Origin of the sequence: Paraburkholderia sp. GAS32, assembly GCF_050434225.1 — a bacterium.
In the GTDB taxonomy this organism is placed as follows: Bacteria; Pseudomonadota; Gammaproteobacteria; order Burkholderiales; family Burkholderiaceae; genus Paraburkholderia; species Paraburkholderia madseniana.
In genome coordinates, this window is sequence record NZ_JBNPVS010000007.1 from 1 (window position 1) to 115,343 (window position 115,343).

Below are 115,343 nucleotides of genomic sequence, written 5' to 3' on the forward strand. Positions count from 1 at the left end.
TCTGCTGAGTAGGCTTTCATTCACCCTGATTTTACCGCCCCCGGACCATGTCTATAGGAATCAGATAACACGACAAGTAGTCTGACGCCGGGGGAAGCTGTCGTTCTATGAAATGCGGCGATCCGAACAGGAAAAATGTCTCCAAATTCTGCGTACGCATCTCCCAGGAGCCGCCGTTTCAAACCTTTAGGTTTCGAGACGGGACACAGTCGAGCGACTAACGTCGACGGGGCGCAGTTCTAGTTGACAAGCGCGAGAGGGCGCGGATGACATCTATAAAGAAACTCAACGATATCAAGCTGGTATTGATTCTCGCGATTGCCAATATCGCGATCTTTCTTTTCCTTTGGATGCAATCGGGCTACAGCAGTCCCGACAATGGGCGCCTGCTTGACTGGGGGGCCAATTTCGCCCCGCTAACGCTGACCGGAGAGTCCTGGCGCTTGCTCAGCAGCGCTTTCCTCCATGCGAACTGGCTGCACCTAGCGCTCAATATGTACATGCTGCTGATACTGGGCAGCCTGCTCGAACGCATGGTCGGTTCATTGCGGTTTGGCGTCATTTATCTGCTGTCCGCGATCGGCGGGAGCTTGCTGAGTGCATTGTGGCATGGCTACCACGAGGTTAGCGGTATGCAACAGGCGTTGGGCGAGTTGATTCCCGTGACGACGATTCGTCCCGTGGTCAGCGTCGGTGCGTCGGGTGCGTTGATGGGCCTCGCCGGCGCCGCAATTGCATTGGCAATTTGGCACCGGGACGGCTGGCCTCGCGATTCGTCCATTCGCATCAGCGGTCGCGCCGTTGCGCAGGTTATCGCGATCAATCTGGTGTCCGGTTTCTTCACCGCCGGGGTCGACCAGGCCGCGCACTGTGGTGGCCTCATTGTGGGTTTTCTGGCTGCGCTCGTGCTCTGTCAGGGCGATCCCACGAAGTCGATTTTTCAACGTGCCGGCTTGCCGCTAGTAGTCGGAGCACTCGGCAGTGCGGCGCTTTTCGCTGTAGCCCAACACGGTCAAAGCCCCGCCTTGCTGGATTGGAAATCCCAGATCTCGGCCCAACGCGCCAAAGAGCAGGCTCAGCAGAACGCCATCAAGGAGACACAGGCCGCTGAGCAGATGATCCGCGAAGACAAGCGAACCCGCCCCGCACCCGTCGCCGCCAGCATCGCCGCCGGCACGGTTATTAGCGTGAGCAGGAATCCCGACCATATGGCTATCGGCTCGTCGGGTAAATATGTCTACGTCACGGACAATGCCGCCAACACGCTGAGCGTGGTCGATGTCGCGAAGCGCGCGGTGATCCGCACTATTCAGGGAGATTCATTCAAGGCGAGCCAGTGCCTCGATAGCTACTGCCGTGGCGTGGGCGCTGCGGGTATCGCGGTGAGCGCCGACGAACGCTATGCCTATGTCGCCTCGATGCGCGAAAACAGCCTGGTGCGCATTGATCTGTCGACCGGCACGTTGATCGACGCGGTCAAGCTGGGCAGCTTTCCGCGTGAGGTGCTCCTCTCCCCGGCCGGAGACAGGCTCTTTGTCGCGAACGGTCAGGAAGACAGCGCTTCCGTTGTCAGCGTCACGCATTGGCCGCAGGTGATGGCCACACTGAAGTTGTCGGACCAGTCCGTTCCGCAAGGGGTGTTCAGGCGCCCGGTCATGATGTGGCTATCGGCAGATAATCGCCGCTTCTTTGTGAATACCGTGTCGAAGTCTTCCATGCTCGAGTTCGACACCCAGACTTTCCGTCTCGTCGGGGAGCATGCACTGAACGATTTCTCCGCGGCCATGCCCATAGCGTCCGCTGGCGGCGTGTGGCTCTCCGGCGGACAAGACGCGTTGGCGTGGGCTGATCCGCATACGCTCGCCGTGCGCAAGACCTATCCTGTCTGCACCTCGTCCGCCCAGATGATCGCCGGCACCAATGACGGCAAGCTCGTCGCCGTGGCGAACACCTATAGCAAAACGCCGGCGGTGAGCGTGATCAAGGTCGCCACGCGGCTCTCCATGGGAAGCTACCCCGTCGTAAACGGCGCTTCCCAAGCGATCTTTGGCCAGGACAACAAGACGCTCTATGTCATCGGCTCAGGGCAGGATAGCGGCACGCTCTCGATACTCAATCTCGACAAGTATGTCGCGGGGGATGATGGGGAGCGAGGCGACTTCCTGTGCCCAGCCTCGGCAGAAGGGGAAACGCAAGGGTCCTGAGGCTGGAGCATGGTCTTGAGCATCCCGCCCACTGAGGAAGTGCGAGCGACCGGGTGTCGATCGGCACCCGGACAGAAGCAACTCAAGTGGCGGCCGTGCTCAATAACACCCAGTTTTGATTCACGCGGTCATGTCGTTCAAACCGTACGTAAACTTTGGCGTCGGCGTCAGGTGAGATGCATTGGCCCGGAGCCGGCGTTGCTATTTTCTCCCGTTGTCCATTCGATAGGCACCGCCGTGTTCGCCTTCAGCGTCGAAATGATTCGCCGCGGTTAGGTGCCCGTGCGACGAATGCTTACGCAGGGCTGCTGCCGTGATGAGTAGTAGCAGCGTCTTGTTGCGGTGCTTTCGCGGACACTGGCCGATTGCCGGCCTTTTCTCGCGACTCTGCGACATGAATCGTGTTATCTGGTTGCGCCGTTTTCGAACCGGTGCATCGTAATCTATCTGGCAAACAGGAGAGCCGTCAAAAGATCGTTTAACAGAATTTACCGATATGCCATGCGCATATTCTGATTATGGAAATAAATACCGTTTTACACTGGTTGATATTGGCTAGCTGGCTGATTAGTCTGAAGTTTTGTAGAATCGCGCTGAGCGCGATGGCTCAATCAGCTAACAAGAAGAGGCGGTATGGGAGCGCAGGACATAATCGGGGCAATAACTGGCGGACTCGTCCAGAGTGACCGCCTCCTGAAACTGGATAGCCCGCTCGGCGATAATATTCTGCTGCCACAGCGGATTGTCGGTTATTCGCGGATTGGCCGCCATTTCGAATTTACGGCCGATGTCGTTTCCGCATCTGGAAACATCGAGCTCAAAACCTTAATTGCGCAGCCCGTCACGCTGTGGATCCAGCAGGCTGACAAGTCCTATCTGCCACATCATGGCTACGTGCACACGGCGCGACGTCTCGGATCGGAAAGCGGACTGACAAGCTACCAGATTGGATTTGCATCATGGATGCATTTTCTGCGCTTCCGCAAAGACGCGCGGATCTGGCAGGACAAGTCTGCGGATCAGATTCTGACCGATGTCTTCACCATGCATCCCCAGGCGCAAGGGGCATTTCGTTTTGCGCTGAGCAAGCCGCTATCTTCGCGTTCGTTCTGCATGCAATACGAGGGCGATTGGAATTTCGCTCACCGGCTAATGGAAAGCGAAGGCTTGTTCGGATACTTCGAGCAGGCTAGCAACGGCAAGTCGCATACGCTCGTCGTCACGGACAACCTCGACTCTTTTCAACAACTCTCGCCGCAAACCGTTCAGTTCTACCGGGCGGGCACCAACAGTGAAACCGACGCGCTCGTGCAGTGGTCCGGCACACGAACGCTGCAAAGCGCCACGCTCACGACACGCACTTTCGATTACAAGGTGCCGAGTTCGCCGGACAACCCGAAAGGTACCACCGTGCCGACCCTCGCGACTCAAGGGAATCTACCAAAACAAGCAGAGGTCTACGAATACACCGGCGCCTATACCTATGGCGAGCAGAACCGCGGCGATCAACTGTCGAAGATCCGAATGGAAGAGTGGGAATCTCGGGCAAAGCGTTTCTTCGGTGCAGGTGGCGTGCGAAGCGCGGATGCCGGCCATTGGTTCCAACTAGACAATCACGCTGAGCACGGAACGGATAGCACTCAAAACCGGCAGTTTGCCATCATTGAGACGGCCTGGTTCGTTGAGAACAACCTGCCGGCATCCAGTCAGGCCGCCGACTTCCCGCATAGCCTGATTAGCGAACTGGCGGCAGCAAGATCAAATCATAGCTCCCAAGACGGAATGAAGGTTGCCCACAGCGATGGCAGCGAGGGTTTCTTCCTCGTTGAAATCGAAGCACAGCGCAAAGTCGTGCCGTATCGCAGTCCGCTTGAACATCACAAACCGTCGATGCACCTACAGTCGGCGATCGTCGTTGGACCTGGCAGCGAAGAAGTCTATACAGACTCGCTGAACCGCATCAAAGTGCATTTTCATTGGGACCGGCTCAATGAGGGCGACGAAAAGGCATCATGCTGGGTGCGGGTCGCGATGGCCGATACAGGCGGCGGATACGGTGGCGTGCATGTCCCGAGAGTCGGCGAAGAGGTTCTGATCGATTGGGCAGGCGGCGACTGCGACAAGCCGCTCGTCACCGGCTGCGTCTATAACGGCGGGAAAACACCGGACTGGCATTCGAACGGCATCCTGTCAGGCTACAAGTCCAAGGAATATCAAGGCAGCGGCTACAACCAGATGGTGATGGATGATGCGACGGGACAGAACCGCATTCAGCTCTATAGCAGCAGCACAAATGCGCACCTGCATCTGGGATATCTCATCGACCAAAGCGGCAACACGAGAGGCAGCTATCTTGGCAGTGGGTTCGACCTGAAGTCGGATGCCTATGGCGCGCTTCGAGCCGATCGAGGGTTGTATGTTTCAACTCACCCTACCACGAATCAACCGCTCGACGCCCGCGCGGCCACCGATCAGCTGGTCAACTCGGAAAGCGTGATCGATGCGCTCTCCCAGGCTAGTGAGATCTCACAGGCGGAAAGCCTTAAGAGCGGTCACGAGGCGCTTAATGCTTTCACTGGTGCTACCCAAAATAGCACCACGGGAGCGTCGACAGGCGGCGGTAACACGGCAGGCGGCGGCACAGGAAGTGCAAACACATTTAAGCAGCCCATCATGTTGATGGCGGCGCCGGCGGGCATCGCTTTATCGACGCAGAAGTCAGCTCATATCACCGTCAACGAACACATCAATCTGGTCAGTGGGCAAAGCACACACGTTGCGACGGGCAAGTCGCTAGTTGCGAGCATCACACAGAAGCTGAGCCTGTTCGCGCAAAGCGCCGGCATGAAGCTGTTCGCGGCGAAGGGGAAAGTTGAAGTACAGGCGCATGCCGACAATGTCGAGTTGACCGCGCAGAAGTCTGTGCGCCTCATCTCAGCGACCGAATCCATTAAGGTGGCCGCACAGCAAGAGATCCTGTTCACATCCGCGGGGGCCTACATTCGCATGAAGGACGGCAACATCGAAATTCATGCGCCGGGGAAGATCGATATCAAGGGTGCGCAACACTCGTTCAGCGGTCCGGCGCGAATGGATGTGAATAACCCCGCGTTCAAGGATATGCCGACGCAGCGGTTGATGCTGAACACCGTTGCTTCGCCGTCTGCGACCAGTGTCGTGCCTGCGGGGATGCCTTATAAGTTGTTTGCGGACGGGGCACTGGTGAAACAGGGCGTAATCGATCGCACTGGGCAGGTACCGATCGATCACCACGTGACGACGCAAAAATACACACTTGAAATGGCCAATGGCGTCAAGCATGAGATTCCGGTGCCCGGGGAATATCGAGGCGATGCGGCAAACGGCGCGCTGGCGAATCTGGGTTTTCACTTCCACGAGGGAAGTCCGGATGGGGGCGCGAGCACGGTTGATCGGGCAGTTCACCGTCAAAAATATTTCGATCTGCTCAATCCCGGGACAGAGGAATAAGTAATGGCGCAACCAAGCAAAATCACCACCCCTCTACCGACGAATCAAACACGTGAGGCGACCTTATCGTCACCTTGGTTTGTACAGAAAAGCGAATATGCTCCGGACTACGGAACATTCAAGCCACTAGTCAACGGCGAAGATGCGTTCAGCGCAATATATGACGCGATCGTCGATGCGAAGCACTCAGTCGATATTATCTGCTGGGGATTTCAGCCATCGATGTATTTTAAGCGCGGCTTTGACAATCATTCCTTGCCAATTGGCCATTTGTTAGCGCAGAAGGCGGTAGCAGGTGTCAAGGTACGCCTCTTGTGCTGGATGGATGACACTCATATCGCCGAATGGGGCGAGAATAATATGCCTGGCAACAGCCCCTTCCTGACTTGGCTCAAAACCAAAGTCCCCGATTCGTGGGTTGCAAACTCGACGCTGGTTTCAAAGGACTATCAGAAGGATTGGCAACGCGAGTTAGATATCGATTGGTACAAGATCGCCAATGCGAGCAACGTCACGAAGTACACTATTTCGATAGGGCCTAAGCCAGCTACCATTCCGAATTTTGAGTTCGCAACTCGCGATTTCGACCCGATCGAGCGAGGTGAAATTGCGTGGCGCGCATGGTTGAAGAGCAACGATCCAGGGCGAGGTATCGGCACCAAGGCCGCAAATAGCGGCTCCTTCGCGTTCGAGCCTACTCATCATCAGAAGATGGTCCTGATCGACTATGAAGTCCCTGATCGGGCGTTTGGGTTCCTGATGGGACACAATATGCTGGACACCTACTGGGACAAGGACAAACACAGTTATGTGCGTTTCGATCCTCGCGTAGGTCGCAACGGCCTTCATCCGCGTCAGGACATTTCGAGTCGCGTGAGTGGGCCGATCCTCCAGTACATGAATAAAAATTTCTGCCAGGCATGGGACGACGCCACCGGCCAGCACTTAGAACAGTCGCGCGACGCAATTGCAAAACCATTGCCCTTGCGCCGCGACTTTGACGCGCCGGTGATGGCACAGATACTCCGGACCCAATCGCAGCAGGGCAAGCATGGGAAACGTGATATAGAGACGATGTACCTGCAGGCGATCAATAATCACACTAGTTTTGTGTACATTGAAAACCAATACTTCCGCTACAAGCCCCTCGCAGACAAGATAACGGAGGCCGCGAAAGCACAATTTAGCAACGGTCGCGACGCTGGATCTCATGGCTGTCTCTATCTATTTGCAGTCACGAACTCTACTGACGAGGGAATGGGTACGGGCACGTACAACACGTATCGGATGCTTCATGCACTTGGTCGTGACGACGCAATGGATGGCGTCACGCGCGTCGAGCGCAGCGAGTCGCTTGATGCGCAACAAAAAGAATTGGAGGCCCAGCTTGAGGCCGAGCAGGCATCGGAAAAGAAAATGGAATCGACCGGCGTCGACTTTACTTCTTCGGCTGTGATAGGCGCTATGAACTTCATCCAGGAAAGCCGGATGCGTCAGCAGGAAATCCAGCAAAAGCTAAACGAAATAAAGCAACAACAGCAGAGCAACGCGAACGCGAAGCAGAAAATCCTGCCGTCGGAGGTGACAGGCCTGAAGGTCCATGTTTGCACGCTCGTCGCGCCTGATTCACCACCTGGAAAATGGGACTACGTGTACGTGCACGCGAAATTGATGATTGTCGACGATGCCTTCCTGACCTTGGGGTCCGCGAACATCAACTTGCGAAGCATGGAGGTCGACAGCGAACTGAATATCTGTGTTCCGGAAAGCGATAAAGTCACCAAGCCGCTACGGCAACGACTGTGGGACTTGCACACCGGAGGTGCGATCGTAAGTGACAAACTGGACAGGATATTCACCACCTGGGGCGATATCATTATCAAGAATGCAGACCTTCAGGCGGGCAAGACGGAGTCTCCTGTCGCTTCCTTAGTTGGCTTTCAACGGGACAGCCCCATTCGCACTTATAAGGATTAAGCGATGCGCCTGGTCACGTTGTTCCTTTTCGTCTCGCTTTCTCTTCTGACCGCCTGTTCCCACAAGGAGGATGCAGTGTCTTCTGCACCCGACATGGCTTCCGTCCGCGCAAGTCTGGCATTTACCTGCGTACATGAAGCAGACAATCTTCCGCAGCTCGATCCGGACGCGGACAAACTCTTCAAGTACGGTCGCTACCTGCAGACAGCCGACGGTCCTAAGGATTTTGATGAAATCACCCGCCTATACCGTATCGCAGCTGCCAATGGCCACTACAAAGCGAACGGTAACTTGCAAAAACTGCTCTCCGAGGGTTTTGCGAAGTCACCCGATGCTCAAACTGAATCGGTTGACCTAGCCGAACAGTTGATTAAGCAAGGCGTGCCCGGTGGTTACTACGACATGGGGCACTATCTTGAAACGGGTTATGGCGTAAAGCAAAACACGGAAGACGCATTGCGCCATTTCCGCAAAGCGGCGGATCTGGGCAATCCGGAAGCGCAATACTACATCGCGGAATTGCTTGCTCCGGCCGATAAGGCGCCGGAAATCGCAAGGCAAATGCGTCAATGCGCCGCCGATCAGGGCCATGGTGCGGCAGCCACAAAGCTAGGCGTGAACCTTCAGAGCGCCTCACTCTATTCTGATGCCGTAAAGGCATTCCAGAAGGGGGCAGCAGCAGGGGATGCGAATTCAACCTCATTCTTGGCCAACGGTTTTACAGGTCCGTCGGCAAGCAATCGGTTGTATTTCCTTGCGTTGTCCAATGACCCAGAACGCACAAAACGCTATGGTCTTGTGGGCGATTTCATCACCCGCAATGAGGGCCGCAACCCGAAGGTTCCGGACATCGACAGTATTGTTCCACTACCACCAACGAAGCTACCGACTTGGGACGGCACATTCCAGTGGGAAAAAATACGAGCAGCGGCTACACCTCCGGAGAGGCCAACAGATGAGGTCATCGACAGGTTAAGCAAGGAAAAGAATCTCGATCCGGCTACGGGCCTGCCGTTGCCCGGGATGTCAGGTAAGACATCGCAGAACGAGCAGCCGGCAAATGTCTTGGCACGTGTACCGCTCGGTACTGTGGCGCGCACTGGTGAGCCGTGCCCCGAAGACGGCGTATGGTGCGCGAAACTCAGCGCTGGCCAGACTGGCGACGCGCAACGACGTTTCTTGAAGGGCGACGTGCTGCCCTCGCTCAACGTGCATGAACCTCGGCAATTAGCGTTCATTGACCGCTGGATGGGCACCCGCCAGCACACTACGCAGGTGACATGGGAACTCGTCGGATATATCGACAAGACCTGATCCGGAGAAGCGCGGCCGAGGCCATGCAATCCATCCGAGCCCTATCGCCCGATCAACCACGCTCGAATTGCAACGGCGGCAAATTGCGCGCGAAGGCGATGACGTCCCGTGCCCAGCGTGCCACTAGACCGGAAAGATCTAGTGCGATGGGCCGCGTCTACCGATGACTGGACCTGACGGTCGACGGGCGGCACTGAGTGACGACCTGCGCATCTGCCAGTGCACTCCACCGCCGAAACTGGTCGCGTCTCAGAGCTCGGCTTCTATCGAAGTCTGACTCTGTAGGCTCGTAGATCGTCTTGCCCCTTCACCACGAAAGGCATTGTGGTCTTTGAGTATCCGCTGTTCCAAGTATCTGGCAGCCTCATGTTCCGTGGCCTTACCGCGCTCGATACCTATGCAATCAGAACCACGGGTTGCCCCGCGAACGCTCAAGCGTCAGTGGCAGATGAATCATAACCAGGTACTGCCTTACCAGGAGTCCGGCGACCCACAGTGAGGCAGGAAACATGATGACGGCTCCCAGGAACAGAGCGCCGTGTGATCCGAAGTATGGAGAAAGAATGCGGCCCAACATCAGCGAAAATGGCGCGATAAGCATGACAAGCCACATATGTAACTTGCCCGAAGGACTTCTTGCCTTGATGAACGCCTCAAGCTTCGCCATATTCGCGAGTCTGTAGTGAAGTACGTCGCCCACGTCTTCAAACGACTGTCCGACGAACTTCGATGTTGCGAGTGCCCGGCGCACTTCCTTTCCGGCTAACGTCATCCAGTACGCAGTCAACGCGAAACCGCCCCCAACACCTATCACGTGAAAAATCACGGGCATGGGCGCGAGCAGGAAATAAAAAAAGTAGAAGGTAACTCCAAACGTGAAATAGACCGACCCGGTGGCGAAGATGCCGGCAAGACCCGCCGAGCGCAGGCGAGATGCTCCCTTATCAGCAAGACCGAACGCAACTGGAAATATGATGCAAGCAACAAGCATCATTATCGCCAGCTGGCAAGGCATGGACGAAGTTTTGAAAACGCGGTTGTAGAAAAAATATGCGATTGCTGCGCAGACGACGTTCAATACTATCGAAATAGGAACAGACCGGAAGATTAGCCTCCAAACCTCACTGGGCGATTTCTTTGCCATAACACGTTAAAACACAGCGTCCGCGCTGATCTTGACAGGCTTACCGGCGCTCTTTTCCAACGATAGGGGTAGTTGAATCATGATGACGAAGACCCGAACGGTCAGGCCAAGTAGCCAAAGTGATGCAGGAAACGTGATTGCTGCGATGAAAAATAACACGCCTTGCGAGCCGAAATAAGCGGACAGCAGACGATTGAGCACCAGAAAAAACGGTGCGACTCCCATGACGATCCACGTGTGCCAAGCAGGGAACGGATTCTTTTCCTCGTACAACTTATTGAGAATTTCAAAAAACTTGTCATCGCACTGAGTTGACGCACCAGAGAAGCTGAACGCCTTTTCGACGAACTTTGACTTCTTGATGAAGCTACTAAGCGCACGATACGAAAACACAATCCAGTAAAGCGTCAAGATTCCGCCTACTAACAAGCCGATCGTTCTGGCTGGCACGGGTATCGGTGCGAAAATGAAATAGAAGTAGTAGAACGTAATGCCAACTAGCGTATACGCAGATAGCAGATTGAACAATCTCACCCAGCCGTAGACAACGAATCGTCTTGTGTTTCGAAAAGCAAGCAAAGCAACGAGCGGCGAGAAGATGCAAAGCAACGCCAGCGCGATACTGATCTGTCCAGGCAAACTCGAAACTTCGAAGTCGTAGCGATATGCCGCGAACGCTAGAGTGATCGAGAACGCGTGCAGTAGCAAGGTGGCGCCGAGCCCGCGAAGAACCGTCGAACGCAGTTGATTTCCTGTGTTTGTATCCACTACAACATGCGTCACGGCATTCCTCCAAACATTGGCGAATACGGATTATAGTCAGTCGGCATATTTTTCTCGTACAGCGCCGCCGCCTCGCGTAGCTTGGAGGCGACCCAATCCGTGAAGTGCACTTTCTTGTCGATCAAGTTGACGACGTAACCAACACCAACGGCGACACCGATCGCAATTGCTACGGTAGCGACCACTGGGAATGTAGCGAGACCCGCGGCAATGCTGGCGGTCGCCAGACCGCCGACTATCAATGAAGTCAAAGCAGCGGTTAGGCCGGCGACGGCGAGATCAATTCCCACCTTAGCAAACAGATCGAACCAATCTTTTTTGTGATGCCCCGCATTGTCGACCTGTTTGTAATCGTTGTACCACTCAGCAAAGTCAAGTCCGATGGTGAGCACAATTGTAATCACACCGGCCTTTGTGGTTACCGCACCCTTAGCGCTCTTCCACGCCGACTGCGCCATCGATTCGGCCGAGCCTGCGCCGCCCGTTATGGCGAATATTTTTGAGTTCTTGACTGAGTACTTCGCCGCTGTGATTTCCTCGCGGGATTTGAGACTGCCTTTGAAGACCACGTACCACTTTGGCCCGGCCCGTTTGTGAACGATCCTCAATAGCCTGAAGTTGGATTTCCAAAGCTCGGACACCCACGGAAGATTGTCACCGAAGTATCCAGCCGTCCCGATGAATTGGCCGATGATCCAGTTGCGAGTTGCGACTTTTTGGGTATCAATGGCCGTTTCGTCAGCACCGCCTGTCTCGAGTGCCTTTACGAGGTCTGACGGAATGGTGGTGACATCCACTTCAAAGACATGTCCGATCTGTTCAGGTGCCGGATGCGTGGCAGGAGGTAACTTCACTGGCACAAGCTTTTTGCAACTAAACGGATCGTCGAAGAACGTCGTCGCGGTAGGGTATGGCGTCAACCCCATCTGCCAGCTCGGCTCCATGAAACGACTGGCTAAACCAGGTTGACCGGCAGTTGGCTTCCCGCCTGAAGAAAACAAGGCGAGCTGAGGAGACGCGCTGATCCCTGCCTGCGCGCCGTAAGTCAGGATAATCGGTTCGGGTTTTGTTTTCGGGTCTTCCCCGTGGTTATCCGTGTTGAGAAGCAACATTGAGTAGCGTTGTAGCTCAGTCGTGCCAACCCTCAACAGAAGAAAACCCTTGAAATCGCGGCCTATCCAGATGTGGAGACGCTCGCCGTCCTGGAACGTCGCGCTCTTTACGCGCTGCTTTTTGCGCGTATCGTAGATCCAATCGTCCGCTGCTTCGACGGTGTAGGTCTTTCCTTTGGAAAGGTGCACGTCGAATATCACATCGCGGTGCTTGCGAAGCAGGACGGTGACGTCGGTCTCGGCCCAGCATTCGACCGGTTCACCCGGCAAATCGATGCAGACGGTATGTTGGATCAGGGGACGGTTTCCCATTGTTATTCTCCGCTTCGCTTGACTTGGTCTGCCACGAACTTGCCGAAATCGATACCCTTCAACTCGCCTTTTCCTTCTCCGTCCAGGACGACGTTGTGCACCACCCCGTCCTCGGACGCGAGCTTGATCGGTTCTCCCTCTGGCACATTGCCTTCGGTGTCCATGTAACGGATCCGCATATCTGCTTTCTTCCCTTCCGAGTTGTAGGTTCGATCGAGACTCGTTGGGCCGCTGAAAGCGTGCTGGGCTCCCTTGATATCGATTTTTCCGGGGGCATGAATCTCGATGTTCCCACCGGAAATGCGCACGTATGCGCCCCCCGCCGTGAGAAGAATTTCCTGCTTGGCAGCGGCATCGATCCTCTCCGTCGCGGAGAGCAACTTCAACGTCTTCTGGGAGGTGATTTCAAGGTTATCGCCTTGCGCCTGGATTTCGACTTTTCCTTTCGCCGCGAAAAGCTTCATACCCGCGTTCTGTGCGAACAGGCTGATCTTTTCGGCAACGCTCACGAGCAGCGACTTGCCTGTCGCAATGTGTGTGCTCTGGCCGCTGACGAGGTTGACATGCTCGGTCGCGGCGACGTGTGCTGACCGTTGTGTCGACATCCCGATGCCCGATGGCGTCGCGAACAGCATGATCGGTTCCTTGAAGCCGTTGGCATTGCCAGTGCCCCCGCCTGCGGTATTGCCACCGCTACCTGTTGCGCCCGCTACGCTGCTCTGTGTCGCATCGGTAAAGGTTTTGAGCGAGTTGTGACCGTCTTTCAGACTTTCTGCCTGATGGGTTTCGCTCGCCTGCGAGAGCGCCTCGATCACGCCTTCGGAATTGACGAGTTGACTATTTGCTTCGCGTACGTCGAGAGGCTGGCTTGAGGTCCCAGTCGTTGGATGCGTCGACACATACAAGCCTTGCCCAGCTCTAAGTGCACCATACGCATCGGACTTCAGATCAAAGCCGCTGCCGAGGTAGGCACCGCGCGAGTTGCCTGTTTGCGCGATCAGATAGCCGAGATGCAGTTGGGAGTCTGCACTCGTGCTGTAGAGCTGCACCCGGTTCTGGCCAGTCGCATCGTCCATCACCATCTGGTTGTACCCGCTGCCCTGGTATTCCTTGGACTTGTAGCCTGAGAGAATCCCGTTCGAATGCCAGTCCGGTGTCTTCCCGCCGTTATAGACGCGCCCGGTAACGAGCGGCTTGTCGCAGTCGCCATCGAGGAAAGACACAATGACTTCTTCGCCGATGCGCGGTACGTGTACACCGCCGTGCCCACCACCAGCATGCGATTGCGCGACGCGCATCCAGCACGACGCGTTTTCATCGCCGGGGTTCAGCCGGTCCCAGTGCATCTGCACCTTGACGCGGTTCAGCGGATCCGCGAAGACTTCCTCGTTCGCAGGGCCAACCACGGTTGCCGTCTGCATGTGCATCTCGGGCTTCTGATGCTCGAGCGGGCTGCGGAACGGGATGGCCTTGCGCTGTGCTTCGACCATCGCCATGAAGAAACCTTCGCTGCCGTCTGCCGCTTTGACGACTAGCATTGGATTGTTTGCGTGCTGCGCGCGGGCCGCGGCGATCGTTTGCTTCAGGCTGTGCGGGAAGTCCGTCGTGCCACTAGACACCGGCAGGTTGTTCTCGATGACCCACTCGACAGCGATAACGGCAAACTGCCGGTCCTGCTGACTGTCGGTGCTGTGCTCCGGATGGTCTTGCAGTTCGAACCAGCGGCCCGCGTCGATGCGGCGGACTGCGCCTACGCCGTGGAAACGCTTCGCGCGCGACTCCCACTCTTCCATGCGTATCTTCGACAGCTGATCGCCGCGGTCCTGCTGTCCGTATGTATACGCGCCCGTGTACTCGTACACTTCCGCCTGCTGCGGCAGGTTGCCCTGCGTGGTCAGCGTGGGGACCGTCGTGCCTTTCGGATTCGCGCCCGTTGACGGCGACTTGTAGTCGAACGTACGGGTAGTAAGCGTCGTGCTCTGCAGCGTGCGCGTACCGCTCCACTGCACGAAGGCGTCGGTTTCGCTGTTGGTGCCCGAGCGGTAGAAATCCACCGCCTGCGGCGAAAGCGGTTGCAGGCTGCCGATATCGTCGGTCACGACCAGGGTATGAGATTTGCCGTCAGTGGCCTGCTCGAAATAGCCGAACAGCCCTTCCGTTTCCATCAGGCGGTGACAGAAATTCCAGTCGTCCTCGTACTGCACGCAGAACGAGCGCTGCGGCAAAGGATTGCGCAACGCAAAACGGAATGCACCCTGCGCCTGGGGATGCATATTGAATACATCAGTGAGAATTTCGTCGACAGTTTTATCCTGCCAGATACGTGCATCTTTTCTGAAATGCAGAAAATGCATCCAGGAGACGAAGCCGATCTGATAACTGGTAATCGCGCTATCAGAGCCTAGACGGCGGGCGGTGTGGACATAACCGTGGTGCGGGGCATAAGATTCGTCGGTTTGCTGCACCCAAAGCGTGACCGGCTGGGCGATCAGCGTTTTCAGCTCGATATTGGCGTTAGTTGAAACCGTGTCCAGAATGATCTCGTAATCCCGGCCGAGGCCGGAATGGCCCGACAGCCTCTGCGGCAAGAGGACGTTAGTACCCAGTTGCGTATCGAGTTTCAGCAGCCGGTCGCTTTGCAACAAACCACCTTTTATTGCCGCGATTATGTCCTGAGCACCCATGCCGCCTCTTATTTATGCAATTTGCGCCCCCGCGCTATCGCGCGATATTACAAAGAATTGGACGTTTAACGCAATCAGGTATTGAGAAACAAATGTCAAATCGGAATTAATTTCCTCTCACTTCCATGCTATCTGAATAGAGGTAAAAATAGCTCGCCCTCCGAATGCGGTTACAAGCCATGGGGCCGCCTATTTCAGGCAAGCAGCACAAACTGCCGCCAAGCGAACCGGAATGAATCCACACTGTTATGCTTCCGTGGACATCATCTGCTGGGAAGCCAGCAACCGGGGTGGCGGATGACAGCCACAAATACATAGATCATCGCTTAATGCGGCGTGTCTTCCGTCCGGCGCGGTCATGATCTGGCGCGGTCCGTCGCACTGGATTTTCCCCGTTGTATTGCAAGCCGGGCATGCGACTGGATCTCCTTCGTGGGCGACATTTTTATCGCTCAATTGAATAGAGGTGGGGGCTGCCTGAACGACGCCGTTAGCTGTCGTTTTGTCGCCGTTCAAAATTAGAAATCGTTTCATGGTGCCTTTAAAGCTTAAGGTTTCTCGCGCATTCAATCTTGTTTCGCGAACCGTTGTGTCACCCGCCTATTTTTTTTCCAAGCCCGTGTACGCAACGCTGGTCGTAACAACCATTGAGCGCAGATCGGCCCGCACCGTGAGTGTTCCCCAGTTGAAGACAAACGTATCCGCGCCGATCGTAGAAGACACACAAGGCTGCCGCGCTTCGAAAGCGATCGATTTCGATAGCGCCTTCTTTTCCTTCACAAGGTCGTCTTCAGTTGCCGACCAGTCGGTTTTCCTCGCGACGCCGTCTTGCCATACGAAGTCGACTATTGCGAGCTTTTGGCTGCGATAGCGAGCCGTCACGCCAAAAGTCCTTCCCCAGACTTTCACGTTCTAAATGCCATAGCTTTCCCACTCGTCGTGCTTCGCCAGTTCCGTTGCCCCGGTCAACCGCAAGTCGTCAAGTGACGGTTTGTGTTGAAAGAGGCTCATAGACGCATCAATCGTCAGTGTGCCCGTGGAAAAATCTAGCGTAGCCATCCAGTTCAGTTAGCTCCCAAACTTCATGATGCTGCCGCCAACGAGGCGATTTTTTCCCGGGCTGGATACGAAATACTGCATACCGCAACCTTTAACTGAGGTGCACCGCAACATCTTCGAACACGACTCCGATGCGGTCGGATTCGTCGCCGTTGAAGACGAGTCGACGGGTCACGACGTCCTCGGTTTTCAGCGCTCCTCTTTGTCCTGGCGAAGAAGAGTCCACTCCACGTAGTGCACCTTGCCAGCGTCTGACCAGTCCTTGATCACCAGATCTGGCATGACCGCACCCTTGACAACATGTACCTGATGTTCCGGATGGCCCGTCGCTTGCCAATGTCCAGTGGCCGGGCATACTTCGCCCGTTCTCACCGCCGGGATGACTCGATCCGGTTCGATGTAGGGCACGCCCCCCGGCGCCGTCAGAAAGTATTCGGACTCGTCGGGAATCAAACCGTCCGTGTAGCGATCATCCTTCCAAAGCAGGCACCAGCTCACATCGATGTCTTCGGCGTAGCCACGACTCTCGTTGAAAGGTCCCGTCATGCGAGGCGCACGCGTGCCTTGAACAAGGTAGTTAAAGCAGCCCGCATTCTCGCTGCTGGTGGCGCCTACCGGGATAAGGCCAAGCACTTTCCCGCGGGTGATCGTGACCGGTTCCCATATGCCATCGACGGGCACGGTGTCGCCCGTGAGGATCACGACGCCGGTCGGCTGCGGCACGGGTGACAATGGCTCGGGAAAGACGGGAAAGCCGAGCTGATAGAAGCGAAAAACATACGCTTCAGGATTGAGCAGCGCGCCGGCCGCCGTGAATTGCGCAGTCGCATCATCACCCGCGGGCACCTCACAGGCAGCGTGCTCGCCCACATACTCGCTTCCGCGCATAAGCAGATTCAGCGCTTCAACCTTGGGCGGGTAAGGCGCCTCCTGAATGCCGCGCTCCCAATAGTCGCCATCCGGGTAAAAGTACTTGGCGACGACGTGATAGTCCGTTAGCGCTTGGTCGAACGCTTCCCCTTGGCGCCAGACGAAACGGTAGCCCTGCCGCAGTTCGTCCAAGCCCTTGTTGTAGGCGCTGAGGATGCCATAAATGCGCGGCAGGTTATCCGCTGGCATCTGTTCACGCTGACTGCTAGGCCAAGTCTTAACTGCGTTTTCATACGCACGCGTGAAAATCTCCCAGTCGTCGCGCTTCTTGGCCCAGAGGCTGTAGCTTGTCAATCTCTTCAGGAGCCAGAAAACCTGACGGCGCGTCGTTTCATCGCGCATGCTGAACAACTTCATTGTGGTCCCGTCGTCCGTTACCGGTTGTCTGAATTGGCGGCACGCGCCACCGCGGTTGCACTGCTATTGGTCACCTTGGTCTGGATTTCTTCCGTCCCAAGGCGACGCGTCTGCGCCGCGCCGCGCACGTTTTCGTCGAACTTGCTGTAGCCATAGACGTCTTCGACGTTCGTCCAGTTCGTCGCCCGAAGCTCGACGGTCACGCCATTCTTCGAAATTTTCGGTGGCAGCTCGCCTCGCTTGAGCATCTCGCCCGCCGCGGTAATTTCGTCGGCAAGTTCCCCGAGATCGACGACGAGTTGCTGGCCGCCACCTTCGAGATATTGCGTGGGAACCTTCTCACCGTACTGCTCGGCAATCTGCCCAGACCAGGCTTTCAGATCCATATGGGCAGGCAGGTCCGCAGGCAGATGCACGATCGCGAGAAAACCGTTGCCGTTCCACTCGTCGAGCACGGCCGAGCGTGTCCGCCATTCCTCCGCACTTTTGGGCACCTCACCCACACCCCAGAAAGCGGGCTGCCGTCCTCCCGCCTTACTCCCGCCAGGGTATGGCGCATGCTTGGAGGGATTGCCGAAGGCTCGATACAGCTTCTTGCCAGCCAGTTCCTCGGACCCTATCGCAGAAATCTCCCCAGAGAACGTTGCGACCTTCGTGAAAACCGGTTTCTTCCCGTAGCTGGCAATCTCGCCGCGGTCTTTCAGGATATCAGGCCAGCCTGCTTTGATCTTGGGCTCGTACTTGCTGGTCAGCATTGCCTCGACCTCGCCACTATCAGCGCGGCATTCCGAGGAAGGGAACTTGCCACGCCGGATTTCCCGCGCGAGCCGTCGTTCTTCAAGATACGCCTCTGCTTCGCGGCGCACCTTCGGCATGCCGCCTGTAGCAATTTCGTGAATTTCGCCGCGATAGACCATGTTCTGCAGCGTTTTGAGCTTCGCCTCGAATTCCCGCAACGCCTTGGGGACCATGCGATCCGCCATGTCCTGCAGCGCGGCGAACCCCGCGCTCACCTGGTCGATTTTGCTGCGCCAGACTTCGGGCAACAGTTTTCCAACACGTGCTTCAAGAGACTTGCGAATGGCGAGCTGGACGGTCGCGCAAAAGTCCTTCAGCTTGGTGAGGACCTGAGATTCGTACTGTGCGATGTTCAGCGCTTTCAGCCACTTCGGCGCGTCACCGTGGCCCATCCGGTTCAGGAACTGGATGACTTCCGCAAGGAGCGCATGGTCTTTGGCGACAACACCTTCAACCCGCAATGCCAACCGGCCTACGCCCTTGATTACGCCACCAACCATCGGTATCAGGGCGAACACCAGAATGACGAGCAGCACCCACTCCATGATCTCCTCGCGCTTTCTCGGGTCCGTGCTCAGGTGAATGGAGACAGAGAGAAGGTCGCGGGCGGCCGTCACATCGCCCACGAGCGGAATCATTCCGATGGCAGCATCCGTGATGACCTGACTGATGGTCTGCTTTTCATTGAATGCTCCTTGCAGTGTTCCCCAGCACCACTGCCCTACGTCCAGAGACGTCTTTTTGAAATCTTCCAGGCTCCAACTCACGTTACGCTCCCCCGTGCTTGGCCAGAAGCGAATCGATATCGCTTTCAGAAAGCTGTTCGCCCTTGAAGTCAGGATTCTTCGTCAGGTCCTTGCGCGCGAATTGACGCGCGTCGGGGCCAAGCTGAACCTGAACGGGGCCGACCGGCACGTTTTCCAGATGCATTTTGCCTTGTGCGTCCAATACACCCTCGCGCGTACTGTTGTCTGATAACGTTGCGATGTACTTGGCTCCCTGTACCGGCTCATTGTCGTGATACAGATATTGCATGGCGGCGTCATATTTGGACGTTGGAAGCGGCGGCAGTGGGTAGTCAGTCTGGGCGGGGCCGTTAAACGCGTGCTGACTGCCCTTGACGTCGACGTTACCGGGTGCGTGAATTTCGATATTGCCGTCCTTGAGGCGGATATACGCACCGCCCGACGTCAAGAGAATTTCCTGGCCGGCTGCGGCTTCGATTTTTTCCGTTGCGGAAAGCATTTTCACGGTCTTCTGAGCCGTGAATTCGACGCCGTCGGAGTGAGCCTGAATCTCAACCTTGCCTTTTGCGGCAAAGAGCTTCATCCCAGCGTTCTGCACAAACAGACTGATCTTCTCCGACACACTCGCAACCAGCGATTTGCCGGTTGCGATGTGCGTGTTCTCACCGCTCACCAGATTGACGGTCTGATCCGCCGCTATGTGCGCGGACTTCTGCGTTGATACCGCGATGCCCGCCGGCGTCGCGAACAGCATGATTGGCTCCTTGAAAGCGTTCGCGCTGCCGGTGCCACCGCCTGCTGTATTGCCTCCGCTGCTTGCCGCGCCCGAGACACTGTTTTGCGTGGTGTCGGTGAAAGACTTCAGCGAGTCGTAACCTTCTTTCAGGCTTTCCGCCTGGTGCGTTTCGCTGGCTTGCGAAAGCGCTTCGATCACACTTTCCGAGTTGACCAGTTGGCTATTGGCCTCGCGGACATCAAGCGGCTGGCTCGATGAGCCCGTTGCCGGATGCGTCGATACATACAGGCCTTTTGCAGCCCGGACCGCGCCATACGCATCCGACTTCAGATCGAAGCCACTTCCCAGATACGCGCCGCGCGAATTACCCGTCTGCGCAATCAGATAGCCGAGATGCAGCTGCGCATTCGTGCTCGTACTGAATAGCTGCACGCGGTTCTGGCCGGTCGCATCGTCCATCACCATCTGGTTGTAACCACTGCCTTGATACTCCTTCGACTTATAGCCCGACAGAATCCCGTTCGAATGCCAGTCCGGCGTCTTCGCGCCGTTATAGGCACGTCCGGTGACGATCGGTTTGTCGCAGTCGCCATCAAGGAAAGATACGATCACCTCTTCGCCGATACGAGGCACATGCACCGCACCATAGCTGCCGCCGGTGTCTGAGTGGGACACGCGCATCCAGCACGACGCGTTCTCATCTCCTTGATTGAGGCGATCCCAATGCATATGGACTTTGATGCGATTCAACTCGTCCGTAAAAACCTCTGCATTCGCCGGGCCGACCACGATGGCCGTCTGCATGTGCATCTTCGGCTTGCCGTGCTCGAACGGGCTGCGGAATGGGACTGTTCTGCGCTGCGCTTCGACGGTGACCATGAAGAAGCCTTCACTTCCATCGTTGGCCCTGATCACCAGAGACATGTCCGTGCCATGCGCGGCGCGTGCGGCAGCGATGGTTCCGTTCAGGCTATGCGGGAAGTCCGTCGTGCCGCTAGACACCGGCAGGTTGTTCTCGATGACCCACTCAACAGCGATAACGGCAAATTGCCGGTCCTGCTGACTGCCGGTGCTGTGCTCAGGGTGGTTTTGCAGCTCGAACCAGCGGCCGGTATCGATGCGGCGTACTGCGCCTACGCCGTGGAAACGCTTCGCGCGCGACTCCCATTCCTCCATCCTCACCTTCGAGAGGTGGTCGCCGCGGTCCTGCTGTCCGTACGTATACGCGCCCGTGTACTCGTACACTTCCGCCTGCTGCGGCAGATTGCCCTGCGTGGTCAGCGTGGGGACCGTCGTGCCTTTCGGATTCGCACCCGTTGACGGCGACTTGTAGTCGAACGTACGGGTAGTAAGCGTCGTGCTTTGCAGCGTGCGCGTGCCGCTCCATTGCACGAAGGCATCCGTTTCGCTGTTGGTGCCAGAGCGGTAGAAATCCACCGTTTGCGGCGACAGGGGCTGCAGGCTGCCGATATCATCGGTCACGATCAGGGTATGAGATTTGCCATCGGCAGCCTGTTCGAAATAGCCGAACAGGCCTTCCGTTTCCATCAGCCGGTGGCAGAAATTCCAGTCATTCTCGTATTGCACGCAGAACGAGCGCTGCGGCAAAGGATTGCGCAATGCAAAACGGAATGCACCCTGCGCCTGGGGATGCATATTGAATACATCAGTGAGAATTTCGTCGACAGTTTTATCCTGCCAGATACGTGCATCTTTTCTGAAATGCAGAAAATGCATCCAGGAGACGAAGCCGATCTGATAACTGGTAATCGCGCTATCAGAGCCTAGACGGCGGGCGGTGTGGACATAACCGTGGTGCGGGGCATAAGACTCGTCGGTTTGCTGCACCCAAAGCGTGACCGGCTGGGCGATCAGCGTTTTCAGCTCGATATTGTCATTGGTTGAAACGGCGTCCAGAGTGAATTCATAGTCGCGACCGAGGCGTGATTGGCCCACTAGCCTTTGTGGCAACAGGACATTCGCACCCAATGGCGTATCGAGCTTCAGCAGGCGATCGCTTTGCAACAAGCCACCTTTTATTGCCGCGATTATGTCCTGAGCACCCATACCGCCTCTTATTTATGCAATTTGCGCCCCCGCGCTATCGCGCGATATTACAAAAGATCAGACGTTTACCGCAATCTATAAAAAGGAAACAAATGTTAGACCAGCAATTTTTTCTTGCCATGGCAATGCATTTTGAATAGCGGTAAAAATAACTGTGTTATCACGTTTGCTAAAGGTGGATTTCTTATCCCGCAGAAATTGGTCGCCGGTCGTTCGAGGCATAGTCCGCGTCCTCGACCGACTCTCTTGCGACCTGCATCACGACACGGTCCGCCAGTCGCACTTCGATACGGACATCTTTTCCAGACACCGCAGCTAAAAAATGCAATGGAATCTTTGGTTTCGATCGCGTTGTAAACCTTGACGCGCTCGCCTCCAATTCAGCACTCGCCCAAGACCCGACTGGCGGAGATGTAGGCAGAAGGAGCGGTTGGCGAGCGCCACGGATGGGCAGGGCAATGACGCGCAACTTGTCGGTGCCTCGGTCCAGCGCAGTGTGGCCGAGTTTGCCGTCGCTGCTCCACCGTCCGGGTCACGGGTCCACGCGAGCAAGTAATTAACGCACGCATGAAACCGCTCGGTCTTTTATCATCACCTTGCGCTGAGATAAGGACAGCGCGGCCGATTCGATCAGAGGCGCTTCTGATGTCCTATTTCATGCCGCAAGACCAATCCGTTTAGTTAGTCCCGCCTGTTGGGGGACCATCACTCGAAGAGACTTTGATATGCAAAGTGACCTTGCTAGCTTGCGCGACCTTGTTAGTCAGTTTGCGGATGAGCGCGACTGGGACAAATTTCATACGCCAAAGAATCTGGCGACGGCTCTGAGCGTCGAGGCCAGCGAGCTTCTGGAGCCGTTTCAGTGGCTAACCTCCGGAGACAAGAGCGAACTGGACGAAGGCAAGCAAACCGCCATTCGTCACGAAATGGCGGACGTATTGCTCTACCTCGTCCGCCTTGCAGACAAGCTTGATGTCGACCTCTATCAAGCCTGTTTGGAAAAAATGGATGTCAATCGGACGAAATATCCCGCCGAAAAAGTCTGGGGAGATTCGCGTAAGTACTCCGATTATCAGGACTAGGAATCAACCCCGAATTCTCGACGTTGCCGGAAATAGCACCGACGTTCAGCGCCGACGACATAGACGAGTTCGTCAAGTTTCTGGTGGATCGGGTTGGAGGTGGCGACGGTCTGGAAGTGCTGCGTCGCATGGAAGAAAATCGCTATCGCCCTAGCAAGAAGCTGATGGACCATGTAGCGTCCGTGATCAACAACAACCCGGAGTACACGCTGCTTGACGAGCAGCAGGTGGCATTCGACGCCGTGATGACCGCTGCGCGTCGCTGGGTGCATGGCCGTCAGAAGCGGATCATCATCAAGGGTGGCCTAGGCGCCCGCAAGTCTGTGTTGCCGGTGATCGCTTGGATGGATCCAGAAGCCAACGCTGGCGACGGCTCGCAAATGGCTTTAGCACTGTCACTAGTTAAATAAAGAACAAAGGAGTTGTGCTGCATGGCTTACCGGTCTCGTCTGGAGCAAAAGAAATCTCGTGCGCTATGGGTCGTTGCGACATCACTGCTGCTATCGGGCAGCGCCTTTGCGCAGAAAGTCGACGTGGACGCACCCGCAGACAAGGATCGATTGATTCGTGAGATCACGACGCCGTCGCCGAAGAAGGACACATGGCAACCGTTGAGCATGGTGCTGAACTGGGGACGCGGCAAGCCGTACGACGACACCATTCGCATCCTGCAGGATTATTTTAAATCGCTGCCGCCGCCCTCGAATGAAGAACTCTCGAAGTTCAAGGAGAAGGTGCGCGGTGAACTCGTTTTCGTTAAAGGCGGACAGTTCCTGATGGGCGATTTCGGTCCGGAGAAGTCACAGGAAAGGCTGCCCTATTCCGCTAACGACGGCGCCGTGCCGGCGCATGACGTCACGCTCGATAGCTATTCCATCTTCAAGCATCGCGTCACTTACGCCGACTACGATCTCTACACGCGCGCCAACGGCTTGCCGCCGGTGTCGATCAGCAAAGGCGAATATCTCGAGTACCGCTTTCCGGACTACCCCGTTGCGCGTGTCACGTGGCAACGCTCGCGCGATTTCTGCTCGTGGGTGGGCAAGCTCGTGGGACTGCCGGTCGACTTGCCGACCGAGGCGCAGTGGGAATACGCGGCGCGTTCGCGCGGCGAGTTGTGGGTGATTCCGAGTACTGCGGTGCCGGTGGTCGACGGTAAGTACAACGTCGAACAGCTTGACGACATCATCGACAAGATGGAAGAGAACGGCACCAGTCCGGAGCCATTGATCAGCCGGCCGGTGGGTACTTATGGTGACAATCGACTCGGCGTTTCGGACGTGTTCGGCCGCGGTAAGGAATGGACTTATGACTGGTTCGACAAGAACTACTATAGCCACGCGGCGGCGCACGATCCGCGAGGTCCGGAGCGAGGCAACCTGCGCAGCGTCCGGTATGCGACCGATAGCCGGACGCGACTCGTCATCGACCGCTCGGGTTTGGCGCCCGATACGGAGAGTGGCGATCTCGGGTTTCGATGCGTGCTCAACCAATCTTCGCCAGCAGGTCTGTGAGCTGCACACGCACGCTCCGACCATCCGCTCATGATGAACTCAACCGTCGCCCAGTCGCCTCATAGTAGGAGCACGCTCGTCATCTTGACGCTCAGTCTCGGCGCGCTGCTTTTTTCGTTGTGCTGGCTCGTGTCTTCGCTGATTTCCACGCATCGTATGATGGTCGCCGAAGGGACTGTGGTCAGTTACGACCAGGGCGGCCGGAGCTGGCGTTCGTATCAGCCGGTGATCGTCTTCACGACCGCTCGCGGCGAGCGCGAACAGATTACCGGCCAGACCTCGTCGACGCAGCCGGCCTACGACGTCGGCCAAACGTTGCGCGTGTTCTACGACCCCGCGGACCCCGCACACTCGGCGATCATCGACGACTTTGGGCAGCGCTGGTTTCCTATCGCTGTGGTGATGTTGCTCAGCATGGTGTTTTTGACGATTGGCGCGGTGATGTTCGTGCTCGAGCGCGGCACGGTTAAACAGGCCGTGCCTTTGCCGTACTCGCAGGCGAGGCGCAAACGCGGTCGGCAGAATCTGCTGATCTGCCTTATCCCGATCGTAATCGGCGCGGGGTTTCTGCTGGGTGCTGCCGCTTCCGCGATGCGCGAACGGCAGATCATTGGAAGCTATACGCGCACGACTGGCAGAGTCGTCGAAGTCCAGGAAGCAGAGCGGCCTTATCAGCCGCGCTCGCACATGTACTCGGCGATCGTCGCGTTCAAAACGGAGACGGGGAAAGAAGTGACCTTTGCGCAGGGGTCGTCGTCGCATAACGATCTCGAAAGCGGCGACGAGGTCAATGTTCTCTACGATGCGAATACACCAGACCGCGCGATGATCGACAGCTTCTGGGAGCACTGGGGACTGCCTGCGATCCTCTTTGTAATCGGCTTGCCGTTCTTCGCCGTGGGTGTGTTCTTCGTCAGCACCGTCGACTTCAGCGGTGGGCGCCACAGGAGACGGACCTAGCTGTGGACATGGTTCGCTGTGTCAGCTGGAAGAGGCGAAGGCGAATTATGATCAGTTTTTTGATCCGGAGACGGGCAATCCAAAGCGATTCTTCCTGATTTCTGGTGTCGAAAAAATGCGCAACCAGGCGAGAGAACAAAACCTCCGCTCAGCTATCGGTACTTCACGCGCAGTTTTCGCACCACCGCGCCGCTGGTCAACACAGAATTGAAGCCACTTTAATGAGTACGAGCACGGAACGTTGCCAAACATGGCCTTTCATTTGAACATTGATGTCACCTATCGCGTAGCTGACCCGCAATTGCCGACCATCGAGTCGGAATGCGTCGCAGAACCGGTCGAAGCAAGACATGGCGCTGGTCGACTGGATGGCGGAGTCCCATACCGGCTTCAAAGCTGCAGACCTGCAGCTAACGGAGAAGGACAGCTTAAGCTTCGCAGACTTCGAAGCCTTCTGCCGCAAGCGGCGAGAGGCATTGCTTCAACGCTTGCGCGACAACGTCGAAGTCACCACGTCGCTGCCGTTACCCCAAGAAGTGCTCGACGAGGAAGAGGAGCTGACTACGTCCGCCGAGTGAGTGTCGATGGAGCGGGGCACCGTTTCTATCATACTCCCCGGGATAGCTGGACAGCCTGTATGCGCCGAGCCGGTCGAGTTTCGCGAGCGAAGACTTCTCGCGCCCCTGACAAGATAACAGTGCAATGTCTCCCGCCTTAAGACCAAGTGTCCGGGCATCTGCCAATGCCTGCTTCGTTGCATCGGTCAAACCGCCTTGAAGAATTTCCTGACGGGGTAAGTTGCAGGCGACCGCGGTGGCTAGCAATTGGCGAATTTGCGAAGCCGGCCGGATTGTTGGTCGCGATGGATTGATATGGACCAAAACCGGTTACACACCGGTTACACGGACCGCAGAAACAGAAAAGGGTTACAGGAAAATCACCTGTAACCCTTTGATATTCTTGGTGGAGCGGAGGCGCCAGTCGCAATTACTCTTGCGGCCTACGCCTCCAATAGTGGCGGTCACTTCACGTCTAAGTAGGCCAGTCTCATTAACTCCGTCCCACAGTCGCAAAACTGTGGCGCCAGTCGCACTTACTCTGGCGCCCTACGCGACAGCTCGCTCCTCAAACGTCAATATTCCCCGCCCTCAACGCATTCGATTCAATGAAAGCCCGCCGCGGCTCCACATCATCCCCCATGAGCGTCGTAAAGATGCCATCAGCCGCGATAGCATCCTCAATCTGCACACGAAGCAAGCGACGCACGGTCGGATCCATCGTCGTCTCCCAAAGCTGCCCAGGATTCATCTCGCCGAGGCCTTTGTATCGCTGCTTGGAAATATTGCGTTCAGCATCAGCCAGCAACCACTTCATAGCGCTCTTGAAGTCGGTCACCGCCATACTCCGCTCACCACGCTTGATCACCGCGCCAGTCCCAATCAACCCCTTAAACGTATTAGCGGTATTGATCAGCTGCTGGTAATCAGCAGTGAGTTGAAAATCCTGATCCAGCACAGAAATCTTCTGATTGCCGTGATGAGTCCGCGCAACGCGCAGCGAGCGCAGCTCACGTACCGGGTCATACATTGTCGTAACCTTAACTTCAGGCTTCAACGCATCATCCCGCAACTTAGCTTCAAGAGCCGCCGCCGACACCGCAGCCGCTTCCTCGCTGGAAAGGTCAATAACAACCCCATCCATCACAGCCTCAAGCGCCCCAGCGTCATACAACCGGCTCAGTCGGTTCACAACAGCTTGAGCCAACAAATAAGCCCGAGCCAACTCACCCAACGCATCGCCGGTGATAGGCGTAGCCCCTTCCGAAGCCAACAACTCCGACCCCTGCAACGCCAGCTTCAGAATGTGAGCATTAACCTCAGCCTCATCCTTCAAATACCGCTCATCCTTACCCGCCTTGATCTTGAACAGCGGCGGCTGCGCGATATAGATATACCCACGCTCGATCATGTCCGGCATCTGACGATAGAAGAACGTCAGCAGCAGCGTGCGGATGTGCGCGCCGTCCACGTCAGCATCGGTCATGATGATGATGCGGTGATAACGCAGCTTGTCGAGGTTGTAGTCTTCCTTGCCGATCCCGCAACCCAGCGCCGTAATCAGCGTCACAATCTGCTCCGAAGAAAGCAGCTTGTCATAGCGCGCCTTCTCCACGTTGAGCACCTTGCCGCGCAGCGGCAAGATCGCCTGAAACTTCCGGTCACGCCCCTGCTTCGCCGAGCCGCCTGCCGAGTCGCCCTCGACGATATAAATTTCCGACTTCGCCGGGTCCTTCTCCTGGCAATCCGCCAGCTTGCCCGGCAGACCAACGCCATCCAGAACGCCCTTACGACGCGTCATTTCACGCGCCTTGCGAGCCGCATCCCGCGCACGCGCCGCGTCAACAATCTTGCCGCAAATGATCTTCGCGTCGTTCGGCGTTTCCAGCAGGAATTCTTCGAGCGCCTTCGCGACCACATCCTCCACCGGCGCGCGCACTTCCGACGACACCAGCTTGTCCTTGGTCTGCGCGCTGAACTTCGGCTCCGGCACCTTCACCGACAGCACGCACGAGAGCCCTTCGCGCATGTCGTCGCCGGCCGTCTCGACCTTCGCTTTCTTCGCGACTTCGTGATCGGTGATGTACTTGTTCAACACGCGCGTCATCGCCGCACGCAACCCGGTCAGGTGGGTGCCGCCGTCGCGCTGCGGAATGTTGTTCGTGAAGCACAGCACGTTTTCGTTGTAGCTGTCGTTCCACTGCATCGCCACTTCCACGCCCACGCCGTCTTTCTCGCCGCTGATGTGGAAAATGTTCGGGTGCAGCACGGCCTTGTTCTTGTTGATGTACTCAACAAAACCCTTCACGCCGCCCACAAACGCGAAATCTTCTTCCTTGCCCGTGCGCTGGTCGGTCAGCTTGATGCGCACGCCGTTATTCAGGAACGACAGTTCGCGAATCCGCTTGGCCAGAATGTCGTAGTGATATTCGACATTGCCGAAGATCGTCTCGTCAGCCAGGAAGTGCACTTCGGTGCCGCGGTTTTCGGTGTCGCCAATCAACTGAATCGGCGAGACAGCCACGCCGTCGATCTCTTCGATCACGCGGTTCTGCGGCACGCCACGGTGGAATTCCATGAAGTGCTTCTTGCCGTCGCGGCGAATGGTCAGGCGCAGCCACGCCGAGAGCGCGTTCACGCACGAGACGCCCACGCCGTGCAGGCCGCCGGACACCTTGTAGCTGTTCTGGTCGAACTTGCCGCCGGCGTGCAGTTCGGTCATCACGATTTCAGCGGCGCTGCGCTTCGGATCGTGCTTGTCGTCCATCTTCAGGCCGGTCGGCACACCGCGGCCGTTGTCGGTGATCGAGATCGAGTTGTCCGCGTGAATGATCACCTGGATATCGTTGCAATGCCCCGCCAACGCTTCGTCGATGGAGTTGTCCAGCACTTCGAATACGAGGTGATGCAAACCGGTCCCGTCTGACGTATCCCCGATGTACATCCCCGGCCGCTTGCGTACCGCCTCCAGACCTTCGAGGATCTGAATCGAGGAGGCGCCGTAGCTGTTATCGGGTTGCGAATTGTTCGTTTCAGTCATGGATTTTTTCCGGTTCTGCGTTACTGCAAGGTTGCTGCTCGGGACTTTTCAAAACACCATAAAAACGCCAAAGGGGCGCTGCGCCCCTTGGTGTGTTCTTTGGTTTTGGACGCGTTAGATGCGCATCGGCATCACGACGTATTTGAATTCGTCGTTCTCGGGAATCGTGATCAACGCGCTGGAGCTGGCGTCGCCAAGGCTCACTTGCAACATGTCGACCTTCAGGTTCGCGAGCACGTCGAGCAGATACGTGACGTTGAACCCGATATCGACGCTGTCGCCGTCGTACGCAATTTCCAGTTCTTCCTGCGCCTCTTCCTGATCGGCGTTGGTCGACATGATCTTCAACTGACCTGGCTCGATAATGCAGCGCACGCCCTTGAATTTGTCCGACGTCAGAATCGCGGCGCGTTGCAGCGAACGCTGCAGTTCTTCACGGCCAATTACAAACTGATTCTTGTGCGACTTCGGAATCACGCGCTGGAAGTCGGGGAATTTTCCTTCCACCAGCTTCGACACCAGTTCGACCTGGCCGAACGTAAACTTCACCTGCGTCGGCGCGATGTCGATCTTCAGCGTGTCGTCGATGTCTTCCAGCAGACGCTGCAGTTCGAGAATCGTCTTGCGCGGAATGATCACTTCCTGACGCGCGAACGAGCCTTCGATCTTCATCGACGAGAACGCGAGGCGGTGGCCGTCGGTTGCGACCGCCATCAGCTGGTCACCATCTACCACCAGCAGCATGCCGTTCAGGTAGTAGCGGATGTCCTGCTGGGCCATCGAAAAATGGACCATGCCGAGCAACTGGCGGAACGTTTTCTGGGGAACCACCAGGTTCGCGCCGTAGTCTTTAGCCTGAGCGACGGTCGGGAACTCGTCGGCCGCCAGGGTTTGCAGCGCAAAGCGGCTCTTGCCGGATTGCACGGTCAAACGCTTGTCGTTCAAGGTCAGCGTAACTTGCCCGTCGGGCATGGCGCGCAGAATGTCGAGGAGCTTTCTTGCTGCCACCGTGGTCGCGACCGAATCGCCGCCCACGCCAAAATCGGCACGCGTGGTGATCTGCAACTCGAGGTCGGTCGACAGGAACGACACTTCAGGGCCGTTCTTGGTAATCAGCAAATTGGCGAGGATCGGCAACGTATGGCGGCGTTCGACGATGCCGCTCACGGTTTGCAGCGGCCTGAGGAGGTTATCGCGTTCGGTCTTGACCAGTTGCATAGAGTTCCTTCGTTGATATAACGGCCTGCGCGCCTGACTTGCCAGCCTTACAGCGCGCAACCGCGGCTCCCCGCCGGCGCCACGCAGCGCCTGTCACGGCGTGAATTCCGCCCGCGGCCGCCGGGCGGTTAAACCTGTATTGTGCCTGAAAACGGAACCGCTCCACTAAAATGGGGGCGAGTTTGGAAATAAACAGGTCGAATTTCCCATCCGACCTGCTTAACCTTTCAGCGTTTGCTCCAGCACGTGCAGTTCGTGGTTCAGCTGCGCGTCCGTGCCACGCTCGGCGGCGATCTTGCGCACCGCGTGGAGCACCGTGGTGTGGTCGCGTCCGCCAAACAGCTCGCCGATTTCCGGCAAACTCTTCTGCGTCAGCTCCTTCGCCAGATACATCGCGATCTGCCGCGGCCGCGCAATGTTCGCCGGACGCTTCTTCGAATACATGTCCGCGACCTTGATGCTGTAGAAGTCAGCCGTGGTCTTCTGGATGTTTTCCACCGAAATCTGCCGGTTTTGCACCGTCAACAGGTCTTTCAGCGCTTCTTTCGTCACTTCGATCGTGATTTCGCGGCCGTGGAACTTCGAATACGCGAGGATCTTGCGCAGCGCGCCTTCCAGTTCACGGACGTTCGAGCGCAGATGCTTGGCGACGAAGAACGCGACGTCTTCATTCAGGCTCACGAACTCGGATTGCGCCTTGCGCATCAGAATGGCGACGCGCATTTCCAGCTCGGGCGGCTCGATCGCCACCGTCAGGCCGGAGTCGAAGCGCGAGATCAGGCGGTCGTCGATGCCGGAGATTTCCTTCGGATACGTGTCGCTGGTGATGATCACCTGCGCCTTGTTCGCGACCAGCGCCTCGAACGCGTAGAAGAATTCCTCTTGTGTGCGCGACTTGCCTGAGAAAAATTGAATATCGTCGATCAGCAGCAGGTCGAGCGAGTGGTAGTAGCGCTTGAAGTCGTCGAACGCCTTGCGCTGGTAGGCCTTCACCACGTCGGACACATACTGTTCCGCGTGGATGTAGCGAATCCGCGCGCCAGCCTTGTCCATTAGAAGCTGGTTGCCGATCGCGTGGATCAGGTGGGTCTTGCCCAGGCCCACGCCGCCGTACAGAAACAGCGGGTTGTACGAGATGCCGGGGTTGTCCGCGACCTGAATCGCCGCGGCCCGCGCCAACTGGTTGGCCTTACCGGTCACGAAGTTGTCGAAGGTCAGCACGGGGTTGAGCTTCGAACGCTCGTACATCGAGTCGTTGTCGCCGTTGCCGTTCGAGCTGGCGCTTTGGCCCGGGCGCCACGTGCGGCGGGCGGCGGCGGCTTCGTTCGCGTCGAGGCTGGGAAGATCGAGATCGGCGGCATCTTCAGCAACCGCGCGTGCGTTCGCGTTGTGGTCCGCCGCAGCGCGTGCATTCGCGTTGAGGGTCGCCATCGCGCTGTTCGCGCCATTGGCGCGCGCGGCTTGCGATGCTTGTACGGCGCCGACGGCTGCATCCACGGCGGCCCCACCGCCGTTGGAACCAGCCAAATGGCCGCCGCCCATTGCGCCAGGCGCGGAAGACGGACGCGACGGAGCCGGCGCGGACGTCGCCGCGGGGGCGCGCATGCCTGCTTTCGGGTCCAGCACAAATTGCACGTCGACCGGAGCGTGCCAGAAATCGCGGGCCATATCCGCGATGCGGCCGGAGAACTGGCTCTTGACCCAGTCGAGCTTGAAGCGGTTCGGCGCAGCGATGCTAAGCGTGTTCGCAGCGGCGTCGAAGGCGACCGGGGCCAACGGTTTGATCCACGTCACGTACTGCTGGGGCGTTAGCTCGCGCTCCAGCAATGCGGAACAGTGTTGCCAGAAATCGTTCATCGAGTTGCTGTCGTTATGATGTGCACGGCGGTTCGCCGCTGCCCCTGTCGCGCGTACGCAACAAGGCCCTGAGCAGCTAGGCCGAACCAGGCGCAATGGCTCCAGGCGCTTGTGCCACAAGGGTTTGCGGGGCAAGCGAGCCGGAGCGGCGTGCAGAATTTTTGGGAAGTAAGGCGAGATTCTACCGCCAAAACGTCGGCGAAAGGGAGTTATCCACAGGGACTGATCATCCGGCGAAGTCTTCCTGGGACCAGGCCGAACCAGGCTAAACTATTGACGGCCAAAAGAAAACCGGTTTAAATAACGGGTTCCGCGAAAACCAATTCTGTAAACCTCCGGCCATTGCCGCTTCAGCGATGATCGTGCGGTTAATTTTCGATCAGTCGATCAAGTGAGAGCAACATGAAACGTACTTACCAACCTTCCGTTACCCGTCGCAAGCGCACCCACGGCTTCCGCGTTCGCATGAAGACCGCAGGTGGCCGCAAGGTCATCAACGCACGTCGCGCGAAGGGCCGCAAGCGCCTCGCCATCTAAGGTTGGCGAGCGGATTGCGCGCTCTGTCTGTGCCTACAGGCGAAGCCCGCGGTGAAGCGGGAGCGGCTGGGGCGCCGCAACTGGGCTCGATTCCGTTGCGAGCGCAAGCCGCCTTCCCCAAAGCCGCAAGGCTACTGAAAACGGATGAATTTTCATCCGTTTTTCGTTTGCGCCCGTGGCGCCGCACCGCGCACTTCGTGGTGTACGGCCGGCCCACCGGTAACGACGCTCGCTTAGGTCTCGTGATCGGCAAGAAGTATGCGCCGCGCGCGGCCACGCGTAATCTGGTACGTCGACTCGCGCGTGAAGCCTTCCGGCTGCGTCGCGCGGAATTCGGCGGTTGGGATGTGCTGCTGCGTTTGCACACGCGCTTCGACAAGAAGGCTTTGCCGAGCGCCTCGTCGCCGCCGTTGAGGGCGCTGTGCCGCAGCGAAATAGAGACGCTGCTCGATAAAGCAGCGCGCGAAATTGTCCGTCGCGAGGCGCCGCCCGCGGAAGCGCCCAAGACGGAATGACGCTCAAGTGACCGCCCGCTTTGCAGTACAGGCCGCCAAAGTAGCTCGGGCAGCCAGGCTGCGCGGGCGTCGCCCGGTACTCCACGTTGCGCGGCGCCGTTAGGCCGCACCAGTCATGCAAACGGTACTCATCGCTTTATTGCGTTTCTACAAGGTTGCCGTCAGCCCCATGCTCGGCAACCGGTGCCGTTTTTACCCTTCCTGCTCTGATTACGCGCGCGAAGCAATCCAGTATCATGGCGCCGCGCGCGGGACTTATCTCGCCGCCAGGCGTATTTGCCGCTGCCACCCGTTTTCCGCGGGCGGCATCGATCTCGTCCCGCCTCCCACTTCTGAAAAGCGCTGACGCGCCGTTCCATCGACACTGAGACAACGCATGGATATCAAACGCACCGTCCTATGGGTCATCTTTTTCATGTCAGCGGTCATGCTGTTCGACAACTGGCAACGCGACCACGGACGCCCGTCGATGTTCTTCCCGAGCGCCAACCCGACCAAGACCGTCGGTAGCGCCGCACCGGGATCCACGACACCGGGAACCCAATCCGCCGATCTGCCGGCCACCAACGCTGCTGCGCCGGGCAATGCGCCGGCTGCCGCGGCTCAGGGCCAACTGGTCAGCTTCAGCACCGACGTCTATAACGGCGAGATCGACACCCGCGGCGGCACGCTGTCGAAGCTGTCGCTCGTCAAGCAAGGCGACGGCAAGCAGCCCGATCTGGTCATCACGCTGTTCGACCGTACCGCGAACCATACGTATCTGGCGCGCACCGGTCTGCTCGGCGGCGATTTCCCGAACCACACCGACATCTTCACGCCGGTGCCGAACCAGCCGCACGATCTGACGGGCGACGCCAAGTCGTTCCAGCTCAGCCTCGAGTCGCCGGTCAAGGGTGGCGTGAAGGTCATCAAGACCTACACGTTCACGCGCGGCAGCTATGTGATCGGCGTCGACACGAAGATCGAGAACGTCGGGACCGCGCCGGTCACGCCGTCGGTCTATATGGAATTGGTGCGCGACGACACGCCGGTGGAAACGCCGCGCTTCTCGCACACGTTCATCGGACCGGCTGTCTTCACCGAGCAGCACCACTTCCAGAAGATGACGTTCAGCGACATCGACAAGAACAAGGAAGACTTCGTCAATTCGGCCGACAACGGCTGGATCGCGATGGTGCAGCATTACTTCGCGTCGGCATGGATTCCGCAGCAAGGTGCGAAGCGCGACATCTATGTCGAGAAGATCGATCCGACGCTGTATCGCGTTGGCGTGAAGCAACCGGTGGCGACTATCGCCCCGGGCCAGTCGGTTGATGTGTCCGCACGCCTGTTTGCCGGTCCGGAAGAAGAGCGCATGCTCGAAGGCATCGCCCCGGGTCTGGAACTGGTGAAGGACTATGGCTGGGTCACGATCATCGCGAAGCCGCTGTTCTGGCTGCTCGAGAAGATCCACAGCTATGTCGGCAACTGGGGCTGGTCGATCGTGCTGCTCACGCTGCTGATCAAGGCCGTGTTCTTCCCGCTGTCGGCCGCGAGCTACAAGTCGATGGCACGCATGAAGGCGATCACGCCGCGTATGCAAGCCCTGCGCGAACGCTTCAAGGGCGATCCGCAGAAGATGAACTCGGCGCTGATGGAGTTGTACAAGACCGAGAAGGTCAATCCGTTCGGCGGCTGTCTGCCGGTCGTGATTCAGATTCCGGTGTTCATCTCGCTGTACTGGGTGTTGCTGTCGTCGGTTGAAATGCGCGGCGCGCCGTGGATTCTCTGGATTCACGATCTGTCGCAGCAGGATCCGTTCTTCATCCTGCCGGTGCTGATGGCCGTCTCGATGTTCCTGCAGACCAAGCTGAACCCGACGCCGCCGGACCCGGTTCAAGCCAAGATGATGATGTTCATGCCGATCGCGTTCTCGGTCATGTTCTTCTTCTTCCCGGCCGGTCTGGTGCTGTACTACGTGGTGAACAACGTGCTATCGATCGCCCAGCAGTACTACATCACGCGGATGATGGGTCAGACGAAGGCGAAAGCGGCCTGATTGATGTCTTGTCTGAAGCGGGTGGTAGCGCCCGCTGACTGACAGGCAGAAGTTGGCTGTAAAAAAGCCGCCCGGTTTTACACCGGGCGGCTTTTTTTATGACTCGGTCGATTGGCCTTTATCTTTCGATGTCGTTGTCGATGCGTCTTCAGGCGCGGCGTCAGTTTCCTGTTGCGTGCCGCCGTCAAACTCCGTCATCAGTTCTTCCACCAGATTGCGCTGCCTGGGCGACAAACCCACGAAGCGGTTAGCCATCTTCGTCACCAGCTCGACCGTTTCCGGCGTCATCGGATATTTCTCGCCGCGGGCAAGCGGCTTAGCCTTGCCGGAGGGCGTCGGCCCGTAGTGCAACCAGTGAACGTCCTTTTGCAGCCACGTCGCTAAAACCTGCAACTTGTCGCGCTTTGGAATCGTCGTACCCGCGAGCCATTTGTGCGCGGTTTGTGGTGAGACGGCAGGGCCACTGCTATAAAGCAGATTGAATTCCCTGGCTAAATCGGTCCCACCCTTAATTTCTTTGGGGAGTGAGTCTTTCAGCCGTTTGGCGAAAGCTGCTTTTTCTTTGGAGGTCGGCATGGGCCCGATTGTGCAATTCGGCGCATAATCAGTGGACAACCAAACGCGCTATTTTATTGCTTAAATGAGCTATTTTTAGCCTGAAATCACCAGCTAATAACGCGTTTCACGATTTTATAGAATTCCGTCTTTTCCTTGTACAGCGTGCGTTCTAGGCATTCTGGCGCGTCCATCTGTCGCAAATGTGTCTTAGGCTATCTTAGCTTGTGTGAGATAAATCCTCATTTGTCTTATGAAAATCGGGCTGCGTTAGGAATCGGGCCCGAGTCCAGAGCCGGTGGATGCCCGCGTTACAATGCCCGGCGCTTACTCGTGCGTATTCGATCCCTTCTGACAGCCTCGTTCCCATGCTCGCCACCGATTCCGATCCGATCGTCGCCATTGCCACCGCACCCGGCCGAGGCGGAATCGGGGTCGTGCGGATTTCGTTCGGCCGCGCCGGGGAAGCCGCCGCACAGCCGTTGATGCAAGCGCTCACCGGCCAGGCACTCGCGCCGCGTCACGCGAGCTATGTGCCGTTCCTCGATGACACCGGCAGCGCGCTCGATCGCGGCATCGCCCTGTACTTTCCCGCGCCGCACTCCTACACCGGCGAACACGTGCTCGAGTTGCAGGGTCACGGCGGTCCGGTCGTGCTGCAACTGGTGCTGCAGCGGTGCATCGACGCCGGCCGTGCGTTCGGTCTGCGTCTGGCGGAGCCGGGCGAATTCACGCGGCGCGCGTTTCTCAACGACAAGCTGGATCTGGCGCAAGCGGAAGCCGTCGCCGATCTGATCGAGGCCAGCACCGAAGCTGCCGCCCGCTCGGCGGGCCGCTCGCTCGACGGTGCGTTTTCGCGCGACATCCATGCTCTGGTCGAAGAAGTCATCACGCTGCGGATGCTGGTCGAAGCGACGCTCGATTTCCCGGAAGAAGAAATCGACTTTCTCGAAGCCGCCGACGCCCGCGGCAAGCTCGCGCGGATCCGCGAGCGCCTTGCACACGTGCTGAGTGAAGCGCGCCAGGGCGCGTTGCTGCGAGAGGGTTTGTCGGTGGTGCTGGCTGGGCAGCCGAACGTCGGCAAGTCGTCGTTGCTGAACGCGCTGGCCGGCGCGGAGTTGGCCATCGTCACGCCGATCGCCGGCACGACGCGCGACAAGGTCGCGCAGACCATCCAGATCGAAGGTATTCCGCTGCACGTGATCGACACGGCCGGCCTGCGCGATACCGAAGACGAGGTGGAGAAGATCGGCATTGCGCGCACGTGGAGCGAAATCGAACGCGCGGATGTCGTGCTGCATCTGCTCGATGCACGCACCGGCATGACCGCCGAAGACGAAACGATCGCTGCGCGTTTCCCGAGCGGCGTGCCGGTGGTGCGCGTGCTGAACAAGACGGATCTGACGGGGCTCGCGCCATCGGTGACGCCGCTCGACGCGGATCTCGAACTCAGCGAAGTGGGGCTGTCGGCGAAACGGGGCGATGGCGTAGCGTTGCTGCGTGAAGAATTGCTGCGAATCGCCGGCTGGCAGGCCGGCGCGGAGAGCGTCTACCTCGCGCGCGAGCGGCATCTGATTGCGCTGCGCGCAGCCCAGGAGCATCTGGCGACGGCAGCGGCACACGCCGATCAGAACTCTCAAGCGCTCGACCTGTTCGCCGAAGAACTGCGTCTCGCGCAGGATCAGCTGAACTCGATAACCGGTGAATTTAGCTCCGATGACCTGCTCGGAGTGATTTTCAGCCGGTTTTGTATTGGCAAATAGCAATTGCCGGGCAACGACCAACGTTCGTAAGCGCGTCGCCAGAGGTTGTCGCCCGCTTCGTCGCAGCGCAGCGTTATCGTGCGAGCAAATCGACCGGGCGCTACGCGCTGTGTACGCATCAAGTATCCGCAAGTCCGGCACTTTGTGCTGCACGACGACACTTGCACCACTCCACTACCTGTATAAAAACACAGTACAATCTTCCGCAAGTGTCGGCCTAGTTCGGCCAGCCATCGTCTACCAAGTTGGCTCTGGAGTCGTCTGTGTTGAACAACAAACCCATAGTAGCGCTGCATCACCGCACCTTCGAAAGCATCAAGCAGGTCAACGAAGACGATTCCGAGTTTTGGTTCGCGCGTAGTCTTGCGCCATTGCTCGATTACCAGTACTGGCGCAACTTCGTGCAAGTGATCGAGAAGGCGAAGATTGCCTGCGAACGGTCGGGCCACCCCGTCCAAGACCATTTCGGTGAGGTCACCAAAATGGTCACCCTTGGATCCGGAGCAACGCGCGGGATCACCGACTACACGCTATCCCGCTATGCCTGCTACCTGATCGTACAGAATGGTGATCCGTCGAAATCTGTTATCGCTAACGGGCAAACCTACTTTGCGGTGCAGACCCGGCGTCAGGAACTCGCGGACGATGCCAAGTTTGCACAGCTCGGCGAGGACGAAAAGCGCCTTGCGATTCGCAACGAGATGGCGACCCACAATAAGCACTTGGCGGCCGCCGCAAAGGGTGCAGGCGTCGAAACTCCGAAAGAGAAGCTGCGACGCGAGGAGATCAAGGGTAAGCAGCGCGCTAACCAGACGCACTTCGAGGTAGGCAGCAAGGTGCGCCAGACGATCCAGGAGCTTGGTGGGACCATGCCTGAAAGTCTGCCGACGCCGGAAACAAGCATCAAGCAGGTTGAGCAAGCGCAGAAGAAGCTGAAGAAATGAAACCGGCCTTGATGGCTGACGAATTCAGTTCGGGCGACCTATTCGGCGTGATTTTCAGCTGGTTTTGTATCGGCAAGTAGGAAGGGTTGGAAGATTTCGCATGAAAAGCCTATCTGGCCTAGCCAAGTAGGCCTTTCAACGCAATCTTCATGGCGCACATCAAACGCCTTCTGTTGACCCAAATCCCCACATTTCTTTGGTACACAGAAGACAACCGGTTTAAAATCCCCGCTGTCCGTGTATCAACGATCCGCCATGCCAAAACTAGCCGCCCCGCTCACCGAAACGCAGATCCGCGCGCTCGAACCGCGCGCCACCCGATATTGCGTTGCAGACGGCAACGGCCTCGTCATCGAAATCATGACAACGGGCACCAAGGTCTGGCGCTTCCGCTATTCGCTGAACGGCAAGCGTCAGCCGCTCGTCACGATCGGCGACTACCGGATGATTTCGCTACGGGTCGCACGCGCCAAGGCGCAGAAGTACGCGGAGATGGTCGCGAGCGGCGTCTCGCCAGTGGCGACGGCGCGTCGCGACCGCGGCGCGGAAAGCAAGGCAGAGGTGCTGCGCGAAGGCGCCGAGCTTTATCTCGCGACGGAGATGGCCGGCAAGTCGGCGGAATATCAGCGCACCACGCGGCGCGCGCTCGAAAAAGACGTCCTTCCTGCCATCGGGGCCAAGCCAATCAAAGCCGTGACGGACGACGACATCCGCGCGATCTGCGACCAGATCAAAAGCCGCGGCTCGCCCAAAATGGCGCTGCACACGCGCAACGCGGTCAAGCGGCTCTATGAGTACCTGATCGCCCGGCAACTCGCCACGGCCAACCCCGCAGAACTCATCCCGGCACGCTTCATCGCGACGCCGGACAGCCGCACTCGCGTGCTCGATCCTGACGAAATAGGCGCCATGCTCCGGGCGATCTACGCGTCGAACATTCGACGCCCGCTGAAATTGGCTTTACACCTGCTGGTGCTGACGATGGTGCGGAAATCGGACCTCATCGAGGCGGCCTGGTCCGAATTCAACCTCGACGCAGCACGATGGACGATCCCGGCTGAGCGCATGAATAAGGACCGTAAGCATGTGGTGCATCTCTCGCATCAGGCGGTCGCTCTGCTTCGCGAGCTTCAGGACACGAAAACCAGTCGGAATTTCGTATTCCCGAGTGTCAGGGGCGACGACCGGCCGATCGCGAAGAGCACGCTCAATCAAGCCGTCAAATCGCTCGGGCTCGACGTCGAGCATTTCGTCCTACATGACTTTCGACGCACCGCCGCGACCCACTTGCGCGAGATGGGACAGTCCGTGGACGCGATTGAAAATGCGCTGGCGCATACCGTCAAAGACGCCCCGGATGGGGGCCATCACGCTGAGCACGCCGCTGAACGACGTCGGACCTTGCAACTGTGGGCGGATTTTGTCGACGCCCAGATCGAGAACAGCCGGCACGGCGTGATCGGCTAAGTGCGGCAGATGCGGCAAACGCGGCAGCTAATAGGCCGCTTGCCGCTACTTACCTCACCATTGGCCGATAGTACACTTGATGGTACACAGAGAAAGAATGACCCTAGGAAAGTGCCTTCCCAGAAAAAGAAAAATACCTTCTTCACTAGGTTCTCAATCACCCCGCACCACGCCCCGCAATCCCATTCACGTCAATCCCGCCGCGCTGCCAGCCGACCCTTCACAGCGTCCTTTTTTCTCGCCGTTCATCGTCTAAACTAAAGCATCGATGCACGTCGGGACGGAGGCTCCCATGTCTGAATCGTTAATGGCTTATTTGCTGGGACCTCTGGTGATGCTGGTGGTCGGCGTGGCGATCTGGGCCGCGTCCCACTATCGCCAAAAGACGAAGCCGGAGCGCCTCGAGCGCTGGCTCGATACGCATTATGCGGAGTGGCTGCATCACAAGCACTGAGCAGAGATACCCAACAAGACAAGGCCGTCGCACCCTGCGACGGCCTTTTTCTCTGGTGCGCGCGAGCATCGAAGCTGCGCGCGCCTCCGCACGTCCCTTACCAGCCTTGTTGAGGCTGCTGCGGATACTCCTCATATTGTGCGGGCGGCGGCGCACCGCACGCGACGTACGCACGCTGGTACTGGTCATAGCAGTATCCCGGCGGCGGCCCCGCATATACGGGCGCCGGCTGATACACCGGTTGCGCATAGACCGGCTGCTGGTAAGCGACCACAGGCGCCGGATTCAGCACAGACGTCACCACCGCGCCCAGCACGGCGCCGCCGATCAGCGCACCGACCACGTCACCGCCGTTGCCATGCGCCGACGCTTGACCCGCCACGCTCAGGCTCCCCACCATCAACAACGCCACAGCAATCTTTTTCATGTTTCTCTCCCGCCGTTCAGGCATGGAGCAGATTGTGTAGGGCGCGCGCGGAAATAGATGCTGCAGTTGGTAACCGGGCATTACGCGTGTAACGCCTGGGTCGGCCCCCCCTCACCGACCGCCATCCATTCCCACGATCAATGTAAAATTCGCCGCATGACCCGTCGGACAAATCCGACGATCCGCAAAGCTTTCCGATCCTTCGACCCCGAGACCTACAAGTCGATATCGGGCGTCGAGCCCAAGCAAAAAAGTTAAGGGGCGTGCGCGTGAAACAATGGACCATCCGGCAACGGATTCTGTGCAGCTTCGGGATCGTGCTGATCGTGATGCTGGCAATGGCAATCGTCACTTTCGAGCAACTCGGCGGCATCGACCGCGACGCGAAGAGTCAGCAGGAAGACTCGATGCCCGGCCTCTACTACGCGACCGCGATGCGAGCGGCCTGGTTCGAGAACTACACCGTCACGCAGCGTCTCATTTACGTTGACGCGGACCCCGACTCCGTCAAGCGCGACACCGCCCGTTTGCAGGAGACCGAGCAAGTACTTCAGAAGCTCCTCGGCGACTACGGCGCGACCATTTTCCGCGACAACGATCGTGAGTTCTTCAATGACTTCCGCCAGCAACACACACAGTACCTGCCGATCCAGGCCTCCCTGTTGAACGTCCTGCCGAGTTCGAAAGAAAACGCCGCGCGCATCCTCAACACGCAACTCACGCCGATCTGGGAAACAGGCCGCCTCTCGGCGCGCAATCTGGTCGAAAACAACAAGGCCGACGCCGATAAAGCCGCCGAAAACATCCGCCGCTCGGTCGAGGCTACCCGTATCGTGCTGCTCGTGATGCTGCTGATTGCCGCCGTCGCCGCCGTGCTGGCCGGCTACTGGCTGCTGCGCGCGGTCACCACGCCGATGGCGAAGGTGCTGCAAGTCGTCGACGTCATGCGCACGGGCGACCTCACGCAACGTCTGCAACTGAACCGCGCGGATGAGATCGGCGCGCTCGAAGCGGGCTTTAACCGTATGACCGACGAGCTCACCGCGCTGGTCGGCCAGGCGCAGAAGTCGGCGGTTCAGGTCACCACGTCGGTGACGGAGATCGCTGCGACCTCGCGTGAACAGCAGGCCACCGCGAACGAAACCGCGGCGACCACCACCGAGATCGGCGCCACGTCGCGCGAAATCTTCGCAACCTCGCGCGATCTGCTGCGCACGATGAACGAGGTCTCGGAAGTAGCAGGCCAATCAGCCGCACTCGCCGGCACCGGCCACGCCGGTCTCGCGCGCATGGAAGACACCATGCGCCTCGTGATGGAAGCGGCCGGCTCGGTCAACGCGAAGCTCGCGATCCTCAACGAGAAGGCCAGCAACATCAACCAGGTCGTCGCCACCATCACCAAGGTCGCGGATCAGACCAACCTGCTCTCGCTGAACGCGGCAATCGAAGCAGAAAAGGCCGGCGAATACGGCCGCGGCTTCGCCGTCGTGGCGACTGAGATTCGCCGTCTCGCGGATCAAACCGCCGTGGCAACCTACGACATCGAACAGATGGTCAAAGAGATCCAGTCGGCGGTGGCGGCGGGCGTGATGGGCATGGACAAGTTCTCCGAAGAGGTACGCCGCGGCATGCTCGACGTGCAGAACGTGGGCGGCCATCTCACGCAGATCATCCAGCAGGTACAGCAACTCGCGCCGCGCTTCTCGATGGTCAACGAGGGCATGCAGACGCAAGCCACCGGCGCCGAGCAGATTACCCAGGCGCTGACGCAGCTTTCGGAGGCCGCGCAACAGACGGCGGAATCGCTGCGCCAGTCGACCCAGGCTATCGACGATCTGACGCACGTCGCCAATAGCCTGCGCACCGGCGTATCCCGCTTCAAGGTAGTGGCCTGACGCGCCGCGGCGGGTTCACCGAAGCACGCTGACGCCGATCCACCCATACGCCTCTCCTACAGCCCAAGCCCAAGCCGATGCTCTTCATCCTCTTCACGCTCGATAACGAACGCTACGTGATCGACGCGACGCAGGTGGAGCGTCTGATGCCGCTCACCCCGCAGTCGCCGCCGAAGACGATTCCCGGCGCGCCGTCGTGGGTCGCGGGCGTACTCGATCACGAAGGCGTACCGCTGCCGGTGATCGATCTGCCGGCGCTCGCGCTCGGCCGCCCCGCCGCCCAGTTGATGTCGACACGCGTAGTGCTGGTGCGCTATCCGCATGCGGGCACCGTGCGCCTGCTCGCGCTTCTGCTCGAAGGCGCAACGCGCACCATTCGTCTGGACGCCGAGGCGTTTCATGACGCCGGCATCGACATGCCGAACGCGCGCTATCTGGGCCCGGTCGCAAGCGAAGCAGGCGGTCTGGTGCAATGGATTCGCGTCGAGCATCTGCTGCCCGACGACGTCAAAGCCCTGCTGTTTCCCGAGGCGCACGCATGAACGCGCATCACGACAACGCGCCGCTCTATCGACGCTTCGTCGATCTGCTGCATCAAACCATCGGGCTCGATGCAGCATCGCTCGGTCATCAGTCGATCGAGCGAGCGGTCGATCAGCACGCCGCGGCCTGGTGCGCGGACGGTCACGCCGACGCCACGCTCGCCGACTACTGGGAAGCCACGTTCGCGTCGCCCTCGATGGTGCAGGCGCTGGTCGAAACGGTGGTGGTGCCGGAGACCTGGTTCTATCGCGACGCCGACGCGTTCAGGGCGCTCGCGCGTCTTGCGCACGAACGCCTTGACGAGCGCGGCACCGCGCTGCCGCTGCGAATTCTGAGTCTGCCCTGCTCCACCGGCGAAGAGCCGTACACGATTGCGATGACGCTGCTCGACGCCGGCATCGACGCCGCGCACATGCGCATCGACGCAATGGATATCAGCGAGCGCTCGCTGGCCCTCGCTCAGCGCGCCGTGTACAGCCGCAACTCGTTTCGCGGCAATGCGTTCCCATTTCGCGACGCCCACTTCACGCGCCACGAAGACAGCTGGCGTCTCGCGCCACGCATCGTCGACGCGGTCCGGTTCTCGCACGCAAACCTGATGCAACTCGATGCCGCGGCGCTCGGCGTCTACGACTTCGTGTTCTGCCGCAACGTGCTGATTTACTTCGACCGCGACGCACAGCAGACGGCCTTGCATGCGCTCAACGGCGTGCTGGCTGAAAACGGCACGCTGTTCGTCGGTCCTTCGGAAACCGGGTTGTTGATGCGTTATGGCATGCAGTCGGCGAAGATCCCCTTGGCGTTCGCGTTCCACCGCGCCACGCCCGCTGAAGCGCAACTCAACGGCTGGCACACCGCGTCGCTCGCCACCGCCGCGGCACTCGCGATGACGCATTCGCCAGTGCCCGCGCTCGCGCCGCTGCAGGTGTTTTCAGCCGAGCCTTTCGCGTGGCCCGATCCGGTTGCGCGCACGCCTTTAAGCGGTATTCCGCAACGCACGCCGAAACCGTCCAAAGCTGCGTCGCAGTCGCACGAGTTTGCGCCGCCGCCCATCACCTCGCCGACCAACGCCGCACGCGACACGCTGCAAGCCGCACGCGCGCTGGCCGACGCGGGCCGTCTGACGGAAGCCGCGAACGCGATCAAGGTCTATCTGGAACAGCACGCCCCGCACGCCGACGCGTTTTATCTGCTCGGCGTGCTGGCCGACGCCAGCGGCGATACGAACCTCGCACGCGGCCACTATCGCAAGGCGCTCTATCTCGAACCGCAGCACGCCGAGGCGCTCGCGCATCTGGCGACGCTGCTCGAACTCGAAGGCGATCGCAACGGCGCGCGTCTGTTGATGGACCGCGCGTCGCGCGCACAGGGAGCGCAACGTGGTTGAAGAGCGCACGGTGACCTTCGACGATTGCTGGAACCGCATCGGCGTGCGCGGCGATTCGTCGTGCGAGCGGCTGGTCGAATACGTGCGCTGTCTGAATTGCCCTGTGTTCGAAGCGGCCGCGGCCAAATTGCTGGAGCGTCCAATTCCTCTCGTAGATCTCTCGCTGAATGACGCCGACACGCCGGCGCGACAGCAAAGACATGATCAGCAAGGCGCAAGTGAATCGTTCCTCATCTTCCGTATCGGCGGCGAATGGCTCGCGCTGCCCACGCCGATCTTCAAACGCATCGTGCAGACGCGGCCGATTCACACGTTGCCGCATCGGCAGCATCGCGCGGTGCTGGGCGTGGTGAACGTGCAGGGCGACTTGCTGGTGTGCCTGTCGCTCGCGCATCTGCTAGGGTTCGAAGCCGACACCACTGCAGGCGACGATAAAGCGCGTCACGATCTTCCGCGTTTGCTGGTGATCTCGCGCGCCGAAGAGCACGCGGTGTTGCCCGTCGATCAGGTCGACGGCGTGCATCGGATCGCGATCTCCACCTTTTGCCCGCCGCCTGCGACGCTCTCGCAAGCCGCCGCTGCGCATACGCGCGCCGTGGCCCCGTGGCGCGGCATGACGGTCGGCCTGCTCGACGCCGATGCATTGTTCGATACCTTGAACCGGAGTCTCGGATGACGGACGACCCGCGCCGCCCGTCGCTGATCGATCTCTTCCGCGAAGAAGCGCGGACCCAGGCACGCGTGCTCAACGACGGCCTGCTCACCCTTGACCGCGCACCGCGCGATGCCGCCGCGCTCGAGGCCTGCATGCGCGCGGCGCATTCGCTGAAGGGTGCGGCGCGTATCGTCGGCGTGCAAGTTGGTGTCGAACTCGCGCACGAGATGGAAGATTGTTTCGTTGCGGCGCAGGAAGGACGCGCGTTGCTCGATGCTGCCTGGATTGATGAGTTGCTGCGCGGGGTCGATATCGTTGCGCGCATCGGTAACGATGAGGATGAGTCTGCGCGTGATGCGGTCAGTGCGTGCGTGGCTTCGTTGCAAGCGCGGATGGTGGATGTCGTGCCGCAGGGAGTGGCAATGCGGCGGGATGCCGTGCCGCCGGCTGCCTCTGCTCCTGCCGTGAGTCCTGCTCGCGTCGACGGTTCTGCATCTGCATCCAGCGTAGCTACCAAACCGCAAACCGCATCGCCCGACGCTGACGCTGCATTCAATCTGCTAGCCAACGCCCTGCGCGCAGAAGCGACACCTGCCTCAGCCGCACCGGCCAGCGCGACTGCAAATGCATCCGCGCCAGTCTCTGGAACCTCGTTTTCTCCGGCAAGCGCCTCAGCGCCGCCCTCTACAACCCCGCTCGCCTCTGCAAGCGCCTCAGCGTCCGCCGACGCAACCTCGGCCGGTTGTGCAAGCGCCTCCGGGTCGCCGTCCACAACCGCGTCCACCGCGACCGAAACAAGCGCAGCGGCAACAGACCCCGGCCGCATGCTGCGCGTACGCGCCGACAACCTCGACCGGCTGTTGTCCCTATCCGGCGAATCACTGGTCGAATCACGTTGGCTCAAACCCTTCGCGCAATCGATGCTGCGCGTCAAACGCGTCCAACGTGACGGCACCCGCGCGCTGGATCAGTTGCACGAAACGCTCGCCGACCTGAAGCTCGATCCACGCGCGCACGCCGCGCTCGAAGAACTGCGCCGCCTCACAGCAGAATCGCAGCACCTGCTCGCCGAGCGCCTGGCCGATCTGGAAAGCTTCGACCGTCGCTCGACACATCTGTCGCAACAGCTTTACGACGCCGCGCTGCAATGCCGCATGCGCCCCTTCGGCGACGGCACCAGCGGTCTCGCGCGCATGGTGCGCGACGTCGCGCGTTCTCTCGGTAAGAAGGTGCGCTGGCAACTGGTCGGCGAATCGGCTCAGGTCGACCGCGACATCCTCGATCTGCTCGAAGCGCCGCTCGGCCACATGCTGCGCAACGCGATCGACCACGGCATCGAAGCGCCTGCGGTCCGTCTCGCGCGCGGCAAGCCCGAAGAAGGCACGCTCACGCTCGACGCCCGTCACACCGCCGGCGCCCTGCTCATCACCGTCTCCGACGACGGCGCGGGCATCGATCTCGACGCACTGCGCGCGTCGATCGTTCGCAAAAAACTGGCGAGTGCGGAAACGGCCGCGCGTCTGTCCGAAACCGAACTGCTCGAATTCCTCCTCCTGCCCGGCTTCTCGTTGCGCGATCAGGTCACCGAGGTGTCGGGCCGTGGCGTCGGACTCGACGCGGTGCACGACGTCGTCAAGCGCGTGCGTGGCACGGTGCGCATCACGCACGAACCCGGCGTCGGCACGCGCGTGCAGTTGCAGCTGCCGCTCACGCTCTCGGTGATTCGCAGCCTGCTCGTCGAAGTCGCGGGCGAGCCGTACGCCGTGCCGCTCGCGCATGTGAACCGCACGCTGCACGTGAGCCGCACGGATATCGAATTGCTCGAGGGCCATCAGCACATCGCCTTCGACGGCCGCCGCATCGGCGTCGTCACCGCGCATCAGATTCTCGACACCGCGCCGCCCGCCAACGAAGGCGATACCGTCAGCCTGATCGTGATCGGCGACGGCGAAGAAACCTACGGCGTGGTGGTCGATCGCTTTCTCGGCGAGCGCATGCTGGTCGTGCAGCCGCTCGACCCGCGCCTCGGCAAGATCAGGAACATCACCGCCGGCGCGTTGATGGAAAACGGCGACCCGGTGCTGATCGCGGACGTCGACGACTGGCTGCGCTCGGTCGAAAGGCTCGTGGCGGGCGGCGATCTGAAACACACGCAGCACGGCGCTGCCCTCACCGCCCGGCGCGTCACGCGGCGCGTGCTGGTGGTCGACGATTCGCTCACCGTGCGCGAGCTCGAACGCAAGCTGCTGGCCACGCGCGGCTACGACGTCACGATCGCCGTCGACGGCATGGACGGCTGGAACGCGGTACGTGGCGAGCACTTCGACCTCGTGATTACCGACATCGACATGCCGCGCATGGACGGCATCGAACTCGTCACGCTCATCAAGCGCGATCCGCAACTGCAGTCGCTGCCAGTGATGATCGTCTCGTACAAGGATCGTGAAGAGGACCGCCGCGCCGGCCTGAACGCGGGCGCGGATTACTATCTGGCGAAAGGCAGTTTCCACGACGAAGCGCTACTCGATGCAGTGCGTGATCTGATCGGCGAAGCTTACGGTTAAACCTACGGGTAAAACGGATGAAAATCGGAATCGTCAATGATCTGCCGCTTGCCGTCGAGGCACTGCGCCGCGCACTTGCGGCACGTCACGACTACGAAGTGCTGTGGGTCGCGCAAGACGGCCAGCAGGCGGTCGATTTCTGCACCGCGCAACGGCCCGACATCGTGCTGATGGATCTCGTGATGCCGAACGTCGACGGCATCGAGGCCACGCGCCGCATCATGGCGAAGGCGCCGTGCGCGATCCTGATCGTGACCGTCGACGTCGGCGCGAACGCGTGGCGGGTCTACGAAGCGATGGGCGCGGGCGCGCTCGATGCGGTGGATACGCCCTCGCTGAGCGGCCCTGACGCGCACAAGAGCATCGCCACCCTGATCGCCAAGATCGACAGCATCGCCGCGCTGGTCACTGAGCGCAACGCGCCTGGCGCAGCAACTGCGGCGGCGCCCAGAAGCATGACGAACCGCGACACGCCGCTGGTTGCGATCGGCGCTTCGGCTGGCGGCCCGGCGGCACTCGCCACCCTGCTCGCCGGTTTGCCGAAGGATTTCCCGGCGGCAATCGTCGTCGTCCAGCATGTCGACGCGGCGTTCGCCGCCGGCATGGCCGACTGGCTGAACCAGCAGTCGGCGCTGCCGGTGCGAATCGCCAGCGAAGGCGACCGGCCGGAAGCAGGCGTCGTGTTGCTCGCCGCCACCGACGATCATTTGCACCTGAAGCTGCCTAACGTACTCGGTTACACGAACGTGCCGGCAGAAACACCCTACCGGCCGTCCGTCGACGTGTTTTTCCATAGCGTCGTGGCACGCTGGCCGGCACGGGCGATCGGCGTGCTGCTGACCGGCATGGGCCGCGACGGCGCGATCGGACTCAAGGCGATGCGCACAAAGGGGTATCACACGATCGCGCAGGACGAAGCGACCTGCGCCGTGTACGGCATGCCGAAGGCGGCCGCGGCGCTCGACGCCGCCGCCGCGATTCTGCCTTTGCCCCGTATTGCCGCTGCGCTCGCCGCCGCCGTCGGCACACGTTAAGGCCCGGTAAGCGCACACTAGCCGCACATTAGCCCGCTACGACTCATTGACATTCATTCTGGCTGACCAATATGGACACTCCGAAACCGCATCAGGCCACCACCGCGCAGGAACTCGCAGAACACGACGCGAACGCGCAGGCATACGCGGAGGACGCACCGAATAGCGCCATCGATGACGCGTTAGCGCGCATCCTCGGCAATCCGCCCGCGGCCGAGTGCCCGATCATGGTGTTGCTGGTCGACGATCAGGCGATCATCGCCGAGGCGGTCCGCCAGGCGCTGGCCGACGAAACGAGCGTCGACTTCCATTACTGCGCGTCGCCCGAAGAGGCGGTGCGCTGCGCTGAGGAAACCCGCGCGACGGTGATCCTGCAAGACCTCGTGATGCCCGGCACCGACGGCCTCACCCTCGTGCGGCAGTACCGGCAGAAACCGGCGACGCGCGATATTCCGATCATCGTGCTGTCGACCAAGGAAGAGCCGCTCGTGAAAAGCGCGGCCTTCGCCGCCGGCGCCAACGACTACCTCGTGAAGCTGCCGGATCGCATCGAGTTGATCGCGCGGATTCGCTACCACTCGCGCTCGTATCTGAACCTGTTGCAGCGCGACGAGGCGTATCAGGCCCTGCGCCAGTCGCAACAGCAGTTGCTCGCAACCAATCTTGAACTGCAGCGGCTCACGCATTCGGACGGCTTGACGGGTTTGTCGAATCGCCGTTACCTCGACCAGTACCTCGCCGCCGAATGGCGCCGCGGCACGCGCGACAAGACGGCCCTCGGCTTTCTGATGATCGATGTGGATAACTTCAAGGCCTACAACGACACCTATGGACACGTTGCCGGTGACGAGGTGCTTAAGCGTGTCGCGCACACCGTCGAGTCGTGTCTGGGACGCTCGCCCGATCTCGCGGCCCGGTTTGGCGGCGAAGAGTTCGCGGTGGTGTTGCCGGGAACATCCTCGGGCGGCCTGCGCTTGCTTGCCGAGAAAATCCGCCTCGCAATCGAAGGGCTCGCGATTCCCCACGCAGGATCAGCGGCGGGCGTCGTGACGATCAGCATCGGCGCGGCGAACATCGTGCCGTCCGCAACCGAACCGGTGACAACGTTGATCGAAGCCGCCGACGTCGGACTGTATCGGGCGAAACGCGATGGGAAGAATCAGGTGTCAGTGAGCGGCTGATCAGCACTGCCACGAAGCAGTGCCCACGGGCGCATCGCCGCGATACTTGTTGCGTGCTTCGGCGAGCACGCTCGCATCGATTGCGCCTTCGTCCACCAGTGCCTTCAACGCCGCGATCACGATCGACTTGCGGTCCACTTCGAAGAATTCGCGCAACGCCTGACGCGTGTCGCTGCGACCGAAGCCGTCCGTGCCGAGCGTGACATAGCGGCGCGGCACGTAGGCGCGGATCAGTTCGGGCACCGCGCGAACATAGTCGGTCGCGGCGATGATCGGGCCGTGCGATGCTTCGAGCGCTTTCGTAACGTAGGGCGCCTCTGTCGGCTCGCCAAGACGTGCGTTTCTCTCCGACGTCATGCCGTCACGCTGCAACTCGGTGAAGCTGGTCACGCTCCACACCGCGGCTTCAATTTGCCAGTCGTCCTTGAGCAGTTGCTGCGCCGCGATGACCTCACCGAGAATCGCGCCAGCACCGAGCAACTGCACCTGCGCTGGTGAAGTCGCCGCCTGCGCATCCCCGCCAAGCGGATAGATGCCCTTGAGAATGCCCTCACGCAGCATCGTCAAATCACCACCCGGCACCGAAGGCTGCGCGTAGTTCTCGTTCATCACCGTCACGTAATAGAACACGTCGCGCTGTTCTTCGACCATCTCGCGCATGCCTTCGTCGACGATCGCGGCAACCTCGTAAGCGAACGCCGGATCGTACGCGCGGCAGTTCGGAATCGTCGATGCCGCCAGATGGCTCGTGCCGTCTTGATGCTGCAAGCCTTCGCCACCAAGCGTCGTCTTACCCGACGTCGCGCCGATCAGGAAACCTCGTGCACGCTGATCCGCCGCCGCCCAGATCAGATCGCCGATCCGCTGAAAGCCGAACATCGAGTAGTAGATGTAGAACGGCAGCATCGGCAGGTTGTGCACGCTGTACGAGGTCGCCGCCGCAATCCACGACGACACTGCGCCCGCTTCCGAAATCCCCTCTTCGAGAATCTGCCCTTTGGTGTCCTCTCTGTAGTACAGCATCGAGCCGAGGTCCTCCGGCTCATACAACTGCCCGAGCGGCGAATAGATGCCGACCTGGCGGAACATGTTCGCCATACCGAAGGTGCGTGCTTCATCCGCGACGATCGGCACCACACGTGGACCGACTTCGTTGTCCTTGAGCAGCGCGGTCAGCATGCGGACCAACGCCATCGTCGTGGACATCTCGCGACCGTTCGAGTCCAGCGCGAATTGCCCCCAGGAGGACATCGGCGGGACGATCAGCCCCTTCGACGCCACTCTCCGCCTTCTGGGCAGATAGCCTCCCAGGGCAGCCCGGCGAGCATGCAGGTATTGCATCTCCGGGCTGTCGTCCGCTGGCTTGTAAAACTTCACCTGTTCGACGTCCTCATCCGTGAGCGGCAGGCGGAAGCGATCGCGAAACGCCTTGAGGTCGTCGAAGCCGAGTTTCTTCTGTTGATGCGTGGTCATGCGGCCCTGGCCCGTGGTGCCCATGCCGAAGCCCTTCATCGTCTTCGCGAGAATCACCGTCGGCTGGCCGCGATGCGCGAGCGCTTTCGCATACGCCGCGTGCAGCTTGCGCACGTCGTGGCCGCCGCGGCGCAGACGGTCGATGTCGTCGTCGCTCAGCTGCGCGGCGAGCGCGGCAAGCTCCGGGTTCTGGCCGAAGAAACGCTCGCGGTTGTACGCGCCGTCGTTGGCCGAGAAGGTCTGGAACTGGCCGTCGACGGTGTGTGCGAACGCGCGCAGCAACGCGCCGGTGCGGTCGCGTGAAAACAGCGCGTCCCAGTCCGAGCCCCATACCACCCTGATCACGTTCCAGCCGGCGCCGATGAAGTGCGCTTCGAGCTCGTCGATGATGCGGCCGTTACTGCGCACCGGGCCATCCAGGCGCTGCAGATTGCAGTTGATGACGAATACGAGGTTATCGAGCCCTTCGCGCGCGGCAATCGAGAGCGCGCCGGTCGATTCCGGCTCGTCCATCTCGCCGTCGCCGAAAAAGCCCCACACCTTGCGGCCTTCCGTTTGTACGAGGCCGCGATTGGCGAGATAGCGCATGAAGCGCGCCTGGTAAATCGCGTTGATCGGACCGATGCCCATCGAGCCGGTGGGGAACTGCCAGAAGTCCGGCATCAGCCACGGATGCGGATACGAACACAACCCCGGCCCGCCGATCTCGCGACGGTAGTGCTGCAGATGCTGTTCGGAGAGAAAGCCCTCGAGATAAGCCCGCGCATACACACCCGGCGACGAATGCGGCTGGAAGTACACGAGGTCGCCCGTGCCCTCCTCTCCGCCCGGCGCCGCGGCGCGAAAGAAATGGTTGAAGCCGACCTCGAACAGATCTGCCGCCGACGCATAGCTCGCAATATGGCCGCCGAGTTCGCCGTACGCCTGGTTCGCGCGCACCACCATCGCCAGCGCATTCCAGCGCAGTGCGCCGGCGAGGCGTTCTTCGAGTTCGAGATTGCCCGGATAGCGCGGCTGCTGATCGAACGGAATCGTGTTCTGGTACGGCGTGACGTTGGTCCGCGCCGATTCCACACCCAGCGACAGCGCATGCCCCGCGAGCTTGTCGAACAGAAACTGCGCGCGATCACGGCCGACATGAGCGGCCACGGCATCGAGCGCTTCCAGCCATTCGGCGGTTTCCTGCGGGTCAGCATCTTCCGCCTCCGCACGCTCCGCGCGCTGGAGATCCAAAGACCGCAACTGCTTGCTACCGCTGGACAAATCCGTCATGGCACCACTCCCGCATCGACGCGTTCGGCTCAAGATCGAGTGAGTCAATGGTAACCACGTGCTCACAAAATGAGCGTCTCATTTGCTTGTGATCCTGTACTGAGATAGGCTATTTATTCCGGATTTGGCCCACACCACAGAATATTTACTCTATGACCACGCCACCCAGACGACTCGACCGCATCGACATCGGCATCCTGAGCCAGTTGCAGCAGAACGCGCGCATCACCAATGCGGATCTGGCCCGCTCGGTGAATCTGTCACCCACGCCCTGCTTCAACCGCGTGCGCGCGCTCGAAAAGCTCGGCCTGTTCAAGCAGCAGGTCACGCTGCTGAATCCGGAGCCGCTCGGGCTGCGCATCAACGTGTTCATTCAGGTGAGTCTGGAAAAGCAGGTGGAAGACGCGCTGACTCGCTTCGAGCAGGCGATTTCGGAGCGCCCCGAGGTGATGGAGTGCTATCTGATGACGGGCGACGCGGACTATCTGCTGCGCGTGGTGATGCCGGATATGCAGACGCTGGAGCGGTTCATCGTCGACCATCTGACGAAGATTCCAGGCATCTCCAACATTCGTTCGAGCTTTGCGCTCAAGCAGGTGCGCTACAAGACGGCCTTGCCGCTGCCGTCGTCGGGACTGACACTGGTCGATCCCGACGACGTTTCAACCGACTGGCGCTAGGCGTTCACCAGGCGCGCATTCAGCCGCGCGTATAACGCGCAGCCGGCACGCTGTGCGACAGGTTCGGCCCGAGATGCTGGCGTGCGGTGTTGAAGCGCTCCCAATCGGCCGCATCCGGCAAGGACGGAATCGTCACGAGTTCATGCTGGTCGAGGCCCACGAGCGCGGCGTCCACCATGTCCTCGGCGGTCATCACGATCTGCGACGGCAGATGTTCAACCGCGAGACCGGCGCGGTCCCAGAACGCGGTACTGGTGGCGCCCGGCAGCACGGCCTGCAACTGCACGCCCTTGTCGCCCACTTCATGATGCAGCGACTGCGTCAGGTTCAGCACATAGGCCTTGGTGCCGCTGTAGGTGCCGTTCAGCAACTCCGGCGAGAGTGCGACGACGGACGAAATATTGATCAGGACGCCATTGCCCCGCTCCACGAAACCCGGCACGGCTGCAGCCGTCAGCCGCGTCAGCGCTGTCACGTTCAGCTCGATCATGCCGTCGAGGTCGTCGATATTCGAGTCGATCAGCGAAGCCGTCGCGCCGACGCCCGCGTTGTTGACCAGCATGGTGATGCCGCGGTCGGCGCGCAAACGCTCCTCGATACGCCGCTGGTCGCCCTTGATGGTCAGATCGGCAGCGATGGTCTCGATATGGCGGCCGGTTTCCGCGGTCAGACGCTCGGCTACGCCCGTCAGACGTTTGACGTCGCGCGCCACCAGAATCAGGTCGTAACCGCGCCGCGCGAGGCGGTCCGCATAAACCGCACCGATGCCCGACGATGCGCCCGTAATCAATGCCGTGCCCTTGTTTGCTTGCGTTGCCATGGTGAATCTCCTTGCGGGCTTAGCGCGTCACGCCTGAGCCCTGATCGATGAATGGGGAAAACTGAAACCTCCGCCGCTGCGCCTTTTTTGTGGGCATCGCGGTGTTGACGAGTGAAGTCTAAGCGCGTAGCCTCTTGTCTCAAATGTCGTATTTACCTCGTTTTAGGACATCGCAATGAAACGCATCGGCGTGGTGGTCTTCCCCGGCTTCCAGATCCTCGATATGGTGGCGATCTCCGTGTTCGAACTGGCGAACCTCGAGGCCGGGCAGCCGGAATACCAGGTGGAAGTCATCTCCGAACAGGGCGGGATGGTGCGCAGCTCGTCGGGCGTCGAGATTGTGACAAAGGCGTTTGGCGACCCGGCGTATGACACGGTGGTCGTCACGGGCGCGATGCAGATCGAGCCGTCGTCGGCGGGATTGCTGGGGTTTTTGAACGACGCCCTCGCCGCCTCGCGCCGCACCACCAGTATCTGCACCGGTGCCTTCGTGCTGGCCGAAGCGGGCATCCTCGACGGCCGGCATGCCACGACCCACTGGTACCACGCCCGCAACTTGCAGCAGCGCTTTCCCGATACACGTATCGACGAAGACCGCATCTTTGTCGCCGACGGCTCGGTGTGGACCTCGGCCGGCATGACAGCCTGCATCGATCTGTGTCTGGCGCTGATCGAAAGCGATCTCGGCATCGCGGTCTCGCGCGCCATCGCCAAGAAACTCGTGGTCTATCACCGGCGCACGGGCGGCCAGTCGCAGTTCTCGGCCATGCTCGACCTGGAGCCGAAGTCCGACCGCATTCAGGACGCGCTGTCGTACGCGAAGAACCATCTGCGCGAGCCGTTGACGGTCGAACAGCTCGCCGACGTTGCGCATCTGAGTCCGCGCCAGTTCAGCCGCGCCTTTCGCGACGAAACGCGCCAATCGCCGGCCAAGGCCATCGAGGCGTTGCGTGTGGAAGCCGCCCGCGCCATGCTCGAAGCGGGCCGTCACTCTATGGAAGCTGTCGCGGTCGAAACCGGCTTTATCGATACCGAACGGATGCGGCGCGCCTTTCTGCGCGCGTTCGGCCAGCCGCCGCAAGCGATCAAACGCGCAGCGCGCGCGATGTAACAGCGGGCTGTAACAGAGGTGGTGGACAATATCGCCGACAGCATCTCCACCTTGAACCGTACGGCAACTAGAGGACGCGTGATGAACTACGACGACAGCAATCCCTTCGCGAAGATTCTGCGCGGCGAACTACCCTGCATCAAAGTGGCGGAAAGCGATGCCGCGCTGGCCTTCATGGACCTGATGCCGCAGGCCGACGGCCACATGCTGGTCGTGCCGAAGGAAGCGGCGGTTGAGATTTTCGAGTTGTCGGATGCCTCGACAGTGGCCTGCATGCGCATGACGCAGAAACTCGCCATCGCCGTGCGCGCGGCCTTGCGCCCGGACGGCGTGTTCATCGGACAGTTCAATGGCGCCGCGGCGGGACAAACGGTGCCGCATGTGCATTTTCACGTGATTCCGCGTTGGGAAGGACAGCCGCTGCGCATGCATGCACGCGAAGTCGCCGATGCGGCCACGCTCGAAGCGCTCGCCACGCGCATTCGCAACCATTGGCGCGCCCCTGCTGACGGCGCGACGGCCGAGGACGACGCAACTGGTCACGCCCCGTAATATGTGTAATGGCCGGTGAAACCAGCCGATCGCGCAATGTGACTAGACTGGCGTCTGCCTTGTACCCACAAGGCATTGAGTGTGGATCTCTTTTCAGCCTGCCCGAAACGGCAGGCTTTTTTATTTGCGGGTCTTATTCGAGGGTCTCATTCGCGAACCGCCCTCGCCTCACAGCGACGCCTGCAGCGCGATGATCCATGCATTCCACTGAAAGGGTCAAACCCGATGCCGCGAGCGGCGCAGCGGATGCCGCCAGTCGATACGGCGCGGCTTTGTCGGTTCAAGATGCAGGTCGTGCAGATGCCGATGCTCCTGCCACAATTCGTCGGAGAAAAGAAACGCGACGATGAGCAGCGGGATGACCAGAAAGGCGCCTAATATCAATTGCTCGATCACGGTAGCCTCCATCGCAAGAGCATGATTTCATTGTAGAGCACCGCATGTGCCCACACGGTGCCGAGCCCCTCACAACTTTGCGATAAGCGGCCTGCGACAACGCGACGCCCCTCCCTTGCCGAACCCGCGCAGCGTCTCGCGCTTCGCAAGACCGCGCTACGCGGACGAGAGGCGTTGTAAGAACTCCCCGCGCTGCGCCCGGACTAACAGGAAACGCAAGCTTGAGTTCTCATGCTGAGGCTGCGGAATCAAACCAATAATTCTCAAGGGGAATCCAATGACTATCGAACGCAGCAGCGAACTGACCCTGCGCCCGCTCGAGCGCACCGACCTGCGCTTCGTCCACGAAGTGAACAACAACGCAAAGATCATGCGTTACTGGTTCGAAGAGCCTTATGAAACGTTCTCCGAACTGACCCAGCTCTACGACCAGCACGTGCACGACCTGCGCGAGCGCCGCTTCGTGGCGATCGACAACGACGGCCAGACAGTTGGCGTCGTCGAGCTGATCGAGCTGGACTATATCCACCGGCGCGGCGAGTTTCAGATCATCATCGCGCCGCATGCGCAGGGCCGCGGGTACGCCACCGTTGCCACGCAACTCGCGATCGACTACGCGTTTTCGGTGCTGAACCTGCGCAAGGTCTACCTGATCGTCGACAAGTCGAATACCGCTGCCATCCACGTCTATGAGAAGTGCGGTTTCCGGCATGAGGCCGAGTTGATCGAGGAGTTTTTCGGCAACGGCCGCTATCACAATGCGTTGCGCATGTGCATGTTCCAGTCCGAGTTCTTCAAGACCGATCGGCACGGCTGAGTGAGTTCAACCTGCGTCAACCAGCCACGCCATGCTGCGTCGCCTCGGACACCTGGCACCGTTTATCTTCTGTATACACACCGTTATTTCGTGATTTTTGATTAGTCGGGTGAATGACTTTGTGTGCAACGCACCAAATGCCTGTATTAATTGTAGTAAATCACTTAATTGGTGCCTCACGTTTACGCCAATACGCGCCGCAAAGCTTTACTGGTTAAAGCGGCGCACCCTGCCCGTCTTTTAGTTATCCGTTTCAATCCGTCCTGTTTAAGCGGCTGCCCAAGGCTTAAGCAGGTGCGACAGGTGGTGCGACAATTCGCCGCTGTTGCGACCGCACACAAGATGTGCTTGTCGTTCTTGCGCGTTCTCCTAAAGTGCAAGGTGCGGGTTCGACGTTAAAGTTAAATACATAGCTAACCTGAGTAATTCAACCCGCACCGGAGGAAAATATGAAAACGCGAATCGCCCTTGTTTTCGCCATTGCGGGATTGGCTGCCGCTTCCGTTCAGGCTCAAGACGCCATGGTCAAGCCGCAGCAAACAATCCAGTTCAAGGCCAACGCGTATGGCTGTCTGTCGAAGGATAAACTCGACGCCGCCGACCAACACGCGCAAGCCGGTGAACAGCAAAAGATGCAAGAATTCTTCTCGGGATATCAGTGCGTTTCGACGCCGGAAAACTCGAGTTTCCGCGTTGTGCGCGTGGTTGGCCATGACGTCGAATTCGTGAACGCTGGGAATAGCGATACACAAGGCCTCTGGGCAAACGATCGATTCATCAAACAATAAGCTAAACGCCAACACCCCGGGTAAACGCCCGGTTTGACGGGTTTTAATTTACGCTACAAACCCTCTGATATTAAAAATCTGAGGGGCTGCGAACTTGCGAGTTAAAAATCGGCTGGGCATTGAGTGCCCGGCCGCTTTTTATTTCTGCGCGCGTTTTCCATGGCGCGCTTTCCATGCGCGTTTTCCATAACGTGACGCCGATAAAAAAGCCGATGCGGGCTTTCGATCCGCATCGGCAATACGCCTTCTCGCAAAGCGCAGGGAGAAACGGCTAACCGTTCAAAAGACCATCAATGCGAGTCGCGCGGCACGGGCGCGCCGCTCGATCCGACCAGGAAATCCAGATCCGCCCCCTGGTCCGCTTGCAGCACGTGCTCGACGTAGAGCTTGTAGTAGCCGCGCGTGGGCGGCGCAGGCGGCTGCCAGGCAGCGCGGCGACGCGCGAGTTCTTCGTCGGTGACATCCAGATGCAGGCGGCGGGCGTCGACGTCGAGTTCGATCATGTCGCCGGTTTGCACGAACGCGAGCGGCCCGCCCGCGGCCGCTTCCGGCGATACATGCAGGACCACCGAGCCGTATGCCGTGCCGCTCATGCGGCCGTCCGAAATGCGCACCATGTCCGTGATGCCCTTCTGCAGCACCTTCTTTGGCAGCGGCATGTTGCCGACTTCGGCGAAGCCCGGGTATCCCTTCGGCCCCGCGCCCTTGAGCACCATGACGCAGTGCTCGTCGATATCGAGACATTCGTCGTCGATCTTCGCGTGCAGCTCCTCGATGTTCTCGAATACCACTGCGCGGCCGCGATGCTTCAGCAGATGAGGTGTCGCCGCCGACGGCTTGATCACCGCGCCGTTTGGCGCCAGGTTGCCCTTGAGCACCGCGATGCCGGCCTTCGGCTTGAACGGCTCGGCGAACGTCGTGATGACCTTCTCGTCGTGATTCGGCGCGTTGCGCACGTTATCCCAGATCGTCTTGCCGTTCACCGTCAGCGCTTCGCGATGCAGCAGACCTTGCTCGCCGAGTTGCTTGAGCACGGCGGGCAAGCCACCCGCGTAGTAAAAGTCTTCCATCAGGTACTCGCCTGACGGTTGCAGATTCACGAGGCACGGCACGTTCGAGCCGAGCTCCCAGTCTTCCAGCGAAAGCTCCACGCCGATGCGTTTGGCCAGCGCGATCAGATGCACGACCGCATTGGTCGAGCCGCCGATCGCCGCGTTGGTGCGAATCGCGTTTTCGAACGCCTGGCGCGTGAGGATCTTGTCCATCGTCAGATCCTCGCGGACCATATCGACGATGCGCCGGCCGGCCAGATGCGCGAGCACTTGCCGGCGTGCATCGACTGCGGGAATCGCCGCGTTGTGCGGCAAGCCCATGCCGAGCGATTCGACCATCGAAGCCATCGTCGACGCCGTGCCCATCGTCATGCAGTGGCCGCGCGAGCGGTTCATGCACGACTCGGCTTCGGTGAATTCTTCCTGTGTCATCGTGCCGGCGCGCACTTCCTCGGACATCTGCCAGACGCCCGTACCCGAGCCGATGTTCTTGCCGCGAAATCGTCCGTTGAGCATCGGTCCGCCCGACACGGCCAGTGCCGGCAGATTGCACGACGCCGCGCCCATCAGCAGCGCCGGCGTGGTCTTATCGCAGCCGACCAGCAGAATCACGCCGTCCATCGGATTGCCGCGAATCGACTCCTCGACATCCATCGAAGCCAGATTGCGAAACAGCATCGCGGTAGGCCGCAGATTGGTCTCGCCGAGCGACATCACCGGAAACTCGAGCGGCAAACCGCCCGCTTCGTGCACGCCTTTTTTCACGTACTCGGCGAGCTCGCGAAAATGCGCATTGCACGGCGTGAGCTCAGACCACGTATTGCAGATGCCGATCACCGGACGTCCGTCGAATTCGTCGTGCGGAATGCCCTGGTTTTTCATCCACGATCGATGCAGAAAGCCGTCGCGATCTTTGAGGCCAAACCACGCCTGGCTGCGCAGCGGCTTTTTAGTCTGGTTGGAATCAGCCATGAAATCTCCTGTTGGCAAGCATGTAGTGCGGGGCGCCTGGCCCGGGGCGTATGTCAGCGTCAGTGCACGCGCTTGCTGCGGCGGTACTGATCGAACAACACCGCGAGCAGCAGAATCCCGCCGCGAATCAGGTATTGGTAGAAGGTCGGCACATTCATCAGGCTCATTGCGTCCTGCACGGAACCCATGATCAGCACGCCGACCAGCACACCGGAAATCGTTGCGACGCCACCCGTCAGCGAAACGCCGCCGAGCACGCACGCGGAGATCACGCCGAGCTCGAGACCCACCGACGTTTTTGGGTCGCCGAGGCTCATGCGTGACGCCAGCATCACGCCTGCAAAGCCTGTTACGAGGCCTTGCAATACGAACACTGTGATCTTGATTCGGGTGACCGGCAAGCCCGCGAGCAAAGCGGCCTCGCTATTGCCGCCCACGGCCAGCACGTTTTTGCCGAACACCGTTTTCTTCAGCAGAAAACCGAACAGCACGAAGCCGACAATGTTGCTCCAGATCGGATAAGAAATACCGAGGAACGCGCCGCCACCAAGGTCGAAGAAACGCTCTTCGGAAATCATCACCGCGTCGCCGTTCGACGTGATGAAGGCGAGGCCGCGCACGACTTCCATCATCGCGAGCGTGACGATCAGCGAGTTGATCTTGTAGCGCGCGACCAGCACGCCGTTGACCAGTCCGACCGCGCCACCCGCAAGCACGCCGGCGGCGATGCCGAGCATCACGCTATGGGTCGCGGTAATCAGGCTGGACGCAACCACGCCCGCGAACGCAACGATCGACGCCACCGACAAATCCACTTCGCCCAGCGCAAGCACGAACATCATCGTTACGGATATCGAACCAATTAGCGTGACAGAGAGCAGCAAGCCCTGGATGTTTCGCGAGCTTAAGAAATCCGGCACGGTGAACGACAAAGCCGCGAACAGGATGATGAACACCATCACAATGCCGGACTTGTTGATCAGGTCCCAGGTGCGCGCGGCACGCGCGCTCAGGCCCGAGGAGGCGATGGCTGGCGTGGAGGAGTCGGTTGAGGGTGTCTGCATGATATCTATTCCGTTTTCGATGGCGCGACGCAGTTGCCGTCGGTTGCATTCAGTGGCCTGATGAGCGCTACGTCCTCAGCGTGGCAGCGCGAGCTTGATCAGCGCATCCGGTGTGGCCTGCACCTTTGGCAGATTGCCGACGATGCAGCCTTCCTTCATCACGATCACGCGATCCGCCACGCCGATCACTTCGGCCAGATCACTCGACACGACGATCACCGTGCGGCCCGCTTCAGCAAGCCCATACAGCAGGCCGTAAATTTCGCTGCGCGCGCCGACGTCGATGCCACGCGTGGGTTCGTCCATCAGGAACACGTCGATGTCTTCGGCAAGCCAGCGCGACAGAATCACCTTCTGCTGATTGCCGCCGGAGAGCGTGCCGATCGGTGTCTCGCCGTTACGCGTTTTGATCGAGAGCTTGCCGATGAACTCTTTCGCGGTCTGCGCTTCCTTGCGGCCGTTGAGCACATTGAAGCGGCTGAAGTGACGGCGGCAACTGATGTTGAGATTGTCCGACACCGAAGCAATCGAGACGATGCCTTCCTGTTTGCGATCTTCCGGACACAGTGCGACGCCCGCACGCACGGCATCGCGCGGCGTGGCGAAACGCACGCGTTTTCCCTTGAGCACGATCTCACCGGCGCCCGGTTTGACGGCGCCGTAAATCAGTTTCATCAGCTCCGAACGGCCTGCACCCACCAGACCGAAGAAGCCGACGATTTCACCTTTACGTGCGGTAAAAGAGGCCGGTTCGCGCAAGCCGCGTCCCATCAGGTCCCTGACTTCGAGTTGCAGGCCACCCAGTTCGCGCGTGCGATAGCCGTACACGTCGGCGATCGAACGGCCCACCATGCAACTGATCAGGCGATCGCGATCGAGTCCGTCGCCGGCTTCGAACGTATCGATGCGGCGACCGTCGCGAAACACCGTCACGCGGTCGCACAGTTCGTAGACTTCGTCCATCCGATGTGTGACATAGATAATCGCGCGGCCCTCGGCCTTCAACGCGCGGATGATCCGGAACAACTGCGCGGTTTCGCGCGACGACAACGAACTCGTCGGCTCGTCGAACGCAATCACGCGCGCATCGCGCATCAGCGCCTTGCCGATTTCGATCATCTGGCGCTGACCGATCGAGAGATTCTTCACCTGCTGCGACGGGTCGATTTTTTCGCCGAGTCTTTCCAGCTCGCGCACCGCACGTGCAATCAGCGCCTTTTCATCGAGCACGCCGAAGCGGTTGGGCAGGGCGCCGAGCATCAGGTTCTCTGCAACGGTCAGTTCAGGCACCAGATGCAGTTCCTGATAGATGATCGCGACGCCCGCCGCGATGGCCGCCTTGGTGGTGACGAACTGCTGCTCGACACCATCGAGCAATAACGTGCCCGCCGCCGGCTGGTTCACACCGGACAGCACTTTGAGCAGCGTCGATTTGCCGGCGCCGTTTTCACCCATCAAACCGTGCACCTCGCCGCGCCGCACGTCGAGCGACACCTGGTCGAGCGCGAGCACGCCGGGAAAGCGCACGGTGATGCCGTCGAGTTGCAGATACGGATCAGTCGACGTAAGCGTAGGCGAGGGCGCTTGCGCGGGCCGCGCCGCTTGGCCCGTTTCGCCAGTGTGAGAAACCGTCATCGAAAGCCTCTAGCGGGTGGACAAGCTATGCGGGCCGATCTCGCGTTGACGTCAGCGTGAACGTGAAAAGGCCCGCAGTGTGCAGACTCGAATACCGCTTAAATTCCGAGCTCTTTACGCACGTCCTGCCAGTTGCCGCGCACCATCAGCTTGCCGGTGGTTTGCGTGTCGGCGGGCGGCTGCTTGCCGTCCTTGATCCACTCGACGAGGTTCTCCGTGCTCTCCTTGCCGTGCATCGTCGAGCTCACGGCGATCGTGCCGTAGAAGCCCGTCGGTTCCTTCTTCTGGAACTCGGCAAACGCTTCGCCCGCACCGTTGATGCCCACGCCGATCACGTCCGCCGCCGGAATGTGCAGTTGTTCAGTTGCGCGAACGCCGCCCAGCACGCTTTCCTCGTTCAACGCGAAGATCACCCACTTCTTGATGTTCGGATGCTGCGCGAGTACGGGCGACGATGCGTTGAAACCGCCTTCGTCATCGGTCGTCTTTTGCGGCGCGTCGAAGATGTTTTCCTTCTTGAAGCCGCCGGCCAACAGCGATTCCGTTGCGCCGTCGGTGCGCAGTTTGGCGGTCGGCAGTTCGTAGTTCGTGATGCGCAGCGCGCCGACTTCTTCCGGCTTCCAGCCGCGGCGCTTCATCTCTTCGGAGATCGCCGTGCCGACCTGATTGCCGATCTTGAACGCGGACATGCCCAGATGCGGCACGTTCGGCAGCGGCTTGCCGGTGGAGTCGACCAGTTGATCGTCAACGGTGACGAACTTCATGTTGTAACGCTTCGCACGCGCCTGGATCGCCGGTCCGAGCCGCACGTCGGGCGCGCAGATCACGAAACCTTTGGCGCCTTGCGCGCCGAGGTTATCAATCGCGGCCAGCACTTTCTCGCCATCCGGCGTGCCGATGTTGACCACCGCGAAGCCGTCCTTCTGGCCGAGCGCGGTGGCGGCTTTCTGTTCGTTGATGAACCACGCCTGTTCCGGCATCTTCACGAGGAAGCCGACTTTCAGCGGCTGATCGGCGCGTGCGGAGAATTGTGCGGCAAAGGGCGCGGCGAGAGCCGCGGCGGCGATCGCGGATAGCGTCAAACGGCGAAGCTTGCTGGTCATACTTGTCTCCTGAGGTTGAAAAGCTGCATTGGTTTCGTTTATTTGCAGCAGGGAATGCACGGCGGCGTCAGCCGGGGCGTGGATGGGCGATGGGGTAAGCCGTTCGAATCGCGGCAGCGTGCGCCGAGCAATGCGCGGCATGCTGAGCGATGAGATTCGCGGCCGAGTGAACTGCGAGATACACGGCGGCTACGGCGCTGCTACGGGCAGCGGAATGAGCCGTGGGAGATGTGGCGTGGTAAGCGAGTCTCATGGCCATCAACCCGCAACGTAGGCCGTTTTCACGGCCGTCCAGAACGCTGCATCGGTTGCGCCGTAGGCCGATGCCTTGCGACCGCCACCAGCCGCGTGATGCTCGATGGTGGTCGTCGGCAGATTGATCGTGACGAGGCCGCATTGCGCGTGGCGGCGGAAATGCCGCGCGCGGCTCAAGGAGCGCGTGCAGATGCCGGCGCATAGACCGTAAGCGGTGTCGTTCGCGAGATGCAGCGCGTGGTCGTAGTCGTCGGCTTTCAACACGACAGCGAGTGGACCGAAGATCTCGTCGCGTGCGATGCGATGTTCGGGTTCGCCGATAAACAAAGCCGGTTCGAAAAAGTAGCCGCGTGTCGCGCGCTCCAACTGACGCCCGCCGTGCAGCAGTTGCGCGCCTTCCTCCTGACCAACGCGCACGTAGTCGAGATTGCGCTCCAGCTGCGCGGCGTTGGCGACCGGGCCCATATCCGTGCCGTGCTTCAGTGCGTGATCGGCGTTGAGTCTCGCGAGCTTCGCCCGCAATGCGTCGACGAACGGCTCGAACACCGCACGTTCGACGATCAACCTCGACGCAGCCGTACTGCATTGGCCGGTGGAACCATAGGCGCCGCTGAGGGCTGCATCGACGGCGCTGTCGAGGTCGGCATCGGCCAGCACCACGAAGGGATTCTTGCCGCCCATTTCCAGTTGCACGCGTGCTTGCCTTGCAGCCGCAACCTGCAGGACACGTGTGCCGGTTTCTGCCGACCCAGTGAAACTGATCGCCGCCACCAACGGATGCGCGGCGATCCGCGCGCCGACCTGTCGGCCGCTGCCGATCACAAGATTGAATACGCCGGCCGGCAAACCTGCGCGGCTGACGATCGATGCCAGCGCCGCCGCGCAACCCGCTGCCGATTCGGCCGGTTTGAAGACCACGCAATTGCCGTGGGCGAGGGCAGCGCCGATCTTGGCGGCGGCAATCGCCAGCGGCGCGCTCCACGGCGCGATGATGCCGATAACGCCGAGCGGTTCACGCGTCACATCGATCTCGACGCCGGCGCGCGCCGCCGCCACGGGTTCGGCAAACGCGCGGAGTGCCTCGGCGGCGAAGAACTTGAAAATCTGGCCGGCGCGCGTGGCTTCGGTCAAGGCCTCCGGCATCGGCTTGCCGACCTCGCGCGCGAGCAGCCGGCCGAGTTCGTCACGCCGTGCCAGCATCTCGCTGCCGATCGCATCGAGCGCATCCGCGCGGCGCTGCGCCGAACCCAGGGACCATTCGCGGAACGCCGCGCTGGCCGCTTCGATGGCCGTATCGGTTTGCCTTGCATCGGCCCGGACGTAGTCGCCGACCGGTTCATCCAGATCCGACGGATTGAGCGACACGCCGGTGGTCGCGCCCGTCTCCCATCCGCCATTGATGTAATGGCGGAACGGACTGGCAACGAGCGGGACGAGCGGATCGCGATTCATCGACGGGAGGGCGCCACATGGGGAAGCTCAGAAAGTCCACGAATGGTATGAGCCACCCCAATAACTTTCCAATCCCTTTTTCGGCCATCCCGATATCAATTTCGATATGGCATGATGGAGACTCAACGACGGCAAATCGTCCGACAGACGGCATCGAGCTGCATAGGGAGACAGGCCATGACGCGTAGCTACTCGAACTGGTTCGTGCGGGCGCGGCTCAAGACGCGACAGTTGCTGCTGCTCGCAGCAATGGAAGAGGAGGGCAACGTCCGGCGCGCTGCCGACGTGCTCGGCATGACCCAGCCTGCCGCGTCGCGGCTCCTGAAAGAGCTGGAGGACATGCTGGAGGTGAGTCTGTTCGACCGCACGCCGCACGGCATGCACGCCACGCTGTATGGCGAAGTGATGATCCGTCACGCGCGCATGGTGCTTTCGAATCTCAGCCACGCACACGATGAAATCTCGGCGCTGCGCGCCGGTCTGGCCGGCCAGGTGCGGATCGGCGTGATCGCCGCGGCCGCTGCAACGATGGTGCCGCGCGCCATCGCCAGCGTGAAGGAACGCTATCCGCAGTTGCAAATCTGGGTGGAAGTGGAAACGTCGGACGTGATGCTGCCGAAGCTCGCCGAAGGCGAGCTGGACATCATGATCGGCCGGGTACTGGAGCGGCAGAACCAGTTCAAGACGGAAGTCCGCTACGAACCGCTCGCCGACGAGCCGCTGTGCGTGGTGGCGCGTCCCGGCCATGCTCTCGAAAATGAAACAAGTTTGACACTGCGCGGAATCGTCAACGCGAGTTGGGTTTTGCACCCGCCGGGCAGCGTTCTGCGTCATCGCTTTGACCTGATGTTTTCGCAGATCGGACTGAATCCGCCTCAAAACGTCGTCAATACCAACAATTTTTTGGCGATTTCGAGCTTATTACTTCAAAGCGACATGTTGGCGGTTTTACCTGACGAAGTGGCGCGTCAGTACCAACAGTATGGTGTTCTCAAGCAGGTACCGATCGATTTACCGTGCAGAATGGATACATTCGGTATCATCACGCGCCAGTCGCATCTGCTTTCGCCAGCGGCCTCCGTCGTGCTGGAAGCCTTACGGGAAGCCGCTGCCGGGGTGTATGGCACCGCTTTCGAGCCGACAGTGGCGCGATAAATGCTTCTCCCGTTGCGATAGTCGCAACAGTAGCCGGCTTTTTCGGCTCGGGAGGAACACGCGATGTACAACAAACACGGAACACGGCAACGCGCCGTCGACGATTCTTTTTCTGTTCGCTCCGGTGGAGCGAGCGCCTGGTTTAGTAACGGCATGGCTCTCAAATCGACGATTTACAAGGCGGAACTCCAGATCGCCAACATGGACCGGCACTATTACGCCGACCATTCCCTGACGATCGCCCGCCATCCCTCGGAAACCGACGAACGGATGATGGTCCGCGTCGCCGCGTTCGCGTTGTTCGCGCAGGAACGCCTCGAATTCTGCAAAGGTTTGTCGGACGTCGACGAACCGGACCTCTGGCAGAAGGACCTCACCGGCGCGATCGAAACCTGGATCGAAGTCGGCCAGCCGGACGAACGGCGCATTGCCAAGGCGAGCGGCCGCTCGAACGAGGTGATCGTGATCGCCTATGGCGGCCGCACGTCGGACATCTGGTGGCAAGGCGTGCGCAGCAAGGTCGAACGCATGCGCAATGTGACGGTATGGACGCTCGGCGAAGACGTCGCCGCCGCGCTCGGCTCGCTGGCCGAACGGACCATGCGTCTGCAATGCACCGTGCAGGACGGCGAAGCATGGCTCGGTAGCGCTGAAGCCGATGCGGTGAAGATCGAGTGGACGGTGTTGAAGGCGCCCGCCGACGCCTGGTAGCCTGGTAAAGGCCTTGGCAGCGCCCGTTACAGCGACGTCACACGCGACGCTTCGGGCGGCCCTTTGAGCTCGACCATATTGCCTTCCGGGTCGAACAGATACAGGGATTGCCCAAACCCATCCGCGCCATAGCGCAAAGCCGCCTCGCCGGGCCGCGCGCCGTGTTCGGCCAGATGCGCCTTGAGCGCCTCGGCGTCGAACGGCTCAACCCGCAAACACACGTGGTCCATATTCCGCCCCGCGCCCGGCACGCCGTTTTCGGGGTGATCGAGCTTGGCGCCGACCTTTAGCAGGTCGATCAGCGAGCGCCCCGCGCGCAACTGCGTCAGCCCCAGATCGGGCTGCTCCTTCTCGATGCTGCAACCGAGCACCTCGCAGTAAAAGCGCGTCATCTGCGGAACGTTCGACGCCCGAATGACGATGTGATCGATCTCGCGAATGTGGATTTTCATATCGAACGCCCCCAAGGCTTGCTCGCAGAACGGATGAACAGCCACCAGTGTAGGAGAAAGGACGGCGCCGCGAGAGCGGGCGATGAACCCGCCACGAGGGGCAGATCAAAAATGTTCAGACGAAAAAAAGCCCGCTCTATGTGGAGCGGGCTGAATCCATATCAGGAGGAGACATGGAGGAGACAGGTACTAATATACACATGGGGTTGATGCGACGCAATAACTTTTTAAGGGAAAACCCGATATCGGGCTAAATTGTCGCAGTTGGAGGCGAAACGGGCGACCGGCGGGGCTTCCGGCCCTACGAGGAAGCGCAATGACAGAGCAAGAACCGGGGCGTAGTGTGTCGGCATGCGGCCTACATTGGTGAGCATCGACACCGCCTTTCCGGGACCATCATGAACCGCACTGATCTTACCGAGACCAGCAACGAAGCCGCCGTCAGCACGCCGCGCTGGGCCACAGACGCCGAACGTTGGGAAGCCGTCACCCGCCGCGAGCCGCAGGCCGACGGCGCGTTCTTCTACGCCGTCAAAACGACGGGCGTGTTCTGCCGCCCGTCGTGCGCGTCACGCCAGCCGCGCCGTGAAAATGTCGCGTTCTTCGCCGACGCAAACGCCGCGCGCGCCGCGGGCTATCGCGATTGCAAGCGTTGCCAGCCCGGCGGCCTGCCGCGCGAGCTGGAGATCGTCAATCGCGCCTGCGCTGCGCTGGATGCCGATCCGCAGCAGCGCCTAACGCTCGCGCAGTTGAGCGACGCGGTGCACGTCAGCCCGTTCCATTTGCAGCGTCTGTTCAAGCGCGTGGTCGGCGTCTCGCCGCGTCAGTATCAGGCCGCACAGCGCGGCGCCGCGTTGCGCGATGCGCTGCAGAGCGGGTCGGACGTGACGCGCGCCACGCTCGACGCCGGCTTCGGCTCGCCATCGCGGATGTACGACAGCGCTTCAGCCGAATTGGGCATGGCGCCATCCGCGTTTCGCCGCAAAGGCGCCGGGCTTACCGTGCGCTACGCCAGCGCGTCGACCTCGCTCGGCTTCGTGCTGATCGCGGCAACCGACAAAGGCATCTGCAAAATCAGTTTCGGTGACGATGCCGCAATACTCGTCGACGATCTGCGCGGTGAGTTCGCCAACGCCGGACTGGTCGAAGACGCAACGCGGCTCGCACCGTTCATCGCCCAGATCGACGCCTATCTGCGCGGCACCCGCCAGGACTTCGATCTGCCGCTGGATATCGCCGCCACCGCGTTCCGGCAACGTGTATGGGATGCGCTGCGGCGCATTCCCTACGGTGAGACGCGCAGCTATTCGCAGATCGCGGAAGCGGTCGGCTCACCGCGGGCCGTGCGCGCGGTGGCAAGCGCGTGCGCGACGAATCCGGTCGCGCTGGCGATTCCATGTCACCGGGTCCTGCAGAAGGGCGGGGCGCTGGCGGGATACCGCTGGGGCCTGCCGCGAAAGGCCGCACTGCTCGACAACGAAGCCCAGCACGCAGGCGACGTTTCGCGCGACGAACCCAATCGCCGCGAGCACGCGGCCATCGCAACCACCACCACCAACCTGGACCATGCCGCGTGAGCACGCTTGACGACGTCGCAACACTCGAACTGCCCTTCAAACCACCCTTCGACTGGCCGCGCCTGCTGCGCTTTTTCGGCGGACGCGCGACGCCCGGTGTCGAAGCCGTCGAAGACGGCGCCTATCGCCGCGCGATCGATTGGGCCGGCGACAGTGGCACGCTGACCGTGCGCCTGCATCCGCGCAAGCGCTGCATCGTTGCGAACATCGACGGTCCTGCGAGCCGTCACGCCGACGCGCTCGCCGCGCCGATCGCGAGGATGTTCGACCTGCACGCCGACCCGAAGAAAATCGGCACTGAACTGGCCGCCGACCCATGGCTCGCGCCGTTGATCGAAGCCGTGCCGGGATTGCGCGTACCGGGCGCGTGGTCGGGCTTCGAGCTGGTGGTGCGCGCGATCGTCGGGCAGCAGGTCAGCGTGAAGGCGGCGACCACCATCATCGGACGATTGGTGCAGCGTGCCGGCGAGCGCATCGAGGGTCATCCGCATGAGAACACCGCGTGGCGCTTTCCGACGCCCGCCGCGCTCGCGGCGGTGGATCTGGAAAAGATCGGCATGCCGGGTAAACGCGTAGCGGCGTTGCAAGGGTTTGCGCAGGCGGTCGCTTCGGGCGACGTGCCGCTCGACAGCAACGTCGCCGATGCCAACAGCCTGCGCGCAGCCTTGCTCGCATTGCCTGGCATCGGGCCATGGACCGTCGAGTATGTAGCGATGCGTGCATGGCGTGACGCCGACGCCTGGCCCGCATGGGACCTCGTGCTGATGCAGTCGATCTGCGCGCGCGATCCGGCGCTCGTGCGGCCCACGCAGCAACGCACCCGCACCGACACGTGGCGGCCGTGGCGCGCGTACGCGGCAATGCACCTGTGGAACGAGGTGGCGGATCGGGCCGGCGCCGCGCGCGGCGGCTGAGATCGTGTGGCGGTCCGGGAGGAGGGCCGCACGGAACCGACGGACCGTGGGCAGGCGGCTAGCTCGGCGGCAGCACTCGGACGACGCCACGCGAATCGCGCGTCGGGCGCGTGAAGGGTAGCGTAAGGCGCAGGGCAGCCCCTTTCGTGCTGAACCGTGCTGAAATCAGGCCAGGTTGTGTCGTCGGAAGGCCGTCCGAAGCGGCCTCAAGCAGCCGTCGTGGCGAGATGTTAAAGTGCCCGCTACCCGAAAATTCCGCCGAACGTTGTCAACCGCGCAGTGCTGCACCTAAGCAGTGAAGCGGCACATGGCGGCCGACAACGCCCGACTCGCATCAATGCCAAACACGACACCTTCCCGCACGAACGACGCGTTCTCGCACCGCCTGTCCGTGCTGACCACAGGCCCACAGCGCGACGCGCTGATACGCGGCCTGCGCGGCATCGAAAGGGAAAGCTTGCGCGTAACGCACGACGGCAAGCTCGCCATGACGCCGCATTCGCGCGCGCTCGGCTCGGCGCTCACGCATCCGTCGCTCACCACCGACTATTCCGAAGCGCTGCTCGAACTGATCACGCCGGCTGAACACGATGTCGCGATCACGCTCGAGAAGCTCGATACGCTGCATCGTTTTGTCTACGCTGAACTCGGCGACGAGATCTTGTGGAACAACTCGATGCCGGGCCTGCTGCCCGAAACGGACGAAGGCATTCCGATCGCGCATTACGGCACGTCGAATATCGGCAAACTGAAGTACGTGTACCGCATTGGCCTCGCGCTCCGTTACGGCCGCACGATGCAGTGCATTGCGGGCATCCACTACAACTATTCGCTGAACGAAGAAGTGTGGCGGGTGTTGCATGCCGACCAGCAATCCACGGCCAACGCCGTCGATTTCCAGTCCGACCGTTACCTCGCGCTGATCCGCAATTTCCGCCGTACCAACTGGCTGTTGATGTACCTGTTCGGCGCATCGCCGGCACTGGATCGCCGATTCCTGCGCGATCGCCAACACACGCTCGAAACCTTCGACGCCGACACGCTGTATCGCCCGTACGCGACCAGCTTGCGCATGAGCGACCTCGGCTACTCGAACACCACGGCGCAAGCGGCGCTGCACGCCGACTACGACACCTTGCCGGGCTACCTGGACGCACTCGCGAAGGCCGTGAGCCAGCCGTATCCCGCGTATGAAGCGATCGGCACGCAGCGCGACGGCGAGTGGGTGCAGATCAACACGAACGTGCTGCAGATCGAAAACGAGTTTTATTCGACGATCCGTCCGAAGCGCGTCACGTATCCCGGCGAGCGTCCGCTGCATGCGCTGGCTGCCCGCGGCGTGCAATACGTCGAAGTGCGCTGCATGGACATCGATCCATTCGAGCCGACCGGCATTTCACTGGAGACGTCGCGTTTTCTGGACGCCTACCTGCTGGTCTGCGCGCTCGACGACAGCGCACCGCTGCCGCCGGACGCGTACGCGGAGGCCAATCAGAACTTCGGCCGCGTGACGATGGAAGGCCGCAAACCGGGCCTCGAACTGACGCGCGACGGCAACCCGATCGCGATGACAGATTGGGCGAACGAACTACTGGTCAAGATCGACGCAGCCGCGGCAACACTCGACGCGCTGCATGGCGGCGACTCACACGCACGCGCCGTGGCGGTTCAACGGGCAAAACTGGCGGATGCCTCGCTGACACCGTCTGCACGCGTATTACAGACGATGCGCGACAAGCAGCAGAGCTTCCTCACCTTTGGCCTCGAGCAAAGCGAAGCGCACGCCGCCTATTTCCGCGCGCGCCCGCTGGATGCCGCGCAGACGAAAGAATTCGCCGACCTCGCTACGCAATCGCTTGCAGAGCAGGCCAAGCTTGAGCGAGAAGAGGTGGGTTCATTCGACGCATTCGTCGCGGCCTACAGGGCGTACACGTTGAACCGGTTTAGCGTCTAAACGACGACGAACGTAGGCAGCGCGCCGGAAAAAGCAGCCTGGTGACTAATGCCGTTCAGTTAACGCTGAGCGGCATTTTCATTTGTGAAGCACGAAGCGGCCTTGGCGGGCCGCTTTTTATTGGGCACAGGTAACGTCTACGCAAAGCGCCGCCGTCGGCCCAACTGTATCGGCAAAATCACCGTTCGTTTAGCCATTCGCAAATGGACATGAAACACCGTGCCGGGGATGCGGTCCAACTTAGACGACACGCTCCAGAGCGGGAGGCTTCAAGGCGATGAAAAAAGGTCTGTTGGCCGTAGTGTGCATAGTGGCGGCGGGGTGTTCGACGCAGGGTCAGGTGAACCCGGACGTGATGCAGATCGCGACGACGCCGTTGACGTGTTCGAGCAAGGCCGAGTGTGATATCTGGTGGCAGCGAGCGCAGACGTGGGTAGCGGGCCATTCGACGTACAAGATCGAGTCTTCGACTGACACGTTGATCCAGACATCGGGCCCGGACGGCGGCAAGCGCGCGCTGGCGTACCAGATAACGCGCACGCCGAACCCGGACGGCACAGCAACGATTGGCTTCGCCGCACATTGCGACGGCTCAATGGGTTGCAAACCAAACCCATGGGAGGCGGGCGCCGACTTCAAGCAATACGTACGAGGCAACACGCCGGGCGCGCCGCAGAGCGACACAAAACCATCGCAACCAGCACCAACGGCGATGCACCCCGATGCATTGCAGGGACAATCGGTCCCGGGAACGAGCGGGGAAGCGATAACGCAGTAGGAGAGGAAAAAGCGGCAACGCAGTCAGCGACGAACCAGTTCGCGATCCTCTACGAGGATCGCTGCACCAGACACCGCGTGTAGAACAATCCGATTGGCTTTGCACACAAGAAATCAGACGCTACCACCCGACAACGCAAAAGCATGACGAGTGGTTTTAAGAAGTACTCTTCGGCGCGCGCAGCGCCGCCGGAAGAATGACGCCCTTGTCACTGGCGTATGCCGGTGCACGAACACAGATTCCAGATGCACCACTACCCGCAGCAGACCGCAGGCCCCGCTTAGCATTAGCGGTTTGAGCTGCTTTCTTTTGCCTACTTTTCTTTGCAGCCGGCAAAGAAAAGTAGGTGCCGCCCCGCACAGGGGCAACGCTAATAGACCACTAACAATTCAAGGAAAGGCCAAAGCCCCAGGAGCACAAACACAGAGCTCAACCACACCAACAACCCAACAAAAAAACCACCACCGCCGAAGGCAAAAAAACCTTCAGTGCCCCATCGAAGCCCCAACCCCCTTCCGAGGCTTAGTAACCCAAACAAGCACAGCAAGCACAAGAAACGCCGCACAAGAAATACGAAAAAAGTCATTAGTGGCCATCATATAAGCCTGCGCAGTAACAACCTGATTCAACTGAGCGGTGAGGCTATCACCAGAAAGCCCGAGACTCCCCAACGCGTTGGTATAGGCATTCGTATTAGCCGCATAAACGTTCACAGAATCAGTCAACATCGCATGATGATAGATGGTGTCATTCTCCCAGTACGTCGTACTAATAGCCGTCCCAATCGCCCCAGACAAAGTCCGAAAAAAGTTCGACAACCCGGAAGCACTAGCAAGCCGCTCATCCGACACGCTGGACAGCGTAATAGTAGTCATCGGCACAAAGAAACAGGCAACGCCAATACCCTGCACCAACCGCGGCCAGATCACATGATTGAACGGCACATCGAGCGTAAAAGTCGAATTCCAGAACGACACAAACGCAAACACGATGAACGCAAAACTCGCCACCACACGCAGGTTCAGCCGATGCATGTTCTTGCCGATCATCGGCGACAAAAACAGCGCGAGAATGCCGACCGGTGCCGTCGCCAAACCGGCAAGCCCGGCGGTATACCCCATCACCGTCTGCAGCCAGAGTGGGAAAATCACCACTGACCCGAAGAACGCCATAAACCCGAATGAAATGATCACCACGCCGAGTGCGAAGTTACGATCCTTGAACAGCGAAAGATCGACAACGGGTTCCTTGTCCGTCATCTCCCACACCAGCAGGAACGCAATCGACACCACCGCGATAATGGCCAGCGTGATGATAAACGTCGAGTTGAACCAGTCGCGATCCTTACCGAGGTCGAGCACCATCTGCAGGCACGACACGCCGATCACGAGCAGCGTGAGGCCGACCGCATCGATGCGCTGTTTGGTGACCTTGGTTTCGCGGCCACGCAGCAGCAGGAACGCGCACACCGCCGAGAACAACCCGATCGGCACGTTGATGTAGAAGATCCACGGCCACGTGTAGTTGTCTGTGATATAGCCGCCCATCACGGGCCCGAAAATCGGCGCGCAAATCACGGTCATGGCCCAAAGGCCGAGCGCAAGCCCGCGCTTTTCCGGTGGGTACGAGCGCATCAGAATCGTCTGCGAAAGCGGGACCATCGGCCCCGAGACCAGCCCTTGCAGGAGCCGGAACGCGATCAGCGACTCGAAGTTGTGCGCGAAGCCGCACAGCGCCGAGGCGATCGTGAAAAGCAGAACGGACAGCGTGAACAGTCGCACCTCGCCAACGCGCCGTGCAAGCCACCCGGTCAACGGCACCGCGATCGCCGAGGCCACGGAATACGACGAGATGACCCAGGTGCCCTGACTGGTCGCCACGCCGAGGCTGCCGGAAATGGTCGGCACGGCGACGTTCGCGATCGAGGTGTCGAGCACTTCCATGAACGTGCCGAGCGCGAGACCGACGGTAAGCAACGCCAGCACCCCGCCTTTGAGCGGAGTGGGTTCGGCAGCGGGTAGGGCGTCGGCGGGAGCCGTGGCAGCCATGTGTGTTTCTCCTCAGCCGGGAAAGCTTGTCGCGGCAGCTTTATCGCACCCTTCAAGTGGCGCGCTTACATGCCGGATCACCCTCTGCCCAGACAGACATTTTCAAACGATGACGCTTTCAAAAGCGCCTCTTGGTTACTGCCCGCCGTGACCTGGCGGAGGTTCTTCGGGTGAGTCTTCCAGCGATTCCAGCGATTCCAGCGATGGTCCGAGGCCGCAACACGCGCTGGTTCCCTCGTCGATCCCGTTCGCAATGAAACGGCCGAGCAGGTCGAGCAGAGTGGCGTGGTCGGCGGCGGAAAATCCGCGCAACTGCTCGTTCAGCACGGCGGCTCCCAGACTGGGCAATTGCCGCGCCGCCTCGTGGCCCTGCGGCGTCAGCTCCAGCTTGACCATCCGGCGGTCGGCGTCGCTGCGCGTGCGCACGATAAAGCCTTTCTTTTCAAGGCGATCGAGCAGACGCGTCATGGATCCGCTGTCGTATGACATGACGCGCGACAACTCGAACGGCGTGCTCGCGCGCTGCGCGGATAACACCAGAATCACGCCGATTTGCTGGGCGGTCAGTCCTAACGGTTTGACCGCACGGTCCATCCGCTCGACAAGCACGTTTCGCGCTTTCGTCAGGTAATAGCCGAGACTCGATTCGAGGTGAATCTCGTCCGCGTTGTAAGGGCCGTCGGGCATCGTGTATCCGGGAACATCGTCAAGCAGAACGGATTCTAGCTGCCTAAGCAGACAAGTCAGATTTCATTTCGCGTCGTGCCAACGGCGCAAAAAACAACACCGCGACAGCGCGCGAAGCAAAGTATCTTGAAATTTAATTGCATAGTCAATATTATTATAGGCAACGAGTTACGCGCGACCCGCGCCACCCGAGACCATGTTCTGACCGATTGTCTGCACGCCGCAATGGCGCCGTGCCAAAAGGATTTCCCCGATGCTGTACCTCAAAAACACCCTTGGCGGCTTGAGCCGCTCCCTGACCGATTCCGCGCTGAGCAGCTTTCAAGGTCCGCATCGCTGGTGGAAGCTGGCGTTGTTCGCCGTGCTGTTCGTCCTACCCGGTGGATCAGTGGGAGTCGCGATGTTGGCGTGGGTGGAGCATCGGCGAGGGCAGAAGGGGACCAAGATCGTCCCGGTGGAACCGGTGGGGTCCGTCATTGCGGCGGGGAGTGTCGTCGCGACCGCTGCTGCTGCTGCAAGCCCGGTTGGCCCTTGCCCGGCACGCTCAGGCGCGCCGTGCCGGGCTGCGGCTGGCAAGCAGGCCCGGCAACCCACGTCATCGGATTCGCGAGTTTGACTCTCTAGTCGTGGAACCGGCCTTTGTTGCCTGCGCGGCGCGTTTCCGTCGCCAAAGGCAGCCAGGCCGGTAACAGCACGTAACCATCCCGACACGCTAAGTAACACACCTCCGCCTCCCCCCGCATTACCCTTTCAGTTTCCCGCGCCCAAGCGGTCCCATACGCTAACATCCCGGCAGAGCCATGATCTCGCCCGGTCGGCAGTGCCGCCATCGGCCGCACTGCGGCGTCCAGAAGGAATCCATTGCATGCAGTTTGAACGAATCTCGCGCGCGCGGACGCTTGCGCCCCGCGCCCTGACTATCGCGGTAGCCGCGGCCCTCGCCACCGTGCTGGCTGGTTGCGTGGTCGGCCCCGACTACAAGCGGCCCGCGGCCGAGATCCCCGCGTCCTACAAGGAAGCCGCGCCCGGCTGGAAAGTCGCCCAGCCGGCCGATCAGCACGACCGCGGCGACTGGTGGACTATCTACCAGGACCCGCAACTCAACGCGCTCGAAGACCAACTGAACGCGTCGAACCAGACCGTCGCCCAATTTGCAGCCGCCTATCGCCAGGCACGTGCGCTGGTGGGCGAAGCACGCGCGGCATATTTCCCGACCATCGGTGCATCGGCAGGCGCCACGCGCTCAGGCAACGGTTCGTCGTCCAGTGGCAACTCAACCCGCTCCAGCGTCAGCAACAGCTTCAACGCGCAACTCGACGCAAGCTGGGAGCCGGACCTGTGGGGCTCGGTTACGCGTTCGGTCAACTCGCAGAAAGCCGGTCAGCAGGGCGCCGCCGCCGATCTGGCGAATGCGCGGCTGTCCGCCCAGGCCACGCTCGCTCAAACCTATTTCTCACTGCGCTCGCTCGACTCCACCCAGAAGCTGCTCGACGACACCGTCGCGGCCTATCAGCAGTCACTGCAACTCACGCAGAACCAGTACGCGGCCGGCGTCGCCGCGCGCTCGGACGTGATCCAGGCGCAAACGCAGTTGCAATCGGCCCAGGCGGCCGCGATCGACAACGGAGTGCAGCGCGCGCAGGACGAGCACGCGATCGCCGTACTCGTCGGCGAACCGGCCTCGACCTTCTCGATTCCGCCGATGCCGCTCACCGCCACGCCGCCCGCCGTGCCCGAGCAGATGCCGTCGGCGCTACTCGAGCGGCGCCCGGATATCGCATCGGCTGAGCGCAAGGCGGCGGCGGCGAACGAACAGATCGGCGTCGCGATCGCCGCGTTCTTCCCGACGCTGACGCTGTCGGCCACGGGTGGCTTCCAGAGTTCGGTGTTCTCGCAATTGCTGACCGCGCCGTCGCGCTTCTGGACGCTCGGCCCGCAACTCGCCGCCACGATCTTCGACGCCGGCCTGCGTGAGGCAAAGACTGAAGCCGCACGCGCTGCCTACGACCAGAACGTCGCGGCGTACCGTCAAACGATTCTGGCCGCGTTCCAGGACGTCGAGGACAATCTCGCCTCGCAGCGCATCCTCGAACAGGAAATCGTCGTGCAGCAGCAAGCGGTGGATTCAGCGCGTCAGGCGCTGGCCATCGTCACGAACGAATACAAGGCGGGTACGGTCGGCTACGTCAACGTGCTGACCGCGCAGACCACGGCCTTCCTGGCTGAGCAAAAGCTGGAGAACATCGCCGGGCAGCGCATGGTGTCGTCGGTGGGTCTGGTGAAGGCGCTCGGCGGCGGCTGGGACGTGTCGCAAATGAACCGCGAAACGGGCGATATGGCGGCGCCCGCGCCGCAGCCGGCAGCGTCGGCGACGCCGGTGGCACAAAGCGGAGCCGCGCCGCAATCGGCGCAGAGCAACTAGGCAAGGGACTCGTAAAGTCAAAGCAAAAGAGGCATAGCCGCGCAATGCAGCCATGCCTCTTTTTCTTGCAACCGGCGCCTCAGTGCGCGAACGTCAATGCGACCGTATCCGGTCCGCTTGGCCGGCCCAACAGATTCAGCAGTCCCGCGAGGTTGTCGCGCGCTTCCGGGGCGGCGCTGGCCGTCCCTCGAAACGATGTCGAGACGGCTGACACCGTGCCATTGCCAGTCAGCATCAGTGGCCCCTTCAGGGTCGTCAGATCCAGCGTGGACGACGCACCCTGCGCCTGGAACAACAGCCGGTAAGAACCCAGTGGCTTGACCAGCGAGACGCGCGAACTGACATCGTTCAGGGTCACGGTCAACTGGCCGAACGCTTCCTGATTGAAGCTGCGCCAATCGGACCATGCGAGGCGCACGTCACCTTGCAGATCGAGCGTATTGAACGGCGCGCCGAGGCCGCTCAGCAGCGAAGCCGGCACCGCCATCGCACCCGGCGTAATGGTCGCGCTGCGCAGGGTCGCATCGACGGTGATCGGGTCGGGCATCGCTTCGCTGTGCCGCATGGTCATCCGCACACGGCCGGTGAAGAGCGGCCAGAACGCCGTGCGCCATTCGATCCGCCCCGGCAGCAGGGTCGCCGCGCTCATGTCGGAACCGGCGGCGAGCATCAGCGTGGCCGAGCCGTGCCACAGCGAACCGGACGGATTGACGAGATTGACGTGGCCATGGGTTTGTCTGGCGAACTGCGGCGTAATCCAGGCGGCCGGCAACAACGTGAGCATCACGACTGCGTTCGCCAGCACCGCGACCGCCAGCCAGGGTAGCGCGACCCGCAGGCGCCGCATCCAGTAAGTCATGCGAAATCCTGTAACGGCGCGGTCATTTCGCGGTAGATGGCTGCATCGACGCCGTTAGATCCACCTGGCCGTCTTCCTTGAGCGCGGTCACGTGCGCCTCGGCGACCTGCACCTTGAACTGCTTGCGCGCATCGTCGACCCAGCTCGTCCACGCGGGGAACGCCACGTTCTTCATCTGGATCTGCACCATGTTGCCGATCACCTGCACCTGGGTCGCGGCAAGGCCGTGATCGCCGAGCGAGGCGGTGAGCGCGTCCTTCAGCGCCGCGCCGGTCGGCGCGACACCTTGAGCCGCAGCGGAGAGCTGGCGCGCTTCGTTCGCCTGCGCAGTCATCTGCGCCAACTGACGCTGCAAGGTTGGCAGCGATTCACGCAGATGCGCGCGGCCATCCTGCGCCGGCGCCCACAGCACCGACCACGCGATCACCACGGCCAGCACCCCGCCGCCCCATGCCAGCAGCGTTTTTTCGCGTTCGGTGCGCTGGTCCCAGAATCCAGCCCAGCTTTGGGCGAGTTCAGCTTTCATTGTCCGTTCCTGATGGTCCACTTGCCGGTATTGCTGTCGATCGCGCCGGTCAGGCCGTTGCGCGCGAGACGTTTGGCGAAATCGGCATCGAGTTTCACCTCGGGCTTGAAGGTCACATCGAGCCGCCGGTCGTGATAGTCGAGCGCGGCGATACCGTTGACCGGCACTGGCGCCAACGAACGCGCGAGGCCATCGGCGAGCGATAGAAAATCGTCCGGCGACAACTCACCCGCCGCCACCCGCAATTGTTGCAACTGCCGCGACATCTGATCGGGCGCATCGAGCACGACCGTCGTTTTGGGGAAGGCGTTGAGGAGCAGCTCGGTCATCTGCGTGTTGATCGCGTCGCGCTGACGCGCGAGCATCAGCCACTGCACGTTCGCGCCGATAATCGCGATCACCAGCGCGCCGACAGCCAGCGCGACCGGCAGGCGCAGACGCCGCAGCGTCGCACGGTCAAGCCGCCACGGCTGCGAGGCGAACTCGAACTGACACAGGTCGAAGCGGCACTCCAGCGCGCGGCGGGCGAGTTGCTCGAACGGCAGCGGGCTGGCCCCATGGATATGAGCCGCGAGCTTCGCCGGGCTGGCTGCTGCGAGACTCGGCTCGTTGCCGGGCACTTCCGTCAGCATGTACAGCGAAATTGGCGCCGCGCCGGCGAGCGCGCTGAGCGTCGCGTTCACGGCGTTAGCCGGCACCGCCAGCCCTTCGCCTTGCACGCCGCGCGCGATAGCCAGCTCGACGCGCGGCGTACCACTGATCGGCGCGCTTTCGACCGCACTCCCGAGCAGCAATGCGGGCGCGGTCTGGGCGACGGCGCCGAGCACGGCCGCCACCATCGGCACGACCGACGCGACGCCAGGCGCCATCACCGGCGCCACGCCCGGCAGCGACGTTGCCACGTTCGCCGAGCCCGCCATGACTGGCTCGCCTGCGTTGACCATTTCCGCGACTTCGGCGGGCGTGTCGAGCGCGACGGCTTGCGGCAGACAGCGCGTGACCGGCACGGCGCGCACGCTGCGATGACCGGCGGCGGCAAAGGCTTCGCAGATGAAGCGGAACCAGCCGCGATCGATGATCGCGAGCAACTGCCGGCCGCCCGCGATCGGTTGCGGATCGACGGCGATGTGACAGGTTTGCGGGTCCTGGATCAGCTGATCCTCGACGACATTCGGCAGCGCCTGACGCAACCTCGGGCCGCGCAAGGGCGGCAGCTTGGCGGGCATCATCAGCAGGTCGCGGGCGGCGACCATCAGCACCGTCGACGCAGCGCGCGGCAGCAGCGCGAGCGCCGAGCGGCCCGCGCGTTGGGTGCGGCCCGACTTGTCGAGCAACACGAACGGCAACTCCGGCAGTTGCCATTCCTGCGATGGCACCGCCGGATCACGCGGCGGCAGTAGGACGATCAGTGTGCTCAAAGGCCACTCTCTCTGGGAAAGGCGTTATTCATAGTTGGTCTTGTACCCGCACGATACGCGTAGTGTGAGTCAATGCGTCGCGATAGACGAGGGTCGTGCGGTCCACTTCCGCGCGTTCGTGCTGCACGCGGCCGTGGATCAGAAAGTAGTTCGTGTTGACGTCCATTTCACTCGGGTCGACCGAGACCGACTGTACGCCGGCGCCGCGCAAGGCGAGTTGCACATCGCTGACGTTATGGAAAAACACCGTCTGCCGACGCGCGACGAAGGCTTGCGCGGCGGACAGGTTCATCCCCGGCACGATCGCCGCGATCACTTCGGCGGAGGCCGTATTCATGTTGACCGCCGACACCGTCGGCAGCACGGTGACGAATGGCCGCAAGCGGGCGATCATTTCCGGCGTATAGCCGGGGATATCCAGCAGTGAATCGACGCTGGTCATTTGCAGCGGCGCGACGGCCGCGTTGTCGTCGCCGTCTTCCATACCGGGTTTGTCGGTGAAGCTGCCGCTCGTGGCGCCGCCACCCGCGGTAATTGGAGCTGTCGACGCGCCGGTAGTGGACGTAACGGTCTGGAAGCGTGTCGCCGATTGACCGAGGCTCGCGCGCATCTGCACTGCGGTGTTCTTTGCCAGTTGGCTATTCACGCCGAGGGATACCAGCAGGCGCTGATAGGCGCCGATCTGCTCCGTGTTGATCTGCATGACGCCCGGCGCGGGGCTCGAGACCAGATTACGGAGGTTGAATTTCGCCTGGGCGTCTTCGATTGAACCTGAGAGATAGGTTGCCTGGCCTTGTTCGGCTCTGACTTCGCCGATTTGTCCAAGGAAATCCGACAGGCGGGTTTTGGCGATGGGGACGCCCCAAAGGCCACCCAGGTAGGTGATGCCTGCTGAGGTGTCGCCCTCGGAGCGGAGGATCAGGCGCGTCCAGTCCAGCGCGCCGCGGGCGACCCATTGCGCCTGGGAGAGGAGGCGTTGGTTTTCTATCCTTCGGATTTGGACTTGCTGGCGCCAGAGCATGCCCGAAACTAATATCGCTGATAGCGCGACTACTAGTAGGGCACTGATGATGGCTGCGCCTTGTTGGTTTGCCTGCGCGGCGCTTGGGTGTTTGCCTACGGCGTTGGGCTTTGATTTGCTTTTTTGCCTGCTTTGCGCTTTTGTCTGTGCGCTTGCGGTGTTGGCCTTTCCTTGTTTTGCTAGTGGTCTATTAGCGTTGCCCCTGTGCGGGGCGGCACCTACTTTTCTTTGCCGGCTGCAAAGAAAAGTAGGCAAAAGAAAGCAGCTCAAACCGCTAATGCTAAGCGGGAACCGTAGCTCAGAACCGCTAGTGGCTCCGTGGAATCTGTGTTCTCTCACATTCGGCGTTATTGACAAGGGCGTCATACTTCCGGCGGCGCTGCGCGCGCCGAAGAGTAATTCAGAAAACCAGGGGGCAGGCTCCCGCGCCGCGGGAGCCGTCGGCTTCGCCTCGGCGAGGCGCCTGATTGGTTCGTTGCGATTTGCACGCGCGCCTGAACAGAAAGGCAGCAATTGCGAGCGGGGTAGAACCAAGCGAACCACTGGTTTGTTGAATTGCTCTTCCGGCGAGCACGTAGTGCGAGACGGGAGGTATGACGCCCTTGTCACTAGCGCAAGTAGGTGCACGAACACAGATTCCAGATGCACCACTACCCGTTGCAGGCTACGGTGCCCACTTAGCATTAGCGGTTTGAGCCGCTTTCTTTTGCCTACTTTTCTTTGCGGCGGCAAAGAAAAGTAGGTGCCCCCCCGCACAGGGGGAACGCTAATAGACCGATAGCAAATCAAGGAAAGGCCAACACCGCAAGCGTGCAGACAAAACCGCCAAGCAGGCAAAGAAGACCAAACCGAAAGGCACGCGCGCACGCGCCCAAACCCAGAGCGTCGCGAAGACAACAAAAAACCCAAAACCCCAGAGCGTCGCGGAGACAAAAAAGAGAACCTCATACTCATTCTCCGACGAGAAAAACCCGCGTTACAGGCCGCGCCAACGACTTACCCCCAACACTCACTTCCAGCCCAGTCACCGACCGCGGCAGCGGCGCATTCCCCAACTGGGGCACCTTCAAATTATTATCGTTTTCCGTAATCGCACTCTGCACATCCTTCATCTGCGTGGTCCAGCCAACCTTCGGCACATACAGCCGAGCAGAAATAGCCCCGACGCCCCCCATCAAAGGCACAGCCGTCCAGCCATTCCCCTCACCACCGCGCAACGCGCTCCGTAACTCGCCTACGTTCCCCAGCGGCGGCGATGCATATCGCACCACGCGCCCCTCGGACACGCGATACCTCACCAGCTGCAACCGCGGCGCCGTCCCCGGCAATACCATCTCCCGCACGATCTGCAGCACGTTGCCACTAACCGACACGGCCGCCTGTCCAGACTCATCATCCGACGCGGCCTGCCGCACGTCGATCCGCATCTGGTCGAACAGTTGCGCAAAGACGCGCTCGTCTTCCATCGCGTTCGTGATCGTCTCCCGGCCACGAATGATCTGGTCCAGCCCGCGCCACGACAGCACCGCAATCACCGCCATGATCGCAATCGCGACCAGCAACTCGATCAGCGTGAAACCACGCACGCCCGATCGGCCGCGGCGCTCAGAGCGAACGGTTGTTTTCATTCGCGACCACCGTGACCATCTGGGCGAGATTGCCGGAACGCCCCGGCGTCGTCACCATCACTTCCACCCGACGAAACACCGGATTCGGCGTCGCCGTCACATGCTCGGTACAGATCAACTCCAAATTGCCCTGCGAGCAGTCAAAGCTCGTCGAGCCAACATTCGGCCAGCCGTGCGTCAAATGAAGTTGCGCCAGCGTATTGTCCGCGCTCCATCCCGCCAGCAGCCGTCGATGCAGATCGGCTTCACCGCTCGCCAGACTCCCTACCGCGCGCAACGACGCCGCCAACGCAATCGCGATGATCGCCAGCGCCACCAGCACTTCGATCATCGTAAAACCGCGCTGCGCGCCGTGGACCATCTCGCGAGCGCCCCTGTCCCTGCAACGACGCATCTCAGTGCACCTCATAGCGGCCATTGCCAGTGCCGATGATCGTCGCGTGCCCCGCGGCAGAAAACAGCGTGATCTGCACGGGCACGTCGATCGCTTCAGTGCCGAACACGACACGGCTCGGGTGCGAGTCCGATCCGGGGTAATCGATCGTGACGCCGGTCACACCGCCTTCCCAGTTGCGCGGCCCAAGCAGATCGTCACGCAACGGACGCCAACCGTCTTCGGTACGCAGATCGAAACGAAAACCGCCATCGAGCGGCTGCCACGCGATCGGCCTTGCGCGCACCTGGGCTTCGTCGCCGGCCGACTCGAACAGCAGCGCAAGACGCTGCGCTTCTTCGTTCAGATCGGTACGCGGGTTGCGAGTCATCGTCAGCGCGGTCAGCGATACCAGAATGCCCGCGATCACCAGCACCACCATCATTTCCAGCAGCGTGAAACCCGCTGCACGCTTCCGGCCGCCTGCACTGAAATCACGTGCGCCGCGCGCGCGCGCGCCGGCGCACGCCGTGCCCGGCAGCGACGCCGTAAACGGAGTGTCCACACGGGACTTGCAAGCGGACAGTCGCATTGTGCCGGCCACGAACGATGAACTACTCGACTACTGCCACGACCCTACGTCGGCGTCGTTACCTTCGCCTCCCGCTTTCCCATCGGCGCCATAGCTGAACACATCGATCTCGCCATGCACGCCGGGGTTCAAATACTGATAGCTATTGCCCCACGGATCGTTCGGCAGACGTTCGAGGTAGCCGCCGTCCTTCCAGTTGTTCGGCGCCGGATCCGTGCTCGGCTTTTCGATCAGCGCGCGCAGGCCTTGCTCCTGAGTCGGATAACGGCCGTTGTCGAGACGGTAGAGTTTCAACGCCTGCATCACGGTGCCGATGTCCTGCTTGGCGGCGACACGCCGCGCTTCGTCCGGACGGCTCATGATTTTCGGCACGATCAGCGCGGCCAGAATACCCAGAATCGCGATCACGACCATGATTTCAATCAGCGTGAAACCGCGTTGACGACGGCTGCGCGGACCCGCGATTTCATGACGGCGAAGGGTCGACAGTTGCATAGCTTGCTACCTCTTTTCAGGTGAAATTTCGATCGGGCGGAATTCGCGCGTCAGGCAATCAAGGTGCCATTGAACACGCCCGGCCGGTCATTTTAATGTCATGTTCTTGAAGGGTTGCGGGAAACCGCCAGGCACCCCAACGCAATTTTCACAATAGTCCGTACAATAAGCGCATGAACGCTATCCAAATCCGCCTTCTGTCGCTCGCACTGTTCGCCGTGTTCTGCGCGACGCTGACCTACTGGGTCATCACGATCTCCACGACATCCGGCGCGCCGTTGCCCGCTGCCGCCGCGCATACGCAGGTGTCGACCGATCAGGCTGCCACGCTGTTCGGCGGCCAGCTCACCCGCAGCGCCAACCAGGACGTGCATCTGTTCGGCATCCTCGCTTTGCAGGAAGGGGCCGCAGCCATCGTCAGCGTCGGTGGCGAACCGCCGCATGCGGTATCGCTCGGCAGCGCGCTCATGCAAGGCGCCAAACTCTCCGAAGTCCGCGCCCGCTCGATCATCATCGACCGCAATGGCGCGCATTCCGAAGTGTTCCTGCCGGCCAACGCGCCAGGTCCAACCATCTACGTGCGCTGACCCAGGCGTTCTGCCTGGCTTCAGCCTTACTGCACCAGGTTGTTCAACTCGATGATCGGCAGCATCACCGCCAGCACGATCACCAGCACCACGCCCCCCATCGCCAGAATCAGCAACGGCTCGAGCAGGCTCGTCAGGAACATCGTGCGACGCTCCAACTCACGTGCTTCGCCGTCGGCCGCACGATCGAGCATGGTCGTCACGTCGCCGGTCGCTTCACCCGAACGGATCAGGTGAACCAGCACCGGCGGAAATGTCTTCGTATTGCCGAGCGCGCGCGATAAGGACGTGCCTTCGCGCACACGCACGATCGCATCGTCGATGTTCTCGCGCATCGCGACGTTGCTGAGCGTTTCGGCTGCGGCTTGCAGCGCGCGCAGGATCGGCACACCCGCCGCCGTCAGAATGCCGAGCGTGCTGGCAAAGCGCACGGTGTTGTAGCCGCGCACGAGTTTGCCGAGCAGCGGGGCGGTCAACAGCCACCGGTCGAAAGCGAGGCGCGGGCCGGGCTGTTTCAGGATCGAACGCACCAGATACACCAGCACGACCACGCCGATCAGCATCGCCCACCACCAGTGCCGCACGAAACCGGACAGCGCCATCATCATGATGGTGAGGATCGGCAGTTGCTGTTTGGTGCTGGCGAACACGTTCACCACTTGCGGCACCACGTAGCTCAACAGGAACGTGACGATGCCGAAGGCGATCAGGGTCACGATCGCCGGGTAGGTGAACGCGAGCACGATCTTCTGCTTGAGCGCGTTGCGTTGCTCGATGTAGTCGGCCAGACGCGAGAGGACGAGACCGAGCTTGCCGGTATGTTCACCGGCAGCCACCAGCGCCCGATAGATCTCGGGGAAGTCTTTGGGATGCTGCGTCAGCGCGTTCGCGAGCGAATGGCCGCCGAGCACTTCGGCACGAATCGACGCCATCAGCTCGCGGATGTAGTCGCGCTCCGATTGCTCGGTCAACACCGATAACGCTTCATCGAGCGGCAGACCGGCAATCAGCAGGCTGGCCAGTTGCCGAGTGAGAATCGCCTGCTCGCGCTGCGACAAACGCCGTCCCAGCGACAAGCGTTGATTGCGCTCACCACGTGTGCGCGTCGCAGCCGGTTCGACGACGAGTGGCGTCAGTCCCTGCGAACGCAGATTGGTCCGTGCGCCGCGCGCGCTGTCCGCGTCGAGCACACCTTTTTGCGCTTTGCCCGCCGCATCGATCGCTTCGAAACGAAATGCCGGCATGCGCTTATGCTCCGCCCGTTACGCGGATCACTTCTTCGAGCGACGTCAGCCCGGAGGCGAGCCAGCGGTCCGAATCTTCGCGCAGCGTACGCATGCCTTGCGCGCGGCCCGAAGTGAGAATTTCCGCATCGGATGCGTTGCGGTGAACCAGCGTGCGGATTTCGTCGTCGATCAGAAGCAGTTCGTAGACACCACGCCGTCCCGCATAACCCGACTGGCCGCATTTCTCGCAACCGACCGGATGCCAGCGCACGCTGCCGTCCTCTTCGACGCGTTCTTCGCGGCATACCGGGCACAGGCGCCGCACCAGCCGCTGCGCCAGCACGCCGAGCAGCGATGACGCCAGCAGATAGGGTTCGACGCCCATGTCGGTCAAACGCGTGACGGCCGAAGCCGCATCGTTCGTATGGAGGGTCGCCAGCACAAGGTGACCCGTGAGCGACGCCTGCACCGCGATCTGCGCCGTTTCCAGGTCGCGGATTTCGCCAATCATGATGACGTCCGGATCCTGCCGCAGAATCGAGCGCAGCGCCCGCGCGAAGGTCATGCCGATCCGTTCGTTGACCTGCGTCTGGCCGATGCCTGAGAGGTCGTATTCGATCGGGTCTTCGACCGTCATGATGTTGGTGGTCGCGGTCTCGAGCCGCGACATCGACGCGTACAGCGTGGTCGTCTTGCCCGAGCCGGTCGGGCCGGTCACCAGCACGATGCCGTGCGGTTTGCCGATCAGTTTGTCGAACTTGACGAGCGTGTCGGGGGCCATGCCGAGCGCTTCGAGATTCAGGCGCGAGGCGTCTTTTTCCAGCAGACGCAGCACCGCGCGTTCACCGTGGCCGGTCGGCAATGTGGAAACACGCACGTCGACCGGACGTCCGCCGACGCGCAGCGTGATCCGGCCGTCCTGCGGCAGACGCTTTTCCGCAATGTCGAGCTGCGCCATGATCTTGATCCGCGAGATCAGCGCGCCGTGCAGCGCTTTTTTCGGCCGCACGACATCGCGCAACGTGCCGTCGACACGGAAGCGCACCACAGAAGAAGTCTCGAACGGCTCGATGTGAATATCCGAGGCCTGTTCGCGTGCGGCCTGCGTGAGCAGCGCGTTGATCATGCGGATGATCGGCGCGTCGTCTTCCGACTCGAGCAGATCCTCGATCTCGGGAATGTCCTGCATCAAACGCGACAGATCGACTTCACCTTCCACTTCGCCGACCACCTGTGCCGCACTGCCGTCCTGGCGCGCGTAAGCCTGGTTGATCGCGAGCGCAAGTTCGTCGGCCGGCACACGCACCACGGACAACGCGCCGAAGTTGCGTGCGACTTCGGCAAGCGCAGCATCGCTGGTGCGTTCGCTGATCCAGACTTCGAGACTATCGGCGTGCTGATGCGCGACCAGAATCTGGCCGCCTCGGGCGAAGCCGTAGGGCACGAGCCGTGCGGCGACCGCCGACGGCGCGATGCGTTCGGCATGCTCCGCCACGACAGCGGGCGAAATCGCCCCGGCTTGCGTCGATGCAGCGACGCGCGCCGCTGCGGACGATCCCGGAGCTGACGGCGGCGTGGACGGCGTGCTCACGGCTGCACTCCAGGCGACGCCGTGGACGGTGCCGTGGGTACCGGATTCGTCTGCACAGCACCGCCATTCGTGACCGGATTCGTCTGCACAGCGCCACCATTCGTGACCGGCGGCGGCGCCATCTGCTGACGACGCATCCTGTCGAGATCGAACAGATTCATCGCAGGCGAACCGCCTTGGCTCGGGCCGATCGGCATCGGCGGAACCACCGGATCGTCCTTGTCCTTGATCAGGTTGTTGTCCGACTTGTACGCACCCGTCACGCCCTGGACGTAGTCGTAACGGTTCGACGTCACGGCCTGCGCGGTATCGCGATCGGTGATGATCACGGGGCGCAGGAACACCATCAGGTTGGTCTTGGCGCGGGTCTTCTGTTCCGAACGGAACAACTGGCCAATCCACGGAATATCGCCCAGCAACGGCACCTTGCTGTTGCTGACCTGGTAGTTGTCCTGCATCAGGCCGCCCAGCACGATGATTTCGCCGTTATCGGCGAGGACCGTCGACTGGATCGAACGCTTGGTGAACTCGGGACCAGCCGGATTGGTAGCCGCGTTGGTCGTGCCGTTCACGATCGCCGAGTCTTCCGTGTAGAGCTGCAGCTTGAGAATCCCGCCCTCGGTAATCTGCGGTTTGATGTGCAGCGTCAGGCCGACATCGACGCGGTCGAACGTATTGAATGCGTTGCTGGTAGTGCCGCTCGTGAGGTTCGAATACGAACCCGTCTGGATCGGCACGTTCGTGCCGACGACGATTTTGGCTTCTTCGTTATCGAGCGTGATGAGGTTAGGCGTCGACAGCACGTTCGCATCCTGCGTCTGCGAAAGTGCCTGCAACAGCGCGCCGAGTCCCTGCACACCGAAAATGTTGTGAATCCAGCCGACGTTGAGGCCCTGCTGGATATTCTGGGTTGCGAGCGCCCCGGCGAGACCGCCGGTAGCGCCCGTTGCTGCGGCCGCAGCCGTCAGATTGATGATGCTGTTGCCGGTGCCGGTCGCCAGGTTGGTGCCGGCAAAGATCGAATTGTTCGCGACCTGCCACTGAATGCCGAGGTTGGCGTTCGTGTTCGAGTTCAACTCGACGATCAGCGCCTCGATATAGACCTGCGCGCGCCGCGCGTCGAGCTGGTCGATCACCGCTCGCAGGTTGCGGTACACCGGCTCAGCCGCCGTGATGATCAGCGAGTTGGTCGCAGAGTCCGCCTGGATCATGCCGCCCGGCTGATTGTCGTCGCTCTTGTCCTTGTCGCCGCCGAGCAGGCCGGCTGAACCCGAACCGCCGCTCGAACCGTATCCGCCCCCGCCACCGCCCAATGGTGACGCTCCCGAGCTGCTGTTGAGTCCGCCCGACGGCAGCGGCGGCGTACCCGACGTGCCCGTCGAATTGCTGCCGAAGCCACCTCCACCACCACCGTTCTGGTTGAACGAATTGGCTTCGTTCGAGCCACCCGATGAGCCGGTGTCGCCGCCTTTACCGAGCATCCCGCGCAAGGTCTTCGCGAGCTTGGTCGCGTCAGCGTTGCGCAGCGCCACGACGTGCATGTTGCCGGGCATGGTGGTCGGCGAGTCGAGTTCCTTCGCCAGTTGCTTCGCGGCCGCGAGCCGGCCGCCGTTCGACGCGCGAATCAGCAGCGAGTTGGTGCGCGGGTCCGCGGTGATCGACACCTTCAGCGTCGCGTCGGTGCTGCCGATCGCGCCGGGGTCGAGCATCTTGGTCAACTGCGTGGCGATGTCGATCGCGTTGGCGTTCCTCAATTGCACGACCGCTACCGACTGGCCGGCGGCCGTATCGACACCCGCAATGATCTGTGCGATACGCCGCACGTTGTCGGCGTAATCGGTCACGACAATCGAGTTGTTGGCCGGGTAGGCCGCCACAGTATTGTTCGGCGAGATCAGCGGACGCAACACCGGCAACAGGTTATTGGCCGACTCGTTCTTCAGCACGAACACCTGCGTGACCACCTGGTCGCCTCGCGCCACCGGCGTATTGCCGACGTAGGTCGGCACGCCTTGCAGCTTGGCATCGGCCTCGGGTACGACCTTCAGCACACCGTGGTCCTGGACCAGCGCGAAGCCCTGCATCCGCAAAGCGGATTGCAAGGTCTTGAGCGCCTGATCTTCAGGCACGGCATTTTCCGACACGAGGTTGAGCTGACCCTTCACGCGTGGGTCGACGATGATCGTTTTGCCGGTCGCCGCGCCGATCGCCTTGGCCACCTGGTCGATATCGGCGTTCACGAAGTTGAGTGTCACCTGTGCCTGTGCTGTCTGCGCGGTGATCAATCCAGCCACCAGCAGCGCCGTTGCGACGCGACGCAATGCCATACGATTTCTTCTCATGGAATGTGGGATCGATGCCGACGGCCACAGCCGCCAACGGTCATGCAGTGCGAACATTTGAGCAGGCCGCCGCCCTGTCGGTCTGCCAGCCGGCTTCACAAGCGATCAACGCCTTGGATGCCGGACATCCAATGCCCGAAAAAAAGGAACAGTAACAGTTTTTCATGTCGGATTTGTCACAAAACGAACGGCGCCGTGCGATTACTCTAAAGACCGTCGCAGACTGTCAATCAATTGAAAGCAAACGAGCTTGTGTGCGCCGAACCGCAGAAGCGCTTCGTTTTACGCTTGATTATGTCGGTTAGCCAACTTGACGCATGTAACTCTGTCGGTATGATACGAGCCGTTCGAGGTACTGGTTGTGACTTGCCAACACGGGTTTTCCCCGATGGCCGACGAAAGCCCGGCCAGTACGCCTCACCGGCTTCCAGAGACTGAAGTATGGCCGATGTATGGCCTTACCAAATCTTACCCTTGCGATTTGTTTAGTCGTCTTGACTGATGAAACGAACCTTTGTCACCGTCGCCGCAGGACTTGCCGTGCTGATCGCAGCAGGGCAGGCGCGCGCCGATTGCTTTGACGAAGCGGCGAAGTATCAGAAGGTCAACCCCTTGATTCTGCGCGCAATTGCGTGGCAGGAGTCACACAATCGGCCGGACGCGCAGCACAAGAACGCAAACGGCTCGACCGACTACGGCGTGATGCAGATCAATTCGATCCACCTGCCCGTACTCGCGCAATACGGCATCTCGCAAGGCACGCTGATGGAGCCTTGCAAGAACGTCTATATCGCGGCATGGCATCTGCGCCGCCAGATGAACAAGTACGGCAATACCTGGCAGGCGGTCGGCGCGTATCACTCCGAGACGCCGGCACTGCGTGATAAGTATGCTATGCAGATCGCCGCGATCCTGCGCAAGTGGAATCTGATGCCGGCTGCTGCACGCTGACTCACCCGCGTCCCGATCCGGCCCGTCACGCGGCCGCCCCCCGTTTGATGCACAATGCGGCTTCGTGCTGCCGTCGGTGTTCGGCCGTCTTCCGGCCCCGGAGTCATGCGACCCCAACCCGGCACGCCTTCCAATCCTCTTGTTTTACCGTACTGCGATGAACCAGCCGCTATTGCCCGTCACCGTGCTCTCCGGTTTTCTGGGCGCCGGCAAGACCACGCTCCTGAACCACATCCTCGCGAATCGCGCCGGTTTGCGCGTCGCCGTGATCGTCAACGATCTGGCCGCCGTCAATATCGATGCAACGCTCGTGCGCGACGCCGCCGCACTCTCGCATGTCGAAGAGCAGCTCGTCGAACTGTCGAACGGCTGCATCTGCTGTACGTTGCGTGACGACTTGCTGGTCGAGATCAAGCGGCTTGCGGGCGAAAAACGCTTCGATGCGATCCTGATCGAGTCGACCGGCGTAGCCGAGCCCATGCCGATCGCCGAAACCTTCACCTTCGTCGACGACGACGGCGCGTCGCTGTCCGACGTTGCACAGCTCGATACGATGGTGACGGTGGTCGATGCGTTCAACTTCCTGCGCGACTACGGTTCATCCGACGCACTCTCCGAGCGGGGCATCGCCGCAACCGAAGAAGACGATCGGACGCTGGTCGAATTGCTGATCGAGCAGATTGAATTCTGCGACGTGCTGGTGGTGAACAAGGCCGATCTGGTGAGCGCGGATGAACTCACGCGTTTGCAGCGCATCCTCGCCCGCATCAATCCGCGTGCAGTGCAGGTGGTGAGCCGTTTCGGCGAGGTACCGCTGGCCGAAGTGCTGAACACCGGGCGCTTCGATTTCGATGAGGCATCGAGCGCACCGGGCTGGCTGGCGTCGCTTAACGACGAACATGGGCACGACCATGAACACGGCCATGCCCATCACGGCGAAGCAGACGAATTCGGCATCGGCAATTTCATTTTCCGCGCGCGGCGGCCGTTTCACCCTGAGCGCCTGTGGGCGTTGCTGCACCAGGAGTGGAAGGGCGTCTTGCGCAGCAAGGGCTTCTTCTGGCTCGCAACGCGTAACGACATCGCCGGTTCGCTGTCGCAGGCGGGTGGTGCTTGCCGGCATGGTCCGGCGGGGATGTGGTGGGCCGCGCAGGATCGCAGCGAATGGCCGGACGGTGATGACGAACTGGCCGCCGAAATTGCCGCCGACTGGTACGGCGATCCGGACGATCTGAGCATCGGCGATCGCCGCCAGGAACTGGTGATGATCGGCGTCGGCATCGACCCGGCTGTCTGGCAAGCGAAGTTCGACGCGTGCCTCGTGACCGATGAGGAATACGCGGCGGGACCGCAAGCGTGGCAACAGTTCGCCGATCCGTTCCCGGCATGGGACTTCGACGAAGACGACCATGATCATGACCACGACGGTCATGGCCACGGCGAAATCGTGCATCGCCACGATTAAGCTCGAGCGGCCTTTCCGCCTGGTGCTGATTGTTTAGCTGCGACGCCCGTCGCGGCTAAACAGAAATCAGAAATCGCAGACGAAAAAAAACCCGCCGTTGGCGGGTGTCAACTGCCAGGCAGTAATCTGCTTAGCGCTTGTTGACTGCGTCCTTGAACGCCTTACCAGCCGTGAACTTGACGGTCTTGGCGGCCGGGATCTTGATAGTTTCACCGGTCTTGGGGTTACGACCCGTACGTGCTGCGCGCTTGCCCGAACCGAAGCTGCCAAAGCCGATCAACTGGACCGCGTCACCCTTCGACACAGACTTCTTGATCACTTCAAGCAACGTGTCCAGCGTCTCACCGGTTTGAGCCTTGCTGGCGCCGGTCTGTCCTGCGACGGCGTCGATCAGTTCCTGTTTGTTCATTAAGGTTCCTTTCTGAGTTTAGGTTGACACGAACAGCGCGAACGCGCCGATTATACGTGCGCGGGCCGCGCCGTCGAGCAGCTACGGCTCCGGATCCCCTCCGGACAATTAGCGCCGGGCAGTGACTGCCCGTCGGCCGTGCTGCCGCTCCCTTCGCGGCGCTTGCTATGATAGCGCAGCGCAAACCCAATCAGGATAAGGGTTTCGAAGATTTAAGCGGTTCTGGGGCAGATATCGAGGGGAAACCCTCCTTTTTCCTCCTCGCAGAGCCCAATTGAAGGCTGAAACCCAGTATGGACGGGGCTTAGCGTTGGTTTTTGCCAACGTTGCAGCGCGTCTTTTTCGCCGCCCGGCGAGCTGCGCGCGCTGGCGGTAACGTCTGACTCGCTCTTTCGAGCGTCATTTCCGCCGCGCATGACCGATCCGCTGATCCCCGCCGTCCTCGCTTTTCGCGACAACGGCACGCCTTTTTCGCCGTTCTACGACGACATCTATCACAGCGCTGTCGGCGGTCTCGAACAGGCTGAATACGTCTTTCTCCGCGGCAATGGACTGCCGCAGCGATGGCAGGGCCGCCGCGTTTTCACCGTGCTCGAAACCGGCTTCGGCATGGGGATCAACTTCCTGATGACCTGGGCCGCCTGGCGTGCCGATCCGGCGCGCTGCGAGCGCTTGCACTTCGTGTCGACCGAGAAGCATCCGTTTACTCAAGCCGATTTGCGCAGCGTCTATGCGACGACGATCTCGAATCCGGAGATCGCCGCGCTCGCGGAAACGCTGGCAACTGAATGGCCGATGCTCGTCCCCGGCACGCACCGGCTCGAATTCGAGGGTGGGCGAATCACGTTGACGCTGGTGTTCGCTGACGCCGCGGAGAGCCTGCCGGCGTTGAGGCTGCGCGCCGATGCGTTCTATCTCGACGGCTTCGCCCCGGCAAGAAACCCAGAAATGTGGACGCCGGCGATCTTCAAGGCGCTCGCCCGGATGGCCGGCGAGAACGCCACATTCGCAACCTACAGCAGTGCCGGCGACATCAAGCGCGCGTTGACGCAAAACGGCTTTGTGTACCAAAAAGTCGATGGTTTTGGCTGGAAACGCGCGATGCTGGTCGGCCATTTCGCGCCGCGCTGGCGTGTCCGCCGCTATGAGCCGCCCGCGCCACTTGAAGTCGATGAGCGGCATGCGATCGTAATCGGCACCGGCCTCGCGGGTTGCGCGGCGATCGAGCGGCTGGCCGCACGCGGCTGGCGCGTCACGTCGCTGGAGCGGCACGCGTCGGTGGCTCAGGACGCCTCGGGCAATCCGGCCGGCGTGTTCCATCCCATGATCTCGCGCGACGACAGCGTCGCTTCGCGCGTCACGCGCGCGGGCTTTCTCTACACGCTCAGACGCTGGGCCGCGCTCGAACGGCTTGGTTACCGTCCATTGCGCGGCGAGCCAGGGCTGTTGCAGATCGCCGCGGACGACGAAGAAGCCCGCTCGATGAGCGAGGCAATCGCCGCGTTCGGTTACCCGGCGGAATATGTGACGCCCGTTTCGCTGAACGAGGCGCAAAGGCTTGCGGGCATGCCGCTCGCGCAAAGCGGCTGGCTCTTTCCCCAAGGCGGCTGGATCGACCCGGCGTCGCTTTGCACCGCACAGTGCGCAGCCGCGGGCGGGCTGCTCGAACGCCGCTTCGGAGTAGACGTAGCGCGCCTCGAACGGTCCGGCAATCAATGGACCGTCTTCGACGCAACTGGGCAAGCCATCGCGCGCGCGCCGGTGGTCATTGTCGCGAGCGCGCACGACGCCGCGCGGCTCGCCGGTTTGCAGTACGCGCCGACCCGCAGCATCCGCGGCCAGTTGACTTTGCTGCCGCCGGGCACGGTGCCCACACTCGAGATGCCGGTTATAGGCGAAGGCTACGCGGTCCCGCTCGCCGACGGCGTCACGCTGACCGGCGCCACCTACGAACTCGACGACCCCGACACCGCGTTGCGACCGGATGGCCATCTGGAAAACCTCGAGCGTGTCGCGCAGATGCTGCCGGCCTTTGACGGCATCGTCGACCCGGCAGAGGCGGTGAAGCTCGCCGGGCGCGTCGCGTTTCGCTGCGTCACGAGCGACCGGATGCCGATGATCGGCAACTTCGCCGACGAAGCCGCCTCGGCCCGGGATGCCCAGCGCCTGCGTGGCGCATGGCCGCTCGATCTGCCACGCGTCGACGGCTTGTACGGCGGGTTCGCGTACGGTTCTCGCGGTCTGGTATGGGCGGCACTCGGAGCGGAGCTGATCGCCTCGCAGATCGAAGGTGAACCGTGGCCGCTCGAACGGGATTTGGCCGAAGACATCGATCCTGCCCGCTTCCTCTTGCGTGCGTTGCGCCAGGGTACGGTGAGTTAACGACAAGTTAACCGCGCACGCCGGACATCAGCGCGAAGAAAAGTTATCCACCGAAACCTGTGGATAACCCGGCCGTTTACCGGCGCAACTCATGTGGAACCGTTGTGGACGTAAACGGGGTAACTTTGCCGCGGCCGAAAATCGCGAAAAGTTACCCTTGTATACCCGCCGCTGCCGCACACGCTGTGCATCCTGTTATGCGAACGGCAAGCCGATGAATCGATTCGGTAAACCGGAGTTATCCACAGAAAACGAGTCACCTTGTTAACTGTTACTACGTATACATACGGTAAACCTGTAAACAGAAAGGCCGTCCCGAGATCGAGCGCAATCGTTGAGCCCGAAGCGTCGAAAGTTGAAGGAAAACGCCGCCGGCCGTGTGCCAGGAAACACATCTGCAACGTCGAATCTGTACGCTATGAGAGCCCGACCCGTTTTTAAAACGGTCGCTTTTTCCTCATCTCGCGAAGATAACGTACGTTTTTACCGTTTTGCCTGCATGTTCCTGTCTTTTCGGTCAAGTCTGAAAAAGCTATGGCACAATCGCCGTTCTTTTCCGCGTCGTGCCTCGCCGCTGGCCGCACACGCTGCAATGGAACGGTGCCGCGCAATCAGAATCTGATTCAAAGTCGACGGCGTTCTTTCACCGTGCCGGGCCGGTAGCTACGGCCGCCCCCAGAATGCGCTGCGCCCCTTGCGGCTGCGGCACATTCAGATCATCCGATCGTTGAAAACTCGCAACGCGGGTCACGCGAAGCGATCGCGACAGTGAGCGCCTCATGCGTTCATCCGCTCGCCGGTGTTTGCGCCGGTTCGTGTTGTCTGCCGTTGCTGCCAAGGAGAACCCATCACGATGAAGTCGGCGTTTTCATTTTTTCCAGCATGGCCACTCACACCCGACGCCATTTTTTGGGCTGGTCTTGCATTGCTCGCCGCGGGTCTGTGCGGTGAACTGTGCTATCGCGCATGGCGTTTGCCGCGCATTTCCGGGTACGCGGTCATTGGCCTGGTAGCCGGCGCAGCCGGTTTCGGCGTGATCGACGCCGATTCCGCGAGCGCCGCGCGGCCTTTGCTCGACGTAGCGCTCGGTTTGTTGTTATTCGAACTGGGCAGCCGGCTCGATTTGCGCTGGATTCGCCGCAATCCCTGGCTGATTCTGTCGAGCGTCGCGGAAGCCACGCTGACGTTCGCACTGGTTTTGCCGGTTTTGTTGTTCCTGAAGGTGCCGCTAATGGTGGCAACGGTGCTCGCCGCGATTGCCATGGCGACTTCGCCGGCAATGGTGATCCAGCTCAAAACCGAGCTGCGCGCGGAAGGCCAGGTCACGCAACGGTTGTTGACCCTTACCGCGCTGAACAGCATGTACGCGGTGGTGATCGAAAAACTGGTCTCGAGCTGGTTGCATCAGGAGGTTTACGGCAACGTCTACGCCACGATTCTGCAGCCGCTTTATTTGTTGGTCGGCTCGCTCGTGCTGGCCTATCTGCTGGCGCGCACCTGCACGTTTTTTTACCGTCGTCTGAACATGCAGGACGAGCATTCGTTCGTCGCGCTGTTCGGCCTCGTGCTGCTGGCCATTGCGGTGGCGCATGTGTTCAAGCTTTCCACCATTCTCGCGTTGCTGGCCGCGGGCATCATCGTGAAGAATCTTGAAGCGCGTCCGCAGTTGTGGCCGGAACATTTCGGCACGGCCGGCTGGTTGTTGACCGTGATTCTGTTCGTGCTGACGCTCACTTCGTTCGAATGGAAAGACATCGCGCTTGGCGGTGTCGCGGCGCTGGGTCTGATTGTTGCGCGTCTGGTCGCGAAACTGGTGGGTGTGATGGCCTTCGCCAAGCCGAGTGGCTTGAACTGGAAGCAGGGCATGGCGCTCGGTTTGTCGTTATCGCCCATGTCGGCGCTTGCGTACCTGCTCGTCGACGATACCTACAACCTTTATCCGAATTTCGATCCGCAACTGCGCGCGATCGTGATGTGTTCAATTTTCGTGCTGCAGATTCTCGGGCCGTGGCTCGTGTATCGCAGCCTGGCGCTGGTGGCTGAACGGCGCGAAGAGTAAGCGCACGGTAAGGGCACGCCGCTGTCCGATGCGCTGTCCAATGCTTGATGCGTCTGATTTGCGCGCTTTATCCAACTTATTCGATTCAAAAACGGCCGGGCGTGTGACACAGACATGTGACACACATCGGCCGACCTGACTCAGGGGACGCTATGTCGCTCGAACCCTTCATCGATTCGAAACCGTTCACTTTCGGTGTCGAACTCGAGATGCAGATCGTCAATACGCACGACTATGATCTGACCAAAGCCGGCTCGGATCTGATGCGCCTCATCAAGGACGAAAAGATTCCCGGCAACATCACGCCGGAAATCACCGAAAGCATGATCGAGCTGTCGACCGGTATCTGCACGACGCATGAACAGGCCGTCACCGATTTGCGCACGATCCGCGACACGCTGGTGTCGGCGGCCGACCGTCTGAACGTCGGCTTGTGCGGCGGCGGCACGCACGCATTCCAGCAATGGAGTGAAAGGCAAATCGTCGATACGCCACGCTTTCAGTATCTTTCCGAGTTGTACGGTTATCTTGCCAAGCAGTTCACGGTGTTCGGCCAGCACGTGCACATCGGCTGTCCGGATCCGAACAGCGCGCTGTATCTGCTGCATTCGATGTCGCGCTTCATCCCGCATTTCATCGCGTTGTCCGCTTCGTCGCCGTTCGTGCAGGGCGTCGACACCGGTTTTCATTCGGCACGACTGAATTCCGTGTTCGCGTTCCCGCTGTCGGGCCGTGCGCCCTTCGTGTTGACGTGGGATAGCTTCGAGGAATATTTCTCGAAGATGGTCCACACCGGCGTGGTCAATAGCATGAAGGATTTTTACTGGGACATCCGGCCGAAGCCCGGTTTCGGCACGATCGAAGTACGCGTGATGGATACGCCGTTTTCGGTGGATCGCGCCGCGGCGATTGCCTGCTACATCCAGACGCTTGCCCGGCATCTGCTGCTCGACAAGCCGATCACACCGAAGGAAGACGATTACCTCGTCTACACGTTCAACCGCTTCGAAGCATGCCGCTTCGGTCTGGCCGGCAACTGCATCAATCCGCAAACGAGCGAACGCAAGACGATTTCCGAAGACATCCTCGAAACGCTGGATCTGATTGCACCGCACGCCGAAGCATTGGGTTCGGGCAACGCGCTCGCCGAAATCGGTGCGATTGCGCGCGGTCAGGTCAACGACGCGACGTGGCTGCGGGGCGTTTTCGAGCAGGAAAAGTCCTTGCATGAAGCTGTCAGACAGCAGTGTCTGCAGTGGCGAGCCTAGCCAGATAGAGGATTGCTTACGTTAAACCGTAAGGAAGACCCGCCTCGTGCGGGTTTTTTTTCGTAAATAAATTTCCAGCTCGCGGGCCTTCAGGTTTTTCTAAAATTTACGTATACAAACGTAGTAGTAGTTAACAAGCATTGCATCTGCCTGTGGACAACTGAATAATTCCCTGAAAAGTCAAAGTGCTACGTAAACCATAACTGGGCTGATCCGAGGCGCATCGATGGCGGTAAACGAGGACAACTTTAGTAAGGAAAGAGGGGGCAAGTTGCTTATCAAGAATCGACACACATGCCATCCCCTGTGTTTTCCCATGGTTATCCACAGCTTGCGTTGGATAACTTAGCTGTACGATTGGCCGGTCTCGCATAGAATGTCGTTTCATCTGCCTTTGGCTTGCAAGGCGGTAAATTTTTGAGATAGTAGAAACCGTCTCGTCTGCTTTAGGGCGAGGCCACCCCACACAGGCTACGGGCGTGTTCGGCAGCGGTTCGCCGACATCGCTCGCAAGCTTAATAAACCAAACGAAGATTATGAGCGAAGGCGTATACGGAGAACAGGCAACCGGGCGAGTGACCCACAGCCTATTGCGATTGAGCACGGCCATGCGGAGCCAGGCTTGGGAATGGGCGGAAGGCGCAGGCCTTACGCCGACCCAGGGCGAAATCCTGGTCTTGCTGATGCAACGCAAGGGGCCGATGCGTCTTGGCGAAATTGCCCGCGAAACGGCCCTGACCGCCGCGACCACCAGCGATGCCGTGAGCACGCTCGAGACCAAAGGCCTGGTCGAAAAGCGCCGCGCACTCGACGACGGCCGCGCCCTCGCGGTCCGGCTGACGGCGCGTGGCCGCACGGCCGCGAAGCGCGCTGCGCAATGGCCGGACTTCCTGGCCAAAGCGGTCGGCACGCTGCGTGAGGAAGAACAGACGCTGTTCTATCGCACGCTGCTCAAGACTATCCATCAGTTGGAAGCGCAAGGCACCATTCCGCCGCACCGCATGTGCCTGAGCTGCTCGCACTTCGAGCCGAGCAAGAATCCGAAGAAGACGCCGCATCACTGCGCGCTGCTCGACATGAAGATGTCGGACACGGATCTGCGTCTCGATTGCTCGGTGTACGAAGTGGCCGACGTCGCTACCCAAAAGAAGACCTGGAAGATCTTCGCCCAATAAGGCGGCTTCTCCTGGGGCAATCCGCTACACTGCGAAGCCGTGTTCCGGCGGGCGGCGATTGCCGTCCGCCGGCTGGTTCGCGCCGTGTAGCGGCAAGTCTTTAGGCAACCTGAAGGTGGGACAGGCTGATGAATCGGGAAGTTCTGGCCATTCGCCATGTGCACTTCGAGGATCTGGGCAGTCTTGAGCTGGAGCTCGGCGAACGGGGGCGCCCGGTGCGCTATCTCGACGTCGGCGTTGCCCGTATCGAAGCGCCGGACCCGTTTGCCGCATCGCTCATGGTCGTACTCGGCGGCCCGATCAGTGCAACTGACGACGCGCTTTACCCGACGCTAGTCCCGTTGCTGTCGATGATCGAAAAGCGCATCGCCGCCGGTTTGCCGACGCTCGGCATCTGCCTTGGCGCGCAATTGATCGCGCGTGCGCTCGGTGCACGCGTCTACCCCGCGGGCCATACCGAACTCGGCTGGACACCGCTTACGCTCACCGATGCGGGCCGTGCGTCGCCGGTGCGTCATCTGGACGGCGCCCACACGTCGATGCTGCACTGGCACGGCGACACCTTCGACCTGCCCGGCAACGCCACACGTCTCGCCTCGACGCCTGCCTGCGAAAACCAGGCGTTCGCCTGGGGCGGCCATGTGCTGGGCCTGCAATGTCATCCGGAGATTCGCGCTGACCGGTTCGAACCCTGGCTGATCGGCAATGCCGGTGAGATTGCCGGCCACGGCATCGACGCGCGGCAGTTGCGGACCGAGACCGCGCAGTTCGGTCCGGCGCTGGAAGTCGCCGCGCGCCGGATGTTCGGTGAGTGGCTCGATCAGGTCGGGCCGAAACCCTGATCCGCGCGTGCCTGCAGACAATCATCCGCGGTGCTATGCTCGATCGCTCTCGGGTTTCTACTGGGCGTAATCCATGAGCGCGCTTTTTTCCCCGCTCACGCTGCGTAGCGTGACGCTTCCCAATCGTATCGTTGTCTCCCCGATGTGCCAGTATTCCGCCGAACGTGGCGAGGCGACGGCATGGCACATGATCCATCTCGGCAGTCTCGCGTTATCCGGCGCCGGCATGGTGTGCATCGAGGCGACCTCCGTCGAACCGGATGGCCGCATCACGCCGGGCGATCTCGGGCTGTGGGACGACGCTACCGAAGCCGCCCTGAAGCCGGTTCTGGCCGCGATCCGCAAGCATTCGCCGATTCGCGTCGCCATGCAGTTGTCGCATGCAGGGCGCAAGGCGTCGAGCCATGTGCCCTGGGAAGGCGGGCAACTGATTCCGGTGTCGCAAGGTGGCTGGCTGCCACATGCGCCGTCGGCTTTGCCGCACAAGGCGGGTGAAGAGCCGCCGCTCGCTCTCGACACGCCCGCACTGAACCGGATTCGCGAAGCGTTCGCGGCCTCCGCGCGTCGTGCCGCACGCCTCGGCATTGATGCACTGGAAGTGCACGCGGCACATGGCTATCTGCTGCACCAGTTCCTGTCGCCGGTCGCCAATCAGCGCAGCGACGACTATGGCGGTTCGCGCGAAAACCGTATGCGCTTTCCGCTGGAAATCTTCGACATCGTGCGCGCCGCGTTTCCCGCCGACAAACCGGTTGGCGTGCGCGTCTCGGCGACCGACTGGGTCGAAGGCGGCTGGGCGCTCGAGGACACGATCGCGTTCGCGCAGGAATTGAAAAAGCGTGGCTGCGACTGGATCGACGTGTCGTCCGGCGGTGTTTCGCCATTGCAGAAGATTCCACTTGAGCCGGGCTATCAGATTCCTTTCGCGCGGGCCGTCAAACGGGCAACCGGCCTGACAACCATCGGCGTGGGCCTGATTACCGATCCGCTGCATGCCGAGCAACTCATCGAAGAAGGCGATGCCGATCTGATCGCAATGGCCCGCGCGTTGCTGTACAACCCGCGTTGGCCGTGGCATGCCGCCGCGCAACTCGGCGCGACGGTCGAAGCGCCGCCGCAGTACTGGCGTTCGCAACCGCGCGACCAAAAAGCCCTGTTCGGCGAGATTTCGTTTGGACAACGGTGAAGCTGTCAACGCGCCTTGCGCGCGCACGTCTTATTGACGGTTGAACGAAGCCGTCTTGAGCGTGTAGGATGCCGGATGTGGCGCATGAGCGTCGCAGGTCGACGCGGCGCTCGCAAGGCGCCGCGTTTGCTATCCGCGTCGGAAAAAGCAGCGCGTTAGACGCGTGCATTTCTGACGGCTGCCGGATCTTCACCCCTAGTTCTTCACAAGGATTCATTCAATGAGTTCACGCAGGATCGCCGTGCGCCGTTCGGGTGTGCACGGCAAAGGCGTGTTTGCCATCGAGCCGATTGCGGCCGGCGAACGGCTGATCGAATACAAGGGTGAGCGGATCTCCTGGAAAGAAGCGTTGCGCCGTCATCCGCACAATCCGGACGAACCGAATCACACGTTCTATTTCGCGCTCGACAGCGGCAAGGTGATCGACGGCAAAGTGGACGGCAACAGCGCGCGCTGGATCAACCATTCGTGCGCGCCGAACTGCGAAGCCGAAGAGATCGACGGTCACGTGTACGTGCACGCGCTGCGCGACATCGCCGAGGGTGAGGAAGTCTTTTACGACTACGGCCTCGTCATCGACGCGCGCCAGACCAAGAAGCTCAAGAAGGAATACGAATGCCGCTGCGGGGCGCGCAAGTGCCGCGGCACGATGCTGGCGCCGGCGGAGAAAGAGAAGGGCGCTTCCAGGTCCGGCAAAACGGTGAAGAAGGCGAAGACGTCCGCGAAAAAAGCGAAGAAGAAATGAAACGCGGGTTGCCTGAGTTGAACGCAAGTGAACTCAAGGCAACCCGTGGCAGTTCATTGACGCACTGCAGAGTCACATATCGATCGGCGCCGAGTGCGCCGATTTTTTTGCCGGACGCCGCACTTCGGGATCGACGCCGTGCTGAACGCTGATCGGTATCAGCGGAATACGCACAATAAAGCGCGCACCGCCTTCCGGCGCATCTTCGTAATGCACGCTGCCGTGATGCAGCACCATGATGTCGTGAACGATCGCGAGACCGAGACCGGCGCCGCTATCCACACCGGCGTCGCTCTGACCGTCGCCGCGGAAGAATCGTTTGAACAGGTCGGCTTGCTGCGTGAGCGGCACGCCCGGCCCGTTGTCTTCGACGACGATCTCGGCCATGCGCAGATCGTCGATCACGGTTTGCGACACCGTCACGGTGATGCGGCCGCCATCGAAGCGCGAAGGCGGCACGTATTTGAGCGCGTTATCCAGCAGATTGGCGATCACTTCGTGCAGCAGCACGGGATTGCCGCGCGCCATCAGCGGATGATCGTTGCCCGGATCGTCGAACCGCTGGAAGCCGAGGTCGACGTGGAAAGTCAACGCGCGCGGCACCCATTCCGCACCCGTATCGAAAGCGAGTGCGGCCATGTCCACGTTGACGAAACGTGCCGCCTGTTCGCCCGGCTCCGCGCGCGCCAGTGAAAGCAACTGATTCGACAGCCGCACGGCGCGGTCGGCCGCCGCGCGCAGTTCACGGACCGCGGCGAGCGTTTGCTGCGGGTCACGCGCGACCGCGGCCTGTTCCGCGTGCAGCTTGACGGCGGTGAGCGGCGTGCGCAACTGATGCGCGGCGTCGGCGATAAATTTGCGCTGGCCGTCGAGGGCGGTTTTCAGACGATCGAGCAGCGCATTCAACGCGCCGGTAAGCGGCCGGATCTCAACCGGCACATAGGTCTCGTCCACGGGTTCGAGCGACGTGTGGGTCTGCCGGTTCAGCGAGTCCGCGAGATCGGTGAGCGGATTGAGCTGCTGATTGACGACCCGCCACACGATCACCCAGCCCGCCAGCAGCAGCAACAGTAGCGGCATCATGATCGCGACCAGAAACTCGGCGGCGATGCGAAAACGGTGGTGCACCGGTTGACCCACTTCGACGACGATCGGATTGCCGGTCGGCTGGTCGACGCGTACCTGGGCCACGCGCACCGTCACGCCTTCGTGTTGCGTTTCGAAGACGTACGCATAGTGCATGCGCCGTACGCTGGTGCCTTGCAGCGGAAGATTATGGTCGCCGGCGATCTCGGTTTCGCCGTTGCTGATCCGATAAACGAGTTGTTCGACCGGATCGGAGAACATGGCCTGCGCGAGCGGCGGCACCGTCACCTTGGCATCAGGGCCGGCAATCTGGATCTGTTTCGAGATCGCGGTGGCGAGATCGGCGAGCGAGCGGTCGACCACGTGCTGCGTGTATTGCCACGCCAGCCAGTAAGCGATCAGGCCGCTCATCAATGCGAGCAGCGAAAGGGGAGCAGCGAGGCGCCGCAGCAGCGTGCGGCGCAGACTATTGGCGGCCGGCTGGGGCATGATCGAACGCGCGGGAAAGGAGCAACGGCTTAAAGCACCGTGGCACCGTGAAAATTCGCCGGAAGCCGGCGAATTGCGCACTGAGTGCGCGGCGCCGGCCCGGCGCTGTCGGGCCGCAATTCGGATTGCGGCCCTTGCAACGATTATGCGGCCTGACGGATTTCCTGCAACAGGTAACCGAAGCCACGCACCGTGACGATTTCGACACGGCAGTTTTCGAGCTTTTTACGCACCCGGTGCACATAAACTTCGATCGCGGTATCGCCGAGATCGCCGCCGAAGTGCGTCAGATGGTCTTGCAACTGAGCCTTGCTGACCACGCGGCCGTGGCGCAGCAGCAGCATTTCGAGCACCGCGAATTCGCGCGGCGACAGCTCGAGCGGCTTGTCGTCGTTGAAAATGCGGCGATCGACGCCCGACAGACGCACACCACCCAACGACACTTCCGGGCGCGGCATGTCGCCATGCGGACCGCTGCGGCGCATCACGGCGCGGATGCGCGCTTCGAGTTCGGTGGGTTCGAACGGCTTCAGCATGTAGTCGTCCGCGCCGGAATTCAGGCCTTGCACGCGGTCGTTCAACTCGTCGCGCGCGGTGAGGATGATCACCGGCGTGTGACGATTGCTCTGACGAAAGCGCGCGAGCAACGTCATGCCGTCGATACCGGGCAGGCCCAGATCGAGAATCACCAGCTCGTGGCGGTTTTGGGTGAGGGCCTGTTCGGCGAAAATGCCGTCATGGACCATGTCGACGGTGAAGCCGGCTTGTTCGAGACTACTTTGGATGCCGCGTGCGATGGGGCGGTCATCTTCGATCAGAAGGAGTCGCATGGATTTCGCTCAAGTACAATGGTTTTAGGCGTTTGGGCAAGCGGTTCGCCGGAGCGCCTGCTGCACAGGCAGCGTGCCGCGTGGCCGTGCCGAACTGGCACCAGGCGGCCACGAAACAGCTATCGAGCAGCCATGAAGTAGCCATCAAGCAGCCACCGAGCGACCACGAAGTCATGTCCGAGATAACGATCCACGAACTGGAAGCCGCGATCAACTTCTGGCGCGCCCGCTCACCTTCGAGCGGCGACGAACTCGTTCTGTGCAAGGAGGCAAGCGCGCTCTCCAAGCCGTATGCGCTGATGATTGTACAGCGTCAGCAGACGCTATCACCGGATCGTTTAGACGGCTTTGCGAGGCAAGCGTGGGATTCTTACGTGCGCCTTAATAATAGCCTGTAGAACTGAAGGTTTGGGCGCCAGATTGCCTGCAATGCCCTTTCATTACCGTCGAATCGTTCGATCCAGCGTGCATCAAGGCACCTGATCGCTTGTATTACGCAGTAATACTGTCGATAAATCGGGCCAATTTGATGTCCCGCTCAGTCACGCCATTGGCCTCGTGCGTCGACAGGGTGATCTCCACCTTGTTGTACACGTTGAACCATTCCGGGTGGTGATCCATCTCCTGCGCCTTGATCGCCACGCGCGTCATGAAGCCGAATGCTTCGTTGAAGTCGGCGAACTTGAAGTGGCGCTGGATCGCGTCGCGCCCCGCCACGGCTTGCCAGCCGTGCAGTTCGGCGACCTGCGTGGCGCGTTCTTCGGAAGTCAGTTTGTTGATCATGGTGCTACCTCGTTGATCTGAACAGGCACGCCGGTGGGCGTGCGCATCCGCTATTTTTTCACGGATGCCATTAACCTGCTGTCGGCCCGCTCAGGCTGTGTTGTCAGATATCGCCGTCGGCTTGCCAGCCTTCCTGCGAGCCGCGCGTGATCACGCGATCTTGTTCGAGCACGTCGCCTGCCGCGAACGCCGGCTGCGCGGCGAGACTGGCCAGCAATGGCGCGAAGTCGGTTTGCGCGACGCTGAACAACTGCGCGAAGTCGTCGATCACGAAGTAGGTTTTCTGGAATGTGTCGATGCGGTAGCGCGTGCGCATCACGCGTTCGAGGTCGAAGCCGAGCCGGTTCGGCGCCGCGCTTTGCTGGCTGTAGAGCGTCTCGCCTTTGCTCGACACGATGCCCGCGCCGTAGATCTTCACGCCGTTCGGACTCGCCGCGTCGCGGATCAGGCCGAACTCGACGGTGTACCAATAGAGCCGGGCGAGCAGCGGCAGGGCGCCGGTATCATTGGCGGCAAGCGCCGCGCGGCCGTACGCGTGCATGTAGTCCGCGAACACCGGATTGATCAGCAGCGGTACGTGGCCGAACAGATCGTGAAAACAGTCCGGTTCCTGCAGATAATCGAGTTGGTCGGGGCGGCGCATCCACCATGTCACGGGAAAACGGCGGTTCGCCAGATGCTCGAAGAACACCTGGTCGGGCACGAGTCCGGGCACGGCAACGATTTGCCAGCCCGTCGCGGGCGTCAGCTTGGCGTTGATTTCGTCGAACGAGGGCACGCGGTCGTGCGGCATGCCGATACAGTCGACGCCTGCCAGAAACTCATCGCACACACGGCCCTTGAGCAACGCAGTCTGGCGTGCATAAAGCTGCTGCCATACAGCGTGGTCGACTGAGCCGTATCGTTCGGTCGGCTGGTCGATGGTGAAGTCGGCGCGGGTTTCGAGGCCGGCGTCGAATTGCTCTTTGAGTTTGGCGGTGTTGGCGGTGGACATGATGCTGCGCGCTCTACGGTGTCTGCGGGTTGAAACGGTGATGCAAGTGTAGAGCGGTAGGCGTGCGGAAAGGGCGCAATGATGGCGTTATGGCGTGTCAATATGCAATAATCGTGCATCAATTGCCGATTCAATGCGGATATCAATCATGTTAGAACTCGATCACTTCGATCTCGCGTTGCTGGACGTGCTTCAGCGCTTCGGCCGGGCTACCCACCAGCAATTGGCTGAACAGGTGCCGCTGTCACCGTCGCAGATTGGGCGGCGCTTGCAGCGCCTGGAGCAGGTGGGTGTGGTGGACGGTTATCGCGTCGTACTGCGCCCGGAAAAACTCGGGCTCGGCGTGACGGCGTTTACGAGTTTGAAGTTGAAGCATCACGGCGACTCGATCATCGAGCAATTCCAGCAACAGATCGAGGTGCTGCCGGAAGTACTGGAATGTCACGCGGTGGTCGGCGACGCCGATTATCTGCTGCGCATTGTCGCGCCCGATCTGAATTATCTCTCGACGTTCGTGATGAAGAAGTTGATGCGTGTGCCGGGCGTCGACAGCGTGCGCTCCAATATCGTGTTGACCACGTTCAAGCGTAATGGGCCGTTGCCGCTCGGCCATCTGTCGCCGGGGGCGGCAGCCGCTTGATGCAGGGGCTTCCCGGACTTTCTGGTGTTTGGGGTCTTCGGGGCCGCGGTTCCATGATTGACGTCGCCGCGGCCCGTGATGCTTAAGTTTTACGCAGCCTGCTTCGGCTCGGTGTCCGGGCTCAACAAATCCACATAGGCCACCGCCACCAGATCCGATTCCGGCACGCCGAGAGTCTGGAACATCGCGTGTGCTTCGGCGTGGCCGCCTTCTTCGTCGTCGTCCTGAGCCAGCAGCACTTCGAGCTCGACGAAGTCGCCGAGGCCATCGACCCGGTCCAGATGGATCCGCGTACGTCCAGTCAGGTAAACGTGACGTTCTTTCGTGACGATGCCACGCGTGGTCAGCGCCGTGGCGAGCAGCGCGTGCATCGCTTCAGGGTTGGTCACCGGGCTGCGCGTGTAATACGACGCCTTCGGGCCGTCGCGGTCGTCGCGCTGGTAGAAGATCAGTTCGGCCGGCGTGCCGTCGTCGAACTGGCGCAGCTTCAGGCGGCCACGCGGCACGTCGTAGAAAAAGTCCTGCTGGCGGAAGATCAGCGGCGCGTCCGGCGCAAGCTTCGCGGCGCGTTCGCGCAGTTGTTCGAAATGCTGGGCGCGGGCTTTGATTTCAATGTTGCGTGCCATGTCAGGCTCCTGTCGAAGGGTGGCGTGGTCGGCAGCTTCCGGTGTTGCCGGGGCGAAGCTGCCGGGAAGGACGAAGTCAGACGGAACAGAAACGATGCGGGGCCGGCGCGTGAGCGCGAACCCTCAATCTAACAAAAAGTGCGTGACGGTGTGGTTTCAGATGACGGGGCCAGCAAATGTGGGCTTCGAGGCGAACCTCGATGGACCGCCAGCGAGGTTGCTCTGCTTGCGCCACCAGCCGAAAGCGGTCTGCGAGGAAACGCGGCGAGATGACAATCGGTCGCATGGTGCGCGGCTGTCATGAGAACAGCTCATATCGCCCTTGCGGTTGTGGTGCCCTCAGGCATGGTTCCATGCCGACCTTCATGCAATCCTCAAGTCGCCCATTGCTGCTCGATCAGCTTCAACGCCGCTGCAATTGCCGGTTCGTCCTTCCGCTCGGCGAGCGTAATGAAGCTGAGCTGGGTCGGCACGGTGACGCCTTCGACGATGGTCAACGCGTGTGCATGCGCTTCGGCGATCGCGGTGGCATCGCGCGCGAGCGTCAGACCGACACCTGACTTGACCAGATCGAGCATCGACGGCTCCTGATCCACTTCTGCCACCTTGACCGGTTTGACGCCGGCCTCACCAAAGCAGCGCGACAGCAACCTATTGTGGGCGGACGCGGGCGGCGTCCAGATCCACGGCAGTGCGGCGAGCGAACGCCAGTCGCGCGCGCCCTTCACGCGATCTTTCCATCCTGCCGGCGCCAGCACGCGGTACTGGAAGTGCGTGAGCGTGACGGCATGAAAGGTGGCGCCGTCGCGGGCATCGTCATCGGCTGGAAGGCCTATGTAGTAACCCACATCCAGTTCACCCGCACGAACCTGTTCGAGCACCCACCCCGACATCCCGTGGCGTAAGGCCGTCTCGATGCGCGGCCAGGTTTCCACCAGTTGCTTGAGAAAGCCGCCGAGCCGCAGAAACGCTGGGTCGAGAATCGTGCCGATCCGCAAACGGCCGCGCACTTCGTGGCGCAGCGACGCCGCCGCACGCTGCACGTCGCTCGCGGCGCCCAGCGCGCGTTCGGCGTGGGGCAACAGGGCCTGACCGTCGCGTGTCAGCGAAAGCCCGTGCGAGGTCCGCGTGAACAGTGTCACGCCGAGCGTCTCCTGCAAATGCTTGATTTGCAGGCTGACGGCAGGTTGGGTCAGGTGAAGCTGCACCGCGGCACGCGTGAGGTTGCCCTCGCGTGCGACGGTGACGAACGCCCGTAGCAGAGTCAGGTCCATATCCTGATATTAGCTCGGCTTATAGCGCAGTTGAGCATTACTCATTGGATTTGTCGCCCCGAAGCGCCGTACGCTTGCGTTCATCAAGCCGTTCGCGGTGGGCGGAAGACCTTCATAGGAAGAGGACAAGAAAATGAGCGAGACATATCAGGACGAGACTGTCCGGAGCGAGACGAGCGCACGCGCGCTGACCCATTTCATTAATGGCAAGACGGTCGACGGTACGAGCGGCCGCTTCGGCGACGTCTTCAATCCCGCGCTTGGCAGCGTGAGCGCACGCGTGCCGCTGGCGAGCGTCGCTGAAGTGGATGCGGCGGTTGCTGCCGCCAGTGCTGCGTTTCCAGCATGGAGCGAAACCGCGCCGATCAAGCGGGCGCGTGTGCTGTTCAAGTTCAAGGAATTGCTCGACCGTCACCATGACGAACTGGCGGAGTTGATCACGCGTGAGCACGGCAAGGTTTTTTCCGATGCGAAGGGCGAGGTGATGCGCGGCATCGAGATCGTCGAGTTTGCGTGCGGCATTCCGAATCTGCTCAAGACCGACTTCACCGACCAGATTGGCGGCGGCATCGACAACTGGAATCTGCGCCAGCCGCTGGGCGTGGTCGCCGGCATTACGCCGTTCAATTTCCCGATGATGGTGCCGTGCTGGATGTTCCCGGTGGCGATCGCGTGTGGCAACACGTTCGTGCTGAAGCCATCGGAGCGTGATCCGTCGGCATCGAACCGTCTTGCTGAATTGTTCAAGGAAGCCGGTTTGCCGGACGGTGTGTTCAACGTCGTGCACGGCGACAAGGTGGCGGTGGATGCGCTGCTCGTGCATCCCGAGGTGAGCGCATTGTCGTTTGTCGGTTCGACGCCGATTGCCGAATACATCTATACGGAAGGTACGAAGCACGGCAAGCGCGTGCAGGCTTTGGGCGGGGCGAAGAATCACCTCGTGGTGATGCCGGATGCGGATCTCGATCAGGCTGTCGATGCATTGATTGGCGCTGCCTACGGTTCCGCTGGCGAGCGGTGCATGGCGATTTCGGTGGCGGTTGCGGTCGGGCATATTGCCGATGAATTGATCGAGCGACTGACATCGCGAGTGAAGAGTCTGAAGATTCTGAACGGTATGGAATCGGAAGCCGAGATGGGGCCGTTGGTGACGGCGGCGCATCGCGAGAAAGTGGCGGATTATATCGATGCGGGCGTTGCGGCTGGTGCGAAGCTGGTGGTCGATGGGCGTGGCCATCAAGTGGCCGGACATGAGAAGGGGTTTTTTCTCGGCGGCACGTTGTTCGATGATGTCTCGACCGATATGAAGATTTATCGCGAGGAGATTTTCGGTCCGGTGTTGTGCGTTGTGCGGGTGCCGGATTTTGCTTCTGCTGTTGAGTTGATTAACGCTAACGAGTTTGCTAATGGGGTGTCGTTGTTTACCTCCGATGGTGGGGTGGCTCGGGCGTTTTCGCGGCAGATCCAGATTGGGATGGTGGGGATTAATGTGCCGATTCCTGTGCCTATGGCGTGGCATTCTTTTGGTGGGTGGAAGAAGTCCCTCTTCGGGGATCACCATGCGTATGGGGAAGAAGGTGTGCGCTTCTACACGCGCTATAAAAGCATCATGCAGAGGTGGCCGGATAGCATCGCCAAGGGGGCTGAGTTCACTATGCCAGTGGCCAAATAGCCGTTTTTGCCTGTTCGGCGCTTGTTGTCAGTGTTCTTGGGGTGTTGGCCTTTCCTTGTTTTGTTAGTGGTCTATTAGCGTTGCCCCTGTGCGGGGCGGCACCTACTTTTCTTTGCATGCCGCAAAGAAAAGTAGGCAAAAGAAAGCGGCTCAAACCGCTCATGCTAAGTGGGCACCGTGGTCTGCAACGGGTAGTGGTGCATCTGGAATCCGTGTTCTCGCACATTCGGCGCTAGTGACAAAGGACTCATCAGCTCCCACTCCGCACTACGTGCGTCGCGGACGGGTCTGCTAGGGAAACCAGCGGCTTCGGTTGAGGTTTGTGGGGGCCGTCGGCTTTGCCTCGGCGAGGTGCTTGATTAGTTAGTGGCGAGTGCTAGGCACTCGATGTGAAGGCAGCGATTGCGAATGGGGTGGGACTGAGTGGGCGGATGGTTTTATGAAATACTCGTCGGCGCGCGGAGCGCCGCCGGAAGTATGACGCCCTTGTCACAAGCACGTGCAGGGGCACGAACCCAGATTCCAGTCGCACCACTACCCGTTGCAGACCACGGTGCCCACTTAGAATTAGCGGTTTGAGCTGCTTTCTCTTGCCTACTTCTCTTTGCAGCAGCAAAGAGAAGTAGGTGCCGCCCCGCACAGGGGCAACGCTAATAGACCACTAACAAAGCAAGGAAAGGCACCAAAGCCAGAACAAGGAAAGGCCAAAGCCCTAAGAACACAGACAATAGGCGCCGAGCAGGCAAAAAGCTTAGGAGACGAAACGATGAGCAACCCAGAAAAAACACTACCAAAACCCCACCGCCTGGAAGGCGAATTCGACTACATCATAGTCGGCGCCGGCACAGCAGGTTGCGTCCTCGCCAACCGCCTATCGGAAGATCCAGAAGTACAAGTCCTCCTGCTAGAAGCCGGCGGCAAAGACGACTACCACTGGATCCACGTACCGGTAGGCTACCTCTACTGCATCGGCAATCCCCGCACAGATTGGCTCTACAAAACCCAATCAGAACCCGGCCTGAACGGCCGCTCCCTCTCATACCCGCGGGGCAGAGTACTAGGCGGCAGTTCCTCGATCAACGGCATGATCTACATGCGTGGCCAACGCGAGGACTACGATGAATGGGCCCGCGTCACCAACGACGCCTCCTGGTCCTGGAACGCCGTCCTCCCCATCTTCAAACGCAGCGAAGACCACCACGCCGGCGCCTCCGAATCGCACGGAGCAGGCGGCCCATGGCGCGTCGAAAAGCAACGCCTGAAATGGAAGATTCTCGAAGAGTTTTCACAAGCCGCGCAACAAACCGGCATACCCGCCACGGATGACTTCAATCGTGGCGACAACACCGGCGTCGGCTACTTCGACGTCAATCAGAAACGCGGCATCCGTTGGAATGCGTCGAAAGCCTTCCTGCGTCCGGCGCTCAAGCGCCCTAATCTCACCGTTATCACCGGTGCTCACACACAGCGCGTCGTGTTCGAAGGACGTCGCTGCACCGGTGTCGAATATCGCGGCGACAACACCGACTATCTCGCCAAAGCCCGTTGCGAAGTGATCCTCAGTTCCGGTGCGGTCAACTCGCCGCAATTGCTCGAACTCTCCGGTATCGGGAATGGCGCGCGTCTCCAGAATCTCGGCATCGAGGTGGTGAAGGATCTGCGCGGCGTCGGCGAAAATCTGCAGGACCATCTGCAGTTGCGTATGGCCTACAAAGTCGACGGCGTGCGCACGCTCAATACCGCTTCCGCGCATTGGTGGGGGAAGCTGATGATCGGGATGCAGTACGCGCTGTTTCAAAGCGGCCCCATGTCGATGTCGCCATCGCAACTCGGTGCGTTCGCCAAATCCGATCCGGATGATAGATCGCTCACGCGCCCCGACCTCGAGTATCACGTGCAGCCGCTCTCGCTCGATCGCTTCGGCGAACCGTTGCATCGCTTCAATGCATTCACCGCGTCGGTGTGCCAGTTGCGGCCGACCTCGCGTGGCAGCATTCACATCGGATCGGCCGATGCATCGGCGCCGCCGTTGATCGCGCCTAACTATCTGTCGACCGAGTACGACCGGCACGTCGCTGCCAACGCATTGCGTCTCACGCGCCGCATTGCCGCGGCGCCTGCGCTCGCGCCCTATCGGCCGGAAGAGATTCTGCCCGGTATCCAGTACCAGACCGAAGAAGAACTTCAGCAGGCCGCCGGCGCGGTCGGCACCACCATCTTTCATCCGGTCGGCACCTGCCGGATGGGCACCGCCGACGATCCTGGCGCGGTCGTCGACAATCGCCTACGAGTTATCGGTGTTGACGGTTTGCGGGTGGTCGACGCATCAATCATGCCGTCCATCACTTCGGGCAACACCAATTCGCCGACGTTGATGATCGCCGAACGTGCCAGCGACATGATCCGCGAAGACCGCCGCGCACGCTCGGGCGGCAATGTCCTGGTTCAGACTAGCGGTGCGCCGTCCATGTCAGCCGTGTGACACTCGGCGTGACTGTGGGAGCCGAGGCCGCGGTGCGCGCCTCGGACTTTCCCTGGCATGCCTCGAGCGCGATGGACGCATCGCGCGCGGATCCCCTTGGCGCGTGCCGAGCAAGGTTGACGCATCGCGTGCGCGTCCTTCAGGCGGGCCCCGAGCAAGGGTGACGTGCCGCTTGAGCACGCCTCGGGCCCGCTTCAAACAGTCGTCATCCACTAAGTGCAAATCCCAATGAATGCGCTGCATCATTGGCGCGACAATGGCAGCCATGCTGCGTGCCGCCCATGGATTACCGTCCGGATTGGTGCAGTACGCCAACGAGCGGCACGGGGTGCCGCCGTCATATAAAAGTCGCGCAGTCGTTCGCGCGTAAGATCGTAATGCTTCGCCTTACTCCGTATGGAAGGGAACATGATTCTCGGCGATACGATTCTCGAAACGCGCGGCCTCACCCGCGAGTTCAAAGGCTTCATCGCCGTGAACGGGGTGAACCTGCGCGTGCGCCGTGGCTCGATCCATGCGCTGATCGGCCCTAATGGGGCAGGCAAGACCACCTGCTTCAATCTGCTCACCAAATTCCTCGAACCGACCGCGGGCCAGATCGTGTTCAACGGAATCGACATCACCAATGAACGTCCGGCGCAAATCGCCCGGCGCGGCATCATTCGCTCGTTTCAGATTTCTGCTGTATTTCCGCATCTGACAGCATTGCAGAACGTGCGCATCGGTTTGCAGCGCGTGCTCGGCACGGCATTTCACTTCTGGAAGAGCGAGCGCACGCTGCGTCAGCTCGACGATCGGGCCATGGACTTGCTTACCCAGGTCGGATTGACCGATTTCGCCGACGTGCTCACGGTAGAACTGTCCTACGGCCGCAAGCGCGCGCTCGAAATCGCCACCACGCTCGCGATGGAGCCCGAGTTGATGCTGCTCGACGAGCCAACGCAAGGCATGGGCCATGAAGACGTCGATCGCGTCACGGCCTTGATCAAGAAAGTATCGAGCGGCCGTACGATCCTGATGGTCGAGCACAACATGAACGTGATCGCCGGCATCTCCGACACCATCACCGTGCTGCAACGAGGCGAAGTGCTCGCGGAAGGCAGCTATGCCGAAGTGTCGAAGAATCCGCTCGTGATGCAAGCCTATATGGGCAGCGCCGACGCGGCGCTCGCCGGAGCCCACGCATGAATACGATTGCCGAGCGCGAAAGTCTCGAAGTGAGCGACACGGCTGGCGGTGCCCCCGCGCTGGAAATCACGGGTTTGCAGGCATGGTACGGGGAGTCCCA

At 60.8% G+C, this 115,343-nt stretch carries 98 protein-coding genes and 1 pseudogene (1 of these 99 running past the window's edge); 56 read left to right on the plus strand and 43 right to left on the minus strand.

The annotated features are described in order from the left end of the window. Window positions 1–266: 266 nt before the first annotated feature. The 5 genes and pseudogenes from P3T25_RS10695 (at window position 267) to P3T25_RS10715 (ending at window position 9,261) form a co-directional block, all read left to right on the plus strand. Complete coding sequence (locus P3T25_RS10695) at window positions 267–2,204, plus strand: rhomboid family intramembrane serine protease (RefSeq protein WP_429358050.1); 1,938 nt, start codon at window positions 267–269, stop codon at window positions 2,202–2,204. Window positions 2,205–2,837: 633 nt separating this feature from the next. Then, on the plus strand, window positions 2,838–5,693 hold the full coding sequence (locus P3T25_RS10700) for a type VI secretion system Vgr family protein (RefSeq protein ID WP_429358051.1): 2,856 nt from the start codon (window positions 2,838–2,840) through the stop codon (window positions 5,691–5,693). Between the two features lie 3 nt (window positions 5,694–5,696). Continuing rightward, entirely contained in the window at window positions 5,697–7,670 is a 1,974-nt protein-coding gene (locus P3T25_RS10705; RefSeq protein ID WP_429358052.1) for a phospholipase D-like domain-containing protein, read from the plus strand. Window positions 7,671–7,673: 3 nt separating this feature from the next. Then, window positions 7,674–8,984, plus strand: coding sequence for an SEL1-like repeat protein (locus tag P3T25_RS10710; RefSeq protein WP_429358053.1), 1,311 nt, complete (start codon window positions 7,674–7,676; stop codon window positions 8,982–8,984). Between the two features lie 28 nt (window positions 8,985–9,012). Next, a pseudogene (locus P3T25_RS10715) lies at window positions 9,013–9,261 on the plus strand (PAAR domain-containing protein). A 126-nt stretch (window positions 9,262–9,387) separates the two neighbouring features. On the opposite strand, the gene P3T25_RS10720 reads toward P3T25_RS10715, so the two are convergent. From P3T25_RS10720 to P3T25_RS10760, 9 genes are all read right to left on the minus strand, one after another. Next, the gene (locus tag P3T25_RS10720) at window positions 9,388–10,062 is read right to left on the minus strand and encodes a hypothetical protein (RefSeq protein ID WP_429358054.1); all 675 of its coding nucleotides are present in this window, start codon (window positions 10,060–10,062) and stop codon (window positions 9,388–9,390) included. Between the two features lie 72 nt (window positions 10,063–10,134). Then, the gene (locus P3T25_RS10725) at window positions 10,135–10,911 is read right to left on the minus strand and encodes a hypothetical protein (protein ID WP_429358055.1); all 777 of its coding nucleotides are present in this window, start codon (window positions 10,909–10,911) and stop codon (window positions 10,135–10,137) included. Then, complete coding sequence (locus P3T25_RS10730) at window positions 10,908–12,335, minus strand: hypothetical protein (protein WP_429358056.1); 1,428 nt, start codon at window positions 12,333–12,335, stop codon at window positions 10,908–10,910. Before P3T25_RS10730 ends, P3T25_RS10725 begins: the two co-directional genes overlap by 4 nt. A 2-nt stretch (window positions 12,336–12,337) precedes the next feature. Then, window positions 12,338–15,019, minus strand: coding sequence for a type VI secretion system Vgr family protein (locus tag P3T25_RS10735; protein WP_429358057.1), 2,682 nt, complete (start codon window positions 15,017–15,019; stop codon window positions 12,338–12,340). A gap of 246 nt (window positions 15,020–15,265) precedes the next feature. Next, window positions 15,266–15,553, minus strand: coding sequence for a PAAR domain-containing protein (locus P3T25_RS10740; RefSeq protein ID WP_429358166.1), 288 nt, complete (start codon window positions 15,551–15,553; stop codon window positions 15,266–15,268). 66 nt (window positions 15,554–15,619) lie between these two features. After that, on the minus strand, window positions 15,620–15,901 hold the full coding sequence (locus P3T25_RS10745) for a hypothetical protein (protein WP_429358058.1): 282 nt from the start codon (window positions 15,899–15,901) through the stop codon (window positions 15,620–15,622). Between the two features lie 366 nt (window positions 15,902–16,267). Continuing rightward, entirely contained in the window at window positions 16,268–17,365 is a 1,098-nt protein-coding gene (locus P3T25_RS10750; RefSeq protein ID WP_429358059.1) for an Imm72 family immunity protein, read from the minus strand. Window positions 17,366–17,382: 17 nt separating this feature from the next. Continuing rightward, entirely contained in the window at window positions 17,383–18,930 is a 1,548-nt protein-coding gene (locus P3T25_RS10755) for a hypothetical protein (RefSeq protein ID WP_429358060.1), read from the minus strand. Between the two features lies 1 nt (window position 18,931). Further along, complete coding sequence (locus P3T25_RS10760; protein WP_429358061.1) at window positions 18,932–21,712, minus strand: type VI secretion system Vgr family protein; 2,781 nt, start codon at window positions 21,710–21,712, stop codon at window positions 18,932–18,934. A 725-nt stretch (window positions 21,713–22,437) separates the two neighbouring features. Between P3T25_RS10760 and P3T25_RS10765 the strand changes: the two genes are divergently transcribed. From P3T25_RS10765 to P3T25_RS10790, 6 genes are all read left to right on the plus strand, one after another. Then, on the plus strand, window positions 22,438–22,794 hold the full coding sequence (locus tag P3T25_RS10765; protein ID WP_083085025.1) for a nucleotide pyrophosphohydrolase: 357 nt from the start codon (window positions 22,438–22,440) through the stop codon (window positions 22,792–22,794). 23 nt (window positions 22,795–22,817) lie between these two features. After that, on the plus strand, window positions 22,818–23,204 hold the full coding sequence (locus tag P3T25_RS10770; RefSeq protein ID WP_429358062.1) for a hypothetical protein: 387 nt from the start codon (window positions 22,818–22,820) through the stop codon (window positions 23,202–23,204). Between the two features lie 21 nt (window positions 23,205–23,225). After that, entirely contained in the window at window positions 23,226–24,308 is a 1,083-nt protein-coding gene (locus P3T25_RS10775) for a formylglycine-generating enzyme family protein (protein WP_429358063.1), read from the plus strand. A 30-nt stretch (window positions 24,309–24,338) separates the two neighbouring features. After that, window positions 24,339–25,268, plus strand: a complete 930-nt coding sequence (locus P3T25_RS10780) for a DUF3592 domain-containing protein (RefSeq protein ID WP_429358064.1) — start codon at window positions 24,339–24,341, stop codon at window positions 25,266–25,268. Then, the gene (locus P3T25_RS10785; protein ID WP_429358065.1) at window positions 25,243–25,479 is read left to right on the plus strand and encodes a Tox-REase-5 domain-containing protein; all 237 of its coding nucleotides are present in this window, start codon (window positions 25,243–25,245) and stop codon (window positions 25,477–25,479) included. The genes P3T25_RS10780 and P3T25_RS10785 overlap by 26 nt, the downstream gene beginning before the upstream one ends. Before the next feature lie 139 nt (window positions 25,480–25,618). Further along, entirely contained in the window at window positions 25,619–25,846 is a 228-nt protein-coding gene (locus tag P3T25_RS10790; RefSeq protein WP_429358066.1) for a hypothetical protein, read from the plus strand. A gap of 547 nt (window positions 25,847–26,393) precedes the next feature. On the opposite strand, the gene gyrB is transcribed toward P3T25_RS10790, so the two are convergent. From gyrB to dnaA, 3 genes are all read right to left on the minus strand, one after another. Next, a complete protein-coding gene (gene gyrB / locus P3T25_RS10795; RefSeq protein WP_054037059.1) occupies window positions 26,394–28,865 on the minus strand; it encodes a DNA topoisomerase (ATP-hydrolyzing) subunit B in 2,472 nt (823 codons plus the stop codon). 114 nt (window positions 28,866–28,979) lie between these two features. Beyond that, entirely contained in the window at window positions 28,980–30,083 is a 1,104-nt protein-coding gene (gene dnaN, locus P3T25_RS10800) for a DNA polymerase III subunit beta (protein WP_054037057.1), read from the minus strand. 219 nt (window positions 30,084–30,302) lie between these two features. Further along, a complete protein-coding gene (dnaA, locus tag P3T25_RS10805) occupies window positions 30,303–31,940 on the minus strand; it encodes a chromosomal replication initiator protein DnaA (RefSeq protein ID WP_429358067.1) in 1,638 nt (545 codons plus the stop codon). 402 nt (window positions 31,941–32,342) lie between these two features. Here dnaA and rpmH point away from each other — a divergent pair, with 402 nt between their 5' ends. From rpmH to yidC, 4 genes are all read left to right on the plus strand, one after another. Next, window positions 32,343–32,477, plus strand: coding sequence for a 50S ribosomal protein L34 (gene rpmH, locus P3T25_RS10810; RefSeq protein ID WP_004198824.1), 135 nt, complete (start codon window positions 32,343–32,345; stop codon window positions 32,475–32,477). Between the two features lie 14 nt (window positions 32,478–32,491). Next, a complete protein-coding gene (gene rnpA / locus P3T25_RS10815) occupies window positions 32,492–32,992 on the plus strand; it encodes a ribonuclease P protein component (protein WP_171925254.1) in 501 nt (166 codons plus the stop codon). A gap of 115 nt (window positions 32,993–33,107) precedes the next feature. Then, entirely contained in the window at window positions 33,108–33,338 is a 231-nt protein-coding gene (yidD, locus tag P3T25_RS10820; RefSeq protein WP_007180115.1) for a membrane protein insertion efficiency factor YidD, read from the plus strand. 30 nt (window positions 33,339–33,368) lie between these two features. Beyond that, complete coding sequence (gene yidC / locus P3T25_RS10825; RefSeq protein ID WP_429358068.1) at window positions 33,369–35,030, plus strand: membrane protein insertase YidC; 1,662 nt, start codon at window positions 33,369–33,371, stop codon at window positions 35,028–35,030. A gap of 96 nt (window positions 35,031–35,126) precedes the next feature. On the opposite strand, the gene P3T25_RS10830 is transcribed toward yidC, so the two are convergent. After that, complete coding sequence (locus P3T25_RS10830) at window positions 35,127–35,606, minus strand: XRE family transcriptional regulator (protein ID WP_266238819.1); 480 nt, start codon at window positions 35,604–35,606, stop codon at window positions 35,127–35,129. Between the two features lie 347 nt (window positions 35,607–35,953). On the opposite strand from P3T25_RS10830, the gene mnmE reads away from it, so the two are divergent. From mnmE to P3T25_RS10850, 4 genes are all read left to right on the plus strand, one after another. Further along, window positions 35,954–37,348 (plus strand): tRNA uridine-5-carboxymethylaminomethyl(34) synthesis GTPase MnmE, encoded by a 1,395-nt coding sequence (mnmE, locus tag P3T25_RS10835; protein ID WP_408306641.1) that lies wholly within the window; start codon window positions 35,954–35,956, stop codon window positions 37,346–37,348. 263 nt (window positions 37,349–37,611) lie between these two features. Then, window positions 37,612–38,292, plus strand: coding sequence for a DNA damage-inducible protein D (dinD, locus tag P3T25_RS10840; protein ID WP_429358069.1), 681 nt, complete (start codon window positions 37,612–37,614; stop codon window positions 38,290–38,292). 255 nt (window positions 38,293–38,547) lie between these two features. Beyond that, window positions 38,548–39,759 (plus strand): tyrosine-type recombinase/integrase, encoded by a 1,212-nt coding sequence (locus P3T25_RS10845; RefSeq protein ID WP_429358070.1) that lies wholly within the window; start codon window positions 38,548–38,550, stop codon window positions 39,757–39,759. Window positions 39,760–40,051: 292 nt separating this feature from the next. Beyond that, a complete protein-coding gene (locus P3T25_RS10850; RefSeq protein ID WP_166618149.1) occupies window positions 40,052–40,213 on the plus strand; it encodes a hypothetical protein in 162 nt (53 codons plus the stop codon). A 97-nt stretch (window positions 40,214–40,310) separates the two neighbouring features. On the opposite strand, the gene P3T25_RS10855 is transcribed toward P3T25_RS10850, so the two are convergent. Then, window positions 40,311–40,640: an ecotin precursor gene (locus P3T25_RS10855; protein WP_154558783.1), complete on the minus strand. Its 330-nt coding sequence runs from the start codon at window positions 40,638–40,640 to the stop codon at window positions 40,311–40,313. 269 nt (window positions 40,641–40,909) lie between these two features. Here P3T25_RS10855 and P3T25_RS10860 point away from each other — a divergent pair, with 269 nt between their 5' ends. The 7 genes from P3T25_RS10860 (at window position 40,910) to P3T25_RS10890 (ending at window position 49,899) form a co-directional block, all read left to right on the plus strand. Further along, window positions 40,910–42,535 carry a methyl-accepting chemotaxis protein gene (locus tag P3T25_RS10860; RefSeq protein ID WP_266238821.1) on the plus strand — a complete coding sequence of 542 codons (1,626 nt, stop codon included), beginning with the start codon at window positions 40,910–40,912 and terminating at the stop codon, window positions 42,533–42,535. A gap of 77 nt (window positions 42,536–42,612) precedes the next feature. Next, entirely contained in the window at window positions 42,613–43,077 is a 465-nt protein-coding gene (locus P3T25_RS10865) for a chemotaxis protein CheW (RefSeq protein ID WP_154558782.1), read from the plus strand. Next, window positions 43,074–44,465 carry a CheR family methyltransferase gene (locus P3T25_RS10870; RefSeq protein WP_429358071.1) on the plus strand — a complete coding sequence of 464 codons (1,392 nt, stop codon included), beginning with the start codon at window positions 43,074–43,076 and terminating at the stop codon, window positions 44,463–44,465. Before P3T25_RS10865 ends, P3T25_RS10870 begins: the two co-directional genes overlap by 4 nt. Beyond that, window positions 44,458–45,141, plus strand: a complete 684-nt coding sequence (locus P3T25_RS10875; protein ID WP_429358072.1) for a chemotaxis protein CheW — start codon at window positions 44,458–44,460, stop codon at window positions 45,139–45,141. Before P3T25_RS10870 ends, P3T25_RS10875 begins: the two co-directional genes overlap by 8 nt. After that, on the plus strand, window positions 45,138–47,684 hold the full coding sequence (locus tag P3T25_RS10880) for a hybrid sensor histidine kinase/response regulator (protein WP_429358073.1): 2,547 nt from the start codon (window positions 45,138–45,140) through the stop codon (window positions 47,682–47,684). Before P3T25_RS10875 ends, P3T25_RS10880 begins: the two co-directional genes overlap by 4 nt. 17 nt (window positions 47,685–47,701) lie before the next feature. Beyond that, a complete protein-coding gene (locus P3T25_RS10885; protein WP_171925263.1) occupies window positions 47,702–48,718 on the plus strand; it encodes a chemotaxis response regulator protein-glutamate methylesterase in 1,017 nt (338 codons plus the stop codon). A 71-nt stretch (window positions 48,719–48,789) separates the two neighbouring features. Continuing rightward, on the plus strand, window positions 48,790–49,899 hold the full coding sequence (locus P3T25_RS10890) for a diguanylate cyclase (protein ID WP_154558778.1): 1,110 nt from the start codon (window positions 48,790–48,792) through the stop codon (window positions 49,897–49,899). On the opposite strand, the gene mdeB is transcribed toward P3T25_RS10890, so the two are convergent. Next, entirely contained in the window at window positions 49,900–52,644 is a 2,745-nt protein-coding gene (gene mdeB, locus P3T25_RS10895) for an alpha-ketoglutarate dehydrogenase (RefSeq protein WP_429358074.1), read from the minus strand. 152 nt (window positions 52,645–52,796) lie between these two features. On the opposite strand from mdeB, the gene P3T25_RS10900 reads away from it, so the two are divergent. Continuing rightward, window positions 52,797–53,324: an Lrp/AsnC family transcriptional regulator gene (locus tag P3T25_RS10900; RefSeq protein WP_054037036.1), complete on the plus strand. Its 528-nt coding sequence runs from the start codon at window positions 52,797–52,799 to the stop codon at window positions 53,322–53,324. Window positions 53,325–53,343: 19 nt separating this feature from the next. Here the strand turns inward: P3T25_RS10900 and P3T25_RS10905 are convergent, their stop codons facing one another. Beyond that, complete coding sequence (locus tag P3T25_RS10905) at window positions 53,344–54,144, minus strand: SDR family NAD(P)-dependent oxidoreductase (protein ID WP_154558776.1); 801 nt, start codon at window positions 54,142–54,144, stop codon at window positions 53,344–53,346. Between the two features lie 175 nt (window positions 54,145–54,319). Between P3T25_RS10905 and P3T25_RS10910 the strand changes: the two genes are divergently transcribed. Together P3T25_RS10910 and P3T25_RS10915 are read left to right on the plus strand one after the other, a co-directional pair. Continuing rightward, window positions 54,320–55,255, plus strand: a complete 936-nt coding sequence (locus P3T25_RS10910; RefSeq protein WP_429358075.1) for a GlxA family transcriptional regulator — start codon at window positions 54,320–54,322, stop codon at window positions 55,253–55,255. Window positions 55,256–55,336: 81 nt separating this feature from the next. Continuing rightward, the gene (locus tag P3T25_RS10915; protein ID WP_429358076.1) at window positions 55,337–55,807 is read left to right on the plus strand and encodes an HIT family protein; all 471 of its coding nucleotides are present in this window, start codon (window positions 55,337–55,339) and stop codon (window positions 55,805–55,807) included. Window positions 55,808–56,023: 216 nt separating this feature from the next. On the opposite strand, the gene P3T25_RS10920 is transcribed toward P3T25_RS10915, so the two are convergent. After that, complete coding sequence (locus P3T25_RS10920) at window positions 56,024–56,203, minus strand: hypothetical protein (RefSeq protein ID WP_168435575.1); 180 nt, start codon at window positions 56,201–56,203, stop codon at window positions 56,024–56,026. Between the two features lie 277 nt (window positions 56,204–56,480). Here P3T25_RS10920 and speG point away from each other — a divergent pair, with 277 nt between their 5' ends. Both speG and sap1 read left to right on the plus strand, forming a co-directional pair. Then, window positions 56,481–57,020, plus strand: coding sequence for a spermidine N1-acetyltransferase (speG, locus tag P3T25_RS10925; protein ID WP_429358077.1), 540 nt, complete (start codon window positions 56,481–56,483; stop codon window positions 57,018–57,020). Between the two features lie 449 nt (window positions 57,021–57,469). After that, entirely contained in the window at window positions 57,470–57,808 is a 339-nt protein-coding gene (gene sap1, locus P3T25_RS10930; protein WP_154558771.1) for a surface attachment protein Sap1, read from the plus strand. Window positions 57,809–58,098: 290 nt separating this feature from the next. Here the strand turns inward: sap1 and P3T25_RS10935 are convergent, their stop codons facing one another. From P3T25_RS10935 to P3T25_RS10955, 5 genes are all read right to left on the minus strand, one after another. After that, window positions 58,099–59,832 (minus strand): IlvD/Edd family dehydratase, encoded by a 1,734-nt coding sequence (locus tag P3T25_RS10935; protein ID WP_429358078.1) that lies wholly within the window; start codon window positions 59,830–59,832, stop codon window positions 58,099–58,101. 59 nt (window positions 59,833–59,891) lie between these two features. Continuing rightward, a complete protein-coding gene (gene araH / locus P3T25_RS10940) occupies window positions 59,892–60,896 on the minus strand; it encodes an L-arabinose ABC transporter permease AraH (RefSeq protein WP_429358079.1) in 1,005 nt (334 codons plus the stop codon). 75 nt (window positions 60,897–60,971) lie between these two features. Then, window positions 60,972–62,531 carry an L-arabinose ABC transporter ATP-binding protein AraG gene (gene araG, locus P3T25_RS10945; protein ID WP_429358080.1) on the minus strand — a complete coding sequence of 520 codons (1,560 nt, stop codon included), beginning with the start codon at window positions 62,529–62,531 and terminating at the stop codon, window positions 60,972–60,974. 98 nt (window positions 62,532–62,629) lie between these two features. Further along, entirely contained in the window at window positions 62,630–63,634 is a 1,005-nt protein-coding gene (locus P3T25_RS10950) for an arabinose ABC transporter substrate-binding protein (RefSeq protein WP_266238830.1), read from the minus strand. A gap of 258 nt (window positions 63,635–63,892) precedes the next feature. Continuing rightward, entirely contained in the window at window positions 63,893–65,341 is a 1,449-nt protein-coding gene (locus tag P3T25_RS10955; protein WP_429358081.1) for an aldehyde dehydrogenase family protein, read from the minus strand. Between the two features lie 177 nt (window positions 65,342–65,518). Here P3T25_RS10955 and P3T25_RS10960 point away from each other — a divergent pair, with 177 nt between their 5' ends. Together P3T25_RS10960 and P3T25_RS10965 are read left to right on the plus strand one after the other, a co-directional pair. Beyond that, complete coding sequence (locus P3T25_RS10960; protein ID WP_429358082.1) at window positions 65,519–66,496, plus strand: LysR family transcriptional regulator; 978 nt, start codon at window positions 65,519–65,521, stop codon at window positions 66,494–66,496. Window positions 66,497–66,649: 153 nt separating this feature from the next. Further along, window positions 66,650–67,207 carry a YaeQ family protein gene (locus P3T25_RS10965; RefSeq protein WP_154558807.1) on the plus strand — a complete coding sequence of 186 codons (558 nt, stop codon included), beginning with the start codon at window positions 66,650–66,652 and terminating at the stop codon, window positions 67,205–67,207. A 26-nt stretch (window positions 67,208–67,233) separates the two neighbouring features. Here P3T25_RS10965 and P3T25_RS10970 read toward each other — a convergent pair whose 3' ends face one another. Beyond that, window positions 67,234–67,659 (minus strand): VOC family protein, encoded by a 426-nt coding sequence (locus tag P3T25_RS10970; RefSeq protein WP_171925271.1) that lies wholly within the window; start codon window positions 67,657–67,659, stop codon window positions 67,234–67,236. Window positions 67,660–68,057: 398 nt separating this feature from the next. Between P3T25_RS10970 and ada the strand changes: the two genes are divergently transcribed. The 4 genes from ada to P3T25_RS10990 all read left to right on the plus strand — a co-directional run bounded on the left by ada (window position 68,058) and on the right by P3T25_RS10990 (window position 72,882). Then, complete coding sequence (gene ada, locus P3T25_RS10975; protein WP_429358083.1) at window positions 68,058–69,236, plus strand: bifunctional DNA-binding transcriptional regulator/O6-methylguanine-DNA methyltransferase Ada; 1,179 nt, start codon at window positions 68,058–68,060, stop codon at window positions 69,234–69,236. Continuing rightward, window positions 69,233–70,150 (plus strand): DNA-3-methyladenine glycosylase family protein, encoded by a 918-nt coding sequence (locus P3T25_RS10980; RefSeq protein ID WP_429358084.1) that lies wholly within the window; start codon window positions 69,233–69,235, stop codon window positions 70,148–70,150. Before ada ends, P3T25_RS10980 begins: the two co-directional genes overlap by 4 nt. A gap of 337 nt (window positions 70,151–70,487) precedes the next feature. Next, complete coding sequence (gshA, locus tag P3T25_RS10985) at window positions 70,488–72,104, plus strand: glutamate--cysteine ligase (RefSeq protein WP_429358085.1); 1,617 nt, start codon at window positions 70,488–70,490, stop codon at window positions 72,102–72,104. 277 nt (window positions 72,105–72,381) lie between these two features. Continuing rightward, window positions 72,382–72,882 carry a hypothetical protein gene (locus P3T25_RS10990; protein WP_154558762.1) on the plus strand — a complete coding sequence of 167 codons (501 nt, stop codon included), beginning with the start codon at window positions 72,382–72,384 and terminating at the stop codon, window positions 72,880–72,882. Between the two features lie 485 nt (window positions 72,883–73,367). On the opposite strand, the gene P3T25_RS10995 is transcribed toward P3T25_RS10990, so the two are convergent. After that, on the minus strand, window positions 73,368–74,930 hold the full coding sequence (locus P3T25_RS10995; RefSeq protein ID WP_429358086.1) for a DHA2 family efflux MFS transporter permease subunit: 1,563 nt from the start codon (window positions 74,928–74,930) through the stop codon (window positions 73,368–73,370). A gap of 135 nt (window positions 74,931–75,065) precedes the next feature. Next, entirely contained in the window at window positions 75,066–75,617 is a 552-nt protein-coding gene (locus P3T25_RS11000; RefSeq protein WP_429358087.1) for a MarR family winged helix-turn-helix transcriptional regulator, read from the minus strand. A gap of 253 nt (window positions 75,618–75,870) precedes the next feature. Here P3T25_RS11000 and P3T25_RS11005 point away from each other — a divergent pair, with 253 nt between their 5' ends. After that, window positions 75,871–76,233 (plus strand): hypothetical protein, encoded by a 363-nt coding sequence (locus P3T25_RS11005; protein WP_429358088.1) that lies wholly within the window; start codon window positions 75,871–75,873, stop codon window positions 76,231–76,233. A 249-nt stretch (window positions 76,234–76,482) separates the two neighbouring features. Further along, a complete protein-coding gene (locus P3T25_RS11010) occupies window positions 76,483–78,039 on the plus strand; it encodes an efflux transporter outer membrane subunit (protein ID WP_429358089.1) in 1,557 nt (518 codons plus the stop codon). Between the two features lie 79 nt (window positions 78,040–78,118). Here P3T25_RS11010 and P3T25_RS11015 read toward each other — a convergent pair whose 3' ends face one another. From P3T25_RS11015 to gspG, 8 genes are all read right to left on the minus strand, one after another. Then, the gene (locus P3T25_RS11015) at window positions 78,119–78,898 is read right to left on the minus strand and encodes a type II secretion system protein N (protein ID WP_171925280.1); all 780 of its coding nucleotides are present in this window, start codon (window positions 78,896–78,898) and stop codon (window positions 78,119–78,121) included. 22 nt (window positions 78,899–78,920) lie between these two features. Next, window positions 78,921–79,424, minus strand: a complete 504-nt coding sequence (locus P3T25_RS11020; RefSeq protein ID WP_054042756.1) for a type II secretion system protein M — start codon at window positions 79,422–79,424, stop codon at window positions 78,921–78,923. Further along, entirely contained in the window at window positions 79,421–80,842 is a 1,422-nt protein-coding gene (gene gspL, locus P3T25_RS11025; RefSeq protein WP_429358090.1) for a type II secretion system protein GspL, read from the minus strand. Before gspL ends, P3T25_RS11020 begins: the two co-directional genes overlap by 4 nt. A 28-nt stretch (window positions 80,843–80,870) precedes the next feature. Beyond that, window positions 80,871–82,133 (minus strand): type II secretion system minor pseudopilin GspK, encoded by a 1,263-nt coding sequence (gene gspK, locus P3T25_RS11030; RefSeq protein WP_429358091.1) that lies wholly within the window; start codon window positions 82,131–82,133, stop codon window positions 80,871–80,873. Between the two features lie 680 nt (window positions 82,134–82,813). Beyond that, window positions 82,814–83,491 (minus strand): PulJ/GspJ family protein, encoded by a 678-nt coding sequence (locus tag P3T25_RS11035; protein WP_429358092.1) that lies wholly within the window; start codon window positions 83,489–83,491, stop codon window positions 82,814–82,816. Continuing rightward, window positions 83,469–83,885, minus strand: coding sequence for a type II secretion system minor pseudopilin GspI (gspI, locus tag P3T25_RS11040; protein ID WP_154558754.1), 417 nt, complete (start codon window positions 83,883–83,885; stop codon window positions 83,469–83,471). The genes P3T25_RS11035 and gspI overlap by 23 nt, the downstream gene beginning before the upstream one ends. Before the next feature lies 1 nt (window position 83,886). Further along, entirely contained in the window at window positions 83,887–84,456 is a 570-nt protein-coding gene (locus P3T25_RS11045; protein ID WP_429358093.1) for a GspH/FimT family pseudopilin, read from the minus strand. 30 nt (window positions 84,457–84,486) lie between these two features. Then, window positions 84,487–84,951 carry a type II secretion system major pseudopilin GspG gene (gene gspG, locus P3T25_RS11050; protein WP_154558752.1) on the minus strand — a complete coding sequence of 155 codons (465 nt, stop codon included), beginning with the start codon at window positions 84,949–84,951 and terminating at the stop codon, window positions 84,487–84,489. Window positions 84,952–85,124: 173 nt separating this feature from the next. Between gspG and P3T25_RS11055 the strand changes: the two genes are divergently transcribed. After that, window positions 85,125–85,538, plus strand: coding sequence for a type II secretion system protein N (locus tag P3T25_RS11055; RefSeq protein ID WP_154558751.1), 414 nt, complete (start codon window positions 85,125–85,127; stop codon window positions 85,536–85,538). A 26-nt stretch (window positions 85,539–85,564) separates the two neighbouring features. Here P3T25_RS11055 and gspF read toward each other — a convergent pair whose 3' ends face one another. The 3 genes from gspF to gspD are packed head-to-tail and all read right to left on the minus strand — an operon-like array spanning window position 85,565 to window position 90,682. Further along, window positions 85,565–86,782, minus strand: a complete 1,218-nt coding sequence (gene gspF, locus P3T25_RS11060) for a type II secretion system inner membrane protein GspF (RefSeq protein ID WP_093634517.1) — start codon at window positions 86,780–86,782, stop codon at window positions 85,565–85,567. 4 nt (window positions 86,783–86,786) lie between these two features. Next, complete coding sequence (gspE, locus tag P3T25_RS11065) at window positions 86,787–88,355, minus strand: type II secretion system ATPase GspE (RefSeq protein ID WP_301717709.1); 1,569 nt, start codon at window positions 88,353–88,355, stop codon at window positions 86,787–86,789. After that, window positions 88,352–90,682: a type II secretion system secretin GspD gene (gene gspD, locus P3T25_RS11070; protein WP_429358094.1), complete on the minus strand. Its 2,331-nt coding sequence runs from the start codon at window positions 90,680–90,682 to the stop codon at window positions 88,352–88,354. The genes gspE and gspD overlap by 4 nt, the downstream gene beginning before the upstream one ends. Between gspD and P3T25_RS11075 the strand changes: the two genes are divergently transcribed. From P3T25_RS11075 to P3T25_RS11085, 3 genes are all read left to right on the plus strand, one after another. Beyond that, window positions 90,676–90,852, plus strand: a complete 177-nt coding sequence (locus P3T25_RS11075) for a hypothetical protein (protein WP_171925286.1) — start codon at window positions 90,676–90,678, stop codon at window positions 90,850–90,852. The two genes, gspD and P3T25_RS11075, sit on opposite strands and share 7 nt — an antisense overlap. A gap of 346 nt (window positions 90,853–91,198) precedes the next feature. Beyond that, window positions 91,199–91,648 carry a lytic transglycosylase domain-containing protein gene (locus P3T25_RS11080; protein ID WP_093634514.1) on the plus strand — a complete coding sequence of 150 codons (450 nt, stop codon included), beginning with the start codon at window positions 91,199–91,201 and terminating at the stop codon, window positions 91,646–91,648. A 157-nt stretch (window positions 91,649–91,805) separates the two neighbouring features. Beyond that, window positions 91,806–93,113 (plus strand): GTP-binding protein, encoded by a 1,308-nt coding sequence (locus tag P3T25_RS11085; protein ID WP_429358095.1) that lies wholly within the window; start codon window positions 91,806–91,808, stop codon window positions 93,111–93,113. 130 nt (window positions 93,114–93,243) lie between these two features. Here the strand turns inward: P3T25_RS11085 and P3T25_RS11090 are convergent, their stop codons facing one another. Further along, window positions 93,244–93,522: an HU family DNA-binding protein gene (locus P3T25_RS11090; protein ID WP_006050811.1), complete on the minus strand. Its 279-nt coding sequence runs from the start codon at window positions 93,520–93,522 to the stop codon at window positions 93,244–93,246. 414 nt (window positions 93,523–93,936) lie between these two features. On the opposite strand from P3T25_RS11090, the gene mnmC reads away from it, so the two are divergent. The 7 genes from mnmC to P3T25_RS11125 all read left to right on the plus strand — a co-directional run bounded on the left by mnmC (window position 93,937) and on the right by P3T25_RS11125 (window position 103,179). Further along, the gene (gene mnmC / locus P3T25_RS11095) at window positions 93,937–95,904 is read left to right on the plus strand and encodes a bifunctional tRNA (5-methylaminomethyl-2-thiouridine)(34)-methyltransferase MnmD/FAD-dependent 5-carboxymethylaminomethyl-2-thiouridine(34) oxidoreductase MnmC (protein ID WP_429358096.1); all 1,968 of its coding nucleotides are present in this window, start codon (window positions 93,937–93,939) and stop codon (window positions 95,902–95,904) included. An 853-nt stretch (window positions 95,905–96,757) separates the two neighbouring features. Next, entirely contained in the window at window positions 96,758–97,963 is a 1,206-nt protein-coding gene (locus tag P3T25_RS11100; RefSeq protein ID WP_097390783.1) for a cation:proton antiporter, read from the plus strand. Between the two features lie 152 nt (window positions 97,964–98,115). Continuing rightward, window positions 98,116–99,231: a YbdK family carboxylate-amine ligase gene (locus P3T25_RS11105; RefSeq protein ID WP_097390782.1), complete on the plus strand. Its 1,116-nt coding sequence runs from the start codon at window positions 98,116–98,118 to the stop codon at window positions 99,229–99,231. A gap of 536 nt (window positions 99,232–99,767) precedes the next feature. After that, the gene (locus tag P3T25_RS11110; RefSeq protein WP_154558747.1) at window positions 99,768–100,406 is read left to right on the plus strand and encodes a MarR family winged helix-turn-helix transcriptional regulator; all 639 of its coding nucleotides are present in this window, start codon (window positions 99,768–99,770) and stop codon (window positions 100,404–100,406) included. Window positions 100,407–100,534: 128 nt separating this feature from the next. Next, window positions 100,535–101,248, plus strand: coding sequence for a glutamine amidotransferase (locus P3T25_RS11115; protein WP_429358097.1), 714 nt, complete (start codon window positions 100,535–100,537; stop codon window positions 101,246–101,248). A 73-nt stretch (window positions 101,249–101,321) separates the two neighbouring features. Further along, window positions 101,322–102,434 (plus strand): NADH:flavin oxidoreductase/NADH oxidase, encoded by a 1,113-nt coding sequence (locus P3T25_RS11120; protein ID WP_429358098.1) that lies wholly within the window; start codon window positions 101,322–101,324, stop codon window positions 102,432–102,434. 220 nt (window positions 102,435–102,654) lie between these two features. Continuing rightward, window positions 102,655–103,179: an SET domain-containing protein gene (locus P3T25_RS11125; protein ID WP_429358099.1), complete on the plus strand. Its 525-nt coding sequence runs from the start codon at window positions 102,655–102,657 to the stop codon at window positions 103,177–103,179. Between the two features lie 72 nt (window positions 103,180–103,251). Here the strand turns inward: P3T25_RS11125 and P3T25_RS11130 are convergent, their stop codons facing one another. Then, window positions 103,252–104,754: a sensor histidine kinase gene (locus tag P3T25_RS11130; protein WP_429358100.1), complete on the minus strand. Its 1,503-nt coding sequence runs from the start codon at window positions 104,752–104,754 to the stop codon at window positions 103,252–103,254. A gap of 143 nt (window positions 104,755–104,897) precedes the next feature. Continuing rightward, on the minus strand, window positions 104,898–105,584 hold the full coding sequence (locus tag P3T25_RS11135; RefSeq protein WP_028197606.1) for a response regulator transcription factor: 687 nt from the start codon (window positions 105,582–105,584) through the stop codon (window positions 104,898–104,900). A gap of 173 nt (window positions 105,585–105,757) precedes the next feature. On the opposite strand from P3T25_RS11135, the gene P3T25_RS11140 reads away from it, so the two are divergent. Next, complete coding sequence (locus P3T25_RS11140; RefSeq protein ID WP_054042765.1) at window positions 105,758–105,982, plus strand: DUF3717 domain-containing protein; 225 nt, start codon at window positions 105,758–105,760, stop codon at window positions 105,980–105,982. Between the two features lie 94 nt (window positions 105,983–106,076). Here the strand turns inward: P3T25_RS11140 and P3T25_RS11145 are convergent, their stop codons facing one another. Together P3T25_RS11145 and phhA are read right to left on the minus strand one after the other, a co-directional pair. After that, the gene (locus P3T25_RS11145; RefSeq protein ID WP_429358167.1) at window positions 106,077–106,421 is read right to left on the minus strand and encodes a 4a-hydroxytetrahydrobiopterin dehydratase; all 345 of its coding nucleotides are present in this window, start codon (window positions 106,419–106,421) and stop codon (window positions 106,077–106,079) included. A 49-nt stretch (window positions 106,422–106,470) separates the two neighbouring features. Next, entirely contained in the window at window positions 106,471–107,361 is an 891-nt protein-coding gene (phhA, locus tag P3T25_RS11150; protein ID WP_429358101.1) for a phenylalanine 4-monooxygenase, read from the minus strand. Window positions 107,362–107,509: 148 nt separating this feature from the next. Between phhA and P3T25_RS11155 the strand changes: the two genes are divergently transcribed. Then, window positions 107,510–108,001, plus strand: a complete 492-nt coding sequence (locus P3T25_RS11155) for an Lrp/AsnC family transcriptional regulator (protein WP_054042727.1) — start codon at window positions 107,510–107,512, stop codon at window positions 107,999–108,001. A gap of 89 nt (window positions 108,002–108,090) precedes the next feature. Here the strand turns inward: P3T25_RS11155 and P3T25_RS11160 are convergent, their stop codons facing one another. Both P3T25_RS11160 and P3T25_RS11165 read right to left on the minus strand, forming a co-directional pair. Continuing rightward, the gene (locus P3T25_RS11160; protein ID WP_097390774.1) at window positions 108,091–108,627 is read right to left on the minus strand and encodes a class IV adenylate cyclase; all 537 of its coding nucleotides are present in this window, start codon (window positions 108,625–108,627) and stop codon (window positions 108,091–108,093) included. A 374-nt stretch (window positions 108,628–109,001) separates the two neighbouring features. Continuing rightward, window positions 109,002–109,901, minus strand: a complete 900-nt coding sequence (locus P3T25_RS11165) for a LysR family transcriptional regulator (RefSeq protein WP_154558739.1) — start codon at window positions 109,899–109,901, stop codon at window positions 109,002–109,004. Window positions 109,902–110,034: 133 nt separating this feature from the next. Between P3T25_RS11165 and P3T25_RS11170 the strand changes: the two genes are divergently transcribed. The 4 genes from P3T25_RS11170 to P3T25_RS11185 form a co-directional block, all read left to right on the plus strand. Beyond that, window positions 110,035–111,573 carry a CoA-acylating methylmalonate-semialdehyde dehydrogenase gene (locus P3T25_RS11170; RefSeq protein ID WP_429358102.1) on the plus strand — a complete coding sequence of 513 codons (1,539 nt, stop codon included), beginning with the start codon at window positions 110,035–110,037 and terminating at the stop codon, window positions 111,571–111,573. A gap of 766 nt (window positions 111,574–112,339) precedes the next feature. Beyond that, window positions 112,340–114,055: a GMC family oxidoreductase gene (locus P3T25_RS11175; protein WP_429358103.1), complete on the plus strand. Its 1,716-nt coding sequence runs from the start codon at window positions 112,340–112,342 to the stop codon at window positions 114,053–114,055. A gap of 408 nt (window positions 114,056–114,463) precedes the next feature. Beyond that, complete coding sequence (locus P3T25_RS11180) at window positions 114,464–115,243, plus strand: ABC transporter ATP-binding protein (RefSeq protein WP_097390772.1); 780 nt, start codon at window positions 114,464–114,466, stop codon at window positions 115,241–115,243. Next, window positions 115,240–115,343: the 5' portion of an ABC transporter ATP-binding protein gene (locus P3T25_RS11185; protein ID WP_429358104.1), read on the plus strand. Its footprint extends 655 nt past the window's final position; 104 of the gene's 759 nt are visible here — the first part of the coding sequence; it begins with the start codon at window positions 115,240–115,242; its stop codon lies off the right edge, out of view. Before P3T25_RS11180 ends, P3T25_RS11185 begins: the two co-directional genes overlap by 4 nt.

Excerpts from the sequence above, each read along its gene's own strand:
- P3T25_RS11055 (WP_154558751.1), top strand. The coding sequence starts at position 85,125 with ATGAACGCTATCCAAATCCGCCTTCTGTCGCTCGCACTGTTCGCCGTG.
- P3T25_RS10880 (WP_429358073.1), top strand. The coding sequence starts at position 45,138 with ATGACGGACGACCCGCGCCGCCCGTCGCTGATCGATCTCTTCCGCGAA.
- P3T25_RS10885 (WP_171925263.1), top strand. The coding sequence starts at position 47,702 with ATGAAAATCGGAATCGTCAATGATCTGCCGCTTGCCGTCGAGGCACTG.
- yidD (WP_007180115.1), top strand. The coding sequence starts at position 33,108 with ATGCAAACGGTACTCATCGCTTTATTGCGTTTCTACAAGGTTGCCGTC.
- P3T25_RS11120 (WP_429358098.1), top strand. The coding sequence starts at position 101,322 with ATGAGCGCGCTTTTTTCCCCGCTCACGCTGCGTAGCGTGACGCTTCCC.
- gyrB (WP_054037059.1), bottom strand. The coding sequence starts at position 28,865 with ATGACTGAAACGAACAATTCGCAACCCGATAACAGCTACGGCGCCTCC.
- P3T25_RS10990 (WP_154558762.1), top strand. The coding sequence starts at position 72,382 with ATGAAAAAAGGTCTGTTGGCCGTAGTGTGCATAGTGGCGGCGGGGTGT.
- P3T25_RS11105 (WP_097390782.1), top strand. The coding sequence starts at position 98,116 with ATGTCGCTCGAACCCTTCATCGATTCGAAACCGTTCACTTTCGGTGTC.
- P3T25_RS11005 (WP_429358088.1), top strand. The coding sequence starts at position 75,871 with ATGCTGTACCTCAAAAACACCCTTGGCGGCTTGAGCCGCTCCCTGACC.
- P3T25_RS10830 (WP_266238819.1), bottom strand. The coding sequence starts at position 35,606 with ATGCCGACCTCCAAAGAAAAAGCAGCTTTCGCCAAACGGCTGAAAGAC.
- yidC (WP_429358068.1), top strand. The coding sequence starts at position 33,369 with ATGGATATCAAACGCACCGTCCTATGGGTCATCTTTTTCATGTCAGCG.
- gshA (WP_429358085.1), top strand. The coding sequence starts at position 70,488 with ATGCCAAACACGACACCTTCCCGCACGAACGACGCGTTCTCGCACCGC.
- P3T25_RS10915 (WP_429358076.1), top strand. The coding sequence starts at position 55,337 with ATGAACTACGACGACAGCAATCCCTTCGCGAAGATTCTGCGCGGCGAA.
- araG (WP_429358080.1), bottom strand. The coding sequence starts at position 62,531 with ATGACGGTTTCTCACACTGGCGAAACGGGCCAAGCGGCGCGGCCCGCG.
- P3T25_RS10865 (WP_154558782.1), top strand. The coding sequence starts at position 42,613 with ATGCTCTTCATCCTCTTCACGCTCGATAACGAACGCTACGTGATCGAC.
- P3T25_RS10700 (WP_429358051.1), top strand. The coding sequence starts at position 2,838 with ATGGGAGCGCAGGACATAATCGGGGCAATAACTGGCGGACTCGTCCAG.
- P3T25_RS11075 (WP_171925286.1), top strand. The coding sequence starts at position 90,676 with ATGCCATACGATTTCTTCTCATGGAATGTGGGATCGATGCCGACGGCC.
- P3T25_RS10695 (WP_429358050.1), top strand. The coding sequence starts at position 267 with ATGACATCTATAAAGAAACTCAACGATATCAAGCTGGTATTGATTCTC.
- P3T25_RS10935 (WP_429358078.1), bottom strand. The coding sequence starts at position 59,832 with ATGGCTGATTCCAACCAGACTAAAAAGCCGCTGCGCAGCCAGGCGTGG.
- P3T25_RS10775 (WP_429358063.1), top strand. The coding sequence starts at position 23,226 with ATGGCTTACCGGTCTCGTCTGGAGCAAAAGAAATCTCGTGCGCTATGG.
- P3T25_RS11155 (WP_054042727.1), top strand. The coding sequence starts at position 107,510 with ATGTTAGAACTCGATCACTTCGATCTCGCGTTGCTGGACGTGCTTCAG.
- P3T25_RS11160 (WP_097390774.1), bottom strand. The coding sequence starts at position 108,627 with ATGGCACGCAACATTGAAATCAAAGCCCGCGCCCAGCATTTCGAACAA.
- mdeB (WP_429358074.1), bottom strand. The coding sequence starts at position 52,644 with ATGACGGATTTGTCCAGCGGTAGCAAGCAGTTGCGGTCTTTGGATCTC.
- P3T25_RS11135 (WP_028197606.1), bottom strand. The coding sequence starts at position 105,584 with ATGCGACTCCTTCTGATCGAAGATGACCGCCCCATCGCACGCGGCATC.
- P3T25_RS11175 (WP_429358103.1), top strand. The coding sequence starts at position 112,340 with ATGAGCAACCCAGAAAAAACACTACCAAAACCCCACCGCCTGGAAGGC.
- P3T25_RS10970 (WP_171925271.1), bottom strand. The coding sequence starts at position 67,659 with ATGAAAATCCACATTCGCGAGATCGATCACATCGTCATTCGGGCGTCG.
- phhA (WP_429358101.1), bottom strand. The coding sequence starts at position 107,361 with ATGTCCACCGCCAACACCGCCAAACTCAAAGAGCAATTCGACGCCGGC.
- P3T25_RS10780 (WP_429358064.1), top strand. The coding sequence starts at position 24,339 with ATGATGAACTCAACCGTCGCCCAGTCGCCTCATAGTAGGAGCACGCTC.
- P3T25_RS10910 (WP_429358075.1), top strand. The coding sequence starts at position 54,320 with ATGAAACGCATCGGCGTGGTGGTCTTCCCCGGCTTCCAGATCCTCGAT.
- P3T25_RS11015 (WP_171925280.1), bottom strand. The coding sequence starts at position 78,898 with ATGACTTACTGGATGCGGCGCCTGCGGGTCGCGCTACCCTGGCTGGCG.
- P3T25_RS10735 (WP_429358057.1), bottom strand. The coding sequence starts at position 15,019 with ATGGGTGCTCAGGACATAATCGCGGCAATAAAAGGTGGTTTGTTGCAA.
- P3T25_RS10710 (WP_429358053.1), top strand. The coding sequence starts at position 7,674 with ATGCGCCTGGTCACGTTGTTCCTTTTCGTCTCGCTTTCTCTTCTGACC.
- P3T25_RS10890 (WP_154558778.1), top strand. The coding sequence starts at position 48,790 with ATGGACACTCCGAAACCGCATCAGGCCACCACCGCGCAGGAACTCGCA.
- speG (WP_429358077.1), top strand. The coding sequence starts at position 56,481 with ATGACTATCGAACGCAGCAGCGAACTGACCCTGCGCCCGCTCGAGCGC.
- P3T25_RS11045 (WP_429358093.1), bottom strand. The coding sequence starts at position 84,456 with ATGCGACTGTCCGCTTGCAAGTCCCGTGTGGACACTCCGTTTACGGCG.
- gspF (WP_093634517.1), bottom strand. The coding sequence starts at position 86,782 with ATGCCGGCATTTCGTTTCGAAGCGATCGATGCGGCGGGCAAAGCGCAA.
- P3T25_RS10845 (WP_429358070.1), top strand. The coding sequence starts at position 38,548 with ATGCCAAAACTAGCCGCCCCGCTCACCGAAACGCAGATCCGCGCGCTC.
- P3T25_RS11090 (WP_006050811.1), bottom strand. The coding sequence starts at position 93,522 with ATGAACAAACAGGAACTGATCGACGCCGTCGCAGGACAGACCGGCGCC.
- rpmH (WP_004198824.1), top strand. The coding sequence starts at position 32,343 with ATGAAACGTACTTACCAACCTTCCGTTACCCGTCGCAAGCGCACCCAC.
- P3T25_RS10965 (WP_154558807.1), top strand. The coding sequence starts at position 66,650 with ATGGCTCTCAAATCGACGATTTACAAGGCGGAACTCCAGATCGCCAAC.
- P3T25_RS11180 (WP_097390772.1), top strand. The coding sequence starts at position 114,464 with ATGATTCTCGGCGATACGATTCTCGAAACGCGCGGCCTCACCCGCGAG.
- P3T25_RS11085 (WP_429358095.1), top strand. The coding sequence starts at position 91,806 with ATGAACCAGCCGCTATTGCCCGTCACCGTGCTCTCCGGTTTTCTGGGC.
- P3T25_RS11110 (WP_154558747.1), top strand. The coding sequence starts at position 99,768 with ATGAGCGAAGGCGTATACGGAGAACAGGCAACCGGGCGAGTGACCCAC.
- P3T25_RS10950 (WP_266238830.1), bottom strand. The coding sequence starts at position 63,634 with ATGACCAGCAAGCTTCGCCGTTTGACGCTATCCGCGATCGCCGCCGCG.
- P3T25_RS11100 (WP_097390783.1), top strand. The coding sequence starts at position 96,758 with ATGAAGTCGGCGTTTTCATTTTTTCCAGCATGGCCACTCACACCCGAC.
- P3T25_RS10870 (WP_429358071.1), top strand. The coding sequence starts at position 43,074 with ATGAACGCGCATCACGACAACGCGCCGCTCTATCGACGCTTCGTCGAT.
- P3T25_RS10905 (WP_154558776.1), bottom strand. The coding sequence starts at position 54,144 with ATGGCAACGCAAGCAAACAAGGGCACGGCATTGATTACGGGCGCATCG.
- ada (WP_429358083.1), top strand. The coding sequence starts at position 68,058 with ATGAACCGCACTGATCTTACCGAGACCAGCAACGAAGCCGCCGTCAGC.
- dnaA (WP_429358067.1), bottom strand. The coding sequence starts at position 31,940 with ATGAACGATTTCTGGCAACACTGTTCCGCATTGCTGGAGCGCGAGCTA.
- P3T25_RS10705 (WP_429358052.1), top strand. The coding sequence starts at position 5,697 with ATGGCGCAACCAAGCAAAATCACCACCCCTCTACCGACGAATCAAACA.
- mnmE (WP_408306641.1), top strand. The coding sequence starts at position 35,954 with ATGCTCGCCACCGATTCCGATCCGATCGTCGCCATTGCCACCGCACCC.
- araH (WP_429358079.1), bottom strand. The coding sequence starts at position 60,896 with ATGCAGACACCCTCAACCGACTCCTCCACGCCAGCCATCGCCTCCTCG.
- sap1 (WP_154558771.1), top strand. The coding sequence starts at position 57,470 with ATGAAAACGCGAATCGCCCTTGTTTTCGCCATTGCGGGATTGGCTGCC.
- P3T25_RS10995 (WP_429358086.1), bottom strand. The coding sequence starts at position 74,930 with ATGGCTGCCACGGCTCCCGCCGACGCCCTACCCGCTGCCGAACCCACT.
- P3T25_RS11020 (WP_054042756.1), bottom strand. The coding sequence starts at position 79,424 with ATGAAAGCTGAACTCGCCCAAAGCTGGGCTGGATTCTGGGACCAGCGC.
- P3T25_RS11170 (WP_429358102.1), top strand. The coding sequence starts at position 110,035 with ATGAGCGAGACATATCAGGACGAGACTGTCCGGAGCGAGACGAGCGCA.
- P3T25_RS11165 (WP_154558739.1), bottom strand. The coding sequence starts at position 109,901 with ATGGACCTGACTCTGCTACGGGCGTTCGTCACCGTCGCACGCGAGGGC.
- P3T25_RS10790 (WP_429358066.1), top strand. The coding sequence starts at position 25,619 with ATGGCGCTGGTCGACTGGATGGCGGAGTCCCATACCGGCTTCAAAGCT.
- P3T25_RS10850 (WP_166618149.1), top strand. The coding sequence starts at position 40,052 with ATGTCTGAATCGTTAATGGCTTATTTGCTGGGACCTCTGGTGATGCTG.
- mnmC (WP_429358096.1), top strand. The coding sequence starts at position 93,937 with ATGACCGATCCGCTGATCCCCGCCGTCCTCGCTTTTCGCGACAACGGC.
- P3T25_RS10960 (WP_429358082.1), top strand. The coding sequence starts at position 65,519 with ATGACGCGTAGCTACTCGAACTGGTTCGTGCGGGCGCGGCTCAAGACG.
- P3T25_RS10760 (WP_429358061.1), bottom strand. The coding sequence starts at position 21,712 with ATGGGTGCTCAGGACATAATCGCGGCAATAAAAGGTGGCTTGTTGCAA.
- P3T25_RS10730 (WP_429358056.1), bottom strand. The coding sequence starts at position 12,335 with ATGGGAAACCGTCCCCTGATCCAACATACCGTCTGCATCGATTTGCCG.
- P3T25_RS10900 (WP_054037036.1), top strand. The coding sequence starts at position 52,797 with ATGACCACGCCACCCAGACGACTCGACCGCATCGACATCGGCATCCTG.
- P3T25_RS10955 (WP_429358081.1), bottom strand. The coding sequence starts at position 65,341 with ATGAATCGCGATCCGCTCGTCCCGCTCGTTGCCAGTCCGTTCCGCCAT.
- P3T25_RS11115 (WP_429358097.1), top strand. The coding sequence starts at position 100,535 with ATGAATCGGGAAGTTCTGGCCATTCGCCATGTGCACTTCGAGGATCTG.
- P3T25_RS11125 (WP_429358099.1), top strand. The coding sequence starts at position 102,655 with ATGAGTTCACGCAGGATCGCCGTGCGCCGTTCGGGTGTGCACGGCAAA.
- P3T25_RS10765 (WP_083085025.1), top strand. The coding sequence starts at position 22,438 with ATGCAAAGTGACCTTGCTAGCTTGCGCGACCTTGTTAGTCAGTTTGCG.
- P3T25_RS11010 (WP_429358089.1), top strand. The coding sequence starts at position 76,483 with ATGCAGTTTGAACGAATCTCGCGCGCGCGGACGCTTGCGCCCCGCGCC.
- gspG (WP_154558752.1), bottom strand. The coding sequence starts at position 84,951 with ATGCAACTGTCGACCCTTCGCCGTCATGAAATCGCGGGTCCGCGCAGC.
- dnaN (WP_054037057.1), bottom strand. The coding sequence starts at position 30,083 with ATGCAACTGGTCAAGACCGAACGCGATAACCTCCTCAGGCCGCTGCAA.
- P3T25_RS11000 (WP_429358087.1), bottom strand. The coding sequence starts at position 75,617 with ATGCCCGACGGCCCTTACAACGCGGACGAGATTCACCTCGAATCGAGT.
- P3T25_RS10750 (WP_429358059.1), bottom strand. The coding sequence starts at position 17,365 with ATGAAGTTGTTCAGCATGCGCGATGAAACGACGCGCCGTCAGGTTTTC.
- P3T25_RS10740 (WP_429358166.1), bottom strand. The coding sequence starts at position 15,553 with ATGAAACGATTTCTAATTTTGAACGGCGACAAAACGACAGCTAACGGC.
- P3T25_RS11130 (WP_429358100.1), bottom strand. The coding sequence starts at position 104,754 with ATGCCCCAGCCGGCCGCCAATAGTCTGCGCCGCACGCTGCTGCGGCGC.
- gspI (WP_154558754.1), bottom strand. The coding sequence starts at position 83,885 with ATGCGTCGTTGCAGGGACAGGGGCGCTCGCGAGATGGTCCACGGCGCG.
- P3T25_RS11080 (WP_093634514.1), top strand. The coding sequence starts at position 91,199 with ATGAAACGAACCTTTGTCACCGTCGCCGCAGGACTTGCCGTGCTGATC.
- gspD (WP_429358094.1), bottom strand. The coding sequence starts at position 90,682 with ATGGCATTGCGTCGCGTCGCAACGGCGCTGCTGGTGGCTGGATTGATC.
- P3T25_RS11140 (WP_054042765.1), top strand. The coding sequence starts at position 105,758 with ATGTCCGAGATAACGATCCACGAACTGGAAGCCGCGATCAACTTCTGG.
- P3T25_RS10855 (WP_154558783.1), bottom strand. The coding sequence starts at position 40,640 with ATGAAAAAGATTGCTGTGGCGTTGTTGATGGTGGGGAGCCTGAGCGTG.
- P3T25_RS11035 (WP_429358092.1), bottom strand. The coding sequence starts at position 83,491 with ATGAAAACAACCGTTCGCTCTGAGCGCCGCGGCCGATCGGGCGTGCGT.